This window comes from Shewanella sp. FDAARGOS_354 (genome assembly GCF_002209245.2).
Classification (GTDB): domain Bacteria; phylum Pseudomonadota; class Gammaproteobacteria; order Enterobacterales; family Shewanellaceae; genus Shewanella; species Shewanella xiamenensis.
Genome location: NZ_CP022089.2, coordinates 1,441,788 through 1,557,130, shown reverse-complemented (window position 1 = coordinate 1,557,130; position 115,343 = coordinate 1,441,788). Strand labels below are relative to the sequence as shown.

Genomic DNA, 115,343 nt, shown 5'->3' with positions numbered 1-115,343 from the left:
GCGTTATTGAGCTTGATGATTTGTATTTATTACCTATCGCAAGGAAGATTACAGATTATAGCCATGCTTCAGGGAGCCAATATTGCTCAATTGAATAAGCAAGTGTTACTTAGTTTATTCTATTGCCAAATGGGCTTTTTCATCACAACGAGCCTCAGCTTATTTGCTTGCGCGCTAGGTGTCGTTCCTCGTATGTATGCCTACAGTTTATTACTATTTATCGGTTTAAATTACGGTATTTTTGCTATTTGGCATTGTCATATCGCCAAACTTGGTCAACCCGACAAGAGGTTTAGTTTATATATCATGGCATTGAGCCTGTTGTTGGTATCATTATTTACCTTGTTGGGAGCATTGCACTAATCCGTTTTATCAATATCGAGTTCGCACTGAGGGTTTGAGATTTAATATTGTCTTTTAGGCACCATAGTGCTCACTAAATTGCTGTCAATACATCTTAGTGTGTGATTTGTCCTGCGCTATTGTGTTCGCTGGCGAGCTCTAATCCATATTGGCGCACGAGCTCTGTGAGTTTGCCATTTTGCTGCAATTGCTGTAACCAAAGGTTGAGTTTATCTGGGTGTAGTTTCGAATGTGGATTGATTAACACGCCATGATAATAATGTTGATCCCATTGATTTGATACATAGAGTTGTTGATCTTGCGGATTTGAAGCGAGGTAAAAATTGAGGTAGGAAATTGTCACTGGGGCAATTTCTGCGCGCTTTCGAAGCACGGTTTCAATGGATGCTTTATTGCTGTTTACAAAAACGACCTTGTAGTTTTTTTCAAGCACTGCAGGATCGGTTTCGAAGTTGGCAAAGCGATAGTGGTAGCCTTTAACTAATGCTAGCGTTCGCTCTTTGAACAGAGCAAAAAACTGAGGATCTTTTACTTTTTCCTTCAAGGCGATAAAGACTTCGCCATCATGGATATGTAGGGGGATAAATGCTGTATTAAGTTTTTCCCACCCCCAGCGTGGATTTTCAAACATGATCATATCGAATCTTCCAGCTGCATAGGCTTTATATCTATGCTCTATGCTGGTGGAGACAAATTCAAAGCTGATTTCTTGCTGAATTTGGTTGAGGGCGTTGATGAGATCAAGCGTTAAGCCTGTATAACGGCCATCGCTCTGTAAATTGACATAGGGAGCAAATTGATAGCCCCCAACACGAATAACGGTTTTTGTCTGAGCGGGAGAAAGGGGACCTGCAGTTGCAACACTGAATAAATTCAACACTAGGCCTAATAGTAAATTCAGTAATACAGCTAGTCGCATAAGTTATCCTGTTTATCGTGAAGTCTTAAGCTTATCTTTAACAGAGACAAGTTAATACAATTAATTATTGCACTTAAGTTGGTTAAATGCGTATTTTGTGTGAGTCAGTATCAAAAATAAGGAAGTTTCATATTGCGCAATCTTACTTCTCAAGTTTATGAGTGGCTGGAGCAAGGACATATTACTCGGGCGCAGGCAAATGAGTTGTTTCGCAGCGTATTGGTGTCGCCCAACTCTCTCAGTTGGCAGCGGTTATTATCCCTTTTGCTTCAGTGGGCGGGGGCGTTAAGCCTAGTGACGGGGATTATTTTCTTTTTTGCTTACAATTGGCAGTCCCTAGACAGAATAAGCAAATTTGCCCTGATTGAAGCCGTGCTATTGATTAGCCTTGTGTGCTTTGTTTGGCTGTATTACCGCAGCATGTTGAGGCAAGTTGATGCCCATCATCATCTTTTTGGTGCCACGCTTGCAAACGTGGCACTGTTAGTGGTGAGTATGTTAATTGGTGGACTTTTAGCCTTGGTGGGCCAGACCTATCAAACGGGAGCGGATCCTTGGCAGCTATTTGCGTTGTGGGCATTAGCCATTATCCCCTTAGCTTGGGTGGCAGGTTTTGATGGCTTATGGTTGTTATTACTCGGGTTAGTTAATTTAAGCCTTGGACTCTTTGCTGATACCGCATCCTACCTTTTGGATGAACAGATTTGGTTATTTGTCTTTGCGGCAATTAATCTGACTATCTATTATGTTTTTGTTTTTATGGGAAAAAGCCAGCGCAATCGCTGGCATGCACCACTTATGCAGTATGCGAGTTCACTTGTGGCCATGGGCTGTTTTACCTTATTGCTCTGTTGGATGATTTTTGAACCCAGTGATTCTAAGCCACTACTTGTAGGTGTGTGGGCTGGTTACTTTATTCATTTGTTATTGGGATTCTGGTGGTTCAGGCACAGATTATTACAGATTTATCCGTTGGCTTTGGGCGGTTTTAGTTTGATTGGTGTGGGTGCTGTGCTATTAACCGAACTGCTGTTTAAGAATAGCGATCCTATAGGCGGCTTTTTATTGATTGGGCTTTATATTATTTTGGCAAGTACCGGCTTGAGTACTGTGTTAGTACGATTACAACGGCAATTTAGCGCCGAAATGACGCCAATATCCCTCGTAGGAGAGGAGCTGAGTCATGAATAACCCCCTCACTGATTCGACTCAAGATCCTGGTGCTTCAGCGGCGCAAACGCTTTGGAATAGTTTGTATGCAAAGGGCGAAGTGAACGCACCAGAACGGCCCCAATCCCATGAAATACCTTGGTATATTGCGTTGATGCAAGCCTTTGCAGCTTGGATTGCCGCCTGGTTTTTATTGGGCTTTATGGCGTCACTTTTCGATAGTGTATGGGGGCGATTCGAAGGGGGAGCCGCTCTGTTTATCGGTTGTATCTATTTAGGCTTAGGACTCGCCTTGTATTGGGGCGGGCGCCAACAGCACTTTTTACAGCAATTTGCCTTTGCCTCATGTTTAAGCGGTACGCTTGCCCTTGCTTGGGGACTGTTTGATTTGCTCGGCGATACCTTTAATCTTGCTTGGTATCTGAGTATGGCCGCTTTGTTTCTGTTGCTTTGGGGCATGATAAAACACAAGGTTGCTCAATGGGTATTTGCATTCTGTTTATTAGCCTGTTTGACGGGGCTGTTGGCTGAGTGGCATTTACTCAACTTAACACCGACTTTGCTGGTGTCGTTACTGAGTGTGGTGCTATTAAATATCCATCGCACAGGATATCACTATCAGAGGGCGAGGATGTTGGTCTATGGTGCTGCTTCACTTTTGCTCTCCATTCAACTAATACATGTCTTCAGTATGGATAGGATCTTCGAGGCGTTATTTATATCCGGTTGGCAGTCGGGAATGGCAGTTAGTCATTTACTCGTAGTATTTACTCTTTGTGGTTTCCTACTCGTTAGTCTGTTTAACCAATGGCAAATCTCACTCATCGCCCCCAGTGGGTTGTTTGCGTTTTTAGGCCTAGTGCTGATTACTGCACTGTCTTTACCCATGCAGGGTTTATCGACAGCTGTGTGGCTTATATTGTTGGGGCACTATGCAAATGAGTCTTGGTTGAAGGGAATGGGTATTGCTTCAGGGTTGGTTTTTGCTGGTGGTTATTATTATTCATTAGAGACAACGCTGATGCTTAAGTCGCTGTATTTGATGGGATTAGGATTGTTACTGCTTGCCGCGAGATTAGTGATGTGGCGTTACTTTCCTATCTCAGACGCACAAGCTGAGTTAGAGGAGCATGTGTAATGGGGACGGCTATGTTGTGTTTAGCGAACAGCCACCGAAGAGTCCTATTATTGGTTGTTGTTACTGTGGTGGTCTTGCTGACGATGGTGAATTGGCGAATCGCCCAGTTTGAGCAGTTATTGCAAGATGGCAAAGTGGTGCGTTTTGCCTTAGCGCCAGTGGATCCTCGCTCGATTATGCAGGGGGATTATATGGCCTTGGAATATGCCATTGCACAGGAGGTACGCGCCGCGTTGCCTGAGGGGATGACGCAGGGGCAACTACTGTTGACTCTCGATTCGCAAAAAGTGGCGCACTTTGTCGGTATTTACCGTGACCAGCCCAAAGCCGCCGATCAACTCACGGTAGATTTTCGCCTGCGCAATCATAGGGTAAAGCTGGCCTCAAATAGTTTTTTCTTTGAAGAGGGCCAAGCTGACCACTTCAGCCAAGCCAAATACGGCGAGTTTAGAGTCAGCGAACGGGGAGAGTTGTTGTTGGTGACGCTGCTCGATGAGCAGCTGCAACCGCTATAACGGGAAACCGTAATGGATGTTAACAAGATGGTGAGTTAGGCTCGCCATCTTCGCTATTTTTCCTAGTACAATCCGCTAAATCGTTGCCTAAATATCCATCTTAAGTTGCAACTTAAGTGCAACTAATTTGTAACCTTTGTTCCCTATAGTATCGTCAGTTTTCGAAGCTGAATGCTTCGTAAAATGGTCAATCATAAACTCAAATATCAATATAAAAGATACTTTTAGGGGTCATTATGTTTAATAACAAAACGCTGTTGGCGTTAGCCATCAGTAGCATCTGTGGCGTTGCTCATGCTGCCGATAATCTAATTATTTCTGAATATGTTGAAGGCAGCGGCAATAACAAAGCCATTGAGCTGTACAACCCAACCGCCAACAGCATCGACTTAAGCCAGTATCAATTGCGCTTCTATTTTAATGGCAGCACAAATGTGGGCACGACTATCACCCTGAATGGCACCTTAGCGGCAGGGGCAACTTATGTTGTCGCTGATAACGACGCATCGGCCGATATTCTGGCGGTGACGAATCAACAAAGCAGCGCGAGTTTTTTCAATGGTGATGATGCCATTGTGCTGACCTATCAAGACCAAGTGATTGATAGCTTAGGCCAAGTGGGTGTCGATCCAGGCAGTGAATGGGGCAGTGGTGATTTATCGACCCAGGACAACACGCTACGCCGCAATCCCGATCAGTTAATCGCCGATCCTATTATTGATGATGCTGTCACCTTTAATACATGGTTAGGTTTTGCCAAAGACGATATCTCGGATTTGGGTAAGTTCAGTGCAGGCACACCTACCGATCCTGTTGAGCCGCCACCGAGTTCATTAGCCTGTGGTGAAGCCTCAACGCCTATCCATGCTCTGCAAGGTTCGACCAATGTCAGTCCGTTAAACGGACAAACCTTAGTGGTAGAAGCCATTGTGGTGAGTAACCAAGAAGCTGGCCTAAAGGGCATCTTCGTGCAAATGGCCGACAACGAAGCCGATAACGATCCACAAACTTCTGAAGGGGTGTTTGTTTATACCGGTAATGCGCCTATGGGTTACGTGGCGGGCGACCGTGTACGCTTAAAGGCTAAAGTCACTGAATATCAAGGCTTAACGGAACTGACTACCGTTGCCGATCATAAACTTTGCGTTGCAGGACAAGCTTTGCCGAGTGCCGCGGTAGTAACTTTACCCGTCAACTCAAGCGATGATTTTGAGCCCTTTGAAGGCATGCGCGTACGCTTTAGCCAAGATCTGGTCGTGAACGAAGTCTACAATTTGGGCCGCTATGGTGAAATTTCACTCGGTAGCAGCCGTCACTTTATTGGGACACAAGTCGCTGCGCCAGGTGCCGATGCTTTAGCCGTCACGGCGGCCAATCTCAAAGACAGTATTTTACTCGACGATGGCTTAACGGCGCAGAACCCTGAACCGGTTATTTTCCCTGCGCCAGGTTTAAGCGCATCGAACACTGTGCGTGTGGGTGATAAAGCCACGAGCCTTACTGGTGTTATGCACTATGGCTTTAATCTTTATCGCATTATGCCGACTGAGCCCGTTAATTTTGTAGCGGAAAATCCTCGCCCACAATCACCAGTGCTTGCCGAAGGCGGCAACCTGAAAGTCGCCAGCTTTAACGTACTGAACTACTTTAATGGCGATGGACAGGGCGGTGGTTTCCCGACTGCGCGTGGTGCCAATACCTTGAGTGAGTTTGAGCGTCAAAAAGCGAAGATTGTCAGCGCTATGGTGGGGATCAGTGCCGATGTGTTTGGTCTGATGGAAATCGAGAACGATGGCTTTGGCGCCAACTCGGCGATTGCCGATCTCGTGGCGGGCCTCAATGCCGCCGTGGGTGAAAATCGCTATGCTTATGTTATTCCAAAGGTCAATGGCAGCAGCTTAAGTGCGATAGGTACGGATGCGATTACCGTCGGTTTAATTTATCGCAGTGACAAAGTGAGCCCTCAGGGGGATGCGCGTATTTTATCAAGCGCTAACTCTCCCTTAGATGACGCCGCGCAGCCGCTGTTCGACGACAGCAAAAATCGCCCTATGTTGACTCAAGCCTTCGCGCTAAACGGCAGTGAGGAAAGCGTGGTGGTTGCTGTTAATCACTTGAAATCTAAAGGCAGTGAGTGTGCTGGCGATCCAGATATGAACGATGGTCAAGGCAACTGCAATATTACCCGTAGTCGTGCAGCAACGGCGGCAGGGCAGTGGATTGCCGCGCAGTATCCTGAGCAAGGTGTACTGCTGATTGGTGACTTAAACTCCTACGCCAAGGAAGACCCGCTGATGGCATTGGCTAACGCTGGCTTTAGTGAGTTGTTCGCCAAACTTGAAAAAGCTAATCCTTATTCCTATGTATTCTCGGGTGAATCGGGACAGTTAGACCATGCGCTCGCGAATGCTGCGTTAGTGGATAAAGTCCTAGATGTGACTGAGTGGCATATCAATACCGACGAGCCACGTGTGTTAGATTACAACGAAGAGTTTAAGACCCCTGCGCAGGTGCAAGACTTGTACGCTAGTGATGCTTATCGATCATCTGACCATGATCCTGTGGTGATTTCACTCCTGCTCGAAGCGGAAAACGTAGCTCCTGAAGCCAGCTTCACTCAGCTTGTGAATGGTGCGAGTGTGCAACTGACTTCAACCTCCATTGATAGCGACGGCCAAATTGTCTCTATTGAGTGGGACTTTGGCGATAATAGTCAAGGTATTGGAGAGGCGGTATCACACACTTATGCGCAAAGTGGTGATTATCTAGTGACGTTAACCGTAACGGACAATGACGGCTTAAGCCATAGCAGCTCGCAAATGGTGTCAGTGGTGGTTGAAAATGTGAAGAAACCACCCGTTGCCCAAATTCAGCGCATCAATCTATGGCTGGTCGATATGTTTATTTCGACTAGCTATGACACCGATGGGGTTATTAAGCAGCATAAGTGGAAGTTTGATAATGGCACCCGCGCCAATGGTCCTGTAGTACTGCGTCTGGCGCGCCGCGGAGAGCATACCGTCGAATTAACCGTTAAAGACAATGATAAATTAACGGATACGACAACACTGACATACCGTTAAGCGTTAGCCTCTTTCTTTAAATATCAAAAGCCTGCTGTTGCAGGCTTTTTACTTTGATTCACTTACTTAATTCATCACTTACTTAATTGACTATATTAACTGGCTATATTAACGGACTATAGCGTGCTTGAAATTCAAGCTAAGTCGCTGTAAGTACATCCTCGCTTAAGCTAAGATGACGCCACTTATGGATTTTTACTCACAGGGAGCACACTCATCGCAATGAATGCAGACACCTTGGCGTACCTCAATCAGTATCAATTAACCTCAGTGATGAACCTTACTAAATGGCGTAAGCTTGAGCAGGCACTCCATGAGGCACCAGAGTTTGTGCCCCATGTGCGTTATAAGCTGCTGGAGGATGAAGGGCCAACCCCAGGTTTTACGCCAGTGTGGTGGGACGAGTTACTCGCTATTTGCGAGAGGATTGAGTGGCTTGAAATTGATCCGCTGAACAGAGAGCACCGCGGCAGATTGCTGCCGGAAAAGACCACGGATTTTACAGATTATATTGAGGCGCAACTGCATAAGTATCGGCTTCCCTACAGTAAAGAAGCTCAAGGGATCAGGATTTGGGGCTATCTACGCCCCGATGCAACTATGCCTGTATTTGTTATTGCGGCTGGTGGCGAGACGATAAAGGAAGCGTAAGCAAATTCAGACGACAGATAAAAAACGGGGCGCTAATTGATTAGCGCCCCGCTAAGGATTACAGCACGATATAAAGTGGCCAGCCGAGTAGACCGACGAGTCCTTCTTTATGCTCGAATCTTTCTAAACGCTCAGGTGAGGCGTCATTGAGCAGCAGCTCACGGTAGCTTTTTGCAAAATGCAGTGTTCGCAGCAATGCTGGCGCAAAGTTTTTCCCCAAATCTTTACCGATAGTCTCGGCCAGCTCCGCGGGGAGTTCCGCCAAGGCTTTTTGGGTTTGCTGCTCGATATACTCAAGGCTAAACCATTCGTCCTGCAAGCTGATTTTGGCAATGCGCTTTTTCAAATCTTGTCTGACTTTGGCATTATCAAACAACATCCGATACAGCACGGCTTCGGCCAATACGCTCTCTAGATTTAAGAAATCCAAAGGATCGTAGCTGGTTTGGGCATAAAACTGCGCCATTAGCGCCGCAATCGATTGCTGACGTTGGTGCTCGACCAATGCATCCTGATAGGCCTCATATCCAAGCCACTCTTCGGCGTCAGGCGGCGTAGAGACTTGTTCCAGTAGGAATTTATCCACATCACCATAGAGTGATTTGCCATTGACTAGCTTATGTTTGCTCACCACGCTGAGCATGCTCCAGCCCTTTTGGAAGCATTTGACCACGCCGTCGCTGGTGAGCAATAAACGCAATGCCTGTTGTTGATCTTTATTCGATAGTTCCATTAACCCGAGACTAACGACGCCAATCACATCGTGCGCCGCTTGTTCCAGTAAGTGCATCTTGTACTTGTTGTAGAACTTATCTGCCAATTTGAGGCTCATCAAAATGGCTTTAGATTTGATTTGTGCGAGCTGCTCACCGCTAAGGGTGTTGTCTGCTTGGCCTTTAGCCAACACCTTGCTCAGGTATGGGCCTTGGTCTAAATCACGCAGTACCAGTTGCATCTAGGAATCCTTAATCTAAAAAGCTAAACATATCATCCACTTCTGCGTATTCGTCCGTGACTTGGTTTTTCTCTTTGGCTTGGATAACTAATTCATTAACGAATTTGTTAATGATTATTTCCCAGCCAGAGCTTTCGTTACGCAGCAGGTTTTTAATGGCTTTTTCTACATCGGGTGCCAGTTCATGGATTAATGCCATCAGACTACGTGGGTCATCTAGGCTTAAGCTATGGGCTTCTTCGCTGGCGACGCGGTTGTCATAGCCGACGGTATCAGTATCTTCTTCATCGTCATAATAATCGTTGAAGTGGTCTTCATCGTCGTGGCGTTCGCCCAGCATCATCTCGATAAAAGGGATAGACAGATAGAAGAGGCCGGCGGGATCTTCGGCAATGCACTCTAAAATAGCGGTTTGTTTTTCTTCGCTATCTTGAATACGAATTAAATAAGTTAAAAAATCAAAGGTATGCTGAATGAGTTCTTCGGCATTATTTTTGATTTTTTCTTCCCAATACAAAGGTTGCTGACAGACGATGTCGCGAATTTGCTCAGGTGTCATCAGCTCCGACATAATTGACGGGCAGGAGATATCGTGGTGACTGTTGATTTGCGTCAGTGTCACAATATCCATTTTTTCAATGACTTCGACTAATTGCTCATCGTTCATTGTGGTGGCGATGAGTTCGAAACGTTTACTGGCCTGTTTTGGCTCGACATCGGCGAGCTCTTTAATCTCGGCAACGGTTATCTCAATGAGACTGGTGTTCATTAGCGGTCCTCATCATCGTACTGATCGTAATAGCCATCTTCCTCTTCGCCGTCATCATCATCGTCATCGGAATAGTCGGCGTAATCACTGTCTTCGTCTTCAAAATCATCGTCAGCACTGCGTTTAGGGGCTGGCGTACTTTTGCCTTGGTTTTCCAATAAGTACAGCACGGCGCAGCTTTCAATCAGTAAATCCTCTGAGTAAGCGCGCACTGCTAGCACTAATGGCAAATCGGCATTGTTAAAGCCGATTGTGACCTTAAACTCATCCCACTCAGGTTGCGTTGCCGTATTGATCCAATGGGCCCATTTGAGCTTGGCATCACTTGGAAATTTGACTCGGCCATACAGTGCAACCGGCAAATACTCGGGTACCGACTCGAGCATTTTAGGATCGGCTTGTAATACTTTTTTGATTTGACTGGTAAATTGTTCCAGTGCCTTGGGGGTATCCGGGTCATCATAGGACTCGATATTGTCGTAGGCATTGGTCTTAAGCTCATTAATGCGTGAGATATTCAGTTTTTTGGCCATGGGCTTGTCTCGAAATAAAGCGCAGAAATAATTTATTCGGCGTAGAAAGTGCGGATTTAACCGCTCGTTAATTCGGCGCTAAAAATAAAATATTAAGGGTAGAACTGATCCCATAATTCACGCATTGCGCCATTCGGATCCGTCACTATCACATTGTTGAAATCTCGGATAAACGCATTTCTAAGCTTCGGATCGGACAAGACTTCATACGCTTTTTTGACGCGTTCAAGTTGCTGTGACGCTTGCTCTTTTTCGTCATCAGAGGCACCTAACAACTTATCAGGATGATACTTGTTTGAGAGCCGACGATAGGCTTTTTTAATGTCGTCTTCTTTGGCGCTAGGTTTGATACCAAGCACACTAAAGTGGTTAATCATATTTGTACCTGCAGGCGATGGATTGGTATCGCAAGATAAAGCTTGAGTGCTGATTATCTGCCAATTTGTGGAATTATGATTAGTCAGCGACGGATCATAGCAGAAATGCGTGTTGGGCGGCAAACGACTATGGCTGCATTTAGAGGGAAAAGTGAATACTAAACTGGGGTTTGTGAAGATCTGCAACTGCAAAGACAAACGGTAATAGGTGGCTAAGGCGCAGTAGGTACAAGTATCAGCTAACACAGCGATATTTTCTGCGAGTTAACGGCTCTGTTTTTGTAAGTCATTTCAGTATGTAACGAAAGAAACTCGATAAACGATTCAAGTAAATCAAGCCAAACTCAGTACGATAAATATCGGACACAAAAAAACCAGCTGATGCTGGTCTGGTCGTTATCATTGTTAAATTGGTTGCGGGAGCTGGATTTGAACCAACGACCTTCGGGTTATGAGCCCGACGAGCTACCATGCTGCTCCATCCCGCGTCCGATTAACGCTGTTGATCACTGTTTTAATTCTGTCATCTTAGAATTGGTTGCGGGAGCCGGATTTGAACCGACGACCTTCGGGTTATGAGCCCGACGAGCTACCATGCTGCTCCATCCCGCGTCCGAGTAACGCTGCTGATAAATGTTTTAATTCTGTCATCTTAGAATTGGTTGCGGGAGCCGGATTTGAACCGACGACCTTTGCCGTTGTTTATAAAGAGTTGAGCCCGACGAGCTGTTTCTTTTTATAAACGTATACATCTAAATTGGTTGCGGGAGCCGGATTTGAACCGACGACCTTCGGGTTATGAGCCCGACGAGCTACCATGCTGCTCCATCCCGCGTCCGATATCTATCTGTATTACTTATATTTGCTTTAAATGGTTGCGGGAGCTGGATTTGAACCAACGACCTTCGGGTTATGAGCCCGACGAGCTACCATGCTGCTCCATCCCGCGTCCGTCTTCAAAGCGGGGCAGACTATAACGGCAGCGCTGTGGCATTGCAAGGAGGAATTCTAAAAAAGCGGACGAATGCTTAAATATAAAGCGTAGTGCGGGGAATTTACCCAGTATTGACCGTGATATCGGATTTTAATGGGTTAAATGTGGATTAACTACCTGACTAAATCGAGTTTTGGCTAATAACTGTTTATCTTTTATGTGGCTTCGCAGGTATAATGTCGGTTTGATTTTGACTGCGTATTGATTATCCCATGCTTAATTTTTTTGCTGCCGCCCCCAAGGGCTTTGAATATAGCTTAGCCCAAGAACTGACAGAATTTGGTGCGACCGAGATTAAAGAAAGTGTAGCCGGTGTCTATTTTACCGCGCCTCTGGCTTTAGCCTATCGCATTACCCTGTGGACGCGTTTAGCCAGCCGTATTGTACTGGTAATCTATAAGGGACCCTGTGAGTCGGCGGAGCAGTTATATAATGCAGCCTACTGTATTGATTGGTCAGCACATTTCTCTAATCGCAACACCTTTAGTATCGATTTCCATGGCACGGGTGGTTTTATTAACAATACCCAGTTTGGCGCGCTAAAGATTAAAGATGCGATTGTTGACCGTTTCCGTGATGACGGTGATGCCCGTCCAAACGTCGCCCGTATCGATGCCGACATTAAAGTTGATGCACATTTTCGCAATGGGGTCATTACCATTGCGATGAATTTTTCTGGCCCATCACTGCACCAACGTGGTTACCGTTCAACCACGGGTGAAGCGCCTTTAAAAGAAAATCTCGCGGCGAATATGCTTTTTCGCAGTGGCTGGAAAGCCGCGCCGACTACCTTACTCGATCCCTTCTGCGGCAGTGGTACAGTGTTGATTGAAGCGGCTTTGATGGCCGCCGATATTGCTCCAGGTTTACAACGCAGCCGTTTTGGTTTCGAACATTGGCGTCGTCACGATAAGGCCACTTGGCACGAAATTGTCGAAGAAGCTAAAGCGCGTGCATCGTTAGGAGTAAAGCGCTGCGAAGTGAAGTTCTATGGCTCTGATATCGACTCACGCTTAGTGGCGTTAGCAAAACGCAACGCGCAAAATGCAGGCGTACTTGAATTAATTGAGTTTAAGGTGGCAAATGCCCTTAATGTTGAGCCGCCAGCGGCTGAAGGTTACCTCATCACCAACCCTCCTTACGGTGAGCGTTTAGGCAGTGTGTCTGAGCTGTTGCAGCTGTACTATCAATTAGGCGATAAATTCAAAAAAGAATTTGGTGGCTGGAAAGTGGCCATGCTGTGTAGCGATATCGAGCTTATCTCGGCATTGAAACTCAAAGCCGATAAACAGATGAAAATGTTTAACGGTGCGTTAGAGTGCGCTTTTAACTTATACACGCTTCACGCACAGAGTACTCGCCGCGATACGCCAGTGTTGCCAGAGGGTGTCGATATTGCCGATATCGCGCCTGCTTTTGCTAACCGTATAAAGAAAAACGCTAAGCAATTTGAGAAGTGGGCCCAAAAAGAGGGGATTGATAGTTATCGCCTCTATGATGCTGACATTCCTGAATATAATGTCGCAGTCGATAAGTATCTTGATTATGTTGTGGTACAAGAATACATGGCACCAGCCAGTATTCCTGAGGCCGTCACTAAACGTCGTTTAAGTGATGTGCTGCTGGCTTTGCCTGCGGCCATTGGCGTTAATCCACACAAAATCATTATGAAGACCCGCGAGCGTCAAAAGGGTACTAACCAATATCAAAAGTTGGATGAACGTAAGTTAGAGCTTACCACGACTGAATATGGCGCTAAATTTAAGCTAAACCTGACGGGTTATTTAGATACTGGGCTGTTCCTCGATCATCGATTAACTCGCCGTTTAGTGGGGCAAAAATCTAAGGGCCGCCGGGTACTGAATTTGTTCTCTTACACAGGTTCTGCCTCAGTGCATGCTGCATTAGGCGGCGCAAAGTCGGTCACGACGGTTGATATGTCAAACACATACCTTGCTTGGGCGAAAGAGAACTTTGCCCTTAATAATTTGTCTGGCAAGCAATATGAATTTGTTCAGGCTGACTGTTTGCAGTGGATCCGCGATTGTAACGAACAATACGATTTAATTTTTATCGATCCGCCTACCTTCTCCAACTCCAAGCGCATGGAAGATTCTTTCGATGTGCAACGTGATCATGTGAATTTACTCGGTATGCTAATCAAGCTGTTAAGTCCAAACGGTGAATTGGTGTTCTCCAACAATAAGCGCAAGTTTAAGATGGACACTGAAACTTTAACCAAAATGAAAATTAAGGTGCAAAACATCGACGACATGACGTTGCCGCTGGATTACAAACGTAATCCTCATATCCATAACACCTGGTTAATTACCCATGCAGATAAATAATGCATTGCAGGCAAGCTATGTGTTGTATCACACCGAAGGTTGCCATTTATGCGAACTGGCGGCGGCATTATTAAATGCCGCCGAGGTGCCTTTTACGGCCATCGATATTTGCGATGATGAAACCCTAGCAGAGCGTTATGGCGTGTCGATTCCTGTGGTTAAAGCCCTGGACGAGCGTTATTTAAGTTGGCCCTTTGATGCCACGCAATTACAAGAATTTTTAGGAGCTTAGTTTGAGTCTGGTTCGTATCAATAATGGCTCGTTAGCCTATGGTTACACCCCGCTATTACAACATGCTGATTTTACTATTGAGCGCGGCGAGCGGGTCTGTATTGTTGGCCGTAACGGTGCAGGCAAGTCGAGTCTATTAAAGATTTTATCCGGCGATGTGCTGCTCGATGAAGGTGAATTTAACATCGATGGTAGCGTCACGGTCAGTCGGTTACAGCAAGATCCACCTAAAGCTGAGCAGGGTACGGTTTACGCTTACATTGCTGCAGGTTTAAAAGAAGTAGGTGAAGCTCTAGAGCAATACCATCAATTATCCCACGATGTCGCTTTTGCTGAGCCTGAGCAAATGGAGCGCATGCTCAATCAAATGCAAAAGTTGCAGGAGACGTTAGACCACCATAATGGTTGGCAACTTGACTCGCGGATCAATCAAAATTGTGAGCTTTTGGGGTTAGATCCCGATAAATCTTTAAGTGAATTATCTGGGGGTTGGCAACGTAAAGTGGCACTTGCCCGTGCGTTAGTCAGCGCGCCAGATTTATTGCTACTCGATGAGCCAACCAACCACCTCGATATTGATACTATTGAGTGGCTAGAAAAATTCCTGCTGGATTTCCAAGGCGCCATCGTGTTTATCAGCCACGACAGGGGCTTTATTGCTCGCATGGCCACGCGGATTGTGGATTTAGATCGCGGTGTCGTGACTTCATGGCCCGGTAATTATCAAGCCTATCTTGATGGTAAACAAGAATGGCTGCGGGTCGAGGCTGAGAAAAACGCATTATTTGATAAGCGCTTAGCCGAAGAAGAAGTCTGGATCCGCCAAGGTGTTAAGGCGCGTCGCACCCGTAACGAAGGCCGTGTGCGTGCGTTAAAAGCCTTGCGTCAAGAACGCAGTGAGCGCTTGAATCGTCAGGGTAATGCCAAAATGGCGGTGGCCGATACTGAGCGTTCTGGTAAATTGGTCTTTGATGTGAAGGACTTAAACTATAATTTACCTGATAAAAATCTGGTCAAAAACTTCAATACCACAGTGATGCGTGGTGATCGTATTGCGCTTATCGGCCCCAACGGCTGTGGTAAATCGACCTTAATTAAATTATTGATTGAGAAGTTACAACCTCAATCGGGTGAAGTGAAAGTCGGTACTAAGCTCGAAATCGCCTACTTCGACCAATACCGTGAAGCACTGGATCCTGAGCAAACTGTTGAAGATAACGTGGGTGAGGGTAAAAAGACCATCACTATCAATGGTCAAGATCGCCATATTTTAAGTTATTTGCAGGATTTCTTGTTCTCACCAATGCGTGCCAGAACGCCGGTAAAGGCGCTATCAGGCGGAGAGAAAAACCGTTTATTACTGGCGAAGTTACTCATTCGTCCCGCAAACCTTATCATTCTGGACGAACCAACAAACGATCTTGATATTGAGACCCTAGAATTGCTAGAGTCGCTGCTGACTGAATATGAAGGCACGTTATTGCTGGTCAGCCATGACCGGGCGTTTATCGATAATACCGTGACCAGCAGTTGGTGGTATGCCGGTAATGGTCACTGGACTGAGTATGTTGGTGGTTACCAGGATGCTATCGATCAAGGTGCAAAGTTTTATTCTGAGGAACCTAGTCAAGCAAACACGGTCGAAGCTCCTGCGACGGCAAAAAACGCTGAGGTTAAAGTGGCTGAGCCTGCCAAAGCCGCAAAAAAACTGTCCTATAAATTACAGCGTGAGTTAGAGGCAATGCCAGAGTTGATGGAGAAATTAGAGGCCGAAATCCTCGATTTACAAACCACAGTGGCAAGTCCAGATTTTTATAGTCAGACGCAGGATAAAATCAATCAGGTATTGAGCTTGTTAGCGGATAAAGAAAAGCAATTGGAAGTTTGCTTCGAGCGATGGGAAGAGCTTGAGTCACTGAAGTAAACCAATAATAAAAATGGGAATTGAATTAATGAAGTTAAAGTTGGATAAAGCCCTGTCCTTGGTTGCCTTAGGTGTCCTTGGCGTATTGCACAGTGCCCATGCTGCACCAGTCTATGAAATTGTTAACATTGATAATTATGATCTACCACTTGCAGACACCCTCCAAGGTACGCGTAATGGCTACGCTTTAGGTGTTAATGGCAACGATGAACTGGTCGGTATCGCCAAAGGCAAGAAAAAACTCAGTACATCCGATGTTGAAGGTGGTGTGATTGATGTTGAAGATGGTATTGCCTCAGAGGAAACTATCACCTATTCAATTACAGCGGCCATTATTGCGAATAACTTTGCCTTTATCGCTGCGCAAAATGGTGCCACTGGTGCGTGGAAGCCAACCTTTGACAGCATCAATGGTACCACGCCACCAAGTGATTCTTCGGTTGTGAATTCAGTTGATACTTTTTACTACGGCATCAATGATGCGGGTGTGAAAGTTGGCAGCATGACTGCCCCTGAAAAGAAGACTGAAAATACTGCAACCACAGATAATGCAACCGACTATTGGTATTATCGCGATTATGAGTACCGTGGTGTTGCCAAAGTGGATGACACCGAGATCCCATTACCACCTCCTTATACTCAATATGTTAAGGATGATAAGACTGTAGAGCTCGGTGGTTGGTCTGCGGCAACGGCAGTTAACAATAATAACTTAGTGGTGGGTTATGCCAGCACTAATATCAGCAAGTATGGTGGTGATCGGGTTGCTTACTGTTTAGGTACTGATAACACTTTGCCATTAGATGTGTGTATTCAGCGTGAGCAATATCCTAATGCTCAAGGCACGCGTAACATCCAGTACCAAACCCGTGCTTATGTTTGGCAATTAGATAATGGCACTGCTACTGGCACTGAGTTACCGCTAGGATTAACTCCCGCCAGTGACAATACATTGACATTTACTGCACAGGCATTAGGCGTGAATAACGACGGTGTGGTGGCTGGTCGCTCACATGTTTATCGTAACGGTAATACCGATAGATTACGTCAAGATGCGGCCTATTGGACCAAAGATGCAGAGGGTAAATATCAATATCATTGGATCCCAATGGGAGACTCAATTTTGAGCTCTATTGCCTACGATGTAAACGACAATGGAATTGTTGTGGGGAGCTATCGTAGTTATATCCAAGGCTACCAACGCGATAAATTCTTCTATTTTGATATTAATACCCCAGATGTACCTTATGTGACGCCTAATGATTTTGCTGCGACAACCACAGATCTATCTAGCAAAGCGAAGGATATCAATAACAAAGGTCAAGTCGTTGGTTATATTGAAACCACCTATGATAAAGAAAAGCCACGCCCTAAGGCTGGCTTTCTGTATGAGAAATCAACGGGTGAATTCAATAACCTCAATAATTTGCTGACCTGTGAATCTAAAGGTTTTGAAAAAGGGGCTGATGGTAATTGGGCTCGCCACAAGGTTGAAGTTAAGGATGGAACAGGCAAGGTATTAAGCTATAACAGTGATATTCTCATTGTCGAAGCTGCCAGTGTAAATGAAGAGGGTACTATTGTTGGTACTGCATTCATTCGCAAGCCTTCATACCAACTCGATAAAGATGGCAACATTATCGTTGGTGAAAATGGCCTACCTCTGTTTGAACTCAGCGGTAATGGTGACCCTGTGACAGCGTATATTCCACGTATGGTTGTGCTTAAACCTACCACTAACGGCGAAGCATGTACCGTGGATGAAAGTACTGATACGGGGAATTATGAACGTAAAGGTGCAGCATCTTTCGCGTGGTTATTAGCCTTACCCTTAGTTTGGTTACGTCGTCGGGTTCGCTAGTTTTTAAGCTTGAATTCAGACTAAAAAAATCGAGGCAAAATGCCTCGATTTTTTTTAATCATGATCTCAATAGTTTAATAAATAGTCGATAAAATGAACGATTTTTTGATTGATCTCGGCGCTGAAAAGCACTATTCCTATGGGTGAAGCTGTTGCTTCTATTTCACGTAGAACAGAGGACGCTTGCATGAAAAGACAAAAACGAGATCGTTTAGACAGAGCTTTTTCAAAAGGATTCCAAGCTGGTGTTGGTGGACGCTCTAAGGAGCTCTGTCCTTATGCAAATCTTGATTCGCGGTCACAGTGGTTAGGTGGTTGGCGTGAAGGTGTGGATGGCCGAGTTAATGGGCTATTTAATAAATAATGGCGTTTTGCTCATTAATTAAATAGCCCAGAACAAACAGAGTAATGCAGCATAATTGCCCTCAGATGAGGGCATTTTTGTCTCTATTGAATATTGCCGGGTAAAGCAGGTTAGAAGGTCGAAGTATCGCTAAATACACCGACTTTAAGATCGGTTGCACTGTAAATTTGACGTCCATCTACTTCAAGGATGGCATCTGCAATACCCATTACTAATTTACGGTGGATGGTACGTTTGATATTGAGCTTATAAGTGACCTTTTTCGCGCCGGGTAATACTTGACCTGTAAACTTCACTTCACCCACACCTAAAGCGCGACCTTTGCCTTCAGCACCTTCCCAGCCTAGGTAAAAACCAACCAGTTGCCACATGGCATCTAAGCCTAAGCAACCCGGCATAACTGGGTCAGTGATAAAGTGGCAGTCAAAAAACCATAATTCTGGCTTAATGTCGAGTTCGGCAACAATTTCACCTTTTCCAAACTCACCACCGTTGTCATTGATGGTGATGATCCTGTCGATCATCAGCATGTTGTCTACGGGGAGGCGAGGGGAGTTTGGACCAAATAATTTCCCATGGCCACAGGCGATAAGTTCTTCTTTGTTGAAACTGTTTGCTTTATTCATTGTTTTACTACTCCAGCAATAAGAGCGCCAAGATTAGCGAACACGTGTAAGCTAAACAACTCCGATCAGCTAATTAATGTCGAAAAAATCCTAGTTTTGCGAGTAATCTCGTCATTAAGCCTATTTCTTCTTCACCGTTACCAGCTAGCTTGTCTAATCGTTGTTGCACTAGACCATATAAGGATTCTGCTGGGAAGTCATTATCTTCATCGGCAACGCCAGCGGGCATCTGCATCAATAGCTCGACCGCTTCATCCATATGTTCAATGGCATAAATATGGAACAAGCCTTTGCCTACAGCTGTAATCACTTTGGGGTGTAGATTAAGCTGTAATATATTTGACTTGGGCATAATTACACCTTGCTCACCGGTTAAGCCTCGGCGTTCACAAAGATTAAAAAAGCCTTCTATTTTTTCATTAATGCCGCCGATGGCTTGTACATTACCAAATTGATCCAATGCACCTGTTATGGCTAACGATTGAATAATCGGCTGTTCGGCAATGGCTGACATCAAGCAGCAATATTCAGCAAGCGAGGCGCTATCGCCATCGATCTCCTGATAAGATTGCTCAAATACAATATTGGCATTTAGGTGCAATGGCGCATCGCGACCAAAGATACGATATAAACAGGCTGAAAGGATCATCATACCCTTTGCATGGATATTACCGCCCAGCTCTGACTTTCTTTCAATATCTGCAACTTCACCGTCACCATAGTGTACCGTAGCGGTGATCCGTGCTGGTTCACCATAGCAGTGATCAATCGCATCGATAACAGTAAGACCATTAATTTGTCCTACCATAGCGCCCGTAGTTGGCAGATTTATGAAATTGTCATCAAAACTTTGGCTTGAAAATTCTTCAGAGCTGTTATGGCGATAATTGGCTTGCGATAGCGCACGTTCAATGCTGGCTGCATTAATTGTTGATTTACCGCGATAGACTTTTGCCTGCGCCATTAACTGCGCCAAATCTAGCATTGAGAGACTTAAGCGACGTTGATGCTCAGTTAATCTAGCACTGTGTCTAAAGAGTGGGGCAAGACTGGATTGTTCTAATGTGACATCGACGCTTTGTGCCACCGTTTGTAGCCAACTGGCATATTGCGCTTCTTTAAAACGGGTCAAATCCAGTTCACCCGCCAGTTCTGCCAACAGGTTAAAGTGGCGTTGAAATTGCCAATCTTCAGACCTAATTTGGCTATAGATTAAACCCGCGCCAATTAAAATAATTTTACAATTTAATGGGATTGGGCTTAGGTTGTGACTGATTTGATACTCTTTCTGTGTCAGGATTTGCAGCAGCAAATCCCATAAGCCTTCTCGTTTCCACAGGGATTCAGCGCAGATAAATACATAATGGCATTCGGCCAATGCACCCGCTTGATATTTACTGCTATTACCCGATTGCACCATACGGCCAAGTAGGTCTGAACGGCGGATATTGCCACTCAGATAGCGATAACTGACATGCTTTTCAGCAATTGAGCCTTGGTTGTCCTGCGGCGCTTCATATTGCCAATGGAATTGAATGGTTTTGTCTTCGGGGCGCTTTGCCACCAGATAAGCTGCTGGCAATGGCTCAAGCGTTTCCATTAATGCTTTGATCATTAATAGTCTATCGATGCCAGGAAAATCTGCGAGATACAGTTGTTGATCGGCAATGGCGTTATGTAACTTAAAGGCATCCAATACGCGCTCTTGACCTAAAAGCAACGCTTTATATCCTGTTTGTAATTGCGACAGGACGGGAAGATTAAATTCAGGGGCGAGTGAGGATGAAGGTATCAAGAGTGAATTCATATAAGCATTTACCGTGAAAAGTTACCGCGATTTTACCATACCGAGAGGGCAAGTCTCTTACTGTATAGGTGTTTTTATGCTGCTTTACCCAGATATTGCTGAAAATATGTTGGCTATTCGCCTGAAAATTCATCCGTCTGAACATAAGATGAGCATTTGACACAATATTCAAAAATTGCTGTTTACAAGCACCGATGATGCTTATATTATTTGCGGCGTTCGGAGGGGTGGCAGAGTGGTTTAATGCACCGGTCTTGAAAACCGGCGTGGGTTTATAGCCCACCCAGGGTTCAAATCCCTGCTCCTCCGCCATATTTCACGGAAAGGCCATCAGCAATGATGGCCTTTTTGTTTATGTAATGTCAGTCAAAAAGGTCGCTAAACAATTAGCGGCCTTTTTGCATCTGGTTCCATGGTATGAGATGTTTGATTACATTGCCAAAAGGCGTATCTGCGATTGTCTTGATAATCATTATGTTCTGATATGAAGAAGTTGATTTTTAAGGTTTGGATTAACCTTCTCCTACGCTCCCTATTTATACTTCATCTTTTTCATATGAAGCCGCAACCTTAAAAAAGTGCTCGCGATTCTTTAATCTATTCAAAAGTGACTTAGGTAATGTTGTTGTCATGCTGGTTTTTAGTGAGCAGAAATAGCAACAGATCAAAAATCGCCCTGAAAGCGATGATTTCATCGCCAGCTGGATATCAAATCGCCAATCAATTCAAATAATAATAAATTTAAGTTTACAGCTTTGGGCGAGATGTATATTATCTCGCTCGTCCGGAGGGGTGGCAGAGTGGTTTAATGCACCGGTCTTGAAAACCGGCGTGGGTTTATAGCCCACCCAGGGTTCAAATCCCTGCTCCTCCGCCATATTTCACGGAAAAGCCATCAGCAATGATGGCTTTTTTGTTTATGCAATTTGAACCCGGGTTCCTCGTGCTAAGCGCTGCTCCAGCACAATAGTCGGCTAAAAAGCCGCTAAGCAATTAGCGGCTTTTTGCATTTACACGACTTCATTTTCGATGAGCGTTTTAAACCTGCTATATTTTGCGTCAGCTTATCAATTAGCCCAATCCTGAGCTCCACTCATACTTTCATCATACCAAGCTCTTAATTTCAAACTGCATTAATTAGCAAGTTGTTTCTTTAAATATCATCTAGTTAACAATATTCATTTTATGCTTTGCGAAATGCCATTGTTGGGCTAAATTACCCTGATAACCTATATTCCGGTTGCGGTATTCTGATTTGGCTAAACTCTCTTAGTCAGCATTGGTTAAAGGTGGATAAAGTTGATATCGATATATTTAGTTGACGATCATGAGCTGGTGAGAACTGGGATCCGCCGTATCTTAGAAGATGAGCGGGGGATCAAAGTTGTGGGTGAAGCGCCCGATGGTGAGACCGCGGTACAGTGGGCGAGACAAAATGAAGCCGACGTCATCTTAATGGACATGAATATGCCAGGTATGGGCGGACTCGAAGCGACGCGTAAGATTTTACGTTATCAACCCCATGCTAAGATTATTGTGCTAACAGTGCATACTGAAGATCCGTTCCCCAGTAAAGTGATGCAGGCGGGCGCGTCTGGTTATTTAACCAAAGGTGCGACGCCACCTGAAGTATTGCAAGCGATACGTCAGGTTTCCCGTGGGCAGCGCTATTTATCTCCTGAAATTGCCCAACAAATGGCATTGAGCCAATTCAATCCGGCCGATGAGAATCCGTTTAAAGCCTTGTCTGAGCGTGAGCTGCAAATTATGTTGATGATCACCAATGGTGAAAAGGTCAATGATATTTCTGAGCAGCTCAACTTAAGCCCCAAAACCGTTAACAGTTACCGTTACCGCTTGTTTGCGAAGCTTGGGATCAGTGGTGATGTGGAGCTGACTCGTTTAGCGATCCGCTATAAAATGTTAGATGCTGGCCATTTCTAATGGCCGCTTGTGTCAATGGTTCTAGCATTAATTAAGTGTTAGCTGTGAGTTTGAAAACGATTTATCAAGCAGTTTTGAAGATGGTAAGTAAAAGAGTGGGTGTGTAACGATGTCGACAGGTTTTAACGCCCAGAGTTTTTTACGCACGGTCTCATCCTCTGCTGGGGTTTATCGCATGTATGACGTCAAAGGTGACGTCATTTATGTGGGTAAGGCCAAAGATCTTAAAAAGCGCTTATCTTCCTATTTCCGTAAAAACCTTGGCAATGTGAAAACTCAGGCGCTGGTGTCCCATATCCATCATATTGATGTGACGCTGACCCACAGTGAGACCGATGCGCTGCTGCTTGAGAATGACTATATCAAGCAGTACATGCCCAAATACAATGTGTTACTGCGGGACGATAAGTCATACCCTTATATATTCTTGAGCCAACACGAGCATCCACGCCTTGCATACCATCGCGGGCCGCAGCGGGAGAAGGGCTATTACTTTGGGCCTTATCCCAATGGCGGTGCGGTGCGCGAAAGTTTGCACTTGATGCAAAAGCTGTTTCCTATCCGCCAGTGTGATGATCTCTATTATAAATCCCGCACTCGTCCCTGCCTGCAATACCAGTTATCCCGTTGCAGTGCACCTTGCGTCGGTAAGGTCAGTAATGCGGAGTATGACGAGCAGGTTAAACTGGCGAGTCTGTTCCTTAAGGGAAAAGACAAGCAAGTCATCAGTGAACTCGTAGCTAAGATGGAAGAGGCCGCCGAGCAGCAAGCCTATGAGCAAGCCGCGCGTTTTCGCGATCAAATTATGGCGCTGCGCCGAGTGGCAGAGCAGCAAGAGGTCTCTGGTAATACTGGCGATATGGATGTTATCGGTGTGCATTACGCCTCGGGTATCGCCTGTTTCCATTTACTGTTTATTCGTGAAGGTAAGATTTTTGGTAGCCGTAGCTATTATCCAACGGTGCCCGCGCAAACGGATATCGAAGAAGTCTTACGTTCCTTCCTGCTACAGTTTTACTTAAATGCCGATATTCAACGCACTATTCCTAAGGAAGTGGTGATAAGTCATCACTTTGAAGAATTGCATGAGTTAGAAGCTGCCGTCTCTGAGGCGCTAAATAAAAAGTTCAGCATCAAAACCAATGTGCGTGCTGACAGGGCGAGTTTTTTACGCCTCGCGATCACCAACGCCACCAATGCGGTGATGACGCGTCTGTCCCATAAAAATACCGTTGAACAGCGTTTTGTGTTATTGGAGGAAATCCTCGAACTCAATACGCCGATTCAGCGAATGGAGTGTTTCGATATCAGCCATACCATGGGTGAGAGCACGGTAGCCTCCTGTGTGGTGTTTAATCGTGAAGGGCCGCATAAAGCCGAATATCGTCGTTATAATATTGAAGGTATTACGCCAGGCGATGATTATGCCGCGATGAAACAAGCCATTAGTCGCCGATTTGATAAAATCGATGCCAGCGGCAAAATTCCTGATATCTTATTTATCGACGGTGGTTTGGGTCAGCTGCGTATCGCGCAGCAAATAGTGGATGAGAAGTTCGTTAATTTAGATAAAGCGCCGCAACTGATTGGGGTGGCAAAGGGAGAGAGCCGTAAACCCGGGCTGGAAACCTTAATCTTTGGTGACACAGAAACGAGCTTTTCCCTTGAGGATGACTCACCCGCATTGCACCTTATTCAACATATTCGCGATGAATCGCACCGCTTTGCCATCACTGGGCATCGTAATCGCCGTCAGAAAACCCGTAACACCTCAACGCTTGAATCCATTCCGGGCATTGGCCCTAAACGCCGTAAAGCGTTACTCCAACATTTGGGCGGTTTGCAGGAAGTGAAGGGCGCGAGCGTGGCCGAGTTAGCGAAAGTGCCAGGGATCAGCATAGAAATGGCACAAACCATTCATGATGCATTGCGAGGGTGATAAAATTAAGGCAAGATTGGCGCTGCTTTTGACTAACTGGTTTGATCATGCCGTTTAACTTACCCATAGCATTAACTCTTTTTAGGCTTTTTTTACTGCCCATTTTTGTGGTGTTGTTTTATTTACCTTACAGCTGGACGCCTTTTGTTGCCGCATTTGTGTTTTGGTTGGCGGCGTTAACGGATGCATTAGACGGTTATGCGGCGCGTAAACTCAAGCAACTGACCCGTTTTGGCGCCTTCCTCGATCCCGTCGCTGATAAACTGATGGTGATCACCGCGCTCGTATTATTAGTTGACCAATACGCTGATATTTGGCTCACACTGCCAGCACTGTTTATGATTGGCCGTGAAATTGTGATTTCAGCCCTGCGGGAGTGGATGGCTGAATTAGGTAAACGCGGCACGGTTGCAGTTTCTTGGATCGGCAAATATAAAACGGCGGCGCAGATGGTGGCGATTATTGGCCTTATCTGGCAATACAATCCACTCATGATCACCGCGGCATTTGTGCTGTTATATATCGCTGCCGTATTAACGTTCTGGTCAATGATGAGTTACATTTTAGCCGCCTGGAAAGATTTAACGGCTGAATAGCACAATAAAAGATCAAAGAGATTATTTAGTGCGCAAGCAGTAAGTTATCGATAAAACAGCGGTTGACACTGCATCGTAAATAGGTAGAATGCCTCCCCGTAGACGAGAGACGAAGTGAAAACAAAATCTTAACTCTGCGTGATGCGACATTAGCTCAGTTGGTAGAGCGATACCTTGCCAAGGTATAGGTCATCGGTTCGAACCCGATATGTCGCTCCAATCTAAAATGATTGGAAAGATGGCGCGATGGCAGAATGGCTATGCTGCGGATTGCAAATCCGTCGATCTCGGTTCGACTCCGGGTCGCGCCTCCATAATTAAGATATTAATGACATGATTCCCGTCGTTAATATAAAGAGTTTGCCCGAGTGGTGGAATCGGTAGACACAAGGGATTTAAAATCCCTCGCTGGTAACAGCGTGCCAGTTCAAGTCTGGCCTCGGGTACCATTATTATAATGGTGACAGCTCAAACGAGCTGAAGCGTTAAACTTCGTTACCTATACATTGAAATATAAGTAGAAGAGCGAAGCAAAGAGTTAACAATATCAATAGCAGTGCTTACGATATTCAGAGTTTGCCCGAGTGGTGGAATCGGTAGACACAAGGGATTTAAAATCCCTCGCTGGTAACAGCGTGCCAGTTCAAGTCTGGCCTCGGGTACCATTATTCTCAGTGAATAGTAAATAAGCCTCGACATTAGTCGGGGCTTTTTTGCATCTACAGCTTTGATTATTTGGATTTGGTTTAAAGGGCCGTTTCTATCTTCTTCTCTAGAGCCACGGCTTCGCGCTTGCCACTTTTGTTACAGGCATTAGTCCTGCCTTATAACCTACAAATTCCTCAACTTTATTTCTCCACATTGAGCTTGATAGCATCAAACTGAGCTCGTGTAGGCGGCGTTTGAGCGCTAAGGCTTATTGCCAAAGTGATGTCGTTAACCTTGCCCATAAAAAAGCCCCGTGGTTTTCACGAGGCAATTTTACACATCCACAATACTACTCATTTATCGCTTGTTTTAGCGCTGTCGCCGCCTTAAAGCTTGGCTGGTTAAAGCCTGCAATCTCCATCGTCTCGCCAGTTTGCGGGTTTCGACCCGATTTAGGTAAATGATAACGTAACTCGAAGGTACCGAATTGCGGCAGGAAGACTTTCTCACCTTCGCTTAAGGCGATATGGATCTGTTGTAGGATCTGTTCGACAACAGGTTTAGTGCTGGCCTGGGACTGTTCAAGCGAAGTGGCGATACGTTGGATCAGTTGTGCTTTGTTCATTGAAACCTCTGAATTCAGTGAAAGAGCAGGAAAGGGGAGTTATAACAAGCTCGAGATTAGATTGAAAGTCTAGGTTTACCAAAGCGGCTTAACTGCTGCTTTATTGGTTAGCGGTGATTACTCACCCTTTATTTTGAAACGTAAATACGCCTCATATAAGCAGCACTAGGTAAGCAGCATTAGGGGCTAAGTTGGCCTGTAGCGTTTAGAACTAAAGTAGAAGTTAAAGGATAAAGCCTTTTAACACTGATATTTACGACTGTTTGATGTTTGACATGGTGTAATAAATGCCATTGCTTCAGCAGTGTATAAACAAAACATTAGCCACAAAGCGCCCTTGCGGGCGCTGTTAGAGGTGGAGTTAAACGTAGGAATAATAAGGGACTTGTCGCGGAGTTAAGAAAATAACGTTTCTTCCAATGTGCGTCCTTTCAGCAGCATCTTATATTGCCAATGCTGGTCCTTAAATAGGGCGAGCAGGGCGGTTTCAAACTCATAATGACGATTTGCCGTGTCATCCAATTGGATAACAAATACATGGGCTTGTTTTGAGGTGATATTCACCACACCAGCTATTTGACCTACGGCTTGGATCAGCGCTTCACTGTCGCAGCTTTCCATGGTGAGGGTGAGATAATCACTGCCGCTATTGGATGAGCGCATCGAAATCGACTGGCCCAATTCACCTTTATCTAGATACAGCACTTGGTCACAGAGCTTCTCGAGTTCGTCCAAGTTGTGTGAGCTGATCACAAAAGTGGTTGTGGGCGACAGCGTTCTGACGAGTTCACGGATTTTCTTCGCATTGGCAGGGTCGAGTCCTGCGGTAGGTTCATCTAACAACACCAGCTTAGGCGAGCCGATTAAGGCTTGGGCAATCGCCACACGTTTACTCATTCCATGGCTTAGACTCGGTGGCTTTTGCTGCGCCACCTCGGCTAAGTCCACTAAATTCAGCACTCGCTGTGCTTCTTGATTTGCCTGCTTGCTATCCATCCCTTGAAGACGCGCAAAGAAGCTTAACTGGCTGATAATAGTTAAATTGGGATCGAGCGTCGCATCCTGTGGCAGGGCGGTAATTTGCCCTAATAATGCTGGACTATTGGGTGCTTCTCCCAGAATACGAACCGAGCCTGCGCTTGGGGTGAGGTAGCCACAGAGCAGGCTAAACAGTGTAGTTTTACCTGCACCGTTAGGGCCAACTAAGGCGATGGGCGCTCCCGATTCGAGGGTTAAGTTAACGTTATTGAGCGCTTTTTTACTGCCATAGTGTTTGGACAGTCCTTGGCATTGAACGAGGATCATAGTTGACTCCTTTGGATATAAACGCGGCCAAGGAAAAGGGCGAATGCGGTTTGTAGTAGGGGAATTGGTGCGTAGGCAAAGCTATTGAGTCCATTGGTGTTGACCATGTTCGACAGTTGAGCGCCCGGCAATATCCATTGTAAACCTTCAAATAAGCGCGATTCATTACCCAATATCAGCAGTGCTATAGAGACGACCGTCCACAAAATAGTGGCCAGAACCATGGCTTGCCTTGCCGTGTTGGCATAGAGGGACAATAAAGTCATGACCGCGGTAAAGGGTAAAATCACGATAACCAAGTTGATGCCGACCAAGGCTCCCGACGTTAATGCGGGTAATAACAAGCCGATATCGCGAGTAAGTGCCAGCGCTATGGTGGCAAGGATGGTCAATAAGATCAGTAGACCTTGGATCAAGATTTGCCCCAAAAAGCGGCCGAAGAGTAGGCTGTCTTTGCTGGTTCTTAGGGTATAGAAGCGCAATGTGCCGCGGGTTTTGTCTGAGGAGAACTGATCGGCGGCAATCAAAATACTGAACATGGGAAACAGATACAGCGCAAAGCACCAGAAGATAGCCATTTCCGCCACGGGCCAGTCAAACAGCATGTTGAGAGCTTGGCTGCCTAAGAGACCGTCGATCAGATCTTTAATATTGGGCTGCATTAATAGGGTCGAAGCGCCTTGGATGGGGTAGAGCAATAGCATGCCCCACACTAATGCAAAGGCGAACAGGGCGATAATCCCGCGAAGGTTAAATAGAAATTTGCGACATTCAAAGCCAGCGATCAAAAGCATGTTATTGAATGTACTGGGAGCATTTGGTGTCATTCGCTGTCTCGTCAGTGAGTGAGCGGACAAACTCTCACCTTAGTCATCATTAAGAGTGACTACTTGCGAAAGTCGTCCGCGGCGCGGTTAGGATAAAGAAGCGATAAGCGATTCTAACTTATCTTTAAGTTCTGCCACTTGCTCTTCAAGCTGTGTGACTCTCGCTTCCAGTTGTTGTCTATCCTGCTCGTTTAGCGGGTGGGCATCTGCATTTGTGGCATTGGTGAATGACGCGGCGCTAATTTGCTCAGCACCTTGGGAGAACAGCTCAGTATAACGACATTCACGTTTACCAGGCTCCCGCGGCAGTTGAGCCAGTACGGGTTTATCCCGCTCCATCAGTTGCTTAATGCAGGCTTCCACTTCGAGCACGTCTTTAAAATCATGCAGTCTGTTGCTACGGGTGCGTAACTCTCCGGGCGTTTGTGGGCCGCGAAGCAGCAGTAAACAAACAATGGCTACCGCCGCGCTGGAAAGTTGTAACTCGCTAAATTCGGTGTTGCAGAATCTGTGCTTATATTTGACGACTCGGCTACCAAAGCCGGATTGCTCGCTGATTAAGCGCTTTTTGTTCAATGAATCAAGGGCGGCTTGTACTTGCGCTTCAGTGAGTTCTAATACAGGTTCGCGGCTGGTTTTTTGATTACAGGCGAGGGTCAGGGCATTGAGTGAAAGAGGGTATTGCTCTGGGGTGGTGACTTCTTTTTCAAGTAGGCATCCGATAACTCTGGCTTCGTGTAACGTGAGTTCCATATAAGCTCCAAAGAAAAAAGCATGACTTTGTTATAACAGAGCCATGCTTAAGATCCTAGCGCTTGTCGGTAAACTGAGTGTTTGGGCAGACTATTTGGACAAATAAACCACGAACCTTACTACAAGAGAGTGTTCAGTCCCGTGTGAGGTTGACTATTCAGCCCAATCAGTCAGCTTCAGTTAGGCGTAAACCATCATCGTCGATGCTTAACTTACTGGCTTTAAACAGGCCACCGATACTCTTTTTAAAGGCTTTTTTACTCATACCGAGTTGTTCGTAAATCACTTCGGCATCGGTTTTATCCGTTAGGGGTAAGAATCCGCCCGCTTGCTTGAGTTTTACTAAGATAATGTGCGCATTTTTATCAAGCTCTTGCTTACTGCCTTGCTGCAATACCAAATCAATTTTGCCATCGCGGCGGACTTGTTTGATAAAGCCTTTTAGCCTTTGACCAAAACGCAGTTTTTGGAACACTTCGTTTTGATAAATCACGCCCCAATGGGCATGGTTAATAATGGCTTTGTAGCCTAAATCTGTGGTGCCACCGATAAATAAGTCAACTTGTTGACCTACTTCATACTGGGCGGGAGTTTTATCGAGGAATTTATCGATTTTTGATGACGCAACAATACGCTCATCAGCTCGGTTAACGTGCACATAAACAAGGTACGAGCGACCTTCTTCAATCGGTTTATGCTGTTCACCAAAAGGTAGTAACAGATCTTTATCTAATCCCCAATCTAAAAATGCGCCAAAAGGCCCAGTGGCCACGGCTTTTAAGTAGGCAAATTCTCCTACTTGTGCCAAAGGTTTGCGGGTCGTGGCAATGACAATATCTTCGGAGTCCAGATATAAAAATACCTCTAGCCAGTCACCGACTTGGCAGTCTTTTGGGGTGGCTTTGTTGGGGAGTAACACTTGGCCAAATTCGTGGGCATTTAAATACACACCAAAACTGACTTGTTTTACTACCTCAAGTTTGCAGGTTTTTCCTATCTGTACCATGGAGCTCTCTATCTAAGGATGTCATTCGGCGGTGATTATAACCGCTTTATCCGTAAACAGCAGCTTCCAGATCGGCTTTTGCGTCGATAGTCGAAAATGAACAGTCGCGCTGAGATAAAACAATATTGCTGATGTGAGCAAATGTTATCAATTTATCTTGATTGGCTATTAAAAAATATTGAACGCACGTAGAGTAAGGTTGATGATTAACCTATTAATTTAAAATAGATAAATCTACTTGTTACCAACCATTCTGTTAATGTGGTGTTTATTATATTTTAATGAAAAATATTAAATGAGATTCTTGCTTGCATTCTGTGACATTGCGCGGTTTAATTGCGCCGTTTAACGACTTCGCTCGTTACAGACATGACAAATATTACGTGAGTTGTAATGATTTTATGGTTCACAGGTCATTCACCGTGTAACGTACAATTTATAATGGTTACATGGGGTTAAGAGGAATTGTTTAGCTAATGCACAAGCATCCATTTTTTGCTCTTTGCCTAAAAGCATCTCAATGCCAGCGCTCAATCGTTGTTCCCTATGACGATACTAGCCTTAAACATCTCACGTTAATCCGTATCAACTCTGGCCGCGAAGAAGCCAACAGTCCCCTGTTACAATAATCTCACCTAGTGTTAGGTGTGCTTGGTGATGCCTTGCCGCTTAATACCTAATGTTTATCCTTAGTGTTACCTATTGTTTATCTACTTAATCGGCACCTCGTTTTTAGAGAGAGTCATATTGAGCGGAGACGCAACGCTTTAGCTTAAGGTTTTGAGTGTTTTTTAACCTCAAAGCGCGTTATGGTTAATGCCATTGGGTGAAAGACCTATGGCGATAAAGGGGGATATAAACACCATCTTGTTATCGCCAAGGTAAAAGAGTATCGGGTTAATCCCGGTTGCGTTAAGGGAAATCGCATCAATGTCGCCTAAGCTGGGTTGATTTTGCTGCACAAATTAGGGTGAATTCATCCTAACTGTATGTCAGGTAACTATATGGTTTACCTGGGTTTGTCGAACGGGCGGTCTTGCAATGTTGCACTGACCGTTTAACCCATTTTTTTATAGACGGGCTAAATAAAAATGAATGATTGGTCTATTGATGCTGCTCGTGCTGGGTACAACGTTACCCACTGGAGCCAAGGGTTTTATGGGATCAGCGACCAAGGTGAGGTGACAGTGTCGCCGGATCCTAAGAATCCTGATCACAAGATTGGCTTAAATGAGCTAGCAAAAGACATGGTTAAAGCAGGGGTCGCTTTACCTGTATTAGTTCGTTTCCCGCAAATTCTGCACCACAGAGTGAACAGTTTGTGCCAAGCATTCGACCAAGCGATACAAAAATATGAGTATCAGGCGGACTATTTGCTGGTTTACCCCATTAAAGTAAACCAACAAAAAACTGTGGTAGAAGAGATCCTTGCGAGCCAAGCATCAAAAGAAGTTCCACAATTAGGCCTAGAAGCCGGCAGTAAGCCTGAATTAATGGCCGTACTTGCCATGGCGCAAAAAGCCAGTTCAGTGATCGTATGTAACGGTTACAAAGATAACGAATACATTCGTTTAGCCTTAATTGGTGAAAAGTTAGGCCATAAGGTCTATATCGTTTTAGAAAAACTGTCTGAGCTTAAGATGGTACTAGCTGAGTCTGAGCGTTTAGGGGTGAAACCTCGCTTAGGGTTACGTGCTCGCCTTGCATTCCAAGGAAAAGGCAAGTGGCAAGCCAGCGGTGGCGAAAAGTCTAAGTTTGGTTTATCTGCGGCGCAGATTTTGACTGTAGTTGACCAGTTAAAACAAAGCGATATGTTGGATTCGCTGCAATTACTGCACTTTCACTTAGGTTCGCAAATCGCCAATATCCGCGATATTCGTCAAGGTGTGAGCGAAGCGGCGCGTTTCTACTGTGAATTACGTGAGTTAGGGGCCAGCATTAACTGCTTCGACGTCGGCGGTGGTTTAGCGGTAGATTACGACGGCACTCGTAGCCAAAGTAATAACTCAATGAACTATGGTTTAAGCGAATACGCGAACAACATCGTAAACGTGCTTACCGATATCTGTAATGAATACGAGCAACCTATGCCACGTATTATTTCAGAATCTGGCCGTCACTTAACGGCGCACCATGCGGTACTGATCACCGATGTGATTGGCACAGAAGCTTATCAGGTTGAAGATATCCAGCCGCCAGCGGAAGAATCGCCGCAGCTGCTGCACAATATGTGGCAATCTTGGACTGAGCTGAGTGGCCGTGCCGATCAACGTGCCTTGATTGAGATTTATCATGATAGCCAAAGTGACCTGCAAGAAGCGCAATCGCTGTTTGCCTTGGGTCAATTAAGCTTGGCAGAACGTGCGTGGGCTGAGCAGGCTAACCTACGCGTATGCCATGAAGTTCAAGGTTTGTTAAGCACCAAAAACCGTTACCACAGACCGATTATTGATGAGTTAAACGAAAAGTTAGCCGATAAGTTCTTCGTTAACTTCTCATTATTCCAATCCTTACCGGATGCTTGGGGTATCGATCAGGTGTTCCCTGTGCTGCCATTGTCTGGTTTAGACAAAGCGCCAGAGCGCCGCGCTGTGATGCTGGACATCACCTGTGACTCCGACGGTATTGTGGATCAATATGTAGACGGCCAAGGGATTGAAACTACGCTACCAGTACCAGCGTGGAGTGCTGAAAGCCCGTATTTAATCGGCTTCTTTATGGTGGGGGCATATCAAGAGATTTTAGGGGATATGCACAACTTGTTTGGCGACACTAACTCGGCCGTTGTCAGCATTGAAGAAAACGGTATGACCAATATTGAATCGGTACTTGCCGGTGACACAGTCGCTGACGTATTACGCTATGTTAACTTAGATGCCGTTGACTTTATGCGGACTTACGAAGAGTTAGTCAACCAGCATATTGTTGAGGATGAACGCGCACAAATTTTAGAAGAATTACAAGTGGGCCTAAAAGGTTACACTTATTTAGAAGATTTTTCTTAATATTGAGTGTGTTAAAAAAGTCAGCCTAGGGACACTTAGGCTGACTTTTGTTTTTTATAGCCTATTATTTTTGCTAGCGAGTTGCCAAGGTGACTGTGTTGCTTTTTGCTAGCGAGTTGTAAAGGTGAGTGCGTTGCAAGGCTATCATCTTGTAAAAGCAAGCGCGGTGGTTTTATTGCGGCGCTAGTCGTGTAAAAATAGCCGCGCAAATTTGATGGGTTATCAGTCTTAAAATGCGTGCATACATTTAAGTCAGCGTTGCCAGCGAACCATGAATGACTGATATACCAATAGATTAGATGCCCAAACACAGGGATAAGATGAGGCGAACGGCTTGATGTTTTTTGAAGGCGCGGAAAAAAAGCTTGAGATCAGACTCACTTCCAATATGGCATCACTGCGCCAACGAGAGTACGGCTTTTGGTCAACCTTGGTCGCCTGTGCCAATGCGGAAATCCTGTCAATAATCCGTAATCCTGCCTGCGATGCCTATCTACTGAGTGAATCGAGCCTGTTCGTCTGGGATGATAAGATTCTGCTGCTCACCTGCGGTAATAGCACCCTGATTGAGGCGGCCTGCTACTTTATTAACGCCTTAGGGGTTGAGCACATTGCCGCGCTCTGTTATCAGCGTAAGAATGAATACCAAGCCCAGCTACAAAGCACACACTTTGCTGACGATATTGCGAAATTGCGGACCTTGATCCCCGGAAAAGCCTTTCGAGTTGGTCACTTAGATTCACATCATCACTATTTGTTTTGTACTGACAATTTGTTTTGCACTGACGGCCAACCTATGTCGTCAACGTATGATACCTGCCTTGAACTGATGATGTACCACATCCGTGGCGAGTTGGCTGATTACCTCAAGTCGCCCACACAAACCGAGCAGGGGATTTATCAACGCTTAGGATTGCAGCGAATTTTCCCTGATTTTCAATTTGATATGCACTGTTTTCAGCCCGCGGGATTTTCGTTAAATGGGATACGTGGGGCTGACTATGTTACCTTGCATATCACGCCATCGATAGGGCCGGGAGATAACTCCTACGTCAGCTTTGAGACTAATCTGGATTTAGCTGTTTATCCCTATCCCCTTGTTGCACAGATGATTAAGCTATTTATGCCCTCAAGCTGGGATCTCATCCGTTTTAACCAGTCGCTTATGACTGCTGGATTTCCTGAGCATGTATGTTTAGCGCATGGTTCAATCGTAACTGAGCAAGGCTGTCAGATTGATTTTAATCACTATCAACAGCTTCAAACTGAAGAGTTACTGCCTGTATTCCTATAATCGTTTCCCAGAATTGAGTTGGTGATTCAATGGAATAAGCGACTGCTAAAGTTGCGGTGTGATTAGAGGATTTATTCGCCACAAGCTGAAAATTTTTCATCAAAAATGGCCCTAATTTAGGGCCATTTTATGTTTGCTTGCGGTTTTTTTGGGCAATTAAAACTGAAATTTCTAAACTGAGCCGTTGGCAATTAGTCAGAAAATCCCTTGCTATACCATTTAGCGGCTATTACTGCGCTGCAATCTCTGCCAGCACCACTTGATGATGGTCGCTGGTTTTAAACTTATCGAACACATGGGCAATAGTGCCATCGGTGTTGATGAGGAAACTTAACCTATGGATTCCATCATAGACTTTACCCATAAATTTCTTTTCGCCCCACACGCCAAAGGCATCAGCAACGCTGTGGTCTTCATCGCTGAGTAGGGTAAAGTTAAGTGATTGTTTTTCAGCAAACTTAGCTAATTTAGCCACAGGATCTGGGCTAATGCCGAGGACGGTTACTTTGTGGCTGTCGAGTTCAGCTTTGCTATCACGTAAACCGCAGGCTTGTACTGTGCAGCCAGGGGTTGACGCTTTAGGGTAAAAATAGACTAAAACGGGACCACGCGTTAAGCATTCTTGTAGTGAAACAGCGTTACCCTGTTGATTTTGTAAGGTAAAAAGTGGCGCTTTGGCACCAGCGGTTAAGGTATTCATCTATTATCCTCTGTCGTTTCTTGAGGTCGTGCCTTCCATGCGTCTAATGGTGCAATCCAGTGCCATCTCCTCGGAGAGTTGATAGATACTCTTTTCGAGCTTTTCTAGTTCAACTTTTTCAGGAATATTGATGGTTAATGAAATAGTTTGCGTTTGCTCGCCATTTTCAAGCTCTTCAGAGAAGGAGCGGACTGCCGCCAAGTCTAAGGAGCGGTCGGCAAGAAACTGGGTGATGGATTTCATCGTGCCGCGCTGATCTTTACCAGTAAAGCGCACTTCAAGGCGCGAAAGGTAATTTTGCGGCGTGTGCTTAGAGGTACGCTTCATCACCGTCATCAGTTCTAATTCAACACTGAGACTCGGGAGCAAGCTTTCAATTTTCGTTATGGATGCCCACGAACCTGACAACATCATGATTAAGGTAAATTCGTTACCAAATAATGCCATACGGCTGTCGACGATATCGCAGTCACAGTCACTGGCAAGCCGAGCTAGTTTACTTACGAGTCCAGGACGGTCTACGCCCATTGCAGTTACGACCAGGAAATTGGTCATGAATTGTCCTCACTTTTTCGATATCATAGAGCGAAAACTCGAGACCGAGCGCCGAGTTTTTGTGCGGGATGTAATGCTACCATAACTAAATCAATTTGAGACCCCCGTTAGTGCTTGTCATTAATGGTTGGCATCAGTACCATAGCGAATCCTGAAATTTTGGGGAAGTCAGATGATAAACGGAAGCATCGTAGCCTTAATCACGCCAATGAACAGTGATGGCTCAGTAGATTTTGCAAGTCTTGAAAGGTTAGTCGAATTCCATATTGACCAAGGCACAGACGCCATCGTTGCCGTGGGTACCACCGGTGAGTCAGCGACTCTGCCAATGAATGAGCACGTTGCCGTGGTCGCTCAAACCGTTAAGTTTGTCGCAGGTCGTATCCCTGTGATTGGTGGCAATGGTGCGAATGCGACAGCAGAAGCTATCGAACTCACCAAGTCCTTATCTAAAGTCGGGGTTGACGCCATGTTAGGCGTAACACCTTACTACAATAAACCGACGCCAAAGGGCTTAGTGGCCCACTATAAAGCCGTGGCGGCCAGCACTGATATTCCCCAAATTCTCTATAACGTTCCTGGGCGCACCGCGGTTGATATGAAGCCTGAAACCGTGGCCGAGTTAGTGAGCGTGAGCAATATTATTGGTGTAAAAGAAGCCACGGGTGATGTATCACGGGTTAAACGACTACGTGAACTTTGCGGCAATGACTTTATGCTGTACAGCGGTGATGATGCGACAGCGAGAGAGTTTTTACTCCTTGGCGGTAACGGGGTGATTTCGGTTGCTAACAACATAGTGCCAAAAGCCTTTAAAGCTATGTGCGACGCCGCATTGGCGGGCAACGCCGAATTAGCCGCAAGTATCGACGAGCCACTACGTGGTTTATATAGCACACTGTTTTGCGAAGCAAATCCTATCCCAGTGAAATGGGCAGCCCAGCGTATGGGGTTGATTCAGTGTGGTCATATTCGTTTACCTTTGACTGAACTTTCTGAGCAATGTCATGGTCTGTTGTTAGATGCAATGACTCGTGCCCAGATAGAGGTTAAATAATTAATGTTAAAGAAAGTCACTCCACTGTTCTTAGTTGCTGCTGTTGCAGCTTGTAGTTCGCCATTAGAGCGTCGCCAAGCCAACGGTGCTGAAGACTATGTTCAGGCTGAGCAAGCGCCAATGCTAAAGATCCCTGAGGGATTGAAAACGCCGCCTTACAATAAAGAATACGAGGTTCCGGCAATCGGCGCTAAAGCAAACCCTGCGCTTGTTGGTAAAAACCTTGATATCCGCCCACCACTGCAAGTTTTGCCAATGGCAGAAGGTACGCATGTGGAAGAGGGCAGCGATAACATTAAGATTGTGGTTGAATCGATTGATAACAGTGTCGATCTTAAGCAAGAGATTTTCGCTAACTTAGATGGATTCTTAGCGAAGCAAGCGATCCCTGTTCGTAGTCGCGACTATGATAAAGGCAACATTGAAACCGATTGGATTGAAAGCCGAGAGGTGTTGGAGTCAAGTTTATGGGGCTCAGATAAAGAATATCTGCTGCGTCAGCGTTATCGCTTCGATATCGAAACCCGTCCACACGGCCGTACCGCTAATATCGTTATTCACTTAGTAGAACACGAAGAGTTTTACGATGGTAAAGAGCAGGATGTAATGCTCAGTGGTGAGGATAAGCAGCGTTACACCATCGATATGCTTAACAGTGCCATTGCTTATATGAGCGTTAAGCGTGAGCAAACCATTCAAGCAAACCGCTTAAAGCAGACCTTAGGGATCAATGTTGATTTGGTCACGCCAGAAGAGGGTGATGCATATTGGTCTGCTAAGGCTTCCTATAAGCAAGTGTGGGATCGTCTGCGTATAGTATTGCCAGAAATGGGCTTTGAAATTTCAGATATGGACAGTGCTAAAGGCCTGTACTTTATCAAGTTTACCGATAACTCAGGTTTCTGGAGTTCATTGTGGAACGACAATCAATTGTCCTTAAAAGAAGGTAGCTACCGTTTACTCTTACAAGACGGTGATACCCCTGATGAGACTAAGATTTTGCTTCGTGACGCTGAAGATCAGCCGTTATCGAATGACGTTGTCGCCAAGGTGTATGAATCATTGTCGAATCTGATGAAAGAAGAGCGCAAACTGCGTTAATTCCACCTCAGTCAAAAAGGGCGATTTATCGCCCTTTTTTGTGTCTGCAATTCAGCCTATTGCTCTAGGACGATACAGCATGATGTATCAGAATATTTCTAGGTAATATCAATAGTTACATTATGGTTTTAGATTAAACCGCTTAAGTTGTGAGTTATTTTGAAATAATCCGCTTAAATTGCCGTTTATCGTATTGCATTCTTCACCTCAGTGGTGTTTTTCGACTTGTCCGCAGCGTTATTACAAATTTTGCGCGCTCAGCGTAATTTGTAAGAAAAAGTAAAACGTATTGATGCAATGATGCGAGTGGGTAAACTAGCCGTCACTAATGCGAGTCATCATTTGGAAGCCAGATGAAAAAAATCATAATTATCATCGCTATTTTGGCAGCGGCATGGTTTGGATATCAAGCTATGCAACCTCAAGAGCAGCAGCAAGCAAAAGTTAAGCTCACCCCTAATGTGGTTATCGCCACCGCTTCTATGGCACAAGTTCGAGACGAAGTGGAAGCTATTGGCACAAATAAGGCATTTGAGTCCGTCACCATTACGCCCAAAGTCACTGATGTGGTGACCTCATTAAAGTTTGATGATGGCGATATTGTCAAAAAGGGCGATTTATTGGTGCAACTGCAAAATGCCGAGCAGATAGCCAAAGTGAAAGTGGCGCAGGTGAAAGTGAGTGACAATCAGCGTGAATTGGCGCGGATTAGTTCGCTTGTCACTAGTCGAACAGTGGCAGAGTTAGAGCGTGACCGCCTGCAAACCTTAATCGATACGGCCCGCGCCGAGTTAGAGCAGGCACAATCTTCCCTCAATGATCGCAGTATTGTCGCCCCCTTTAATGGCCGTTTAGGCCTGCGCCAAGTGAGCGTGGGTAGTTTAGTGACACCGGGTACTGAGATCACCACGCTCGATGATATCTCCAAGATTAAATTAGATTTCTCAGTGCCAGAGCGTTTTATTCAAGACTTGCAGCCTGGCAAGCTTGTTGAAGCAAAAGCCGTGGCTTTCCCTGATGAAATTTTTAAAGGCAAAGTGATTTCCATCGATAGCCGTGTTAACCCAACCACCCGTGCCGTGATTGTACGCGCCGAAATCCCAAATCCAGATTTACGCTTACTGCCTGGGATGCTGATGAAGGTCAAACTCATCAAACGCAGCCGCGAGGCGCTAATGTTGCCTGAGTCGGCGATTATCCCAATCCAGAAAGAACACTTTGTTTACAGTGTGAATAAAGACAATGTCATCGAGCGTAAGCAAGTCACCATTGGAGTTCGTACCCGTGGCTGGGTAGAAATTACCGATGGCTTAGCGATTGGTGAAAATGTGGTGATCCGCGGCCTGCTTAAGGTGCATCCTGGTGATGTGGTAAAGACCCAACTGGCTGAAAAATTTAGCTATCTTTCCGATGCTAATACGGAGCCAAGCGTATGATCCTGACCGATCTTTCCGTTAAACGGCCAGTATTTGCCTCGGTCATTAGCCTATTGCTGGTGGCCTTTGGTTTAGTCGCATTTGATAAATTACCGCTGCGGGAATACCCCAATATCGACCCGCCGATTGTCTCGATTGAAACCAACTATCGCGGCGCTAGTGCTGCGGTAGTTGAGAGTCGCATTACTCAGCTGATAGAAGACAGGATCAGCGGCGTCGAAGGCATTCGCCATGTGAGTTCATCGAGCAGCGATGGTCGCTCACAGGTGACCTTAGAGTTTGATATTAGTCGTAATATTGAGGATGCGGCCAACGATGTACGCGATAGAATTTCGGGTCTATTAGATAACTTACCCGAAGAAGCCGATCCCCCAGAGGTACAAAAAGCCAACGGTGGCGATGAAGTGATTATGTGGCTCAACTTAGTGTCGGATCAAATGACCACATTAGAGCTAACCGATTATACCCGTCGCTATTTATCCGACCGTCTGTCGGTGGTTGACGGGGTGTCGATGATCCGTATCGGTGGGGGCAAGGTTTACGCCATGCGCATCTGGCTCGATAGACAAGCCCTTGCATCCAGAAGCCTCACGGTGGCCGATGTTGAAGCCGCACTTAGGGCTGAAAACGTCGAGTTACCCGCAGGTTCGCTTGAATCCAAGGAGCGCCACTTTACCGTGCGTTTAGAGCGAAGTTATCGCAGCGCTGAGGACTTTGCCAATCTGGTGATTGCTCAAGGAGAAGATGGTTATTTAGTCAAGCTTGGTGACGTAGCTAAGGTGGACATTGGCTCCGAAGAAGAGCGTATTATGTTCCGCGGCAACAAGGAGGCCATGATTGGTCTTGGGGTGTCAAAACAGTCGACCGCCAACACCTTAGAGGTAGCCCGCGCCGTTAATGCCTTAGTCGATAAAATCAATCCTACCTTGCCCGCAGGAATGTCGATTAAACGTAGCTACGATAGCTCAGTGTTTATCGAAGCCTCGATCAAAGAGGTTTATCAAACGCTGTTTACCGCAATGATCTTAGTGATTATTGTGATTTATCTATTCCTTGGCAGCGTGCGTGCTATGTTAATCCCTGCGATTACGGTGCCCGTGTCTTTGCTCGGCACGTTTATCGTGCTCTATGCCTTGGGATATACCATCAACCTGTTGACGCTGCTGGCGATGATCCTCGCCATCGGTATGGTGGTGGACGATGCGATTGTGATGTTGGAAAACATTCACCGCCGTATCGAAGAAGGGGATTCCCCCTTAAAAGCGGCGTTTTTGGGTGCCCGTGAAGTCGCCTTTGCGGTCATTGCCACCACCTTAGTGTTAGTGGCGGTATTTATGCCGATCACGTTCCTCGAAGGAGACTTAGGTAAGCTCTTTAAGGAGTTTGCGGTGGCCATGAGTGCGGCGGTGATTTTCTCCAGTATCGTGGCGTTAACCCTAAGCCCGATGATGTGCTCTAAGCTGCTTAAACCGGCGTCGCAGGACTCATGGCTAGTGCGTAAGGTTGATAGCATTATGACGGACATTTCCCGTCGCTATCAAAGCTCGCTAGAGAGCGCGATGGCAAAACCAGTGCTGATGTCAGTTATCGTGTTGATTGCGCTCGGTAGTAGTGTGTTTCTTGCCCAAAAAGTACCGCAGGAATTTGCACCGCAGGAGGATCGAGGCTCATTATTTTTAATGATTAACGGGCCTCAGGGGGCGAGTTACGAGTATATCGAATCCTATATGACTGAGGTTGAAAGCCGCCTAATGCCATTGGTGGATTCGGGGGATATCAAGCGTTTGCTGATTCGTGCGCCCCGTGGCTTTGGCCGCGCGGCAGACTTCTCTAACGGTATGGCGATTATTGTGCTCGAGGATTGGGGGCAACGTCGTCCTATGAAAGAAGTGATTGGCGATATTAACAAGCGCCTCGCGGATTTAGCCGGTGTGCAGGCTTTCCCTGTGATGCGTCAAGCCTTTGGCCGTGGCGTGGGCAAACCGGTGCAATTTGTTATTGGTGGTCCAAGCTATGAGGAACTCGCTGCTTGGCGGGATATTATGATGGAAAAGGTGGCGGAAAATCCTAAACTGCTTGGCCTTGACCACGATTATAAAGAGACCAAACCGCAGCTTAGAGTGGTGATTGACAGAGACAGGGCAGCAAGCCTAGGGGTGTCAATTTCTAATATCGGTCGCACCTTAGAATCTATGTTAGGTTCGCGCCTTGTCACCACCTTTATGCGTGATGGCGAAGAGTATGATGTGATTGTGGAAGGGGAGCGCAGTAACCAAAATACCGCGGCCGATCTGCAAAATATCTATGTTCGCTCCGAACGGACGAAGGAGCTGATCCCATTATCCAACTTAGTTACGGTAGAAGAGTTTGCCGATGCCAGCTCTCTTAACCGCTACAACCGTATGCGGGCGATTACCATTGAGGCCAGCTTGGCGGATGGTTATAGCCTAGGCGAAGCGCTGGATTACCTCAATCAAGTGGCGCGAGCTTACTTGCCTGCGGAAGCAGTCATCAGCTACAAGGGACAATCGCTGGATTATCAAGAGTCTGGCAGCTCAATGTACTTTGTGTTCTTGCTGGCGCTTGGGATTGTGTTCCTGGTATTAGCGGCGCAGTTTGAAAGCTATATTCACCCTATGGTGATTATGCTGACGGTACCGCTTGCCACGGTTGGCGCCTTGATAGGGCTGTGGTTTACGGGGCAGAGTCTCAATATCTACAGCCAGATTGGGATTATTATGCTGGTGGGCCTTGCGGCGAAAAACGGTATTCTGATCGTCGAATTTGCCAATCAGTTGCGGGATAAGGGGGTCGATTTTGACCGCGCCATTATCCAAGCCTCATGCCAGCGTTTACGGCCTATCTTGATGACGGGGATTACTACAGCCGCGGGCGCCGTCCCTCTGGTTTTGGCAACGGGCGCAGGTGCTGAAACCCGCTTTGTGATTGGCGTAGTGGTGCTTGCGGGCATTATGCTGGCGACGCTGTTTACCATTTATGTGATCCCAACTGCCTACGGTCTTTTTGCCCGTAATAGCGGCTCGCCAGAAGCGATTGCCCAGCAATTAGAAAAGGAATTAGCGCAGGATTAACCCCTCGCGAACGCTTCGCCAAAATAGGCGCTTAAGTACACTTAAGCGCCTATTTTATTTGGGTAAACTTACTTTGGGTTAACTTCAAGAGCTTGAATATAGCGAAAGGAGGTTTTCTCAAAGCCAATGGACTCATAGTAAGCTTGGGTCTGTTCCCGTCTCATTGACGTGGTGACCTCAAGTTGGCGACAACCTCGTTCACTTGCCCTCGATTTAGCAAAATCAATTAGTTGCGTCCCCACACCTAAGCCTCGACTAGCCTCCGTCACCACTAAAGCAGTAATGCGGCAGATTTGCTGCTGCGAGGGAAAATAATCAAAAAGATTAGGGCGTGTTGACGTTTCGAGATTAAATTTTGTTCGTTCTGGCAAGCACGTGCTCGCGAAACGAGGAATGATGTGTAGTTATTCTACTCAAATGACGAGTGACAAAGAGCAAGGGCTTGCCAGACGAACCCTTCGGGCAGCATTTGGCTGCCGTTTCTGCCGCGTTATCGTCCGTTTATGTAGAATAACTACACTGCACGGACTTTGCCTTGCATAAACGTCAGCCAAATAGCTGCAAAAATAACCCTGAAACGCCAACACGCCCTATACTTATCAGCCCAACCACAACTCCCTCAGACTCGGCGAGATAGATTTCATCCGATCTTTTAGGATCATCGAGATACTGATGTAACTGCGCCTCGGTGGCACTATAACCCAGCTGCAACAGTAAGGCCGTCATGGCGTTATGGTCGGCTATCTGTGCTTGTCTAATTGAAATGGCGCCCATCACGCTTCCTTGTTTTATCCAGTATCTAGATTTCTATTAAGCAGGTAGTCTGCCAATACATGACGCTTGAGGTTGGCATATTTTAGGCTAACGCAAAGGGGTTAACGCATAAAAAATCCCACACTCATAGCGAAACCGACAAGCACAATAAAACCCCGCAACAGGGATTGGGGAATGCGATAAGCCAGCGCGGCGCCAAGATAGCCGCCAATAATCGCCATAATGGCAAGCAGTAACAGATATTGTCCGTCAATCAGATTACCTAGGGCGTAAATCACCACGGCAATGGTGGTGAGTAGGGCGGAGAGTAAATTTTTAAGCCCGTTCATCCCATGTAATTGGGTTTGGCCGAGTAACCCAAAGGTGGCGAGTAAAATAATCCCTAATCCCCCGTTAAAATAGCCGCCGTAAATACAGACGATGAAGAGAATCACCATTGCCGTCAGTGGCTTGACGGTATTCACACGGGGGATGCTGGCATGGGCTAAACGTTTTTTCAGTAACCAAGGTCCAGCGATAAAGGCGAGTGTGGCCAGCAAAATCAACCAAGGGACAAGATAAGCAAATACTTGCTCGCTGGTGCTTAGCAGTATCGCTGCGCCGAGGCATCCGCCAGCTATCGCAATCAGGCACAGGGTTTTTAAGCTAAGATTTGCTGGATATTCAATCTCTTTTCGAAAACGCCAGGCACTGGCAAGGTAGCCTGGGAGCAGAGCGGCAGTGCCCGTAGCGTTGGCCATCAGTGGCGGCACGCCCACAAACACAAGGGCAAATAAGGTGATAAAGCTGCCACCGCCCGCCACCGCATTTAACATGCCGCCGAGTAAGCCTGCGAGGGCGATCAGTAACCAATCCATAGTGAATGCTCCGTTGCCATTGTCTCACTCAACCTGAACGTCAATTGCTTATAAAAACATCACCTTAACAGTAAGTTACTCAGATGAAAAGCCATCAATATTGTAAGTGGCGGCAGATTGATGGCTTTGTTATGGGCGTGCCGAATCGGGTTTAGGTATAAAGCCTCGGCATTAAGGGCCCAGCCTAACTCATCAAAAGTGATTAACACTTTGCAGTTATGCCTTTATTCAGCGTGAAACAGCCCTGACTCAAAAATCACCGTAGCGATGGCTAAATGTTGATCGCTAAATACCTCTTCTCCCCAGCAATGTTGCCCACGCTCTTGATAGTACACATGGTAGCTGGCATTCGATGGCGTAGCGACGCAGTACCAACCATCAAACGTCTGCTTGCTAAAGTTGACCCAATACTGTGCATCCGCTTGTTTGATCTGCTGAAGTAGCGCCTTATCTTGCGCCAATAGCGCCGCAAGTTCGACTACGCCAGTGATCTTGTGCTCGGTTTTTAACTGATTAAGTAGTGCTTTGAGTGTCATAATTGCGCCCTTCATCCAGAGGATTGCACACCATATTAGCGAATGGCTGAGGTAATCGAGGATTCGATTAAAGCTTCAAACACATCGGCTTGGCCTGCGGGGATCAGTTGCCGATGAATTTCGCGGCGCTTCGCTCTGTCAAATAAACGCTCCGCAATCCAGCCCGTTAAATAGAGTGAGGACAGGCAGCCTCCCGCAGTGGCAATATTGCCATTGATCACCAGAGCGCAGTCTTCCACCTCCACACCCATGGCCACTAATGCGGGTTTGGCATCGGGATGCGTCGTTGCCGAGATATTGTCGAGTAAGCCTAACTTGGCAAAGAAGAATGAGCCCGCACAGATACTGCCAAGCAATTGCCGTGCGGGATCTAATTTAAGGGCCGACATAAACTCAGGATCCGCAAGTGCGGCAGGTACACCTTTATAGCCACTGCTGAATAATACCACGTCAGCATCAGCAACTTGCGCGACATGGCCATCGGTTTCTACCGTCATTCCTAAACTCGACCTGTGGCTAGGTTTAGTGCCTAGCACTTTGACTGTCCAATCGGTTGTTGTGCGGCCGAGAATATCGCGCATTAAAAAGAAATCGATATCGGTAAATTCATCAAATATCACAATCGCAATCTGGTACATCCTTTGTCCTCTTGTTTGCATTGGGATGACTTAAGGCTTGAATAGGCTCAGCCTTAAGTCTGGGTTATCAATATGGGTTATTGTAATGCATGGTTAATCAACATCTTAACTAGCACTCACGATGGATGCCGCTTGGCAAAAATAGCATGGGCATTAAAATCTTGGCTTTGCATTCTGGTTAATGCCTGGGTTAACACGTCATCGGCCGCATCTTCAATCCGCTGGATCTTCTCTGCTGCGACATAGTCGCTAAAGGCTGTGGAGACTTGCTCAAACAAAGCTGTTATATCGCCAAATGCGGGATGACTGAACTGCGGATTAGGCAAGCTTCTAAGGGATCGCAGTTTCAGCAGCATTAACGCTGTTAGCGGTAAATATGTATGTGGTCCTCCGTTGAACTCAAAAAAGCACTTTTTATCGCCGATAACTGCTTGCTCTACCTGATGGTCACACAGGGTTTGCAACATAGTGCGAACAAACACTTCATCTTGAGTATCCCAGTTATCTAGAAATTCAGCATAGGGAAAGGAGGCTGTTTTACGAAGTGTCACTTGTACTTCAGTAGCAAAAGGCGGCTCAATAACACCCAAATATCGCCCATATAACAACACCAAAAAATCACCGATAAACCCGTGGGAACGAATTATCCAGCCAGCGCGCCAGGCGGTCGCCAAGGCTTGATACAGTTCGTCAGTCTCAGTATTCAGCTCAGAAAACAGCATAAGTACAAGCCGAAAAACACTGGTTGTCATCCATCCGGCATTAGCTACTTCACCTGTTTTCTCAACCGCAGTGTAGTATTGATAGTAGTCTATCGCGGTATGAAAATAGCCGTAAGCAAGCGAGCACATAAGCGGCTTAGGCTCCAGCAAGCCCGATTCAATATAGGTAAGTTGGGCTACATTGCCCCAATGACACTCGGGTATACCAAACTCAGCTCCAAACAATTGCCATTGCCGAAAATCCTCATCAAACTCACGATATTGTTTCACTCTCTCGAAACCATCTGTCATTCCACTGTCGATATAATCGGTCAGTAAATACTGGTCATATTCAAAGACGTTTTTGGCATAATCGCGCATATGTCTACGACTGCGACTGCGTTTATTGAGAAATTTAGCTAACAACTTGAGCATCCTTAGTATTTAGGCTGCGGCGAGTTTACCGCAACTGCATACAAAGTGGCTAACCGTGAAGTAAAACGGCTATACAAGTCACCAATGCACACGATTTGTAAAGCAGGGTTGAATACGCAGAACATTGCAGCAAACAGCGCTGATGCGTTGGCGACCATCGAAAAAAGGGACTTTTTCGTTGAGCCCCCAAGGATGGGTTTACGGCGTGTCGCCAGAGCATTAGTGTTGTTGCACTCGTCAGGTTCAATGGATTAAGCAAAGCAATAAAAAGCCCAGATTTATATTCTGGGCTTACTTGAATCAAATAAGTTAATGCATCGAACGCTAGGAGCTAAGACGTCATTAATACTTAGGTTTAAAAACGCTTAAAACACCATCTCTGGTACATGGTCTGGCACGATTAATTTGCCAGCGGTTTTGCTGACAATTTCTTCAACGCTGACACCGGGGGCGCGCTCTAACAGATGGAAGGCGCCATCTTTAATCTCGATAAAGGCTAAATCGGTAACAACACGTTTGATGCAGCCGTAGCCTGTGAGGGGCAATTCGCACACGGGTAACAGCTTAGAGTTGCCGTACTTATCGGCGTGCATCATAGTCACGATAATATTTTCCGCCCCTGCGACTAAATCCATTGCGCCGCCCATGCCCTTGATAAGCTTGCCTGGGATCATCCATGAGGCAATGGAACCATTTACATCGACTTCAAAGGCGCCGAGTACGGTTAAGTCTACATGGCCGCCACGGATCATGGCAAAGCTTTCGGCGGAGGAGAAAAACGAGGCGCCTTTTACCGCGGTGACGGTTTGTTTACCGGCGTTGATTAAATCCGGATCGATAGTTTCTTCCGTCGGAAATTCCCCCATGCCGAGCAGGCCGTTTTCCGATTGCAGCATCACTTCCATGCCTGCGGGAATGTAGTTGGCCACGAGCGTGGGAATACCAATACCGAGGTTGACGTAGTAGCCGTCTTGTAATTCTTTGGCAACGCGCTGTGCCAGTTGTTCTCTTGATAATGCCATGATCTTTATCCTTCCTTTACCTAGAGTCGCTATTGGCCTCAATTTTTCGGTCTTTATTTAGGGCTTAGACTCTGTCGCTTTAGCTTGCGTTGTTAATCGTTCAGCGCTTCTTATTTTGCCGCTTTTACCGTGCGCTGCTCGATACGTTTCTCGAACTTGCCTTGGATGACGCGATCAACATAAATGCCGGGAGTATGGATATGATCTGGATCGAGCTCGCCCGGCTCCACAATAAACTCGGCTTCTACTACCGTGATTTTGCCCGCAGTCGCCATCATAGGGTTAAAGTTAGCGGCGGTTTTGCGGAACACTAAGTTACCCATAGTATCGGCTTTCCAAGCGCGAACGAGGGCAAAATCGGCGGTCAGAGACTCTTCTAACACATAGTGACGGCCTTTGATTTCACGGGTTTCTTTGCCTTCCGCCACGGGGGTACCGTAGCCTGTGGCGGTGAAAAACGCCGGAATACCGGCACCGCCCGCGCGGATTTTTTCCGCCAGCGTGCCCTGCGGCGTTAAAATCACATTGAGTTCGCCCGAGAGCATTTGCTGTTCGAAAGTGGCGTTCTCACCTACGTAGGAGGCGATCATGGTCGAAATCTGACGGTGTTTTAACAATAAGCCCAGACCGAAATCATCCACACCAGCGTTGTTTGAAATGGCGGTTAAGCCCTTAACGCCCATCTTAACCATTTGATTGATTAAGCCTTCAGGAATACCGCACAAGCCAAAACCGCCAACCATAATGGTCATATCATCGGATAAACCTGCTAACGCTTCTTCATAGCTGCTGACGACTTTATTGAGTCCTGCCATTTTGATGTCCTTTAAATTGTTTTTCGTGTCCAATCATTTCTAGCACCTAGCACCTAGCACCTAGCACCTAGCACCTAGCACCTAGCACCTAGGCTTTAGCGCCCTGCAAGATTGCATTGGCGACTTTAGAGCCATTAAGACGATTTAATTGTTTGCTGATCCCAAAACCCGCTAATGCCAGTTTTTCTAAATCGATACCCGTCTTCAAACCGAGTCCGTGGAGCATATAGACCAAGTCTTCACTCGCCAGATTACCCGATGCGCCTTTTGCATACGGGCAACCACCTAGGCCTGCCACTGAGGCATCAAAGCTGCGCACGCCTAAGTCGAGGCAGGCGGTAATATTGGCTAATGCTTGGCCATAGGTGTCGTGGAAGTGCAGGGCGAGTTTTTCTACCGGCACTCGCTCCATCACGGCTTGCAGCATTTTACGGGCTTTTAACGGCGTGCCTACACCGATAGTGTCGCCGAGCGAAATTTCGTAACAGCCCATTTTGTAAAGGATTTCAGACACTCTTGCCACTTCGCTCGCCGCGATTTCCCCTTCATAGGGGCAGCCTAAAACGCAGGACACATAGCCACGCACTGGGATATTGGCGGCTTTTGCCATGTCCATCAACGGGATAAAGCGTTCAATCGACTCTTCAATCGAACAGTTGATATTGCGTTGGCTAAAGCTTTGTGACGCCGCACCAAAGATAGCGACTTCGGAAGCTTTTGCATCCAGCGCCAGCTCTAAGCCTTTGACATTGGGGGTGAGGGCGCTGTAAACCACGCCCGCTTGACGGCGAATTTGGCGCAATACGTCACCGCTATCGGCCATTTGTGGCACCCATTTGGGTGACACAAAACTGCCGGCTTCAATTCGCTTCACGCCCGCATTGGCGAGGGATTCAATCAAGGCGACTTTGGCCTGTGTTGGGACGGCGGCTTCATTCTGCAAGCCATCACGTGGCCCCATCTCGAATAAGCTAACCCTATCCGAGCTGGCGCTTAACGAGGTCGCGCTTAAGTTCGAAAGATCCAGCGCAGACATTTAGGCTTCCTCGCTCTGGGCTTTAGGCTCAACATGGAGCAGCACAGCGCCGTCGCTCACTAACTCGCCCGCCTTGAAGTAGAACTCGGTAACAATACCGTCGAAGGGCGCTTCGATGGTGTATTCCATCTTCATCGCTTCCATCACCAGTAGTCCTTGTCCCGCCTTCACCTCTGCACCGACTTCCACTAAGTGGGTCACAACTGTGCCGTTCATCGGCGCTTTGAGCTTATCTTCATTGCTGGATTCGGCCTCAACCACTTGGGTTTTAACCGCCCTGAAGTGATAACTGCCTGAGGGTAAAAACAGCGTAAAATCATCGCCCTGGGCGCTAACGGGCACTTTGCTCTTATGGCCGTTGATTTCGGCTAACAGTAAATCCTGCTTAAGCTCACCACTAAGGGACTTGCTGATATGACCTTCTTCCGTTGGCAGAGATAACTGATAGTGGTCGCCAAAGTCTAATAGCACCAATTGTTGTAACTCGTGGGCATCGTCGAGCAGGGCAATGGTATGCTGACTGACGCTGTTGAGTCTAAAGCCACTGACTTGGCCCCAAGGCGAGTAAGGATCGGCGCTATTAATTGCCTGTGCCTTGGCGGCTTCTTTACGGGCAAGCACTTGATACAGCGCGGCAAAAGCGATAGCCGTATCGGTTTCGCTCGAAGCACTGCCAATCAGCGCATCGCCGTAACGGTTGATAAAGTCAGTGCTAAAATCCGCCTTGGCGAAGGCGGGATGCTCAGCAATATTGGCCAAAAATTCAATATTGTGCTTAAGCCCGCTGATTTGATAGGACTCGAGGGCATGCACTAGGCGTTGCAGCGCGCGTGGACGCGATTCATCCCACACAATCAGTTTGGCGATCATAGGATCGTAGAAATTACTGATCACATCGTTTTCACGGATGCCGGAGTCGATACGCACGTATTTGCTTTGCTCGGGCTCGCGCAGAAAGTTGAGCTTACCGCTGGCGGGTAAAAACTCATTTTGCGGATCTTCGGCGTAAATACGCACCTCAAAGGCGTGGCCGTGGATACGCACTTCGTTCTGTTTGAGCGGTAAAGGCTGACCACTGGCGACCATTAACTGCCATCTGACTAAGTCTTGGCCCGTCACCATTTCGGTCACCGGATGCTCTACCTGTAGGCGAGTATTCATCTCCATAAAGTAGAAGCTATTGTCGGTATCTAACAGGAATTCAACGGTTCCCGCGCCAACATAATCGATGGCCTTGGCGGCGGCCACGGCGGCTTCACCCATTTGGGCGCGCAGTTCATCACTTAAACCGGGTGCTGGCGCTTCTTCGACCACTTTTTGATGGCGGCGCTGAATCGAGCAGTCGCGATCCGATAAGTAAATCGCATTGCCAAAGGTATCGGCAAACACTTGCACTTCGACATGGCGGGGCTGGCGTAAATAACGCTCCAGCAATAATTTATCGTTACCGAAGGAGGAGGCCGCTTCACGGCGCGCCGAGTTGATGGCGTCCATGATTTCGCCTTCATGCTCAACGATACGCATACCTTTGCCACCGCCACCGTAGGCGGCTTTAATCAGCATCGGGAAGCCGATTTTTAAGGCTTCGGCCTTGAGGGTGGCATCGGTTTGATCGTCGCCATGGTAGCCCGGCACTAAAGGCACTTGCGCCGCCGTCATAATGGCTTTGGCTGCACTCTTGCTACCCATGGCATAGATGGCATCGCTGCCTGGGCCAACAAACACGATTCCTGCTGCCTCACACTTGCGGGCAAAGTCGGCGTTTTCCGATAAAAAACCATAGCCTGGGTGAATGGCTTGCGCCTGAGCTTTTTTGGCGATTTCAATAATCAAGTCGCCCTTCAGGTAAGAATCCGCTGGGGCGCTGGCACCTAAGTAAAACGATTCGTCGGCCATGGCAACATGGCGGGCGTTTTTATCGGCATCGGAATATAAGGCTACGGTGCGAACGCCCATGGCCTGCGCGGTTTTGATAATGCGGCAGGCAATTTCACCACGGTTAGCAATTAAAAGCTTAGTGAACATGCTGTTAGTCAACATCAAAGAACTCCTTGAGTATCTGTTGGCGTGTGCCAGTTCGGCTGACGTTTTTCAAAAAAGGCGTTTAAACCTTCTTGGCCTTCATCAGATACCCGAATGCGGGCGATGCGCTCGCTGGTGTAATCAATCGTATCTTGGTCTATCACGCCGTCTTCGAGGCGGGCGAGTAGGGTCTTTACCCATGCCATGCCCTGCGGACTGTTGGCGAGCAGTGCGGTGATAATGGGCTGCGCTGCGGTCGCTAAATCGTCGTTTATCTCATGGATAACATTGAGTTTTAGCGCCGTTTGCGCATCAAAACGTTCCGCGGTCAGCATATAGCGGCGTGAGGCGCGATTGCCCATGGCGCGGGCAACGTAGGGGCTAATCACCGCAGGGATCAGCCCGAGTTTAACTTCGCTTAAGCAGAAGCTTGCGCGCTCGGTGGCGATGGCAATATCACTGGCGCAGATTAACCCAAGCGCGCCGCCAAAGGCTGCCCCTTGGACTAAGGCGATAGTGGGTTTTGGAAAGGTATCTAAATCCTGCATCAGCTTGGCCAGCGCCTTGGCGTCATTCAGGTTTTGCTCAAAATCCATCTTGGCTTGTTTGCGCATCCAGTTTAAGTCGGCGCCTGCGCTGAAGTTTTTGCCATTGGCTTTTAATACCAATAGTTTGCAGTCTTTGTGCTCGGCAAAATAACCGAGGACAGCGATCATTTCGCTGATCATCACCTCATCGAAGGCGTTGTGCACTTCTGCTCGGTTAAGGATTAACTCGCCTACGCCGTTATTCAGCGCATAGCTGACGTGCTGCAAATTAGCTAAGGATTGAGTGCTAGTGTTCTGGTGTTGTGTGTCAGTCATTATTATTCCCGTCATAGTAATTCCCTCTATGAGTGATACGTAAGGCATCGCAAGATGCGTTACATACGGAAGACGCCGAAGCGGGTGTCTTCGATAGGGGCATTTAATGCGGCTGACAGGGCAAGGCCCACCACATCACGGGTTTGCGCCGGGTCGATAATGCCGTCATCCCACAGGCGGGCACTGGCATGGTAGGGATGACCCTCTTTATCGTATTGGGCAATAATCGGTGCTTTAAAGGCTTTTTCATCCTCAGCAGACCATTCTTCACCTTTACGGGCTAAACCGTCGCGGCGCACTGTCGCTAATACGCCAGCGGCTTGTTCGCCACCCATCACAGAGATGCGCGCATTGGGCCACATCCACATCATGGTCGGCTCGAACGCGCGGCCACACATACCGTAGTTACCCGCGCCGTAGCTGCCACCGATAATCACAGTGAATTTAGGCACATTGGCGCAGGACACTGCGGTCACCATCTTGGCGCCGTGCTTAGCGATACCTTCGTGTTCGTACTTTTTACCCACCATAAAGCCGGTGATGTTTTGCAGGAACAGCAGCGGGATCTTGCGCTGGCAGCACAGCTCGATAAAGTGCGCGCCTTTTTGCGCCGATTCGGAGAATAAAATGCCGTTGTTGGCCACAATCCCCACGGGATAGCCGTGAATGCGGGCAAAACCACAAACTAGGGTTGCGCCATAGTTGGCCTTAAACTCATCGAAATCCGAGTCGTCGACGATGCGAGCGATCACTTCTTTCACATCGAAGGGCTTTTTCAGATCGGTGCCGACAATGCCGTAGAGTTCGTTGATATCAAACTTCGGTGGCTTAACCGGGCTTAGCAGACTGTTGATTTGTTTTTGATGATTCAGACGCAGCACTGCGCGGCGGGCAAGCTCTAATGCATGCTCATCGTTTTGGGCTAAGTGATCCGCCACACCTGAAATTTTAGTGTGTACATCGGCGCCGCCAAGTTCTTCAGCGCTGACTTCTTCACCGGTCGCGGCTTTCACTAACGGCGGTCCAGCTAGGAAGATAGTGCCTTGTTCTTTAACGATAATCGATTCATCGGCCATGGCAGGAACATAGGCGCCGCCCGCGGTACACAGACCCATCACCACCGCAATTTGTGGAATGCCCTTGGCGGACATTTGCGCTTGATTGTAGAAAATCCGGCCGAAATGGTCGCGGTCTGGAAAAACTTCATCCTGACGGGGCAAGTTAGCACCGCCCGAGTCGACTAAATAGATACAGGGCAGATGGCAGCGACTGGCAATCTCTTGTGCCCTTAAGTGTTTTTTGACTGTGATAGGGTAGTAAGTGCCGCCTTTGACCGTGGCATCGTTGGCGATAATCATGCACTCTACGCCGCTCACGCGGCCAATGCCTGCAATGATGCCTGCGGCGGGCACTTCTTCGTCATAGACTTCAAATGCCGCAAATTGCGACAATTCTAAAAAGGGCGAACCTGCGTCGAGGAGTTTCTCAACCCGTTGACGAGGAAGGAGTTTACCGCGGGCCAAATGGCGCTCTAGGGCAACGGGGCCACCGCCGAGTTCAATTTTGGCGAGCTTGGTTTTGAGATCGGCCACGAGGGCGGCCATATCGTCGGATTTGGCTTTAAATTCATCGCTACGGGCGTTGATACGACTGCTTAATTGCGTCACGTTGATTGTCCTTATAAAGCGGTAACTCAGTATCCGTTGGCTCGGTGGGCGAGGGGCATGAAAGGCTAAAGCTCGTCATGCACCATTCGCCCTGAGCTGCTTATTTCGATTCGTTAAAGAGCTCGCGGCCAATCAGCATACGGCGAATTTCTGAGGTGCCGGCGCCAATCTCATAGAGTTTGGCATCGCGCAGTAAGCGGCCAGTGGCATACTCGTTGACGTAACCGTTACCGCCGAGTAATTGGATGGCATCCAGTGCCATTTTGGTGGCCAGCTCCGCGCTGTAGAGAATGGCGCCCGCGGCGTCTTTGCGGGTGGTTTCACCACGATCGCAGGATTTCGCCACGCTATACACATAGGCCTTAGCGGCGTTCATACCGGTGTACATATCGGCTAATTTGCCTTGTACTAATTGGAATTCACCGATGGATTTACCAAATTGCTCACGCTCGTGGATATAAGGTACGACGATGTCCATACAGGCGTTCATAATCCCAAGCGGGCCGCCTGAGAGCACGACGCGTTCGTAATCTAAGCCGCTCATCAGCACTTTGACACCATTGTTGAGGCCGCCGAGAATGTTTTCCTCTGGCACTTCGACATCTTCAAACACCAGTTCACAGGTGTTTGAACCGCGCATGCCCAGTTTGTCGAGTTTTTGCGCTTGGCTGAAACCTTTAAAGCCACGCTCAACGATAAAGGCGGTGATACCGTGGGCGCCTTTGGTTAAGTCGGTTTTGGCATAAATCACATAGGTATTGGCATCGGGACCGTTGGTGATCCACATTTTGTTGCCGTTGAGGATATAACGATCGCCTTCTTTACGGGCGTGTAGCTTCATTGAAACCACATCTGACCCTGCATTGGGCTCACTCATTGCCAGTGCGCCGATATGCTCACCGCTCACTAGTTTGGGTAAATATTTGGCTTTTTGTGCAGCATTACCGTTACGGTTAATTTGGTTGACGCACAGGTTAGAGTGGGCGCCGTAACTTAAGCCGATAGAGGCCGAGGCGCGGGAAATCTCTTCCATGGCGACCACGTGGGCAAGATAGCCCATATTTGCGCCGCCGTATTCCTCAGGCACAGTCACACCTAAAAGCCCCATCCCACCCAGCACGGGCCAAAGTTCATTGGGAAAGGCATTGTCGTGATCCACTTTCGCAGCAATCGGTGCGATTTCATTCGCGGCAAAATCCTGCACCGCATCGCGCAGCATATCGACATCTTCGCCTAGGCCAAAATTAAGACTGGTGTAGAGTGAGTTCATTGCTTGTGTCCTTTCTGATGTTCTAATTTATATTTTTATGATTATTAGGTGCTTGAGTCTTTAAATCTGTCTTGCTTTGCGTGATGTATCCCTGTCACGCGGTCGTACCAACTGATGTGCTCGTTAATGTTATGCTCGCAAGCCTCGAAGGCATTAGGCCTTAGCCTTGCTTTCTTCTAGGGCGAGGCGGCATTGCTGCTCGGCTGAATTTAGCTCCATCAGGACCACTTTAATGTCGTCCATTTGCTGTTGCAGGGCGGATTTTTTCTCTTCCACTAGGGCGAGCATGGTATTGAGCTGGGTGGTGCTGCTCTTATCGGCGTCGTAAAGTTCGAATAGGCGACGAGTTTCTGCGAGAGAGAACCCAAGGCGCTTGCCGCGCAGGATTAGTTTGAGTCGCACCCTGTCCTTAAGACTGTAAATACGGGTTTGACCGCGACGTTTAGGTTTTAGTAAACCTTGGTCTTCGTAAAAACGAATGCTTCGGGTCGTGATATCAAACTCTTTGGAGAGATCACTGATCGAATAAGTCGTTTGTGGCGTGTTAGTTGCGCTCATTCAGGCACCTTAGTTAATCATTTTTAAGCAAGATATATGAAGTTTACGTAAAGGTAAAGATTGTGGTATGGTTAGTCGATTTTTTTTGTCAATTCTTGTTGCCACTTGGCTCAAGCTGTGTTGTTTAACATGTTGATAAATATTACGTTAGCTTGAACTCAAACAAGTGTTTTTTTAGGTGAGTCCCCCCATATTGCCTTAAGGCTCCACGGGGGAAGAGAACTTATTAAGTGGTGGCGTTAAGGCAGGCGTGTAAGCCGTTATTCCAACGTATTGAGCAAACCATCATCGGCTAACACACTCTCATAGGTTGGGCGATTTAATGCTTCGATAAGTACCGGGTCACGTGTGTATATATCATTGTAAAATTTAATTTTTCCGTTTTTGATGGTCACGGTCCAATACATAATCAAAATATCTAAGGGCTGATCTAAAAACAGGTTTTCTGTTTTTCCCTCTGCAAGTTTGCGATTGAGCGTTTCGCTGGACCAATTCGCATTGGCGCTCAGCAGTTTATCGGCGAGCACGAGAGGATCTTTCACTCGAATACAACCGTGACTGAAGGCTCTATTGGTTTGCTCGAATAGATTTTTCGATGGCGTATCATGCAGATAAATTGAATATTGGTTTGGGAAGATAAATTTAACTAAACCAAGGGAGTTATCTTCCCCTGGCCCCTGCACAAACCAGTAGGGAAAGTTTTTGCGGGTCATACTGTGCCAATCGATGCCGCGAGCATCGACGGGCGTGCCCGAGGCTTCGACGACTTTAAAGTGCTTTTTTTGCAGATAATCGGGATCTTTACGTAAGTGGTTGATGATCTCCGTGGAGATACTGCGGGGCACGGTCCAAGTGGGATTCACAACCACATATTTTAATTTGGATTTAAACAATGGCGTCTTTGCGTCGATTTTGCCGATGATAATGTCGGTGCGCCAGTTTAAGTTATTGTCTTTAAATAGTAATAATTCGTAGCCAGCCAAATTAACCAGCAGATAGTTTGCCGGCAAGTTGGCTGATAGCCAGCGGGCACGCTCGAGGTTAATGCGGATCTGCTCGACCCTTTGTGTATAGGGAACATTTAACGCCGCCATTGTGCCTGCGCCTATCACCCCATCGGCCTTAAGGCTGTGGTCAGTTTGAAATTGACGTACCGCAGCTTCAAGCGTGCTGTCATAAGTTAATGGCTCGTTCACGGCGGCGCTATTCTCCGCTGGCGAGCTTGCTGCTAAGTAACCTAACTCTTTTAGCCGTGTGGCAATGCCTGGTACCGAGGGGGAAGTGCTGCCGGGTTTAATGACTTCCGTATAAGGAATCGTGGTAAAGGGATAGCGAGCGGCCAAGTCTTTGTACTGGGCAAGATACTGTTTAAGCTGGTGATATGGCGCAATCTTAGGCGCTAAGCCTGTAATCGCCTCGGCCACAGTGTGCGCTTTAATGTGTTCTTCAAGCTGTTTTAATGTGGTATCAAAATCCAGATGAGCTTCATCATAGTTCCAAGTTTTGCCGAGCATACTGGGATTGACTTTGCCATTAAGTAAATGAATAGCATAGGTAATAATTCCATCGGTTAGCAGCACTTCAAATACACTACTGCGATACTCATCTTGCCAATTCGATGCTCTCAGTTGTTGGTAAAGTTCGACCAACTTGGGATAGTGGTAATCTTCCTTCGCAAGACCCTCTTCATCGGCACTTTTAATTACATCGAGTAGCGTGCCTGCATAGTCTTTATCCTCCCAGAGTGCTTGATATTGGCGCACTTGATAGACCCGTGAGAGTAACTTAGCGCTGATGATCTGAGTGTTATCTACGTTAGCCCGCTCACCGATAGACAGGGGTTCGAGTAATGCTTCAAGTTGTTGTGTCGAAGCAAAACAAGCGGTACTGACGAGATTGATGAATAGGAGTAGACCGAGTTTGACTTGGCTGAAGCGGCGCATAATGAGTATTTCTTTCCGTGAAAAATCCATTAAAGACATAAGATTATGTGGAAGTCTTCTACACGGCAAGTGTTAGATGGTCTATCTCTTCGGATTTATTTTTTAACCCCAGTATATCCCTTAGTCTAATGGGGGAATAATGCGTGGCAGGTCATAATCAACCTCGGAAGGAAGGGGAGAGTTTCATCTGTGTTGACACGGATGAGTGTCATGATGGGAGGCCTTATGACAGATGTTGGACAACAATTACATCAGACATCTATTGCGAACAAACAGGCATTTTGGCAACAAGCAGCCAAGGCCTTAGATTGGGTTACGCCAAGCAAACAAATATTAGATGAAAGCGAGGCACCATTTTACCATTGGTTTAGCGATGGTGAGTTAAACACGTGTTATAACGCCATAGACCGACATGTGTTAGCGGGACGTGGTGAGCAGATTGCGATTCATTACGTTAGCCCGGTAACCGAAACCGAATACAGTATTACCTATCACGAACTGCAGGCTCAGGTAGCAAGGCTTGCAGGGTATTTGCGTACTATAGGGGTGACAAAGGGTGATCGGGTGGTTATTTACATGCCGATGGTACCCGAAACGGCCTATGCCATGCTTGCCTGCGCGCGCATTGGCGCCATTCATTCGGTGGTATTTGGTGGCTTTGCGGCCAATGAACTTGCCACCCGTATCAATGATGCCAAACCTAAGTTGGTAATGTCTGCCTCCTGCGGGATTGAACCTTCAGGGGTGGTGCCCTATAAGCCCTTACTAGATAAAGCATTAAATGAAGCGGTGCACAAGGTTGAGCATTGCTTGATTTTAAACCGCCCTCAATATGAAGCGCAGATGCAAACTGGTCGAGACGCCGATTGGCAGACCGCGCTTAAAGGATGCGAAAGCGTTGACTGCGTCACGGTAAATGCTACCGATCCTTTATATGTGCTCTATACCTCTGGCACTACAGGCCAACCTAAAGGGGTGGTGCGTGACAATGGCGGTCATGCGGTCGCATTAGCTTGGTCGATGGCCAATATTTATGATATTCATCAAGGCGATGTGTTTTGGGCGGCATCGGATGTGGGTTGGGTTGTTGGTCATTCCTATATTGTTTATGGTCCGTTACTCGTGGGGGCGACCACGCTGTTATATGAAGGCAAACCCGTTGGTACACCCGACCCCGGCGCCTTTTGGCGTACGATTGCCAAGTATCAAGTCAAAAGCTTTTTCACCGCGCCCACGGCGATTCGCGCTATTAAGCGTGAAGATCCCGACGGCGAATTTATTCAAGGTGTTGATTTAAGCTGCTTGAAGAATGTCTTTTTAGCTGGGGAGCGCTGCGATCCCGACACCCTGCATTGGGCTGAAGACAAGTTGCATAAGCCGGTTATTGATCATTGGTGGCAAACTGAAACAGGTTGGCCAGTAGCCGCAAATCTAATGGGGGTGGCGCCGATTGCCGTTAAAGCCGGCTCACCGGGGCGACCCGTGCCTGGATACGAAGTTGATGTCGTCGATGAGCTAGGGGTTAAAGTGGCGGCGAATGTCTCTGGCAATGTGGTGATAAAATTACCCTTGCCACCGGGCACGCTCACAACGCTCTGGCAAAATAATAAACGTTATCAGGATAGTTACTTATCCATGTACCCAGGCTATTACCTTACGGGTGATGCGGGCTACATGGATGAAGAGGGTTATCTCTACATTATGAGCCGCATCGATGACATTATTAACGTTGCGGGTCATCGTCTCTCTACTGGGCGGTTTGAAGAGGTGCTGTGCCAGCATCCCGATGTGGCCGAAGCCGCAGTGATTGGTGTTGATGACAAATTAAAGGGCCAAGTGCCATTAGGCTTAGTGGTACTTAAAAAGGGCGTGACTATTACGGATGAGGAGCTGCATAAGCAGTTAATTGCCCTCGTTCGCCAAGAAATTGGTCCCGTTGCGTCCTTTAGGTTGGTGAGCGCGATTCAAAAGCTGCCGAAAACCCGCTTGGGTAAAATCCTGCGCGGCACTATGCGTAAAATTGCTGATAATCAGCAATATACGGCGCCAGCGACCATTGAAGATCCGCAGACCCTCGATTTAGTCCGCACGACCTTAACCCGCATGGGCTATGCCGATGCTTTAGTGGGCTAGAGTGAGCGGCTCAAGTTAACGACTTAAAAAGTTAAGATCGTCAAACAAAAGAGCAAGCGATAGTCTTTTTAGATTATCGCTTTCTTATTTAGATTTAGACGAATGCTTAGATCACTTGCCCTTATTCGTCACATTTTGGTAGTCTAGCCAGCATTCTTAATAGAGCTTTGCGTCGACAGTGCACTATTAAGGCGCCGGATCTTAAGCGGTACTGCGGACATTCATTATCCTTATTGCTTTTGACCCATTAACATTTCACAACGGCTTAGGGACGACCCTAAATACGCCGATATCAATTTGGGGACGACCCCGTATGGGAGTTCTCTATGAGCTGGTTACTGTTAATTCTTGCTGGACTTTTTGAAATTGGTTGGGCCATCGGACTCAAATACACCGATGGTTTTACTCGCTTGTGGCCGAGTGTGTTTACTTTGCTCTCCATGGCGTTCAGTGTGTTGCTACTGGGCCTCGCCGTTAAGCAATTGCCGATAGGCACGGCTTATGGGGTGTGGGTTGGCATAGGTGCCATGGGCACGGCAATTGCGGGCATTATTCTCTTAGGCGAGGGAGTGAGCTTGCTGAAAATCGCCAGCTTAATCCTCATTTTGCTTGGCGTACTCGGCTTAAAACTCGCTCATTAATCAATTTACTTCCCCAAGGAAGAACTTGCCCAAGATGTATACGATTGGTAAAGATGTTTATGAGATTTGGGAATATTCTCCTGAAAAAACAACACATCTTGATTTGCAATCGAGTTTGCCAATCGTATGCATCGTCTCTTCTCTCTGGTAATTAAGTTACAAAGGCCGATATAATTACTGCTCCAAATTGGTTATTTCTAACCTCTGTGACCCGTGGGAATTATATAATGCAAAACCACAGCAATCTTAATGACATTGGCGTGATAGGCCTTGGCGTAATGGGTAAAAACCTTGCGCTAAACATCGCCGACAATCAATATCGCGTCAGTGCCTTCGATCTCGATCCTGTTAAAGTCAACGGGGTTTTACAACAAGAAAAACAAGAACGTGTAGGACAGGATCTGCGTATTACAGGCTGTGCTAATCTTTCAGAAATGTTAGCCAGCCTCACTCATCCCCGTATTCTCGTGCTATCTGTCCCTGCGGGTGCACCTGTGGATGGGGTATGTCATGCCCTGATTTCTGCTGGTATCGAAGCGGACGACATCGTAATCGATACGGGCAATAGTCTTTGGACTGACACCGTTGAACGCGAAAAGCGTTATCAAGGCAAATTTATCTTCTTCAGCTCAGCCGTTTCGGGCGGTGAGGTTGGTGCCCGTTTTGGGCCTTCATTAATGCCAAGTGGCGATCTTGGTGCATGGCAACATGTTGCGCCGATTTGGAAGGCTATTGCCGCTAAGGTTGACCCTAAAACGGGGCTGCCGATTGAGCGTTTTGAGCCGGGAAATCCGGTGACCGAAGGCGAACCTTGCACGACCTATATTGGGCCTGCGGGTGCTGGGCATTATGTGAAAATGGTGCATAACGGCATTGAATACGCCGATATGCAACTGATTTGCGAAGCCTATCAGTTAATGCACGATGGCTTAGGCATGAGCGCAGCACAGGTAGGTGAGGTGTTTGAACGCTGGAATAAGGGCAGTTTAAACAGTTATCTGATGGGGATCAGCGCCGAGGTGCTCAAACAGGCGGATCCGCTAACGGGTAAACCGTTAGTTGAGATGATCCTCGATAAAGCAGGGCAGAAGGGCACTGGACTTTGGACTGCGGTCAGCAGTTTACAAATAGGTTGTCCGGCTCCCACTATTGCCGAAGCGGTTTATGCGCGCGCGGTGAGCACCCAAAAATCCCTTCGTGTTGAGCTCAGTAAAAAGCTTGCGGGCCCCTTATCTCCTGCGATGGATGAAAACCAAAAAGCCGTCTTAATCGATGCCTTAGAGAGTGCGCTCTATTGCGCTAAGGTCTGTTGCTACGCTCAAGGTTTCCAACTGATGGCGATGACGGCGCAGGAGCAAAAATGGCAACTCGATTTTGCTGAGATCGCGAAAATCTGGCGTGCGGGTTGTATTATTCGTGCCACCTTCTTGCAATCGATAACCCAAGCTTATCAAGCGGATGCTGACTTAAGTTGTTTGTTAATGGCAGACACCTTTGCAACTACCTTATCAGAAAAACAAACAGCGTGGCGCAGTGCTGTGGCGGCGGCGGTTATGCAAGGGATCCCTGTGCCTTGCATTAGCTCGGCACTGGCCTATTACGACAGTTATCGCAGTGAGACCTTGCCAGCTAATTTGCTCCAAGGACAACGGGACTTTTTTGGTGCCCATACTTTTGAGCGTTTAGATAAGCCAGCCGGTGAGAAATACCATTTAGATTGGAGTGCCACAAACAGAGTTTTAATTAAACTCTAGATAGAATAATTTGAATAGCCCCTAGAAATAGGGGCTTTTTTATTGGTCGTATCTGTTTAATAACTCAAACTTGTTTTATAAATGTTAATAACCTGACGCTTTAACCGTTTGCCATTCTATATTTTGGGACGGTTTAATTTTGCTGTTTTAATATTTTTAAAGAATTTGAAGATTCAAAATGTAAAAATTTATGTAATTTAAACGGTTTGTTGTCTTGTAATTTTAAAAAACATATAAATTTATCATGTTTTTGTTTTCAATATGTTTTTTGATGTCTTATTTATTATCAGTCTTTATCTGTTCTTAATTTCATCTGCTGCTAAAATAATCGAATAAACCTATTCAGTCTTTCATTCTGTTTATATTTGTTTTCATAATTATTTCCTTTGTGTTAAATCTTTGCTTCCCATTTGATGCTTGTATTTTATAAGAGTTCATAGGGTATAACTAAAATAACAGAACTTAATGCGGAATAATGTTAATCAACATTATCACGCCAAATTAAGTTGTAATAAGTAATGAGAAGAAGGAATGTCTATTATGCGTATGTCCATTGTTGCATTAAGCATCACGGCGGCCTTATTGGCTGGCTGTGGGAGCGATGATAAGAAGACTCCGGCACCTGTGCCTAAAGTGAATACTGCCCCGACCACAGCGGATATGACTGTTGATGTGTCACAGTCGATTCTTTTTACTGGAAAACTTGAGGGGACGGATGTCGAAGGTGGTTTAACTTATTCTTTAGTGGACCCTGCTGATCTCAAACTCGGCACCTTTACGCTAGTCAATAAAAGCACGGGTGAATTTACCTATGCATCTGATGCCAATGAAGGGACAGAGGTGGTTCGGTTCAAAGTCTCCGATGGCCAATTACAGGCTGAAGCCAATCTGACAATCAATATTAAGCATGGCGATCCACTCTTTACCTACCAATGGCATTTAAAAAATACTGGGCAGAATGCTTTTGCGGCTAACCGCGGTGTTGCCGGTGAAGATATGAATGTGAGCGGTGCAATTTCAGATAATGCTATGGGACAAGGTGTGATTGTCGCGGTGGTCGATAGCGGCTTAGAAATTGCTCACCCAGATCTAACAAATAACACTGTAAATGGTGGTTCATACAATTTAATTACAGGTACTGTTGATCCAACACCTTTCTCTGGGTCTGCTACAGCAGCTCATGGTACAGCAGTAGGAGGGATTATTGCTGCAGAAGGTTGGAACGGTATTGGTGGTCGCGGTGTGGCACCTAAGGCAAAATTAATTGGCTTTAACTTTTTAGATGAAGATCCAACGGGTAAAGTGACAAACGTACAAACATTTGAAAACTTTGCTAAATCCCACGGTGCCAGTGCCTATAGCGATAGTGCACGCGTTTTTAACCAAAGCTATGGTTACAGCGTGCCATTCCCTCATGGGTTTGATGAGGATGAAACCGAAGTTTATCAAGATATTGCAACGCAAAGCTTCGATGGCAAAGGCAGTATTTTCGTTAAGTCCGCGGGTAATGGGTATGACTACTATCGTTTCCGTACTTTCTGGTTACCGGGAGATTACTTCACGGCAACGACGGAAAATCCCGCTAACCACGGCTTACCTTTCCATAATTCCAACATGTCCTCTGACAATGCTAACGTTTATAACTTAGTTGTTAGTGCAATTAATGCTAAGGGTAAACTTTCTAGCTATTCATCCGTGGGCTCGAATATTTTTGTCACAGCACCTGGTGGTGAGTATGGTGATAATGATCCTGCGATTGTTACAACCGACTTTATGGGATGTGTGAAGGGCTCTGCAATCGCAGAAGATAGACCAAGCACGCCATTCCACGGTGGTTTAAACCCGTTAAACCCCAATTGTGATTACACATCGACAATGAATGGTACCTCGTCTGCGGCACCTAACACTTCGGGAGCTGTCGCTGTCATTATGAGTGCTAATCCAGATCTCACTTGGCGTGATATTCGCTATATTTTGGCGAAGACAGCTACCAAAGTTGATGCGGATATTGCGCCTAAAACCGTGACCATTGGTGAGGGTGAAGGTGCGCCAGTGTATGCGGCTATCCCTAGTTGGTTACAAAACGCGGCGGGTTTTTCATTCCATAACCTCTATGGTTTTGGTCGAGTGAATTTAACTGAAGCCGTTAAGCTCGCCAAATCCTATGCACAGGACTTAGGCGACTATGTCGTAACCGAGTGGCAAGCAAGCGCAGCGCTCACCAAAGCGATTCCCGATGCTGATATTAATGGCGTGACGGATACCCAAGTAGTCGCTGACGATTTAGTGATTGAAGCCGTGCAAATTGAGCTGACTGCCGATCACCTGCGTCTACCTGATTTAGCGGTAGAGCTGATTTCGCCTGCAGGTACTAAGAGTGTGTTGATGACACCTTATAACGGTTTAGTTTACCAAGGGGTGATGGATAAGAATGATCCGGATGATCTTGTTAAAGGCTATGATGCAACACCTATGTTATCAAATGCCTTCTATGGCGAATCATCAAAAGGTGAATGGACAATCAAGCTAATTGATGTGAATAGCGGTAGCTATCGATTTGTTAAATACGATCAAGGCTATATCTCAATCCCTAACGAAGCCGATGGCAAACTGAAAGGTTGGTCAATTCGTTTCCATGGCCATGCCGCCAAGTCTGCATCTTAAGGAGTAACCAATGAAAGCGTTAAATTTATCATTAGTAGCTGTTGCACTTTCACTGTCAGTTCAAGCAATGGCACATGACAAGATCGAACTCACTGAACCTCAAGCTGAGTCTAAAGGTGTTCAAGTGAGCCGTGCCGAGTTTCTCGGTTTAGATACACCCTACTTTGTTAAAACTGAGACTGGGATTAAACAGGCTAAGCAATTGGTTAAAGGGCAGAAAGTAGTGACTCAATCGGGTAAACCCTTTGCCGAAATGACCGGAAAGTTAGTGGTTAAACTAAAACCAGGTGTATCAGCCGATGATTTTGCTAAGACTCACGGTTTAAAAGTTGATTGGCAGAATGACAATAACTTATTGCTGCTGGCCGCCGAAGAAGGTACTGATTTAATTGGCTTAATTCAAGCGGTTAAAGCCTCGCCTGAAGTGGAGCGTGCTAAGTTAGATCGCGCACTCGCCAAGCAAGAAATTCAGTAAGCCATTTAGCGAAGTTAAAAGGTGAATAAAGGGCCGCAAGGCCCTTTATTATGAGTTAATTATTAATATGAGCCTATTAATATCAGAGGCTTTATCGTAAAACGACCAATAATATAACCGCTTAGCGCTAAACTATCTGGTTCACCATGGGTTTAGAGATTACAATCTGCTTCTATGCCTTGGGGCCGTGCTTCACTCGGCTTTAGCGCATGATTAACATGGACCATGTTTGCATTATTCCATGTACTTTTCCATACGAGTGGTTGCATTGTTCAGCCCGAAGGTCTCACCAACTCAAGTCTCAATATGAACTACTGGAATAGCGATAACTTTGAAGGATTAAAGTCGATAGGGACTCAGTATTCGGCTCTGAAGGGGTATGAACTTTTTGGCCAATATTGCCTGCAAAAAGAGCAAGGACTAAAGAAGCAAGCGATTGCGACGGTGAACACATTTGTGTCGCACTGCAAGAGCCAATCCTTGACTAAACAAAGGCAAATAGCTGAAGAACTATCATCCTTAGGTTATTGGCAGCGTGAAACACACCAGTTACTCGCTTACCCCCTCACCGTATTGCTCAAAAATGTGCTGGCCCAATGGGCGGTAGATGAGCCCAATAATCCCATTCCCCACAAATGGTTAGGCTATATTGGTGAGGATATCGCCTCCTATGAAAGGGCGCTGACGCTCGAGCCGGCCGATGAAATTTGCCTCACTCAAGTCGCGTTGTCCCATTTAAGCAGTGTCGATTTTCAGACTCACCATCTATCTGAATCTGTGTTGCTGGGGGATATATCGCGGGCAAAAGATTCGTTAGCGTCAGCACACACATTAATCGAGCGATTACAAACGCAGGAGAGTAAATCAAGGCTGCAAAACAGGCATGATTATTACCAGTCAATGATAAATTGCTGGGAGGAGTATTCCACTCATACTGTGGCTGAGTCGTTTCCGGATTGGTGCGCCGCTAAAGGCGAGCAGTTTGATTTTTGGTCAATTATTTATTATCGGCGCTGAGTTAATTGCTAGTTGGATTGCATGACTGAGTAATATGTGAAGCAAATTGCGTCATCGCGGCTGCAAATTACGCGATAAAACAACAATAGGCTTTTACTGAATAAGCATGATGAAAAGCGCATCAGAGTGTCACGCGCATTTATTTAAGTGCTCCTTTAGGCTGAACTGTTAGCTTCTATCAAGGCAGCCAGCCTTCAAAATATGACTGATTAACGAATGTCATATTCAGATTACATATACAGATTACATATACAGATAGTGTGATATCAAAAGAGGTCAATTATCAGCTTGGCTTAACGGCTAGTTGCACTAAATTGTCCCATAGCGCCTGTGCCACAGGGCCTAGTGGTGAGTGGGGCGGCCGCATCACATAGTAATCGAGTTGGATCAGGTTTTGTCTTTCTTGTAGTTCAAGCTGTTGTAAGCTTCCTTCTGCGATGGCTTCTTCGACCATATAATGGGGAAGTTTTCCCCATCCCATCCCTCCTTGAATAAGCATTTTCTTCGTATAAAAATCATTCACATACCAACGGCGCTGCCCAGCTTGCACCCCAAATTCGATATTGGCGGTGCCAGTGCCAGTATCTTGGATCACAATTTGGTACTCGTTCACCAATTGCCTTACATGACTTAGATTGGGATAACGGCTCAGTAAACGGGGGGAAGCAACATCCAATAAACTCCCTGAAAATAAATAACCAAGCTCATAATGGCTTGAGCGAAGCAGCTCAATACCGCCAGCTGAAATCGCAATATCGGCTTTGCCTTGATTTAGGGCTTCGAGTGCCCCAGTTAAATACTCTTGTTTAAGAATAATTTGTGTATGTGGAAACTCATTTTGTGTGCGCTCTAACATCGGCAAGATTCGAGCAAGATTAAAGGAGGCCTCAAAGGCTAAGGTGATACTGGCCTCGTTACCTTTGGCTAAATGCTTGGCCACTTGGCGCATTTCCTGCGCTTCATTCAGTACGCGCTGGGCGTATTGCAATAGCTTTCGTCCCTCTTGGGTCAGTGCTAACCGATAACCTTGGCGGTCGAACAACACTACATCTAGCTGGGATTCCAATTGTTTAATGCTCTGACTGATCGCAGGCTGGGTCTTATGGAGTTTGTCACTGGCGGCCTTTAGCGAGCCAGCGAGGGCGACGGTATTGAACATCAGCAGCTGTTCTAAGGTCATGGCAATACTCTTAAACAGATAAAGAATTATTTTAAAAGATGTTAGATATTATTCCATATTTATTTATTTTTTGTGGGCGCATAATCTCGCCATATGACAGTAGTGAGCACAAAATACGAGCCCACTACTTTGCGTTTAGAGTACTGTTTAACCTGAACTCGGGATAACGAGTGTCGAAAAATCTAAATTTAACAAACAAAATCAATGCTATAAATGATTTCTTTGAAAAGAGGAATCTTTTTTCTGACTGAATGCGCAGATTTTTGCGCATATCAAGGCGCTCTGTCGTATGCCATAGCGAGCTATGGTTAGACAGAGCAACGCAGAGAGGCCCGAAAAGATGCCTATTCAGCGGCTCTACTTATCCCGAGCTCAGGTTGTTTAGCAAGAGTTTATACGGAATTAGGTCTAAAAGTGATGAGCAATGAGGTCGTTATGTCTATCAATCAATTATGTTTTGCCAAAAGTGAAAACAAAACCGCGGCTGAGGCTGACCCTCAAAAACTCTTTGTCTGTGCCAATACCTTAAATCGTGCGGCGGCTTTGGTAACGCTCGCCATGAGCATAGTGTTTTTATTCTCGGGCATGGGTAAGTTACTCAGCGTGCCGTTTTTCCATGCGCCCTTTAGCGTGATGAATTTACCAACGGGTTTTGGCTACTTTATCGGTGTGATTGAAGTGCTGGGCGCCATTGGTATTGGCTGGCGTGAATCTCGAGTCCTGTCGGCAACAGCATTACTGTCGGTGATGATGGGAGCCATTTATTACCACTTTAATTTTGAAGCTACCCTTAACGCGCTACCCGCATTGTTATTATCTGCCTTGCTTTTTTTAATCATCAAGTTAGATGAAACCGTCGATAGATTAGTGCGTTTTCAACGTCAGCTGGTGGACATAAAAGCGGTTTTCTGATTTTGGCCGCCGCGCAGACAAGTTTCAATTTACAAGTGACAACTCACTGTTTAATCAAGAGACATTTACTATGACGTACGCGAACTCGGCTCAAATGCCAGTGCTGTTTGTTCCCCATGGTGGCGGGCCTTTACCATTACTCAATGATGCAAATCATCGGGAATTACGGTCATATTTATCCAAGGTGGCAGAGACTATTCCCACGCCCAAGGCGATTGTTTTAGTTACCGCCCACTGGGAAGAGGCGCAGGTGACAGTGTCGAGCCATTCTCATCCTGGTATGCTGTTCGATTACTATGGTTTTCCCCCTGAGGCTTATACGCTTTCTTATCCTGCACCCGGTGAGCCGCAGCTTGCCGAAACCATTGCCAGTTTACTTAAGGCAAGCGGCATTGAGGTACGGTTGGATAATCAACGTGCCTTCGATCACGGCACCTTTGTGCCACTTAAGTTGATGTATCCTGAGGCCAACATTCCTGTGGTGCAAATGTCCTTAGTGCAGCATCTAGACTCGAGTGCCCATATTGCTATCGGTGAAGCATTGGCATCATTACGTACCCAAGGGGTGCTGATTGTGGGGTCTGGCATGTCGTTTCACAATATGCGCGCGTTTTTCTCCGGCGATCCTAAGGTGTTGCCTCGCAGCCAAGCGTTTGATACTTGGTTAACCGATGTAGTGACATCAGGCGATAACCACGCCAAGGCACAATTAATCGATTGGCAATCGGCGCCAGAGGCGCGTTTTAGTCACCCAAGGGAAGAGCATTTAATTCCTTTACATGTGTGTTTTGGGGCGGCGCATTTACAGACGCCAAAAGCCACGCATCAATTTAGTGGCGTGTTATTTAACACGGCAATCTCGGCTTATCTCTGGTCTTAATTTGTCCCTAAAAGCAAAAGGTTCATCATGTTGTGCGTTTGGCGCATCATGACGAACCTTTTTGTACTTTAACCTAGCTAATTGGTGGCTGGCTCTTACTCAGTAATGGGGACAACTCTGAGATGTTGGTATTCCAGCTTAAGCGGTAAACACCAGTCCCACACTGAATAGGGTACTGAAAATCATAGTAAGTTTTGCTGTGCGTCCCAATAGTGGATTAAGCGCCTCACCCGATACAGCATAGAAATCGCTACTGAGTTTACGGGCGATAAGCAGAGATAAACCCGCCAACAATACCGGTAATCCAGGCAGAATGCCCAGTAAGAATCCCGCGATCACTAAACCAAAGGGTAAGTAAATTAAGGCTTGATACAAGACTTTGGCCTGTGCCTCGCCAATCCTCACGGCTAGGGTATGTTTGCCCGCTTGGGTGTCGGTGCGAATATCGCGGGTGTTGTTAACTAACATAATGGCGGCGTTAAATAAGCCAATCGCACAGCCAAGTAGCCACGCATTCAAATTAGTATCACCTGCCTGCAAATAATAACTGCCGACCACAGCCACTAAGCCAAAAAACACAAAGGCGGCAACTTCGCCTAGCCCGTGTGAGGCTAAAGGATAAGGTCCGCCGCTGTAGCCGAGGGCGCCTAAAATCGCCGCCGCCGCTAAAATCGCTATTGGCCAACCACCGTGCCAAATCAAATAGGAACCTACTGTTAACGCGAGTAATAAGCAGAAGATCATCGCATTACGTACTTTATAGGCTGGGATCATCCCGCTTTGCGTCACGCGAACTGGGCCAATACGTTCGGCAGTATCGATACCATTTTTAAAATCAAAATAGTCATTGGCGAGGTTGACAGCGATCTGCAATAAAATCGCGCACAACATCGATGTCACGGCAATTAACCAACTGAAACGCTCAAGGTGCAGCGCCAGAATATTACCAATTAACAGGGGACCGATTGCCGCGGGTAAGGTGCGAGGTCTGATGGCTAAAATCCAAGGATTCATGATGTCTAGTCGTTATCTAAAAAGGAATGAGTAGTGAACAGCGCCATAGCATAACAAGAAATTACCCTAAAGTGAGTACTATCTAATACACGCATGTAATAGAGTTTGAATTGGCGCACAGATGTTTCGCGGTTAGGGAAAAGATTTGCCGCCAATGTCAAAGAAAATCCACATTGTCTGTGCTTTTATAGTTTATGCCGTTTACCCGTATGTCATTGGTAAAGCCAGTAACTTAACGCTGATAGAGCTTTGAGTGTAAGGCAAGTCATCGGGCTTAGCTGCCGGAGAATGAGCACGTCACCTTTATGTCAATGATAAGGATTCGATAGGATGCGTTTCGATAACCAAGTGGCGTTGATCACCGGAGCTGGCGCTGGGCTTGGGAGAGCCTATGCCATTATGTTGGCAGAGCGGGGCGCCAAAGTGGTGCTTGTCGACCAACCTAAGGTGTCCTCTAAACGCCCAAAACACCCAGATGCTGACTATAGCAATGATGAATTGCGCCAAACCCATGAGACGATTTTAAAACTCGGGGCCGAGTGCCTTTGCTTTGAGGTGGATGTCAGTCAACAGATGGATGTTAAGACTATGGTGAATAGCTTGCTTCAATGTTGGCAGGGCGTGGATATATTAATCAATAATGCCGGTGTTTATGGTGCTCGTCCTTTTGAGCATATTCAACAAGCTGAGTGGCAGCGGCAGTTTGACGTTGATGTTAATGGCAGTTTTTATCTGACTCAAGCAATATGGCCAGCGATGAAAGCACAGGGTTATGGCCGCATTTTGATGACAACGGGGGTTTCGGCACTCTTTGGTGATTTACACCAAGTCGCATTCAGTGCCGCCAAGATGGCTTTAGTGGGAATAGTAAACAGCCTATCGATAGAGGGCGAGCAATATAACATTTATATCAATAGCTTATGCCCTCAGGCATTAACGGCTATGACTCGAAAGCATTTAGCTCCTGCGATTCAACCGCTATTTTGCTTTGATACGCTGACTGCGACCGTGGCGTTTTTAGTGAGTCCAAAGGCCCCTAATGGTCAGCATTTATTGGCGGGCGCTGGCAGTGTCAGCCACGGCAGATTCGCTGAGTTTCAGTCTATCTACTTTAGTGAGGGACAATGTACGCCCGATAAACTCGTGAAATATTGGTCAGAACTTCACAATGCCTTTCCGGTTAATTTACATTCCTGTGGTGAGGATAAAGTGTTGGCTTGGTCAAAGCAGAGCGCTCTTGAGCATCATATAAAAATTGAGTAGTTCGGCGTGCGTTTTGTTAAATCGTTAACAAACACCATGCCAAGTGACTCCCTACTGGTCAGCCCTAGTCGAACTGGGTTACCCTTGGGTATTCATTGCTAATTTTCCGTAGGATCCCATGAGTCAGGTATTAGACGATCTCTTATCATTATTATCCCTTGAGCAAATCGAAATCGGGCTGTTTCGCGGTCAAAGTCAAGACCTAGGATTTGGGCATGTGTTTGGTGGGCAAGTCATGGGACAGGCCTTGAGCGCGGCTAAGCAAACCGTACTAGCAGAGCGGCAAGTGCATTCGCTCCACTCTTATTTTTTACGCGCAGGCGATGAGAAGTTACCCATAGTGTATGAAGTTGAAAATATGCGCGATGGAGGCAGCTTTAGTGCTAGGCGGGTGAGTGCAATACAAAAGGGACGGCCGATTTTTCATATGACCTGTTCCTTCCAAGAACCCGAGGTGGGTTTTGAACATCAAGCACAGATGCCGCAGGTGCCTGGCCCTGAAGGTTTATTAAATCAAAATGAGTTGGCTATGACCTTAAGGGATAAAGTCCCTGCAAGGATCCTTGAAAAGTTTATGGAAGACGCGCCAATTGAGATGCGCTTAGTCAACCCTCTGCATCCCTTCGCACCTAAAGAAACTGAGCCATATCGCTATGTGTGGTTAAGGGCGAATGGTGCAATGCCAACAGATAGTCATATCCATGAATATTTACTAGCCTATGCTTCCGACTTTAATTTTTTAGTCACGGCGGCTCAGCCCCATGGCGTGTCGTTTTTAACCCCGGGCATCCGCATGGCAACCATAGATCATGCGATGTGGTTCCACCGACCCATTAATATGGGAGAATGGTTGCTCTATAGTATCGATAGCCCAAATGCCAGTGGTGGGCGTGGGTATGTCCGAGGACAATTTTTTAATCAGCAGGGCGAGCTTGTCGCATCGACGACCCAAGAGGGGCTGATCCGTATGGTAAAAGGAAGCTAATATGTTACTGAAATTAAAAATATTTATTCTATTCTGTTTAAGCTCATTGACGATGACTGGTTGCGTAACGGTACAACCTGAACCTCCCATTATCATCAATGGTGCGGCGGGTTATTTAGAGAAAATTATCTTGCCACAAGGCAGTGAAATTACTATTGCCATTATCGATTTGAATACTCCGGGGGCCATTATTGCTCAAAAAAGCTTTAATATCGCCCGAGCACCTGTGCCATTTAAGTTCTTATTACCCGCGCAATCAATCGATAAACGTATTAATTATGGCGTAGTGGCTATGATCAAGTACCAGGACAAGGTGATTTTCCAGACCTATGATCGTTTCCCTGTGATTAATAATGGTAAATACACCACTGAAGTATTGATGAAGGCGGTGATGATTAATCAGTAAAGCATGTGTTATTTTAAAAAGCCCTTTTCGTAAGGGCTTTTTGTTTGGTAAATCGCGATTATTTTTTATTTCCTATCTCGAGCTTAATATCATTCATCTTGTTTGGTGTAGGGGTATTCGGTAACGTTGATGGCATAATGCGATTATTTATTGCGTTTATCATATGTAATTTTTAGCTATTTGAAATTATTTCATCTATAAATTTAAGTTGTTTTCTTATCTTTTAATCAGAATGCGTAACCGTTAATTCTCTCTTGATTCTCTATGCTACTTAATGGCGATAGATAACTTGTCTTTTATTTTTAAGTAGTTGCTAAAATTCCTTTTGTTTAAGTAAACAGTTTACCATTCGCTTATGTTTTAAAAATCGATTTTTTATTGAGTATGGCATGCTTATTAACTGTTTTTATGGGTAATTGTTCCGTTAATAAGGTGTTTCAATATGTATCACTCCGTGTTAAAACGCTGAGCTGAAGTTCTATTGGTAACAGAAATTTAATCGATTCCTGTACTGAATAAATATTAAAAATTGAACTTTATAGAAATAAATCGATATAGCGAAGGAAGCGACAATGAAAACAAAAATTGCACTAGCAGTGTCTATGGCACTGTTGTCATCTGCAGCAAATGCACAGACAGTATTATCTCCAACGGGTGAAACAATACAGTTAGATATTCCAGCCGAATTATCAAATGACTCAACTCGAGGCAGATTAACCGCAGTTAATAACCAAGATGTAAAATTTATTCCTGAACCAGAATTTGCCGAAGGTGAGCATACTTATATTGTTCGCTTACGTGACAGTGCTGTCGCGAATTATCAAGGGGAGATTCCTGGCTTCAAAGCAACTAGCCCACAACATATACAGTCGACCTCACAGGCAAAAGGCACAGGAAAGACTGGCAATGTTAAACTTAACGCCGCGGCTCCTGAGGTGAAAAACTACGTTAGTTTCCTTAAGGTTAAGCAAGAGCGCTTTTTGACGAGTGCCAGCGCAGCGATTGGTACACCGCTAGAGCCATTAACCACCTACCAATATGCACTCAATGGTATCGCTGTGCGTATGACGCAGGCGCAAGCGATAAAAATGGCTGAACTACCAGAGGTGATTTATATCGAACGTGAGCGTATTGAGCAGCTTGAGACCGATGTGAGTCAGGCACTGATCGGCTCCCCAAAGGTGTGGGACGGTAGTGCTACTGGTACCAAGGCAATGGGTGAGGGCGTGGTTGTGGCGATCATCGACTCAGGGATTAACTCTGATCATGCCTCGTTTGCCGATATTGGCGGGGATGGTTATGACCATACAAACCCCTTAGGCCAAGGGATTTATATTGGTGATTGTAAAACCGATTTTGCCAGCATGTGTAACGATAAGCTGATTGGTGTGCGTAGTTACCCCGAAATCACCGATATCTATGACGACGAAAAGATTTTTGGTGCGACGCCTCCCGCTAAAAATGGTGAAGACTACGGTGGTCATGGCTCGCATGTGGCCAGCACCGCGGCAGGGAATATCTTGCTTGATGTGCCTTATGTTGATGGAGAGGTTGGTAAGCTAGAAGGTGATGGTATCGCAACTGGCTTAAAGTTTGCGCAAATCTCTGGTGTGGCTCCCCATGCAAACATTATTGCATATCAAATCTGTAGACCTGGGGATGCGGGTGACAAGTATTCAGGTTGCCCGACTGTACCGATTCTGAAAGCCATAGATGATGCGATTAAAGATGGCGTGGATGTGATTAACTTCTCCATCAGTGGTGGCGGTAATCCATGGAATAGCGCCACTGAGCAGGGGTTTTTAGCGGCGCGTAATGCGGGCATTTTTGCTGCAGTCGCTGCTGGGAATACTCGTCCAGCAACCGCAACCAGTGCCGCAATCACCCAGTCACCTTATTCGACTCCCAAAAATGCCCCATGGTATACCTCGGTGGCTAACTCGACTCACAATCGTGAAGTGGTACATGAGCTGGAATTTAATGGTAAGACATTTGAATTCACCCCTGGCTCTGGCCCTGTGCAAACCGAAGTGGTTAAAGGACTTCCAGTGTTTGCTGGCTCTGTCGATGCGACCAATGTGGAAGGTTGTAAAGTCTTCCCCGCCGATGCCTTTAAAGACAAAATAGCGGTCATTAAACGGGGAACATGCGATTTTGCGACTAAAGTATCGGGTGCGTTAACTGCGGGTGCTAAAGCGGTGATCGTGTATAACCGTGATGGTGAAGGTAATGCGCGTTTTACCATGTCAGCATTAGAGAAATTAAATGTACCTGCGGTATTTATTGGTAACACCGATGGCGTAGCCTTAATCGAGGCCATGGCCGCCAATCCTGCTGTAGAGTTAACTTTAACCCCGACACCGCAAGCGATTAGCCGTGAGGCCGATGTGTTATCGGCTGGCTCACTGATTGGCCCAAATGCGACCAATGATGTGATTGTGCCTTCGGTGGCCGCGCCTGGTTCGGATATTTACGCTGCTTATTCTGATCAACAATTTGGTCACGATAAATCGGGCACAAATCCTGCCGACTTTACCCTCATGTCGGGCACTTCAATGGCAAGTCCCCATGTTGCGGGTGCTGGCGCACTGTTAAAGTCGCTGCATAAAGATTGGACGCCGGACAATATCCGCTCCGCATTAATGCTGACTGCAACGACCGCTCAGGCGATGAAAAAAGCCGATGCTAAAACCGTTGCCGATCCGTTTGACGTGGGCGCTGGCCGAATTCGCGTGGATTTAGCCGCTAAAGCCGGTTTAGTGATGGATGAAAGCGCACTGAACTATGAAATTGCAAATCCCTTATTGAACGGCGATCCTCGTAAGCTCAACGTGCCTAGTATGGCTGATTCTCGTTGTGTGAATACCTGTACTTGGACCCGTACCGTAACCGCAACCCAAGATGGTAGCTGGACGGCGAAGGGCCAAGCGGTGACTGATAAGCTGGCACTAACGGTATCGCCTGAAAGCTTTACCCTGAAAAAAGGTGCGAGCCAAACCATTACTGTCACCGCCGATGTAACGCAAGTGGGCGCAGATTGGGGCTTTGGCAACTTAGTGCTCGAGTCAGCTAACTACCCTACGGCGACTATGCCGATTGCGGCTAAGATTGGTAAGCGTAACCTGCCAAACTTGGTGAGCATTCAAGCGACTCGTAATGCGGATGAGATCACTCTTGAAGGCTTAAAGGCGGTGGATTTTGCTAGCGTTGGCGCCGAAGTGACAGGCCTCAAGCTAAGCCAAATCATGGAGTCAAGCGTGAAGCAAGACTCGAATAATGCTTCATATACAGATGATCTTGAAGATGGCGTCAAAGTGTTTAAGTTTGACGTTAATGAAAATGCACTGTATTTCCGAACCTCAATTAGCTACACCACATCGCCCGATCTTGATATGTATGTGCTACTCGATAAAAACGATGGCAGCAAACTTGCGCGAGCGGGCTCATCAGCCAGAGATGGTTCACAGGAAAGTGTCTTACTCAATAATCCGGTTAAGGGCACTTATTACGTCATTGTACAAAACTATACTGCTTCAACAGCCACGGCTGATGATGTGTTTGGTTTAAAACAATTGACCCTCTATGACACGGCTGAGGATAACCTCACTGCGACGCTTTCTGGCGATACCAATGACTTTGACGTTAAGCTGACGTGGAAGGATGCGCTCAAAGTCGGTGACGATGGTTTAGCTATGCTGACCTTCACCACTGGCGATGACAAAGTGGCACCAGTGAAGCTCCCCGTCGTCTTTGAACGTGTCGGTGATGATGTGCTGTCGCCTCTGGGCAATACGCTGAGCGGTCAGTTAACACCGGGCGTGGCTAAGATGATGAAAACCCGTATCGAAGCCAATAAAACCCAAGTAACACGTGTTTATAACTTAGAAGCTATGCTGCCTGAAGGCCATGAAGTGGCTAACATCAGCCATGACGGTAAGCAAGATGGCAATAAGATCACTTGGACGATCGAGATGCCATCGGGCGCTGAAGCGAAAGACATCAGTTTTGAGCTGGTTCCACGTAAGGCAGGTGTTGATAATGAGTTAAGCCTGTCGAACAAGGTCAATAACGCGTCGTCAGAAACCTTGACTCAGAGCTATCAGTTTGATGTTGCGGAAGTGGCGCCTGTGGCTAAGGTTGAAGCGCCAACCGCAGTCCAAGAAGGTAAGCCGCTGTTTATCGATGCCAGTAAATCATCGGATGCGAATAATGATCCGCTGACCTACAAGTGGACTCAGTTAGGTGGCGCAAGCTTTAATTTTGACCCCGCAGCGGCCAAATTAAACTTAGTGGCGCCAAGTGTGAATGGCGCGGCACAAACCGTATCATTCCAACTGACGGTATCCGATAACCACGGCAATAGCGATTCGAGCTTAGTATCTGTCTCTATTACCGATACTCCGCCGAAGAAGGATGACGGTGGTGCTTTAGGCTGGTTAAGTTTATTACTGCTGCCATTTGCCTTTGGTCGCCGTAAACTGCGCTAAGTGGTTCGAGCTGAAACCGGTTAACCTTAGCATGTTTAAGGGTTAACCTTGATGAGGGCCGAGATTATCGGCCCTTTTTTATTGCCCGTTTATTATCGATTTTTCATTAAAAATTCCACAAAGGCGCGGTCGGCTTGGCTGACGGGGCGCTGTTTTTTCCACGCAATATGCAGATTTAAAAACACTGGCGGATCAAAGGGTTTCGCGAGGATGTCATCCTTAGGACTGATAGCCATTTCGAGTACGCTAGTGATACCAAATCCCTGTGACACAATTTGTTTGATCAAGTTAATCAGATTGGTCTCAAAGGCAATATTGGGCTTTTTACCCAAGTCTTTTGCCTGAGAGAGGATCCACTCGCGGTGAAAATAGCCGGTTTTGAACATTACCAGTTCATGGTCAAAGAAGTCGTTTAAGCTCACGGCAGAATGCTCGGCAAGTGGATGCTCGGCGCCCATGGCTATCACCATCTGCTCACGGATCAGTAATTGGCTATCAAAATCACTCTGCAGATCTTGGGCAGTAATGATAGCAATATCCACTTCTTCCTGTTGTAACATCCGCAGTGCGTCACGGGTACCGCCTTCGAACAGTGACAGCTTTAACTCGGGATATTGATGACGAAACGCCATAAGGCGTGAGGGCAGATAGAAGGAGCCCAGCATACCCGGCACCGCAATCCGAACTTCCCCCAAAGTGAGATTCGCCATGGCACGGATTTGTGCTTCCGCCTGCTTGATTTGTTTTAGGATCAACGTGGCATGTTGATGCAGCACTAAGCCTTCGGCGGTGAGCGCGAGGTGCTTGTCATTCTTATTACTGGTGCGATTAATCAGTGTCACTCCAAGTGACTGCTCAAGCCGTTTAATACTTTGACTCAGGGCAGGCTGCGCCATATTGAGCTTCTTGGCCGCGGCGGTAAAACTGCCAGTATTTGCAAGTGCATCTAAGTGTTTAAGTTGGCGTATATCCATGGTGTGAGCCTTTTGCTTGTGATGCACGCTTACGCGCGACAATTTGCGATAACCATGTCAGTTATAAAAATTTGCCATAACAAAAATCAATAATGTCGATATAAATTATCTATTATTGTTATGTTATGCCCAGTGCTAACCTTTGTCTATTCTTAGAGTGAGGCGTTATCGAGGCTAAAAGTGCAAGCCGTGTTAGACACTATTATCGACAATAAACAACGTGATACCCGACTGATGTGGGCACTGTGTGTGGCTTCCGTGGTGGTATATATCAATCTGTATTTGATGCAGGGCATGTTACCGCTGATCGCTGAGCATTTTGCCGTATCGGGATCGCAGGCTACGCTCATTCTCTCTGTGACCAGTTTTTCATTGGCATTTTCCCTATTAATTTATGCGGTTGTGTCCGACAGAATTGGCCGGCATACGCCGATTGTGGTGAGTCTTTGGTTATTGGCATTGTCGAACCTGCTGCTGATTTGGGCTGGGGACTTTAATGCGCTTGTGTATGTGCGTTTTTTACAAGGCGTATTGCTCGCTGCGGTGCCTGCCATTGCCATGGCTTATTTTAAGGAGCAACTCTCGCCAAGCACTATGCTCAAAGCCGCGGGCATTTACATTATGGCCAATAGTATCGGCGGGATTGTTGGGCGTCTGCTGGGCGGGTTGATGTCGCAGTTTTTATCTTGGCAGGAGTCCATGTGGCTGCTGTTTTTAGTGACCCTAGCAGGTGTTGCCTTGACCAGTTTTTTATTGCCATCTGGCGCGGATGCTAAGGCGATATCTGGCGGGCAAACCTCGGCGCCTTCAGTCTCAAAACGGGCTCGGTTACTTCAAGATTTTTACGGCTTTAGTCACCATCTAACCGATCCACAAATGCGGTTAGCCTATGCCATCGGTGGGATCACTTTTATGATGATGGTGAATCAATTTAGCTTTATTCAACTGCATTTGATGGCCTCGCCCTACGAGTGGAGCCGCTTTCAAGCGACCTTGATTTTTTTGTGTTACTCCAGTGGTACTGTGGCCTCCTATTTTACCGCTAAGTGGCTGGCAAAATTTGGTCAGCACAAGTTATATCAATGGTCTTGGTGTTTGATGCTGTTGGGCAGTTTATTGACCCTGTTTGATACCACCGCCACCATTTGCATGGGCTTTTTGATGACGGCATGTGGATTCTTCTTAACCCACAGTTGTTGCAACTCTTTTGTGGCGATGCGCGCAAGCCGCGATCGCGCCAAGGCCACTTCGCTGTATCTGTGTTGCTATTACTTAGGCGCCGCTTTGGGCGGACCTTACTTGATGTTATTTTGGCATAAAGCCGAATGGCAAGGGGTGGTGATGGGGTCGTTAACGCTGCTTGCGTTAATTGCATTGTCAATCAGTCGTCTGCGTTATCACCAAACGAAGATGAGCCCAATTGCGGCATAAGCTGCTTTAGTGCTTGACCTAAATACCCATAGATGACTATAAAAGCAAAGGCCAACAATTCAGTGTTGGCCTTTGCTTTTGCAATTAATAAGGTAAAACACCCCCATGACCCAAGCTAAGTTTGTTGAAGGTTCAATTCTTCGCCATATTCTCGTGATGAGTTCAACCGCTGCGGTGGGGATTTCTGCGTTATTTGTAGTCGATTTACTGGATATATTTTTCTTAAGCTTATTGGGCGAACATGAATTAGCCGCGGCTGTAGGTTATGCGGGCAGTATTTCATTTTTTACCACATCAATTGGCATAGGTCTCTCCATTGCGCTCGGGGCCTTGGTGTCTCGCTCTATCGGCGCTAAGGATATCGAATTAGCGAAACGCCTATTACTTAACAGTGCGGTGGTGACCACGATCATTAGTGTGTTGGTCAGCATTGTGGTCACGACTTTTATTCCTGAGTTAGTCACGCTTGTGGGGGCCAGCGGTCATACTGCCGAGCTTGCAGAGAGTTATCTGTATATTTTGGTGCCGTCGCTGCCGTTCATCTGTCTCGCAATGGCCCTTGGCGGTGCGCTGCGTGCCGTGGGAGATGCAAAACTTTCGATGATGTCGACCTTAGCGGGGGGCGGCGTGAATGCTGTGCTGGATCCTATTTTTATTTTCCTGTTTGCGATGGGGATTGAAGGGGCTGCACTGGCATCTGTATTGGCTCGTATTGCGGTATTTATCATCGCGGGTCGGGGTGTTGTGGTCAAACATCAACTCCTTGGCAGGTTTAATCTTCACTATTTTAAAGCCGATCTTAAACCGATTTTCGCCATTGCAGGACCAGCCATACTGACCAACATTGCCACACCAATTGGTAATGCGTTTGTGACCCGGGCAATTGCGGATTTTGGTGATGCTTATGTTGCGGGTTGGGCGGTACTCGGCAGGTTAGTGCCTGTCACTTTTGGGATGATTTTTGCCTTATCCGGCGCTATTGGGCCTATTGTTGGGCAAAACTTTGGAGCAGGACGATTCGATCGGGTGCGCGAAAGTTTAACGAAGGCGATTCAATTTTGTACCTTGTATGTGGTGGTGATGTCGTTACTTTTGTTTTTACTTAAAGCGCAGATCGTCAGTTTGTTTGATATGAAGGGCGATAGTGCGGCACTTATTGAATTTTTCTGCAGCTATATTGCGGTGTTTTTTATCTTCTCTGGGATTTTATTTGTCGCAAACGCCTCCTTTAATAATTTGGGTAAGGCCAAATATTCCACCTTATTTAATGTGGGCAAGGCGACTTTAGGCACTGTTCCCTTTGTGTATATGGGCGCGCAGTGGGGCGGGGTTTATGGGGTACTTATCGGCCAAGTAATAGGCTCAATTCTTTTTGGTGTTTTAGGGGTTTGGGTTGCCTATCGTTTAGTTGATAAGGTCGCGTTGACATCGACCGGACATGGTGTTGCTGGCTTAGCAGCCGATGTGGACGAATTGATGACGAATGAGGTGGCACAGAATCTACCGAGTGCAACTAGCCCTCTTTCATCCTCCTGCGCGCAGATGGCACAATTGACGGAAGAGCAAGAAATGGAGCCTGTTATACCCTTTATTGAGCAACAGGATAATGCTAAGCGTTAATGTATGTAGTGACTAGGGCGTGTTGATGTTTCGAGATTAGATTTTGTTCGTTCTGGCAAGCACGTGCTCGCGAAACGAGGAATGATGTATAGTTATTCTACTCAAATGACGAGTGACAAAGAGCAAGGGCTTGCCAGACGAACCCTTCGGGCAGCATTTGGCTGGCTTTTCTGCCGCGTTATCGTCCGTTTATGTAGAATAACTACACTGCACGGACTTTGCCTTGCATAAAAGCCAGCCACATTGCTGCAAAAATAACCCTGAAACGTCAACAGGCCCTAATAACTGACTATTTAAAATAAAAATGCCACAGTCTGGTGTGGCATTACATATTGGTCTTATTAGCGCATAAGTTTGTTTTTATTAAACAATATTATTGCTCAGTTGTTGCCTCTTGTGGCTCACTTGCTGCTGATTCTATTTCTGCAGCCGCAGCAAGTGCTGCGATCTTGGCGCGTTCAGCCTTAGAGATATAGCCAGATTTTGCGGGTGCGCCAATGGTGGCTGGATCGACTTTATTCAGTCTGGCTTTAGCACGTTTCGCAATTTTTTTGATGATCTTTTGTTTCTTGTTCATAAAGTCTCTAATGTCGTTCGCACCCGCTAAGCGCAGGAATATGAGGCCAATGGCTCAATTGAGGTCGAATTCTAACTTAAATCGCGCAAACTGACCATGTTTTGCTGTATTTTGTGCCGTACTATCGGCATTTTGACTGGATAAATAGAGGGATTAACCTTGTTAACTGACATCACTTTTTTTGAACGCTTTGAACACGATATTTTGATGGGCAAGAAAACGATTACGTTACGTAATGAAGCTGAATCCCATGTGATACCAGGGCAAATCCTCCCTGTGTCGACCTTTGAAACTCATCGTTGGTTTTGTGACATCCAAGTGTTGGAGGTAATGCCAATAACATTGTCTGGACTCACAACACTGCACGCCCAACAAGAAAATATGACCTTACCCGAACTGCACCAGGTGATTGCCGAGATTTATCCCGGCCTTGAACAGTTATATATGATCCGTTTTAAGGTGCTAACAAAATAATAAAGGCTGCGATGCAGCCTTTTTAATGAGTGATGTCAAGCTATCCCGTCATATCATGCTTTGGCTGTCCACGGTAAGAGTTTTTGGGCGATACGATTCGATTCGCCAAGTCGGACTGCGGCGCGGTAACGCATTCTATAGAGGAGTTGATAACACAATGGCACCAAATATAGGCTAGTTACGGTTGAGAAAGACAAGCCGCCAATAATGGCAATTGCCATCGGATAATATGGCGGGCCGCCGCCACCAATTTGGGTATCGCCCATCGCCAGTGGCACTAAACCTAGTACGGTTGTTCCTACTGTCATCAGTACCGGGCGCAAACGGGTAATACACACTTCGCGAATGGTGTCCGACAGCTTATCGAGATCGGGTGTCATTTGGTTGATTTGATCGACCAAGACGATACCGTTATTTACCACGATGCCCATTAAAATCAGGATACCGATCATCGCCATGACCGACATAGGCGTGCCTGTGAGCAGCAACGCCCAAAACACACCCGTTATCGAGAAGAGGATTGAGGTAATAATGGCCGTCGGTAATAACAAGGACTCAAATAGTGCCGCCATCACGATGTAAATCATAGCGATAGCAAGTAACATATTGATTGCCATGATACTTTGGTCTTCATCTTGGCGTTCAAAACCGCCCCGTAGCGAATAGTTATAGCCATCAGGAAAACGCACATTCTCCATCACTTGTTTGATCTTAGTTTGGGCTTCCTCTGTGGTGAGATTATCTAAGTTCGCCCCGATAGAAAGCGAAGTTTGGCGATTATAGTGCTTGATGGTATCGAACCTAGGTTGGATCTCGATACTGGCAAGGTTATCAAGGGTATACAAACGTTGGTCGATACGCACGATCGGCAGTTGTTTTAGCTTCTCGAGGGATTTTTGCCATTCCTTCTCATAGGCCATTTCGATACGCAGTTCCCCATTAGGATCGTGCCTAAATGAGCGTAGCGGTGAGCCGCGCAATGCCATTGAGATGCTAGAAGCTACTTCGTTGAGTTTTAAATCCAGTCGTGCCGCCATCTGACGATTTATGCGGATCACGACTTCCTGCTGCGCGCCGTTTACTTCGGAGCGCACATCCACTAACCCTTTAATATTGGAGAGTAAGGGTAATACTTGCTCACTCAAATGGATAAGCTCTGAAGTGGAGCGACCAGTGAGCGTGACGCGTACGCCCGAGTTATCATTGCCCCAGCCAAATTGAGGCTTAGCAATAGAGAATTTAGGAAAACCGCTGCGGATTTTCTTCTTTAATTCATCCAGTGGCATGGGCAAGTCTTTTTTCAGCAAAATCACCGAAGAGGCATCGTCGGGCGCATAGTAGCTATACACTGAGTCGATATGGAATTCCTCTTTATTATTATAAAGATACTCTTCCATTTGGCTCACCATTGCCTCGGTCACATTGAGGTTATGGCGACCCTCCACTTGGTAGTTGACGTAAATGCGCTCCTTGCTTTGGCTGTCCTCCTGATCCTGCTTAACCATCGATAGCGGCAGGGCGGTGGATACTAAAATCGCCACCGAAATTAGACCTGAACGCCAAGGACGCAGTAGCACCCAATTGAGGCTACGGTTGTAGAAGTTTTGCAACTTACCTGGCGCTTTCTCTGGCGTGATATCGAAGTGGAACTTAGTTAACATCAATGGAATTAATGTTTTAGCCACTAACAGTGAGGCCGCCAGCGAAATACAAATCGCAATCGCCACATGCTCAAGGAAGATGGTGAGCTCGACTTTAACCCCAAAGATGTTGGGTAAAAATACGATAGCCGTGGTCATAGTGCCCGCAAGTACGGCAAGACTGACCTTATCGACCCCTGTCATGACCGCATTTTCATTGTCTTGAACACTCTTAGTATTTTTGCCTTGTTTCTCCTGCAGCACACTCTCGGTGACCACGACCGCATTATCGATAAGCATACCGACCGCCAATAACAGTCCCATCATCGACAGAATGTTTAAGCTGTAACCCAGCAGATACATGGCGGCCAGTGTCATACCTATCGAAATCGGCACAGATGACACCACAATCAAGGTCATCTTGAAGTTTCTCAGGAATAAATACAGGACGATAAAAGACAGCAAGGCGCCGATTAATCCCGACAGCAGCAGATCCGAGAGAGAGGATTTTACCCCAGAGGCTTGATCTTCCATGATAAACAAGCGGATACCTTGGAATTGTTGATCTTGCTTGGCAAGCTCAATCACCTTTAATACCCGATCAGACACTTCCACTAAGTTGGCGCCGGATTCTTTAAACACATCCAGACCCACGGCGTAATGCTTATCTAAGTGACGACCTTCGACCCGTTCAGGTAGCGCAAATTGCACATCGGCAACGTCACCTAAGGTCAGCCCTGGTAATAATACTAGGGCTTTAATGTCCTCTAAATTACGAAATTCGCCCTTAGGAGACACCTGATAAACCAGATTACTTTCCCTTAAGGTGCCAGCGCTGAGTACAAAGTTTTCGCGGCCGAGACGTGTCTGTAACTCGGTTGCCGAATAACCACTAGCGGCAAGACGGTTGGCATTGATCCTGACCTCAATCTGCTTTTGCTCAACCCCATAGAGATTGACTTTAGACACCCCTTCGACCCGCTCCAGCGGGCGCTTAAGCTGCTTATCAAGCAAGTCGAATGCGCCAGAAAGCTCGCGGTCGCTCGAAATCCGTATGGTCAATACTGGCATATCGGCGGTGGAGAATTGGCGGATAAACACCCGCTCAACATCCTTGGGCAATAAGTGCCGCACCGCATCGATTTTTTCCCGCGCTTCTAAGCTCTTAGTGGCAACGTTTTCGCCCCATTTCATATTGATTTCGATTTCCGCCCCCTCTTGGGAGGATTCGGATTCGAGCTCATCGATACCGCCCATAGTGGCGAGGGACTCTTCGAGCACCTTAGTGATATCGCGCTCGACTTCCGCTGGGGTTGAGCCTTTGTAAGGCACTTGCACTACGATTTGCGGAATATCGATGCCAGGGAACATTTCGAGCGGCAGTAGGCGGCTAGAAGCCAGACCAAACAGCAAGATAGCAAAGAAAAACATGCTGGTGGTGACTGGGCGTTTTATCGCTAAACGGGTGAGGTTCATAGGCGAGCCTCCGCGGTTTCTGCCGTGTTGTCTTGCGCTGTGGCGGTATGTTCAAACTTTTTACGGTCAAACAGGGCGTAGAGCACTGGGATAACAATCAGGGTCAACAGGGTCGAGAGGCTCAGACCAAAGATCACGGTAATCGCCATCGGTGCACGGACTTCTGAGCCATCGCCTAGCCCTAATGCCATAGGGAGCAGACCTAGTACAGTGGTGAGCGTTGTCATCATAATCGGGCGAAGACGGGATTTCGCTGCGACTTTTATGGCTTCAAGCTTCTGCACGCCCTCAGCACGTAGTTGATTTATTCTATCCACTAATACAATGGCATTATTGACGACGATCCCCGCCAGCATGATAAGGCCAATAAAGACCACCACGCTTAGATGGGTTTGGGTGATATAAAGACCAAGCACACTTCCAGCCAGTGCCATTGGTACAGCGAATAAAATGAGCAATGGATGCAGCAGTGACTCAAATTGGCTTGCCATCACGAGGTATACCAAGAACACAGCTAGGATCAATGCAATTTTTAGTGATTGGAATGAATGCTCCATTTCCTCATTCTGGCCACCGAAACGGGCTTGCACCGACGCTGGCAATACCTGCGTAGACAGGATTTGCTGTGCCTGGGCTACGGCATCACTTAAGTCGCCGTAGGCAAGGTTTGCCGATACCAAGGCCACCCTTTGTTGACTGATACGGTTAATCGCCGATGGGCCTAATTGCAGTGATACTTCTGCTACTGCACTAAGGGCTATGGGTTGGGAGCTGTCAGGGTTGATAATTAAGGTATCGATGTCGCTAATTTGATCCCGCTCATCCAGTTGACTCCGAACGAGAATATCAATCTTGCGATCACGAACCGTATATTGACTGGCGACAGTGCCACCAACACGTTGGGCAATGCGATTGGCAACCGTCGGGGCATCCATTCCTAATGCGGCTAAACGAGCATGATCGAAACGGATGCTCAATTCTGGCTGACCATCACGCAGGCTAGTATTTACATCGGCAAAGCGATCAGATGCTGACAACGCCTTAACAAGGTTATCGGCACTGCGTTTTAGTAAGGTTAAATCGTAGCCTGTTAGCTCAATCTCCAATGGCGTCTTAAAGCTAAAGAGTTCAGGTTGCTCGATTTTTGCCTCAAGCTCGGGGATGCGGCGCGCCGTGTCTCGTAGCACTTGCGTCACCTGATGATAGGCGTTGTGATCTCCAAGTACGACCTGTAATCTGCCCCAGTTTTCGCCGCCACGAGCGGTATCTGAGGTCATTAACCCTCCGCTGCCCGCTTGGCTGTAGGCATGTTTCACTTCTGGTCTGTCTTTAATCGACATCGCCAGTTGTTGCAAAACCCTATCGGTTTCACCCACAGCTGTGCCAGGTGGTAGCAGTATTTCAACATAGAATTCCCCTTGGTTCATCGGTGGAATTAATTCCATTCCTAAACGGGGAAGCAAGCTAATACAGGCACCCGTGATCCCAATCGTCAGTAGTAACGTCATGATTTGCTTACGCAGCGCCAAAGCCAGTAGCTTATGGTAAATAGACTCGATACTATGGTACACAACATTAAAGCCATTGCTCAGCGGGCGCATCACTAAGCCAAACAACCACGAAAAGAAGCGGCCAATAATCAACACTAAGGTGAGTAAGGCACTCGGCAAGTAACTAAATAGCAACACAATCGGGAAGGAGAACACCGTCGCACTATAGTGTTTTAATTTGCCAAGTTTAGTGGTCGGTTTTTCCTTCGGCGTTTTATTCATGAGCTCCGGCAAAGCTTTAAATCCTTCCCGTGAGGCCAGCATCGGAATCGAGGTTAAGGCAACTAGCAAGGAGGCCAAGAGCGCAAAGGTCACCGTTAAGGCTTGATCTGAAAAGAGGGCGCCAGCAATCCCATCGACAAAAACTAAGGGAACAAACACCGCGAGCGTCGTCATTGTCGAGGCGAAAATCGCGCCAGCGACCTCCTTAGTACCCGTGACCGCAGCATCCAATTTACTCATGCCTTCACTGCGACAGCGGTCGATGTTTTCGAGTACCACAATCGCGTTGTCAACCAACAGACCAATCGCCAGCGCAATACCACCTAATGACATGATGTTTAAGCTGATATCGGCAAAGTACATCATGTTAAAGGTAGCGATCACCGAGAAGGGGATTGAGATAGAGATAATCAGCGTCGGGATAATATTGCGCAGGAACAGATAAATCACCAGCATGGACAAAATGCTGCCTATTAACGCTGAAGAGGTCACTTCACTGACGGCACTTTCGATAAATTCTGATTGATCGTAAATCACTTCCAGTTTGTTCTGCTGAGGATCTTTGTTGATCTTCAATAGCTCATCGCGCAATTTTTTGGCAACGGCGACCGTGTTTGCATCACCTTCCTTATAAATAGCCAGTTCTATCGATTCTTGGCTACCGATACGGGTGATATCGCTGCGCTCTTTAAAGGCATCGGTAATCGTAGCGACTTCAAATAGACGTACTAAGGTTTGTGCGTCGCGATAGACGATCACATGCCCTAGTTCTTCCAATGAATTGAATTGGTTAAGGGTTCGTACCAGATATTCGCGGTCGCCTTGGATCACTTTGCCCGCAGATAAGTTGATGTTTTCCTCGTTGATGCGACGCTTAATGTCATCGGCATTTAAATTGAGTTGGGATAATTTTTCCTGATTGAGCTGAATATGCACTTCCTGTTCTAAACCGCCGGATAAACGCACAGCGGCAACCCCAGAAAGAGCCTCTAGGCGGCGCTTAAGCTCTTCTTCTGCGTAGGTGCGCATCTGTTTGAGCTCTGTCTCAGTGGCATTTGGTACAGACAGCGCTAGGCGCATGATAGGATCAAGGTTGGGGTTAAAGCGCAGTAGTAATGGCTTTTTAACATCAAGCGGCAGGGCGATAGTGTCGAGTTTTTCACGCACATCGAGACTTGCCATATCCATAGTAGTGCCCCATTCAAACTCGAGTACCACATCGGACATGCCTGAGCGAGAAATAGAGCTGATCTTACGTAAGCCTTTCACCACACCGACGGCTTCTTCAATGGGTTTTGAGACCAGCTGCTCCACTTCAACGGGCGCAGCACCGTCGTACATGGTGCGGATCGTCAGGGTAGGATAGCTTAAATCGGGCAGGAGTTTTACCGCTAAGCGCGAAAACCCGACCATACCGAATAACATAATGGCCAGCATGAACATCCATACCGTGACTGGCCGTTTAACTGAGGTGCTAATGATTGACATGAAAGACTCCTATCAGTTCTTCGCTGAGGCCAAATCGAGTGGGGTAATGACTTCAACTAAGGACTGGTCTTTCAAATTTTGCTGACCACGGGTAACGACGAGTTCGCCAGGCTTGATACCAGAAACAATTTCAATTAAATCACCTTCGCGGTATCCGATTTGAACTTCGCGACGGTTAGCATTGGTGCCGTCAATGACGTACAAGGCTTGCTTATTATCTTGATTGATTAAGGCGCTGTAGGGCACGGTAATCACATTTTCATGGGTGTCATATTTTAATTCGACCCGAGTGAACATCCCCGCTTTTAGGCGGGCGTCTTGATTTGGTACGGCCAAGGTGACTTTAAATGTGCCGCTTTGTGGATCCACCACAGGGCTGATACGTAGCACAGTTGCATGGATAGCATTTTTACTCTGTTGATTGCTAAATACTTGAGCCTCTTGGCCTAAGCGCAAACTGGTTAATTGCTGCTCTGGTAGATGCACAATGCCGTGCAATTCATCTTGGTTAACGATATAAAACAATTCGCCATACTCTTTAGCCATATTGCCCGCTTTTACATACCGCTTGGCAATAATGCCATCAATGGGCGAAACCACATGGCTTTCCTTCACTTGTAGTTCGGCAAGATCCCGTCTAGCAATAGCTGCTTGCAAGTTGTATTCAAGCTTGGCCATAGAGTCAGCGCTAACAAATTCTTTATTATTCATTTTCTTTAAGCGGTTTAACTCTTGCTCAATGATTTTAACTTCCGCTTCGGAACGATCTAAATCATATTGCTGACGTTTGGCATCAATAACCGCTAGTATTTGTCCTTTTTTAACGCGGTCGCCTTCTTCCACATTAATGGCTTCGATTAGGCCAGCGATTCGACTGACAACATTCGCCTCCTGTGGGGCTTCAAGGGTGGCCGTAGTACTGTAAAAAGAAGAGACATTACCCTGAATCACGGTCGTCGTTTCAACGGGAATAGCATATTTTTCTTCTTTTTTAGCTACTTCCTCTTCACCACAAGCCGCCAACATTGACACTAATAAAACGGGTAGGGCGAACTTAATCATTTTAGACTTTTCCATAAGAACTGTTACCTATTGTTTGAATATAATGATGCTAATAAGCATAAAACGTGCCATTTATTAAGTTACTGTTTTTATTTGTTAATTATTATTTTTGACGATTTTGCGCTAAGATGAATACGCCAGATGTAGCTAAAAAGTTTAAAAAGTGATGAAAAATGCTAAATAAGTTTTCATCGTGGGGCAAGAAGCATGTCATCGGGTGAGGGGCTACTGACTTAGTAGAACATGCCTAGAGTTAGAGTGAGATAAATGGCAATAAAAAAGCGCCCTTGAGGGCGCTTTGAATCGATAAATGCAGTGTTTAGCGTTTATCTAGGTCGATGAAGTCACGCGCAGTCTCGCCAGTATAAAGCTGACGTGGACGGCTGATCTTGTGACCAGGTTGATCCAACATTTCTTTCCAGTGAGCAATCCAACCCACAGTACGCGCTAATGCGAACAGTACAGTGAACATGCTGGTAGGAATACCAATGGCTTTCATGATGATGCCTGAGTAGAAGTCGACGTTTGGATAGAGTTTCTTCGAAATGAAGTACTCATCTTCCAGCGCAATACGCTCAAGTTCCATGGCGACATCTAATAATGGATCTTGTACTTTTAGCTCTTTTAACACTTCGTGACAGGTTTCACGCATCACTTTGGCACGTGGGTCAAAGTTTTTGTAAACACGGTGACCAAAGCCCATCAGACGGAATGGGTCGTTCTTGTCTTTCGCACGGGCAATGAATTCAGGAATACGGTCTACTGAACCGATTTCCTCTAACATTTGTAGACAAGCTTCGTTCGCGCCGCCGTGTGCAGGGCCCCATAGAGAAGCAATACCCGCAGCGATACACGCGAATGGATTCGCGCCTGAAGAACCGGCTAAACGTACGGTTGACGTTGACGCGTTTTGTTCGTGATCCGCATGAAGAATGAAGATACGGTCCATAGCACGTTCAACAATTGGGTTTACCTTGTACTCTTCACAAGGAACGGCAAACATCATGCTTAAGAAGTTGCCTGCATAGCTTAAGTCATTACGTGGATAAACGAATGGCTGGCCTGAAGAGTACTTGTAGCACATAGCAGCAATCGTTGGCATTTTGGAGACTAGGCGATAAGCGGCGATTTCGCGGTGGCGAGGATCGTTGACATCGAGTGAGTCTTGATAAAATGCAGACAATGCACCAGTAACACCACACAACATCGCCATAGGATGAGCATCACGACGGAAGCCTCTAAAGAAGAAGGCGATTTGCTCATGCACCATAGTGTGGGTTTTGACTGTGTGTACAAATTCAGCATATTGCTCTTTTGTCGGCAGTTCACCGTAAAGCAGCAGATAACACAGGTCTAGGTAATCGGAGTCAACGGCAAGTTGCTCGATTGGATAGCCGCGGTGTAACAATATACCTTGATCACCATCAATATAGGTAATTGCAGATTCGCAGGAGGCTGTCGCAAGAAAACCCGGATCAAAGGTGAAGTAACCTTTGCTGCCAAGTTTACTGATGTCGATTACGTCAAAACCAGCGGATCCTTGCTTTACTGGCAACTCTATCGAGTCATTCCCTGGTAATTCTAATTTGGCTTTTAAATCAGCCATACCCCGTTCTCCTTACTTCGTTCTTATCTGTGAGTGCGGCATGTCAAACCGCCATTACTTTACAGCCATTGTAGATCACATTTCAATTTAAATAAGCGTTTAAATTTGTTAGACCATGGTATAAAACGCTTTACTTTCCTTGCTACAGCTGGCACTTACGCGAAAATTTTCCTAAAAAAACAAAATTTGCATTCTGTGATGTTTGTATTTGACATTTCCCGCGAGTATACTTGCCTCCGCCTAATAATGGCTGCAAACGATGATGTTAAAGCACCCTTTGTTTACATGTTAAATGAGTGAGTGTTCAAATAGTTATCTGTTTGTTTAAACTTTGCTTTTGTGTTTACTTTTGCGGTGATTAATCACTCAGTTTAAAGTTTGTACAAAAGCGGTTCACATAACAAAAAAAATGCTCAATGGAGCTGAGTGAGCAGAACGTGAAAAAGCAAAGACCTGTCCATTTAGATCTGCAGACCATTCGCTTTCCTGCAACAGCGATTGTGTCAATTCTTCACCGTGTATCCGGTGTCATCATGCTGTTCGCTGTTGGCATTCTTATTTGGTTGCTAAATTCATCTTTAGCCTCCGCTGAAAGTTTCGCAGGCGTTCAATCTCTGTTTGATAACTTTGTTGTGAAGTTCATCATTTGGGGCATTTTGACTGCTTTGACCTTCCATTTATTCGGTGGCCTGCGCCACTTAGTGATGGATACTGGTCGTTGGGAAGAGTTGGCTTCGGGCACCGCCTCAGCGAAAGCTGTATTTGTGTTAACGGTAGCCTTTTCAATTTTAGCGGGGTTATGGGTATGGTAACCAATGCAGCAAGTTTTGGACGCAGTGGTGTTCATGACTTTATTCTACTACGCGCTAGTGCAGTAATCCTCGCCTGTTACACCATTTTCATGGTTGGCTTTATTGCATGTAGTTCCCCTCTCACCTATGACGTGTGGCATGGCCTCTTCAGTGCTCTGCCAATGAAAGTGTTTACACTGCTCGCGTTAGTTGCATTGCTTGTTCACGCTTGGATTGGTGTATGGCAAGTATTGACGGATTACGTCAAGTGCACATCGTTACGCGGTGTTTTACAGTTCACCTTTGTCGTTACCGTTTTCTGCTATTTAGCGGCCGGCATTGTTATTGTGTGGGGTGTCTAAGTGAGTATTCCAGTACGCGAATTTGATGCTGTAGTGATAGGCGCCGGTGGTGCAGGTATGCGTGCAGCACTACAGATTTCTAAAGAAGGTAAGAGCTGTGCGCTTTTATCTAAAGTATTCCCAACCCGTTCTCATACTGTGTCTGCGCAGGGTGGTATCACCGTTGCGCTGGGTAACGCCCATGAAGACCATTGGGAACAACACATGTACGATACCGTAAAAGGTTCCGACTTTATCGGCGACCAAGACGCTATCGAATTTATGTGTCAAACCGGCCCAGAAGCCATTATTGAACTTGAGCACATGGGGTTACCATTCTCTCGTTTCGAAAATGGTAAGATTTACCAACGTCCTTTTGGTGGTCAATCTAAAAACTTCGGTGGTGAACAAGCGGCTCGTACCGCAGCAGCGGCAGACCGTACCGGTCACGCACTGCTTCACTGCTTATACCAACAGAACGTAAAACACAAAACCCAAGTGTTCTCTGAATGGTATGCCCTCGATTTAGTGAAGAACCAAGACGGTGCCATCGTAGGTTGTACTGCGATTGAAATCGAAACTGGTGAAATCGTTTACTTCAAAGCCAAAGCCACTGTATTAGCTACAGGTGGTGCTGGTCGTATCTACGCTTCTACCACTAACGCTCACATTAACACTGGTGACGGTGTCGGTATGGCAATGCGTGCTGGCGTTCAGATGCAAGATATGGAAATGTGGCAATTCCACCCAACTGGTATCGCTGGTGCGGGTGTACTTGTGACAGAAGGTTGTCGTGGTGAAGGTGGTTACCTGCTAAACAAAGACGGTGAGCGTTTTATGGAGCGTTATGCACCAAACGCGAAGGATTTGGCATCTCGTGACGTAGTTGCACGTTCTATGATGACCGAAATCCGTGAAGGCCGTGGTTTAGATGGTCCATTAGGCCCACACTGCTTACTGAAACTCGATCACTTAGGTAAAGAGACTTTAGAAGCCCGTCTACCTGGCGTGTGTGAATTATCTCGTACCTTCGCTCACATCGATCCGGCTGATGGTCCGATCCCTGTTCTGCCAACTTGTCATTATATGATGGGGGGTCTGCCAACTAAGGTGAGCGGTCAGGTTATTCGTAAGAATGCTGACGGCACTGAGCAAGACGTAGTGGGTCTGTTTGCTGTAGGTGAGATTGCCTGTGTGTCTGTACATGGCGCGAACCGCTTAGGCGGTAACTCATTGCTAGATTTAGTGGTCTTTGGCCGTGCAGCAGGTCAACACTTAGGCAAAGCGCTCGATGAGACTGCCGATCCTAAGGATGCGACTGATGCTGATATTCAAGCTTCTCTGGCACGTTTACAACGCTGGGAAAACAATAAAGATGGCGAAGATCCTGTGCAAATCCGTAAGGATTTACAACTTTGCATGCAATTAAACTTCTCTGTATTCCGTCGTGGCGATGCCATGGCTGAAGGTTTAGAGCAGTTAAAAGCCATCCGTAAGCGTTTAGAAAATGCTAAATTGTCTGATAACTCTCGTGAGTTTAACACCCAACGTATCGAGTGTTTAGAATTAGACAACTTGATGGCGACGGCGATTGCTACCGCTTATGCTGCTAACTTCCGTACAGAGAGCCGTGGTGCTCACTCACGTGAAGACTATTTAGAGCGTGACGATGAAAACTGGCTATGCCACAGTTTGTTTGACCCTGTGACTGAAACCATGGACCGTCGTGCTGTGAATATGGCGCCTAAGTTGCGTGAAGCTTTCCCGCCGAAGAAACGTACCTACTAGTAGGAGTTGCAAAGATGAAATTGGAATTTGCAGTTTATCGCTACAATCCTGATGTAGATACAAAGCCTTACATGCAGGATTACAGCCTTGAAGTGGCTGCTGGCACTGACATGATGGTGCTCGATGCACTGATCAAGTTAAAAGAACAAGACCCAACCTTAGTGTTCCGTCGCTCTTGCCGCGAAGGTGTTTGTGGCAGCGATGGCCTGAACATGAACGGTAAAAACGGTCTGGCTTGTATTACCCCAATCTCTACTTTTAAAGGTAAGAAGTTGGAAATCCGTCCACTGCCAGGTATGCCAGTTGTACGTGATTTAGTGGTTGATTTAACTCAGTTCTACAAGCAATACGAGAAGATTAAACCCTTCCTTATCAACGATGATAAGCAGCCTGCTCGTGAACATTTACAGTCACCTGAACAACGTGCCCATTTAGATGGTCTTTATGAATGTATCATGTGTGCCTGTTGTTCAACGGCTTGTCCATCATTCTGGTGGAATCCTGATAAGTTTATCGGTCCTAGCGGTCTGCTGCATGCTTACCGTTTCTTGATCGACAGTCGCGATACAGCAACAGAAGAACGTCTTTCTGAGCTGGACGACGCCTACAGCGTATTCCGTTGCCACGGCATCATGAACTGCGTTGACGTTTGTCCAAAAGGACTTAATCCGACCAAAGCAATCGGTCATATTAAGTCAATGCTGCTTAAGAGAGCGGTGTAATGCGAGAACCTGAGCTGAAATCAATAATAATATAGCTCTCAAAGAGTCACTTTCTGGGCATAGAAGGTGGCTCTTTTGTGTATGTAATGGAAGACAACGCGCCGTGAAATCTGGATATTCTAGGGGCGGCAGAAATTATGTATCAAAGGTCCTGACCTGAGATCACATAAAAAAACTATGGCTAAGCACGTGTATAAAGTTTGAAAGGAATAGAAATGCACCAAGGCATCATGAAAGCCTGGCTCGAATCATCTCACTTAAGTGGTGCAAATTCGACCTACGTAGAAGAGATGTATGAAGCCTATCAAGAAGACCCTCAGTCAGTTTCTGACGATTGGCGTGCGGTTTTTGATAATCTCCCTCCGGTGAACGGTGCCTCTAAAGACGCGCCAGAAGCGGCCCACTCAAAAGTACGTGATTATTTTCGCAGTTTAGCGATGGAAGGACGTCATAAGAGCGCAGCTCGTGTGACCGATCCTGAGTTGGATGCTAAGCAAGTTAAAGTGCTACAGCTAATCAACGCCCACCGTTTCCGTGGTCACCAAGGTGCTAACCTTGATCCATTAGGTTTGTGGAAACGTGAACCTGTCGCAGATTTAGATCCCGCATTCCACGGTTTAACCAAAGAAGACATGGAGCGTGAGTTCAATACTGGCTCATTCGCCCATGGCGGCGAAACCATGAAGTTGGCTGATTTAGTCAAAGCGCTAAAAGCCACTTACTGTGGTTCTATCGGCGCCGAATACATGCATATTACCGACACCGATGAAAAGCGTTGGATCCAACAACGTCTCGAACCGTCCTTAGGTAAAGCTAACTACGATAAAAACGTTAAGACCCGCATTCTTGAAGGCCTAAATGCTGCTGAAGGCATTGAAAAATACTTAGGTGCTAAATTCCCTGGTGCGAAACGTTTCTCGTTAGAAGGCGGTGATGCACTAGTACCTATGATGCGCGAAATTATTTATCGTGCAGGTGAAGCGGGCACTAAAGAAATCGTCGTCGGTATGGCTCACCGTGGTCGTTTGAACGTCCTTGTGAACGTATTAGGTAAGCGTCCTGCTGAACTGTTTGATGAGTTTGCGGGTAAGCATGCTGATACTCATGGTTCTGGTGACGTGAAATACCACCAAGGTTTTTCATCTGACTTTGAAACACCGGGTGGCAATGTGCATTTAGCGCTGGCCTTTAACCCGTCTCACCTTGAAATCGTTAACCCTGTGGTTATGGGGTCTGTACGTGCTCGTCAAGACCGCCGCGGTTGTAAAGATGGTTTACAGGTGATGCCAATCACTATCCACGGTGACTCTGCCATTACTGGTCAAGGTATCGTACAAGAGACATTCAACATGTCTCAGACCCGTGGCTTTAAAGTGGGTGGTAGTATCCGCATCGTTGTCAACAATCAAGTGGGCTTTACCACTTCAAATCACCACGATGTGCGTTCAACTGAATACTGTACTGACATCGCTAAGATGGTACAGGCGCCGATTTTCCACGTAAATTCAGACGATCCAGAAGCGGTTGCCTTCGTTGCGCAGTTGGCCGTTGATTACCGTAACGAATTTAAACGTGATGTGGTGATTGATTTAGTGTGTTACCGCCGTCATGGCCACAACGAAGCTGATGAGCCAAGTGCAACTCAGCCACTGATGTATGCCAAGATCAAGAAACACCCAACGCCACGTAAGATTTACGCTGACAAACTGATCGCAGAAAACACCATTGCTGCCGATGATGTGACTAGCATGATCAACACTTATCGTGATGCCTTAGATCAAGGTGATTGCGTAGTGAAAGAATGGCGTCCAATGACACTGCACACCGTGGATTGGACTCCTTACATTGGTCGCGAATGGGATGAAGCCTATGACGCTTCACTGCCTATCGAACGTTTGCAGAAACTAGCCGATAAATTGAGCTACGTGCCTGAAAGCCATTCACTGCAATCCCGTGTTGCTAAGATTTATAGTGACCGCGTCGCGATGGCAAAAGGTGAGAAGTTACTCGACTGGGGCTTTGCTGAAACCTTAGCTTACGCAACGATTCTTGAAGATAAACAACGTGTTCGTATTACTGGTCAAGACTCTGGTCGTGGAACCTTCTTCCACCGTCATGCGGTTCTGCACAACCAAAACGATGCGACTACGTATTTACCACTGCGTAATATTGCCGAAAACCAAGGCCCAATCGACATCACTGACTCAGTATTGTCTGAAGCGTCAGTACTCGCCTTCGAATACGGTTATGCAACAGCGGAACCCGGCGGTCTGGCGATTTGGGAAGCTCAATTCGGTGACTTTGCCAACTGTGCGCAAGTGGTTATCGACCAGTTCTTGTCCTCTGGTGAGCAGAAGTGGGGCCGTTTATGCGGTCTTACCATGTTGTTGCCTCACGGCTACGAAGGCCAAGGTCCAGAACACTCAAGCGCCCGTTTAGAGCGTTTCTTGCAGTTATGTGCTAACCACAATATGCAAGTGTGTGTGCCATCAACACCAGCTCAGGTTTACCATATGCTGCGTCGCCAAGTGGTGCGCCCAATGCGTCGTCCACTGGTGGTTATGTCACCTAAATCATTGCTACGTCACCCATTAGCGGTTTCTAGCATGGAAGAATTGGCTAATGGCAGCTTCCAAAACGTGATCGGTGAAATCGATACGTTAGAGGCGAGCAAGGTCGATCGCGTGGTGTTCTGTAGCGGTAAGGTATACTTCGAGCTGCTGGAAAAACGCCGTAAAGAAAATATCAATAACGTCGCAATAATCCGTGTCGAACAGTTATATCCGTTCCCGCATGAAGAAATGGTTGCAGCCTTAGCTGATTACCAACATGTGAAGGATTTTGTATGGTGTCAGGAAGAGCCGCAAAACCAAGGTGCTTGGTACTCTAGCCAACATCACTTCTGGGCTGCTATCCCTGCGGGTGCAAAACTGACCTATGCTGGCCGTGAAGCGTCTGCTGCACCAGCTTGTGGTTACCCAGAGCTGCATGCTCACCAACAAGAATCTTTAGTGAACAGTGCGTTAAAGCTCTAATTGATAAGACTGTAGTCATAGACATTTTATAAAAAGGATCGTTTTTCATGAGTATCGAAATCAAGGTACCCGTACTGCCAGAATCTGTTGCCGACGCAACTATCGCCACTTGGCACGTAAAAGTGGGTGAACAAGTTTCTCGTGATCAAAATCTGGTTGATATTGAAACTGACAAAGTGGTGCTAGAAGTGGTTGCACCAGAAGATGGTCATATTGGTGAATTTCTATTCCACGAAGGCGACACCGTTCTGGGCGAGCAAGTGATTGCTAAGTTCATTGCTGGCGCGGTTTCTGGACAAGAAGTGACTAAAGCGCAAGCTGAAGCTGCTGCACCTGCTGCTGCGACAGAAGAGTCTAACGATGCGTTAAGCCCATCAGTACGCCGTTTACTGGCTGAACACAATGTTGATGCTAGCAAAGTGAAGGGCACTGGTGTGGGTGGACGTATCACTAAAGAAGACGTTGAAGCCTTTATCAAGTCTGCACCTAAAGCGGCAGTAGCACCTGCGGCTCCTGCGGTACAACCTTTAGCGGCGGGTCGCAGCGAGAAACGTGTACCAATGACACGTTTACGTAAGACTATCGCTAACCGTTTATTAGAAGCGAAAAACTCTACCGCAATGCTCACGACCTTCAACGAAGTGAACATGAAGCCCATCATGGATATCCGTAAGCAGTATCAAGATATCTTTGAAAAGCGCCACGGTATCCGTTTAGGTTTCATGTCTTTCTACGTTAAAGCGGTAACTGAAGCCTTGAAACGCTTCCCTGAAGTGAACGCGTCAATCGACGGTGACGACATCGTTTATCACAACTATTTTGATGTGAGCATCGCAGTATCTACACCACGTGGTCTGGTAACACCAGTGCTGCGTGACACCGATACCATGAGCTTGGCTGATATCGAAAAAGCAGTACGCGATCTGGCGATTAAAGGCCGTGATGGCAAGCTGACTGTGGCGGATATGACTGGCGGTAACTTCACTGTGACTAACGGTGGTGTATTTGGCTCGTTAATGTCTACCCCAATTTTAAACCTGCCACAAAGCGCGATTTTAGGCATGCACGCCATTAAAGATCGCCCAATGGCAGTCAATGGTCAGGTTGAAATCCTGCCCATGATGTACCTAGCTCTCTCATATGACCATCGTATTATTGATGGCCGTGAGTCAGTTGGCTTCTTAGTCGCCATTAAAGACTTCTTGGAAGACCCAACTCGTCTGCTGCTTGATCTGTAATCCAACTCAATAAACGATTCAGTTTAAAGAGTTTATTAAAGACAAAAGTAAGACATACCCTCGTGACTGGTCCAAACGGGCCAGTTGGATTTGATTAGAAGTATACGGATAGATCATCATGAATTTGCATGAGTATCAGGCAAAATCCTTATTTGCCGAATATGGTTTACCAGTGTCAGAAGGTTTTGCTTGTGATACAGCCCAAGAAGCTGTAGAAGCAGCTGGCCGTATTGGCGGAAATTTATGGGTTGTTAAGTGTCAAGTACACGCAGGCGGCCGCGGTAAAGCGGGTGGCGTTAAAGTCACTGGCGATAAAGAAGAAATCAGAGCCTTTGCCGAACACTGGTTAGGCAAAAATCTGGTGACTTATCAAACAGATGAGAAAGGTCAGCCAGTTGCTAAAATTTTAGTAGAAAGCTGCACCGACATCGCTAACGAACTGTACTTAGGTGCAGTAGTTGACCGTAGCACCCGTCGTGTGGTGTTTATGGCATCAACTGAAGGCGGTGTTGAGATTGAGAAAGTGGCCGAAGAAACGCCAGAACTCATTCACAAAGCGATCATCGATCCCCTGACGGGTCCTCAGCCATACCAAGCGCGTGATCTTGGCTTCAAACTGGGCTTAAACCCAACTCAAATGAAGCAATTCACCAAGATTTTCATGGGTCTGGCAACGATGTTCGTTGATCACGATTTCGCACTGCTGGAAATCAACCCACTGGTTATCACCACTGAAGGTAACCTGCACTGCTTAGACGGCAAAATTGGTATTGATGGCAACGCACTGTTCCGTCAACCAAAAATCAAAGCAATGCACGATCCATCACAGGATGACGCCCGTGAAGCTCACGCTGCAATGTTCGAACTGAACTATGTTGCGTTGGACGGAAACGTAGGTTGTATGGTGAACGGTGCTGGTCTGGCGATGGGTACGATGGACATCGTTAACCTGCACGGTGGCAAGCCAGCTAACTTCCTCGACGTAGGTGGTGGCGCGACGAAAGAACGTGTTGCTGAAGCATTCAAGATCATTCTGTCTGATAGCAATGTGAAAGCCGTTCTGGTTAACATCTTCGGTGGTATCGTACGTTGTGACATGATCGCAGAAGGTATCATTGGCGCGGTTAAAGAAGTTGGCGTTAAAGTTCCAGTTGTAGTGCGTTTAGAAGGTACTAACGCTGAATTAGGCCGTGAAGTATTAGCTAAATCAGGTCTTGATATCATTGCAGCTAACAGTCTGACTGATGCGGCTGAGCAAGTAGTTAAAGCTGCGGAGGGCAAATAATGTCTGTATTAATTAACAAAGATACCAAGGTAATTTGCCAAGGCTTTACCGGTGGTCAAGGTACTTTCCACTCTCAACAAGCTATCGATTACGGTACGCAAATGGTCGGTGGTGTATCTCCAGGTAAAGGCGGCAGCGAGCACTTAGGTCTGCCAGTGTTCAACACTGTGAAAGACGCTGTGGCTGCGACTGGCGCAACGGCTTCTGTTATCTACGTTCCAGCGCCTTTCTGTAAAGACGCTATCCTCGAAGCTATCGACGGTGGTATTGAGCTTATCGTTTGTATCACTGAAGGTATCCCAACACTGGATATGCTGGAAGTGAAAGTGAAGCTAGAAGAAACTGGCGTTCGCATGATCGGTCCAAACTGCCCAGGTGTTATCACCCCAGGTGAATGTAAGATTGGTATTATGCCAGGTCACATCCACTTAAAAGGTAAAGTGGGTATCGTTTCTCGTTCTGGTACGCTGACCTATGAAGCGGTTAAGCAAACCACTGACGAAGGTTTCGGCCAATCTACTTGCGTAGGTATTGGTGGTGACCCAATCCCAGGCACTAACTTCATCGACGTATTGGAAATGTTCCAAAACGATCCACAGACTGAAGCCATCGTAATGATTGGTGAAATCGGTGGTACTGCTGAAGAAGAAGCGGCGGCATACATCAAAGCTAACGTGACTAAACCAGTTGTTTCTTACATCGCGGGTGTTACTGCTCCTGCGGGTAAGCGTATGGGTCACGCGGGTGCAATTATCGCTGGCGGTAAAGGTACTGCTGCTGACAAATTTGCTGCATTAGAAGCAGCGGGCGTGACCACTGTCCGCTCGTTAGCGGATATCGGCAAAGCGCTGCGTGCTAAAACCGGTTGGTAATCTAACCGTTAACACACGAAAAGGCGCCTAAGGCGCCTTTTTTATTGTGCATCTGTTAGCCAGTGCTCTGGTGGAAGTGTGAGAATGGACAAAGCTAACACCATGCAGGCTAGCATTTTAGTTGGCAAAGGGTTAGATTGGGGTTCTCTACTGGGCGTCATAATCTGATTGACGTGCAAATGTATCCGTAGAGCCACAACCCTAAGCCTTACGCTTATGGCACCATGGCTGTTCAGCTATAAATCTTGTACTTAATTATCACACGATTGCGGCATTAAGCTGCGAGCGTATTTTTTATTGGCTTATCCCATTGGGGGAGGATAAGCCCAGAGCAGATGGCTAACCCTAAGGGGCATCTATTTACATGAGGGAAAGACTGTGAAAACGCCAAAGATTATTATTTCAGAAATCGATTTAGAAAGACTCGAGCGTCTGCTGGAGTCATTACCTGCGAATGCATTTCCGGGACGTGCAGCATTGGAGGCGGAACTCGACCGAGCAGACATTGTGCCCGCAGCGCAGATGCCCGCTAATGTGGTGACGATGAATTCTGAAGTGAAATTTAGTGTGTCATCCAGTAACGACACTTTTTGTTTGCGTTTAGTTTATCCTAAGGATGCGACGGGTGAGGGCACCATTTCCATACTCGCTCCCGTAGGCAGCGCCTTATTGGGCTTATCACAAGGTGATGAAATCGAGTGGCCAGGCCCTGGGGGCTCAATGGTCAAAGTCCGTATTGAAGAAATTGTTTATCAGCCAGAGCGTAACGGTGATTTTCATCGTTAGTCGCTTAGCTGGACATGAGTGAGTATATAGAGGGCAATATGAAGGAAGCCAATATGATTATACAGACAGAGCGTTTAATTCTTAGACCTTTTACCGAGCAGGATATCGATGCCCTCTATTTGATGAACAGTAACTCTGCGATGTTGAAATATATTCCAACCGAGCCTTTTACTGAGCGTGAGCAAGCTCGTGAACTGTTCCACAATGTGATCCTTCAGGATTACCAACAGCGGGGATTTGGCCGCTGGGCTGTTGAGCATAAGGCTGATAGCAAGGTGATTGGTTTTTGTGGGCCAAAATTTATTCCTGAGTTTAACGAAGTCGAAATTGGCTATCGTTATTTTCCTGAATATTGGGGCAAAGGCATCGGTACCGAAGCTGCTCAAGCAGCAATCAGCGTGTTCCCGCAGTTTGGTATTACGCAAATCATCGCTTTGATCTTAGAGGGGAATTTAGGTTCTGAAACAGTGGCTAAACGCATAGGAATGCATTGGCGTGAACCTAGCGAGTTTATGGGGTATAAAGTCAACGTCTACGCAAAAACTTTATAACTAACCATTTGTATTTTAATAAAAAACCAGCCGATGGCTGGTTTTTTATGATATAGCTTACAGCTAAGACACTATTGAAATATGCCTTCGAGCGAACTTATTCGTCGTTATGATCACAGGTGTCATTTGTGCAATGGCCGTACAAATATAAACTGTGGTTTGTCAGCTTAATATTATGTTTACTAGCCAATTCTTCTTGACGACGTTCGATCACTTCATCTGAAAATTCAATTACTTTACCGCAAGACAGGCAAACTAAGTGATCGTGGTGATGCTGAGTCGATAACTCGAACACGGCTTTACCACTTTCAAAGTGGTGACGACTGACTATGCCGGCATCATCAAACTGGTTTAATACACGGTAAACTGTCGCTAGACCAATTTCTTCGCCTAAATCGAGTAGTTTCTTATATAAGTCTTCTGCACTGATATGTTGGTTTTCAGGTCCTTGCATCAGTTCTAGGATCTTGACTCGTGGCAGGGTGATTTTCAAACCGGCTTTTTTTAGCGCTTGATTTCCATCTGTCATTGCTAATCTCTTGATTGCAGAACCAATAGGTTCATCCGTGGATAGTGATTGCCATTATAGAGGCTCAAATTAAAAACTTAAACCTTTGTTCTAGCTTTATGGGGCTATATGCAGATAAATTGTGTTACTGAGCGTGAAATCGCAATAAATTGCGGCAATTCAAGCATAGTTTTTGTAAGGTTATACCAAGGAATAATGTTCAGGATGCGAAAAATTCGGGACAATAAATAGAATAATTACAATAAAAGGAAACAGTATGTACAAACATATTGTGGTATTAACTGGCGCGGGTATTTCTGCCGAGTCGGGATTACGAACTTTTCGCGATCAAGATGGATTGTGGGAGGAGCATCATATTGAAGATGTAGCCACCCCCGAAGGTTATGCCCGAGATGCCGAGCTTGTTGAACGTTTCTATAACAGCCGTTGGGAGCAGTTACACAGTGGTACTGTGATGCCTAATGCGGCTCATGAAGCGTTAGCCAAGTTAGAGGCTGAGTTTTCTGGACAGTTATTGGTTGTCACCCAAAATATTGATAATTTACATGAGCGGGCTGGATCGCGTCGCTTACTGCATATGCATGGGGAATTATCTAAAGGCCGCTGTCCTCGCTCCCGTCAGACCTTTTTATTAAGAGAACCCTTTGGGGTAAACAACTGTTGTACGTGTTGTATTCCTGCACAAAGGTTACGTCCCCATGTGGTGTGGTTTGGTGAAATGCCGTTAGGCATGGATAGAATTCACGATGCGCTCGATAATTGTGATTTATTTATCGCCATTGGTACCTCGGGCACGGTATATCCCGCAGCGGGTTTTGTTGACACGGCCAATCATCATGGGGCGCAAACTGTCGAGGTTAATTTACAATCGCCCGATAGACACAGCCAGTTTCAATATCATTTAACCGGTAAGGCAGGGGAGTTGGTGCCTAAATTAGTCGATACTATACTCTCAGGCAAAGTGATTGGCTCCGATTTAGCCGAGTCTGATTTAAAAGAATGAGCAACGAGCCCATGGCGCAAAAACTGGCGATTATCATGCGTGGCTTGCCGGGCTGCGGTAAATCCTATTGGGTTGAACAGTTTGTCGCTAATCTGCCGTTAGAATATGCGCTGCGCGTCCGTCAAGGTGGTATTTTCTCGACCGACAGTTTTTTCTACGAGGGAGAGGTGTATCGATTCGATGCGAAAAAACTTTCCGAATACCATCAACGTAATTTAACTGCATTTATTCAAGCACTCAGCAATGCCCAGCCTGTGGTGATTTGTGATAATACTAATCTCTGCCGCTGGGAGTACATGGCTTACGAGGCCGCAGCCAAAGCCCTTGGCTATCAAGTGCGAATTATACTTGTTGGTAATCCATCAGATCCTGTTCATCAAAAACTGTGTGCTGAACGTAATCGTCACGGTGTGCTGTTAACTCAAATTCGCAGGATGGCAAAACAATTTGAGGATTGTTAACTTTCCTTTGTTTGTCATCTTTTGGTGTTATCTTCGATTCAAAATTAATGTCCAAGCCCCTGAGTAAGAGTTTCATAAGCTTGATCTTAATGACAGTTTCCCTTTTATTTGTCGATTATACTACGGCGAGTTAGTTCCTCTGGAGTGTACCTTGTTAACAAAACTGCTGCTCACCCTCGCCGTCATCATTATGGCGATTTTGCTGCTCGCTAAACGTAAGCCTGGTGTGGTTCAAGCGTCATTACAAAATACGCCTGTGTTACCGAGTCTATTGCGGCGCTACGCTTTGAGTGGGGTATTTTTACTGCTGGGGCTTTGTGTTTTAAGCTACAGTGTGTGGTATTGGCACGATCAGCATAAAGTGGTGACCGTGACAATTGTATCCCCATCGGGTGACAGTTTCGGTGTTTATCATGCCCGTAAAGGCGATATCTCAGAAGCAAAGATGGTCACGGTTGAGGGGGTACATATTCGTTTTTCAAATGCTGAGCGACTAGAGATCCTCGAAGACTAAGGCATATTTATTTTACGAATTTATCTCTCCCGCCTTTTCATTGCGAAGTTATGCGTTAAACTAGCGACAATTTTTTAGCCTGCACTTAAGTGGACTTTTTAGCTTAAGTTTTTTTCAGGAGGACACATGATTACTGCCTACGTCTATAAAAACCGTCAGTTGACGGTGACAGAGATTAACACTCAGGACAGTATTCCGGCGTCGACCATATGGTTGGATCTTTATAAACCTGATGATGCAGAGCGAGAGTGGTTAAGTCATTTTTCAGTTGAAGAAGTGCCAGACGAAGAAGATATCAACGAGATTGAGGCGTCGGCACGTTTTTATCAAAATAGCGACGGGCTGCATATCAATTCCTTATTCCCACAACGGGTGGGGCAAGATGTGCGTGGGGTGAACGTTTCCTTTAACCTGCGTACTAATTTTCTACTGACTATCCGCGAAGAGGATGTCGGACTTATCCGCCTATTACGAAACTATCTGCGGTTAGGTCGGCTAGAAGTATCAACCCCTCAGGAATTGTTTCTCGAACTATTTAATTTAAAAGTGGATTATCTCTCTGACTTGATCGAAGACGTGTATACCGTGCTTGAAAATGTCGGTGAGCAGGTTTTTGACAGTGAAGAGCTTGATGATGTGTTTAAGCTGATCACATTGCAAGAAGACTCCAATGGTAAGATTCGCTTAAGTTTACTCGATACCCAGCGCTCACTACGTTATATGCAGCGATATTACCGCGGGCAATTATCCGATGAACACTTAAAAGACTTACGTGAAATGCTCTCGGACATTGAGTCTTTAATGCCTCACAGCCAGTTTATCTTCGACAAGTTAAACTTCTTGCTGGATGCTGCGATGGGTTTTAGTGGATTACAGCAGAATAAGATCATCAAAATTTTCTCGGTCGCTGCCGTTGTCTTTCTGCCTCCGACACTGATCGCGAGTAGCTACGGAATGAACTTTAATGGTATGCCAGAGCTAGAATGGCAATATGGTTATCCGATGGCGATTCTAATGATGCTTGCGAGCGCTGCGGGGACTTACTTTTTCTTTAAGCGTAAGCATTGGCTGTAATTGGTCAATTTGATTTAATCGCAAAGTATTCGCAAAAAGCCGGAGTTTCTCCGGCTTTTTAATGGGGATTATTTGCGGCTATCGCCACCAAAGTAATAACTGACGCGTTCCCGAGGGTTGAGATATTCGTGAACTTTTTCAGGTAGTGCCGCGGGAGGAAGGCAGCGGACGATACTGATCCCTTCGATTTCAAGATCAACGATAGGCGCTTGATCTTTTGGCACTAATGCATCGTAAACGAGGATTTTAGGGCAAAGTAGCTTTTGCAGATTGACCGACATCACCATCGCGTATTGGCCGCTTGACAATTCCACCACACTTCCGGGGGGATAAATGCCAAGCATCTTGATCATTTTGCCAATATATTCCTGATTTAATTTCGTTTTATATTGTTTATACAAGTGTCCCAACGCGGCGTATGGCATACGAGCTTTACCTTGATTACCTGGGTAACACAGGGAGTCATATTCATTCACCACTGCTAATAGCTGGGACATCTTATCAAGATCCGTTTCCTGCAATCCCTTGGGGTAACCAGTGCCATCAAGAAACTCATGGTGATTGGTGATAGCAGGGAAGGCAGCCTCAGGGAAATTCTCAGCCAGTTTGAGTAAATCAATCCCAAGAAGGGGATGTTGCTTAATAAAATTAAGCTCAGGCGCAGACCAAGGTGTGGTCTTTTTCAAAATCTGCGGTGGCACTTTGAGTTTACCCACATCATGAAATAGCGCACTTAAACCGATTAATTCAATTTCACTTCGGTCCCATTCCATCTCTTTAGCAATCAGCATGGCGAGTATGGCAACGTTTAATGAATGGTAGTAAATACTCTCATCCTGTTTGGCGTCACTCATTAAGTGCAGTACTAGATTATCGGAAGTTAACAGCTGTTCCACCATACTGTGGACTAACACCTTAGCATCATCAACGGCATTCAATGGTCGATTGCGTAGTTTAGAAATCATACTGCGCATCATGGCCACTGAACGGGTGAAGTTTTGTTCCGTTTTATGAATATCTCGGCGGAGTTTTTTCTGGACTTCGATTTGCTCAGCCTTATAGACATCCATATCATTTTTAAGATCGTGCAGTTCTGGACTCGGTGGCAGCTTGATAGGGTTAATGGCCTCAGGATTTAGCGGTGCGGTTTCACTGCGCTCTAAATCGACAATTACGTGTTCAATACCGAGATTTTTAATTAATTCAATTTGCGCAGCCTGTTTTATGTGAAAGCTACTGAATAAAAAAGGATGATCTTTCCAAGCAACGGGTAAACGCACAAAATTACCCACTTGTAATTGATGAATTGATACTTTACAGCTTTTTTTCATATTTTTGTTATCGTGAAGCCAATGGCGTTATTTTATATCAATGGTGCAGCTTTACAATTACTTAACTAACATGTCAGCATAGTAAGATTGGAAAATAACCGAAGCATTGAGCCTATATGGATTTTATCGAAGTATACCCTAATGCGATACCTGAAGACCTATGTGATCGTCTCATTCTTGCGTTCGAAAACCACTCAGGTGTGGTTGATGGGCAAACCGGTAATGGGGTCGATCTTGAAAAAAAGATCAGTCGAGATCTTACACTAGATAATTTCATAGATTTACAGCCACTTAAGAATGAGTTGTTATCTTATACCCTTAAGGGGACCGCTGATTATTTTACTCAATATTCGATGGCGTTGATGGGAGCTGTGGCGGTTTCTGTTAGTGATGAACAAGGTCAAGCTGTGACTCTAACGCCAACGAATTTTGAGCGTCTTGGTAAACCGAGAGCCGAAGCATTGGTCAAATATTTATACCGCAGTGGTAGTATTAATATTCAGAAATATCAAAAGAATAAAGGTGGATATCCCCACTGGCATTCAGAGCAATTTCCTCAGCTTAACCACAACGAGGCCTTACACCGTGTGGTGCTTTACATGTTTTATTTAAATGATGTAGAAGAGGGCGGCGAGACCGAGTTTTATTATCAGCAGCGTAAAATCGCACCTAAAAAAGGCACAATGGTGATTGCGCCAGCAGGTTTTACTCATTCCCATCGTGGCAATATGCCTATCAGTAATGATAAGTACATTGCCACCTCTTGGGTGATGTTTAATCGCGCCGAGCAGCTTTATGCTGTTTATGCATAGGATAGTTAGGTTGGGATGGTAATTCTGAATCGCGCGCCTTCAAGATTGCTTTCTTCAATACTTAGACTTCCGCCATAGCTACTGACAATTTCATCACATACGGCTAAGCCAATCCCTTGTCCTGGCGATTGGCTGTCGGCTCTTACGCCGCGCTGAATAATTTTTTGCCTAAGTTGTTCTTCTACGCCTGGGCCATCATCTTCGACGATCAATTCAAAATCACTCTGCTGATTAAAATGTGCTGTTACCTGTACTTGGCTAATACATAGCCTGAAGGCGTTTTCCATTAAGTTACCGCAGAGTTCCATTAAATCGCCTTTATTACCGGGAAACAATAAATTAGTCGGTATGTTGGCCTTAAATTTCACCTGTTTGTCACGGTAAATTTTAAATAGCATTTGCGCGAGTTGCTCAACAAGTGGGGCAATAGCGGTGTGTTCCTGCTTTAATCCCTGGCGACCTAACATGGCGCGTTTTAGTTGATATTTAACCAGCTGATCCATTTGGCTGATCTGCTCCATGATTTTTTCATTGGCAGATTGCTTTGTCAGACTTGTATCATCGGTAATGGCGTGAACGGCTGCAAGACGAGTTTTTAAGCTGTGCGCCAGATCGTTCATCGCGTTTTGATAGCGTTGTTGTTGGGCGCTCGATTGCTGTAATAGTTGGTTAAGCGCTTGAGTTACGCCTTCAAGCTCAACGGGGTAACCTTCTGAAAGTGACTTAGTCTTACCTTGGTTTATCGACTGCAACTCGTTTTGCATCCTTACGAGTGGACGCATCCCCCAATATGCCGCACTGACCAGCAGAATCAGTGCGAGAGCGAGCACCATGGCCAGACGGATATAGGTGCGTTTACTGAATTTGCTGTATTCCTGCTCGAGCTTAGCTGCATCTTTCATTACAAGCAGGTTGTAATGTACGCCAGCGATTTCTACTGCGAGCAAATACACAAAGTAACCTCTGTCATCGGCCATGGTGAGGTAATAGGGCGGAGAGTCGTTACGGATTTCGTTGAAACGTTCGCAGGTATCGAAGAGGCCACGGTCAACAGCGAGGGATGAGGTCCATACTTGTTTAAACTTCTCATCACAACTTGCGATTACATACCGCTCTTGCTTGTTGTTTTCCTCTAACCAAGCACTGGTATCAGGAATAAGATCATGTTCTCTAAGCTCGGCGGCAACTTGTGGAATTTCGGCGATAAGCTGGGCGGTTTCTTCGTTATAGCTATTTTGCGCATGCAGAATGTTGACCATCCAAGCGAGGCCAAACCCTACTAAGGTGATGATAGATAACGAGGTGAGAAACATCCGGGTAAGCAGACGTTTCTTGAATTTGAGCCTTAGTTGCATGGCAGATTAAATTTATATCCTTGTCCACGGATTGTGGCTATCGGATTATCAATGCCATCGCGGGTGAGTTTTTTACGTAAGCGACTCACCATCACTTCGATAGTATTAGGATCGCCTTCTTTGTCGCCATAAATGACATCTAATAGCCGCTGTTTTGCGACGACTTCATGACAATGGCGCATTAAATATTCGAGGATAAGGTACTCGAAGGCGGTGACTTCCATAATGTCATTGCCTAGCGTTACTTGTTTAGCGGCAAGATCAAGTTTTAACTCACCACTGGTAATGACAGGTTTGACAAAGCCGGCGCTACGTCTGACTAAGGCGTCAAGTCTTGCGACAAGTTCTTCTTTTTGGAAGGGTTTAACTAAATAATCGTCAGCGCCCGCATTGAGGCCTTCAACTTTATCTTGCCAATTCACCCTCGCTGTGAGGATAAGAATGGGGGCTTTAACGCCTTCTTCACGTAATTGTTGGATAAGACTAATACCATCTTGATCGGGTAAACCTAAATCCACAATGGCAACATCTATAGGGTAATTGGTTGCTTGGAAAAAACCTTCTTTGGCAGTGAGGGCCACTTGAACTTGGTTGCCCAAATCGCTTAACTGCACTTTTAGATGATGGGATAAAATAAGATCATCTTCGACAACCAAAATTCTCATAATACTCATGCCTTAACGTCGACTGGACTCAGTGTACGCAAATTATACGTGGGAGCCAAATATTGTCTTATCTTACCCACAAAGAACTTAACCTCGGCTGACCAAGGTTCGTTAGTGGTGAAAATAAGTACTAATCCATTGTCTTTAAAGTCATTATCTTTAATGTATTGTTAATGGCTATTGCCTTTATTTCGCTTTACTCCAGATGCCGTTGCCGCTCCACACTGCTCCTAAACTAAATAGCATTACGCTGCCCATGATGATCGCCAGTCTTAACCAAGGCTCTCCATGAGCGAGCCGTATCTGTACAGCATCGATTGCAGTGGTTCCCCAAACGGTGATAACACTGATAAACAATGCAGCTTGAACTATTCGAATCACAAGTGGTTGTTTAATAAGCAGGAAAAAAGGTGCTATAGCAAAAAGGCTTGTGAATACAAGCTGGTCATACCGTAAAAAATGTGCGCTTAACAGCCAAAAGGCGACAATCATCCAACTCACTCTCCACCACATAATCTTCTCCAACGCCAATATTGATGCAGGCTAATATAGCGATGTTTAAAGGACTATTCTATTTACTTGTTCACAGAATGGTGAGATTGCAGAATAAACAAGCCCAACAATGTTGGGCTTGGGATGATCAACATAAACGATAAATTATAGGGATATTTTTAATCTATTTTATGGACTTGCTCATCAAAGCTTGGGGCAACTTTGCCAGCTTGAGTATTATTAAAGACGGTTTCATTAAATTCGCCTTCTGATTTAGCGATCACGACTGTGGCCACACAATCACCAGTGACGTTTACTGCGGTACGTACCATATCCAGTAGTCGGTCGACACCAATAATTAACGCAATACCTTCAACGGGGAGGCCAACTTGGTTAAGCACCATCGCGAGCATTATGAGGCCAACACCAGGAACGCCTGCAGTACCAATCGAGGCCAGAGTCGCGGTTACAACCACCGCAGCATAATCAGTAAGGGTTAACTCAATGCCAAATACTTGAGCGATAAATACCGTTGCGACACCTTGCATAATAGCCGTGCCATCCATGTTAATGGTGGCACCTAATGGCAGGGTAAAAGAGGCGATTTTATTATCTACACCAAGTCGGTGTTCTGAGGCTTCTATGGTAATAGGTAAGGTAGCGTTAGAGCTGGCGGTGGAAAAGGCAAATAACTGTACATCGCGCATTTTGCGAATAAAGATCAATGGACTTAAACCTGAAAACACCTTAAGTAAAATGGGATATACAATAAAAGCGTGAATAAGCAATACGACGAGTACGACAAAGAAATACTGAACCACGCTGCTGAAAGTTTCTACGCCGAGAGTTAATGCAAGTTTACCCATTAGAGCAAAAACACCGTAAGGCGCAAGCTGCATAATCAGGGTCACTACGCGCATAATCACTTCGTTTAAATCTTCAAACAATACAGCAATACGTTTACCACGCTCGCCAATATGAGCGATAGCAAACCCAAAAATCACTGCAAAAATAATGATTTGCAGCATATTGCCTTCGCTCATGGCTTGCATTGGATTGGTCGGCACTATGCTGATTAATACATCAGCGAGACTCGGCGCTTCTTTTGCAACGTAATGCATTTTCTCTGACGCGAGTGAAGCATTACCCGGGTGGACTATCACTGCACTGATAATAGCTAGTACTAAGGCTATAGCGGTTGTGAATAAATAAAAGGCTAATGTTTTGCCGCCTAATCGCCCTAATTTTGAGGGTTCACTTAAGGAACATGTCCCACAGACTAAGGAAATAAATACAAGTGGAACGACTAACATTTTTAAACTTGAGATGAAAATCGTACCGATAACATGTAAAAAGCCGTTGGTAATATAGTCCTTAATAAATGCACTATCCGGAAAGTAATTACGTAGAAATAGTCCAATTGCAATACCCGTAACCATGCCGATTAAAATTTTACTGGTAAGGCCGAGTTTATGTTGTGATGAGGTTGCCATGGGGGTTCCTGTGTGTTTTTTATACGTTCTAATATTGGCGACGACAAGACTAGCAAGAAAATGCAGAAGTTTAAATGAGTTCTAATGTTAAACTAAGTTCAAAATATGCAAAATAAAATAAGAGAGTAATGGAAAAGTTACGTGAAAATTGTGTAATGTTAGCCTATAACCGTCATTCCGCAGCTAATTCCAGAATTTAAATAGTGTGATCTGGCGATCAGCTTTTCATAAAAACTACGACACCATCTTGACCGCGATCGACAGTTTTGATCTATTACTGCTATTTGACGGTCTCAAAATATGTCTACCCATCCTGTTATTAAACGCTTAGATCACCTTGGTCTCATTGCCGCCTTTTGTCACGAAATTGGCCTGCCACGGATGATAGATGCCGTTATCCCAAAATATTCTGACCACAATGTTTCTCATGGTGACGCGGTATTGGCCATGCTCCTAAATGGACTTGGCTTTCATAGCAGAACACTGCACATGTTCTCGGACTTTTTTAAGACCAAGCCTGTATCTAAGCTACTCGCCAAAGACATTGAAGCACACCACCTGACTGATGATGTACTAGGCCGCACATTAGATGCTCTATACGAAGCCGATGTCTCAGCGCTCTATCAGGTTATTGCTGAGCGTGTTGTTGATAAACTGGGCTTGACGACCGATTCTGTTCATCTTGATATCACTAGCTTCCACGTTGATGGTGAGTATGCACAAGATGAAAACACCAACGTGATTAAGCTTGTAAGAGGTTATAGTCGGGATCATAGGCCAGAGCTTAACCAAGTCGTGCTTGAACTCATCTGTGAAAACCAAGCAGGTATTCCTGTTTACATGCAAGCACTGAGTGGTAACACCAATGATGCCAAGGCATTCGCTGAAGTCACTAAAAGACACATACATTGCCTAAAAGCCGCGCAAAATAGTCGTTACTTTATCGCTGATGCCGCTTTGTACACCGAAGAAAGCATCTCCTCGCTAGATGAGCAAAATCAAAAATTCATTACCCGTGTCCCCATGACCATCAAGCTCGCAAAACAAGCACTACTTGCGCTAGAGCCAGAGCAATTAAGCACTATCGGTCATGGCTACTCAGGATGTTGGATAGACTCGGATTACGGAAAGGTCAATCAACGTTGGTTGCTCGTTCACAGTGAACAGGCCACCAAGCGGGAAGAAATCACTTTCTTCAAGAACTTAGAGAAAAACATAGCAAAAGAAATCAAAGCGTTGGAAAAGCTAAGTAAAAAACCATTCGCTTGTGAAGTTGACGCAGAATTAGCGTTTAACGATTTCAAGAAACAATGTGACTTACTTGGGTTTGAACAAGGCACTCTCATCAAACAGCCGACTTACTCTCATTCGGGCCGCCCAAAGACAGATGAAGCACCGACAGGATACCAATACTTTATCGAAGCCGCCCCCTTCACCGACCTAGAAAAAGTAAAACTGGCTAAGCTCAAAGTAGGCATGTTTATCCTCGCGACGAATGACACCGACAATGAAGCACTCACCATGGCGGCTCTTCTAGCACATTACAAATCGCAACAAAAAGTCGAGCGCGGCTTCCGTTTTCTAAAAAGCCCTGAGTTTTTAACCTCTTCCATCTTCTTGAAAAAGCCTGAGCGCATTGAAGCGTTGCTAATGATAATGACGTTGAGCTTGCTTGTTTACGCTAGTTTAGAACACAAAATCAGAGAACAACTCGCACAAACCGAAGCGTTCTTCCCAAGTATGGTAAAGAACAAGACGACCTCCAGACCGACGGCACGTTGGGTCTTCTTGCAATTCGAAGGCATAGATACGCTAGAGATTAACGGCCAAAGGTTCATCACTGGACTTCAAGATCACCAAACACAACTACTCAAATTACTCGGTAGATTCTATGAGGTAGTTTATTCCTAAATTAGCTGCGGAATGTCGGCTATAAGTTATAAGCGTCAATCTTAGTATTATCATTAGAATAACAGGGAGCCTGACAATGAAGTCAGCGTATAAGGTTTTTCTCGCAGGACTATGTTCACTTTTTTTGGTTGCATGTGGAGGCGGAGGCAGTATCTCCGATGATGGCTCTGGCACTCCTCCCACTCCCGGTGTTATTACCGTTACGATGGGGATCTCCAATACCAACATTTCAGCAAATACTCCTGCTACTGTTACCGCGAAGGTAGTGGATTCAAAAGTGGGTGCCTTAGCGGGGGAATTGGTCACTTTCAACCTAAGCAATTCAAGTATGGGATCTTTTTTCCCGACTTCGGCCACTGCATTAACAAATAGTGATGGGATTGCCTCTATTATTTTAAATACGGCAACGATTGCTGGTGCAGGGACTGTTACCGGAAAGATTGATACTGGGGAGTCCGGTAAAATTGGTTTTGTCATGGCTGGTGATGGGGGAAATGTTGGGGGAGGGGCTCAAGTTACCTTAAAACTCACTAATACGGCAGGTAATGCAATTGACAGTATTACATCTACGACACCTGGCATTTTAACTGCAACAGTAACTGGATTATCAAAAGCAGCCATTGTTACTTTTGATACAACAATTGGCGATCTACCAGTAAAAACTGCTATTACAGATATCAATGGCAAAGCTAGCGTTAATTTATATGCGGGAAG

96 protein-coding genes, 10 tRNA genes and 1 pseudogene (2 of these 107 cut by a window edge) are annotated in these 115,343 nt (G+C 46.2%); 59 read left to right on the top strand and 48 right to left on the bottom strand.

Going from position 1 to position 115,343, the window contains the following annotated elements; genetic code table 11:
- Positions 1 to 363, top strand: partial view of a hypothetical protein gene (locus CEQ32_RS07065; protein ID WP_037417299.1) — the 3' portion only. It extends 24 nt beyond the left edge of the window; the window shows 363 of its 387 coding nt (coding positions 25–387); its start codon lies beyond the left edge, outside the window; it ends in the stop codon at positions 361 to 363.
- Between the two features lie 94 nt (positions 364 to 457).
- On the opposite strand, the gene CEQ32_RS07060 is transcribed toward CEQ32_RS07065, so the two are convergent.
- Positions 458 to 1,282 carry a transporter substrate-binding domain-containing protein gene (locus CEQ32_RS07060; RefSeq protein WP_037417302.1) on the bottom strand — a complete coding sequence of 275 codons (825 nt, stop codon included), beginning with the start codon at positions 1,280 to 1,282 and terminating at the stop codon, positions 458 to 460.
- A gap of 132 nt (positions 1,283 to 1,414) precedes the next feature.
- On the opposite strand from CEQ32_RS07060, the gene CEQ32_RS07055 reads away from it, so the two are divergent.
- The 5 genes from CEQ32_RS07055 to CEQ32_RS07035 all read left to right on the top strand — a co-directional run bounded on the left by CEQ32_RS07055 (position 1,415) and on the right by CEQ32_RS07035 (position 7,839).
- Positions 1,415 to 2,473, top strand: a complete 1,059-nt coding sequence (locus CEQ32_RS07055; RefSeq protein WP_088585756.1) for a DUF2157 domain-containing protein — start codon at positions 1,415 to 1,417, stop codon at positions 2,471 to 2,473.
- Entirely contained in the window at positions 2,466 to 3,590 is a 1,125-nt protein-coding gene (locus CEQ32_RS07050) for a DUF4401 domain-containing protein (RefSeq protein ID WP_047536161.1), read from the top strand. Before CEQ32_RS07055 ends, CEQ32_RS07050 begins: the two co-directional genes overlap by 8 nt.
- Positions 3,590 to 4,105 (top strand): GDYXXLXY domain-containing protein, encoded by a 516-nt coding sequence (locus CEQ32_RS07045; RefSeq protein ID WP_047536158.1) that lies wholly within the window; start codon positions 3,590 to 3,592, stop codon positions 4,103 to 4,105. Before CEQ32_RS07050 ends, CEQ32_RS07045 begins: the two co-directional genes overlap by 1 nt.
- Before the next feature lie 236 nt (positions 4,106 to 4,341).
- Positions 4,342 to 7,188, top strand: coding sequence for an ExeM/NucH family extracellular endonuclease (locus tag CEQ32_RS07040; RefSeq protein WP_088585755.1), 2,847 nt, complete (start codon positions 4,342 to 4,344; stop codon positions 7,186 to 7,188).
- Positions 7,189 to 7,410: 222 nt separating this feature from the next.
- The gene (locus CEQ32_RS07035; RefSeq protein ID WP_088585754.1) at positions 7,411 to 7,839 is read left to right on the top strand and encodes a DUF6678 family protein; all 429 of its coding nucleotides are present in this window, start codon (positions 7,411 to 7,413) and stop codon (positions 7,837 to 7,839) included.
- A 58-nt stretch (positions 7,840 to 7,897) separates the two neighbouring features.
- On the opposite strand, the gene atcC is transcribed toward CEQ32_RS07035, so the two are convergent.
- From atcC to CEQ32_RS06995, 8 genes are all read right to left on the bottom strand, one after another.
- Entirely contained in the window at positions 7,898 to 8,794 is an 897-nt protein-coding gene (gene atcC, locus CEQ32_RS07030) for a cold adaptation protein AtcC (protein ID WP_055646744.1), read from the bottom strand.
- A 10-nt stretch (positions 8,795 to 8,804) separates the two neighbouring features.
- Positions 8,805 to 9,563 carry a cold adaptation protein AtcB gene (atcB, locus tag CEQ32_RS07025; RefSeq protein WP_055646743.1) on the bottom strand — a complete coding sequence of 253 codons (759 nt, stop codon included), beginning with the start codon at positions 9,561 to 9,563 and terminating at the stop codon, positions 8,805 to 8,807.
- Positions 9,563 to 10,096 (bottom strand): cold adaptation protein AtcA, encoded by a 534-nt coding sequence (atcA, locus tag CEQ32_RS07020; RefSeq protein ID WP_037430976.1) that lies wholly within the window; start codon positions 10,094 to 10,096, stop codon positions 9,563 to 9,565. The genes atcB and atcA overlap by 1 nt, the downstream gene beginning before the upstream one ends.
- Positions 10,097 to 10,188: 92 nt before the next feature.
- Entirely contained in the window at positions 10,189 to 10,473 is a 285-nt protein-coding gene (locus CEQ32_RS07015) for a J domain-containing protein (RefSeq protein ID WP_037417359.1), read from the bottom strand.
- 411 nt (positions 10,474 to 10,884) lie between these two features.
- A tRNA-Met gene (locus tag CEQ32_RS07010) sits at positions 10,885 to 10,961 on the bottom strand.
- Positions 10,962 to 11,008: 47 nt separating this feature from the next.
- Positions 11,009 to 11,085: transfer RNA gene (locus CEQ32_RS07005), tRNA-Met, on the bottom strand.
- Positions 11,086 to 11,231: 146 nt separating this feature from the next.
- Positions 11,232 to 11,308, bottom strand: a tRNA-Met gene (locus CEQ32_RS07000).
- A 37-nt stretch (positions 11,309 to 11,345) separates the two neighbouring features.
- Positions 11,346 to 11,422: transfer RNA gene (locus CEQ32_RS06995), tRNA-Met, on the bottom strand.
- Positions 11,423 to 11,679: 257 nt separating this feature from the next.
- Here CEQ32_RS06995 and rlmKL point away from each other — a divergent pair.
- The 5 genes from rlmKL to rmf all read left to right on the top strand — a co-directional run bounded on the left by rlmKL (position 11,680) and on the right by rmf (position 18,196).
- Positions 11,680 to 13,815, top strand: coding sequence for a bifunctional 23S rRNA (guanine(2069)-N(7))-methyltransferase RlmK/23S rRNA (guanine(2445)-N(2))-methyltransferase RlmL (gene rlmKL, locus CEQ32_RS06990; RefSeq protein WP_088585753.1), 2,136 nt, complete (start codon positions 11,680 to 11,682; stop codon positions 13,813 to 13,815).
- Positions 13,802 to 14,047: a glutaredoxin family protein gene (locus CEQ32_RS06985; RefSeq protein WP_037417366.1), complete on the top strand. Its 246-nt coding sequence runs from the start codon at positions 13,802 to 13,804 to the stop codon at positions 14,045 to 14,047. Before rlmKL ends, CEQ32_RS06985 begins: the two co-directional genes overlap by 14 nt.
- Position 14,048: 1 nt before the next feature.
- Entirely contained in the window at positions 14,049 to 15,971 is a 1,923-nt protein-coding gene (locus CEQ32_RS06980) for an ABC transporter ATP-binding protein (RefSeq protein WP_037417369.1), read from the top strand.
- A gap of 28 nt (positions 15,972 to 15,999) precedes the next feature.
- Entirely contained in the window at positions 16,000 to 17,832 is a 1,833-nt protein-coding gene (locus tag CEQ32_RS06975) for a DUF3466 family protein (RefSeq protein ID WP_088585752.1), read from the top strand.
- Positions 17,833 to 18,019: 187 nt separating this feature from the next.
- Positions 18,020 to 18,196 carry a ribosome modulation factor gene (gene rmf, locus CEQ32_RS06970; protein ID WP_006082074.1) on the top strand — a complete coding sequence of 59 codons (177 nt, stop codon included), beginning with the start codon at positions 18,020 to 18,022 and terminating at the stop codon, positions 18,194 to 18,196.
- Between the two features lie 110 nt (positions 18,197 to 18,306).
- On the opposite strand, the gene fabA is transcribed toward rmf, so the two are convergent.
- Together fabA and CEQ32_RS06960 are read right to left on the bottom strand one after the other, a co-directional pair.
- Entirely contained in the window at positions 18,307 to 18,822 is a 516-nt protein-coding gene (gene fabA / locus CEQ32_RS06965; protein ID WP_011071970.1) for a bifunctional 3-hydroxydecanoyl-ACP dehydratase/trans-2-decenoyl-ACP isomerase, read from the bottom strand.
- A gap of 73 nt (positions 18,823 to 18,895) precedes the next feature.
- A complete protein-coding gene (locus tag CEQ32_RS06960; protein WP_088585751.1) occupies positions 18,896 to 20,629 on the bottom strand; it encodes an AAA family ATPase in 1,734 nt (577 codons plus the stop codon).
- Positions 20,630 to 20,850: 221 nt separating this feature from the next.
- On the opposite strand from CEQ32_RS06960, the gene CEQ32_RS06955 reads away from it, so the two are divergent.
- The 9 genes from CEQ32_RS06955 (at position 20,851) to CEQ32_RS06915 (ending at position 25,773) form a co-directional block, all read left to right on the top strand.
- Positions 20,851 to 20,941: transfer RNA gene (locus CEQ32_RS06955), tRNA-Ser, on the top strand.
- 474 nt (positions 20,942 to 21,415) lie between these two features.
- Positions 21,416 to 21,506, top strand: a tRNA-Ser gene (locus CEQ32_RS06950).
- A 422-nt stretch (positions 21,507 to 21,928) separates the two neighbouring features.
- Entirely contained in the window at positions 21,929 to 22,573 is a 645-nt protein-coding gene (gene uvrY / locus CEQ32_RS06945) for a UvrY/SirA/GacA family response regulator transcription factor (RefSeq protein WP_011622328.1), read from the top strand.
- Positions 22,574 to 22,682: 109 nt separating this feature from the next.
- Complete coding sequence (gene uvrC, locus CEQ32_RS06940; protein ID WP_055648210.1) at positions 22,683 to 24,512, top strand: excinuclease ABC subunit UvrC; 1,830 nt, start codon at positions 22,683 to 22,685, stop codon at positions 24,510 to 24,512.
- A gap of 47 nt (positions 24,513 to 24,559) precedes the next feature.
- Positions 24,560 to 25,108 carry a CDP-diacylglycerol--glycerol-3-phosphate 3-phosphatidyltransferase gene (gene pgsA, locus CEQ32_RS06935; protein WP_037417386.1) on the top strand — a complete coding sequence of 183 codons (549 nt, stop codon included), beginning with the start codon at positions 24,560 to 24,562 and terminating at the stop codon, positions 25,106 to 25,108.
- A 143-nt stretch (positions 25,109 to 25,251) separates the two neighbouring features.
- Positions 25,252 to 25,327 (top strand) — tRNA-Gly (locus CEQ32_RS06930).
- Positions 25,328 to 25,348: 21 nt separating this feature from the next.
- Positions 25,349 to 25,422 (top strand) — tRNA-Cys (locus CEQ32_RS06925).
- Positions 25,423 to 25,470: 48 nt separating this feature from the next.
- Positions 25,471 to 25,557 (top strand) — tRNA-Leu (locus tag CEQ32_RS06920).
- A gap of 129 nt (positions 25,558 to 25,686) precedes the next feature.
- Positions 25,687 to 25,773 (top strand) — tRNA-Leu (locus CEQ32_RS06915).
- A gap of 332 nt (positions 25,774 to 26,105) precedes the next feature.
- On the opposite strand, the gene CEQ32_RS06910 is transcribed toward CEQ32_RS06915, so the two are convergent.
- The 5 genes from CEQ32_RS06910 to CEQ32_RS06890 all read right to left on the bottom strand — a co-directional run bounded on the left by CEQ32_RS06910 (position 26,106) and on the right by CEQ32_RS06890 (position 30,272).
- Entirely contained in the window at positions 26,106 to 26,381 is a 276-nt protein-coding gene (locus tag CEQ32_RS06910) for an HU family DNA-binding protein (protein ID WP_037425710.1), read from the bottom strand.
- Positions 26,382 to 26,777: 396 nt separating this feature from the next.
- The gene (locus tag CEQ32_RS06905) at positions 26,778 to 27,686 is read right to left on the bottom strand and encodes an ABC transporter ATP-binding protein (RefSeq protein WP_088585750.1); all 909 of its coding nucleotides are present in this window, start codon (positions 27,684 to 27,686) and stop codon (positions 26,778 to 26,780) included.
- Complete coding sequence (locus CEQ32_RS06900) at positions 27,683 to 28,513, bottom strand: ABC transporter permease subunit (protein WP_088585749.1); 831 nt, start codon at positions 28,511 to 28,513, stop codon at positions 27,683 to 27,685. The genes CEQ32_RS06905 and CEQ32_RS06900 overlap by 4 nt, the downstream gene beginning before the upstream one ends.
- An 87-nt stretch (positions 28,514 to 28,600) precedes the next feature.
- Positions 28,601 to 29,266: a YceH family protein gene (locus CEQ32_RS06895; RefSeq protein WP_088585748.1), complete on the bottom strand. Its 666-nt coding sequence runs from the start codon at positions 29,264 to 29,266 to the stop codon at positions 28,601 to 28,603.
- 166 nt (positions 29,267 to 29,432) lie between these two features.
- Positions 29,433 to 30,272, bottom strand: a complete 840-nt coding sequence (locus CEQ32_RS06890; protein ID WP_037425700.1) for a S1 RNA-binding domain-containing protein — start codon at positions 30,270 to 30,272, stop codon at positions 29,433 to 29,435.
- A gap of 476 nt (positions 30,273 to 30,748) precedes the next feature.
- Here CEQ32_RS06890 and CEQ32_RS06885 point away from each other — a divergent pair, with 476 nt between their 5' ends.
- Positions 30,749 to 30,901 (top strand): hypothetical protein, encoded by a 153-nt coding sequence (locus CEQ32_RS06885; RefSeq protein ID WP_011071981.1) that lies wholly within the window; start codon positions 30,749 to 30,751, stop codon positions 30,899 to 30,901.
- Positions 30,902 to 31,069: 168 nt separating this feature from the next.
- Here the strand turns inward: CEQ32_RS06885 and CEQ32_RS22940 are convergent, their stop codons facing one another.
- A complete protein-coding gene (locus tag CEQ32_RS22940) occupies positions 31,070 to 31,234 on the bottom strand; it encodes a hypothetical protein (RefSeq protein ID WP_156143174.1) in 165 nt (54 codons plus the stop codon).
- Between the two features lie 129 nt (positions 31,235 to 31,363).
- Here CEQ32_RS22940 and speA point away from each other — a divergent pair, with 129 nt between their 5' ends.
- Both speA and CEQ32_RS06875 read left to right on the top strand, forming a co-directional pair.
- The gene (gene speA, locus CEQ32_RS06880; protein ID WP_037417405.1) at positions 31,364 to 33,277 is read left to right on the top strand and encodes a biosynthetic arginine decarboxylase; all 1,914 of its coding nucleotides are present in this window, start codon (positions 31,364 to 31,366) and stop codon (positions 33,275 to 33,277) included.
- A 337-nt stretch (positions 33,278 to 33,614) separates the two neighbouring features.
- Entirely contained in the window at positions 33,615 to 34,571 is a 957-nt protein-coding gene (locus tag CEQ32_RS06875) for an adenosylmethionine decarboxylase (RefSeq protein ID WP_055648216.1), read from the top strand.
- A 229-nt stretch (positions 34,572 to 34,800) separates the two neighbouring features.
- Here the strand turns inward: CEQ32_RS06875 and bcp are convergent, their stop codons facing one another.
- The gene (bcp, locus tag CEQ32_RS06870) at positions 34,801 to 35,271 is read right to left on the bottom strand and encodes a thioredoxin-dependent thiol peroxidase (protein ID WP_047536092.1); all 471 of its coding nucleotides are present in this window, start codon (positions 35,269 to 35,271) and stop codon (positions 34,801 to 34,803) included.
- Between the two features lie 3 nt (positions 35,272 to 35,274).
- Complete coding sequence (locus CEQ32_RS06865) at positions 35,275 to 35,826, bottom strand: glycine cleavage system protein R (RefSeq protein WP_037417572.1); 552 nt, start codon at positions 35,824 to 35,826, stop codon at positions 35,275 to 35,277.
- Positions 35,827 to 35,998: 172 nt separating this feature from the next.
- On the opposite strand from CEQ32_RS06865, the gene dapA reads away from it, so the two are divergent.
- The 4 genes from dapA to CEQ32_RS06845 all read left to right on the top strand — a co-directional run bounded on the left by dapA (position 35,999) and on the right by CEQ32_RS06845 (position 42,512).
- Complete coding sequence (gene dapA / locus CEQ32_RS06860; protein ID WP_055648217.1) at positions 35,999 to 36,883, top strand: 4-hydroxy-tetrahydrodipicolinate synthase; 885 nt, start codon at positions 35,999 to 36,001, stop codon at positions 36,881 to 36,883.
- 3 nt (positions 36,884 to 36,886) lie between these two features.
- Positions 36,887 to 37,984, top strand: coding sequence for an outer membrane protein assembly factor BamC (gene bamC / locus CEQ32_RS06855; RefSeq protein WP_055648218.1), 1,098 nt, complete (start codon positions 36,887 to 36,889; stop codon positions 37,982 to 37,984).
- Positions 37,985 to 38,337: 353 nt separating this feature from the next.
- Positions 38,338 to 39,420 (top strand): efflux RND transporter periplasmic adaptor subunit, encoded by a 1,083-nt coding sequence (locus tag CEQ32_RS06850; protein ID WP_037425693.1) that lies wholly within the window; start codon positions 38,338 to 38,340, stop codon positions 39,418 to 39,420.
- The gene (locus CEQ32_RS06845) at positions 39,417 to 42,512 is read left to right on the top strand and encodes an efflux RND transporter permease subunit (protein WP_055648219.1); all 3,096 of its coding nucleotides are present in this window, start codon (positions 39,417 to 39,419) and stop codon (positions 42,510 to 42,512) included. The genes CEQ32_RS06850 and CEQ32_RS06845 overlap by 4 nt, the downstream gene beginning before the upstream one ends.
- A gap of 68 nt (positions 42,513 to 42,580) precedes the next feature.
- Here CEQ32_RS06845 and CEQ32_RS06840 read toward each other — a convergent pair.
- From CEQ32_RS06840 to CEQ32_RS06765, 15 genes and pseudogenes are all read right to left on the bottom strand, one after another.
- Positions 42,581 to 42,832, bottom strand: a pseudogene (locus CEQ32_RS06840) (GNAT family N-acetyltransferase); the annotation flags it as partial.
- Positions 42,833 to 43,058: 226 nt separating this feature from the next.
- Positions 43,059 to 43,286: a hypothetical protein gene (locus CEQ32_RS06835; RefSeq protein ID WP_122040746.1), complete on the bottom strand. Its 228-nt coding sequence runs from the start codon at positions 43,284 to 43,286 to the stop codon at positions 43,059 to 43,061.
- 101 nt (positions 43,287 to 43,387) lie between these two features.
- Positions 43,388 to 44,143 (bottom strand): sulfite exporter TauE/SafE family protein, encoded by a 756-nt coding sequence (locus tag CEQ32_RS06830; protein ID WP_088585747.1) that lies wholly within the window; start codon positions 44,141 to 44,143, stop codon positions 43,388 to 43,390.
- Positions 44,144 to 44,367: 224 nt separating this feature from the next.
- Positions 44,368 to 44,679: a cytoplasmic protein gene (locus CEQ32_RS06825; protein WP_088586957.1), complete on the bottom strand. Its 312-nt coding sequence runs from the start codon at positions 44,677 to 44,679 to the stop codon at positions 44,368 to 44,370.
- A 35-nt stretch (positions 44,680 to 44,714) separates the two neighbouring features.
- The gene (locus CEQ32_RS06820; RefSeq protein ID WP_088585746.1) at positions 44,715 to 45,317 is read right to left on the bottom strand and encodes a DJ-1/PfpI family protein; all 603 of its coding nucleotides are present in this window, start codon (positions 45,315 to 45,317) and stop codon (positions 44,715 to 44,717) included.
- 116 nt (positions 45,318 to 45,433) lie between these two features.
- Entirely contained in the window at positions 45,434 to 46,453 is a 1,020-nt protein-coding gene (locus CEQ32_RS06815) for a hypothetical protein (RefSeq protein ID WP_226871886.1), read from the bottom strand.
- A gap of 365 nt (positions 46,454 to 46,818) precedes the next feature.
- Entirely contained in the window at positions 46,819 to 47,475 is a 657-nt protein-coding gene (locus CEQ32_RS06805; RefSeq protein ID WP_011623089.1) for a 3-oxoacid CoA-transferase subunit B, read from the bottom strand.
- Between the two features lie 110 nt (positions 47,476 to 47,585).
- A complete protein-coding gene (locus CEQ32_RS06800; RefSeq protein WP_011623088.1) occupies positions 47,586 to 48,290 on the bottom strand; it encodes a CoA transferase subunit A in 705 nt (234 codons plus the stop codon).
- Positions 48,291 to 48,378: 88 nt separating this feature from the next.
- Positions 48,379 to 49,326: a hydroxymethylglutaryl-CoA lyase gene (locus tag CEQ32_RS06795; RefSeq protein ID WP_088585743.1), complete on the bottom strand. Its 948-nt coding sequence runs from the start codon at positions 49,324 to 49,326 to the stop codon at positions 48,379 to 48,381.
- Positions 49,327 to 51,366: an acetyl/propionyl/methylcrotonyl-CoA carboxylase subunit alpha gene (locus CEQ32_RS06790; protein ID WP_088585742.1), complete on the bottom strand. Its 2,040-nt coding sequence runs from the start codon at positions 51,364 to 51,366 to the stop codon at positions 49,327 to 49,329.
- Positions 51,366 to 52,211: an enoyl-CoA hydratase-related protein gene (locus tag CEQ32_RS06785; RefSeq protein ID WP_088585741.1), complete on the bottom strand. Its 846-nt coding sequence runs from the start codon at positions 52,209 to 52,211 to the stop codon at positions 51,366 to 51,368. The genes CEQ32_RS06790 and CEQ32_RS06785 overlap by 1 nt, the downstream gene beginning before the upstream one ends.
- A 59-nt stretch (positions 52,212 to 52,270) precedes the next feature.
- A complete protein-coding gene (locus CEQ32_RS06780; protein WP_011623084.1) occupies positions 52,271 to 53,878 on the bottom strand; it encodes a carboxyl transferase domain-containing protein in 1,608 nt (535 codons plus the stop codon).
- Positions 53,879 to 53,978: 100 nt separating this feature from the next.
- Positions 53,979 to 55,148 carry an isovaleryl-CoA dehydrogenase gene (locus tag CEQ32_RS06775; protein ID WP_037425664.1) on the bottom strand — a complete coding sequence of 390 codons (1,170 nt, stop codon included), beginning with the start codon at positions 55,146 to 55,148 and terminating at the stop codon, positions 53,979 to 53,981.
- A 153-nt stretch (positions 55,149 to 55,301) separates the two neighbouring features.
- Positions 55,302 to 55,706: a MerR family transcriptional regulator gene (locus CEQ32_RS06770; RefSeq protein ID WP_011623082.1), complete on the bottom strand. Its 405-nt coding sequence runs from the start codon at positions 55,704 to 55,706 to the stop codon at positions 55,302 to 55,304.
- A 260-nt stretch (positions 55,707 to 55,966) separates the two neighbouring features.
- The gene (locus CEQ32_RS06765; RefSeq protein ID WP_069454756.1) at positions 55,967 to 57,649 is read right to left on the bottom strand and encodes a L,D-transpeptidase family protein; all 1,683 of its coding nucleotides are present in this window, start codon (positions 57,647 to 57,649) and stop codon (positions 55,967 to 55,969) included.
- A 225-nt stretch (positions 57,650 to 57,874) separates the two neighbouring features.
- Between CEQ32_RS06765 and CEQ32_RS06760 the strand changes: the two genes are divergently transcribed.
- The 6 genes from CEQ32_RS06760 (at position 57,875) to CEQ32_RS06735 (ending at position 66,333) form a co-directional block, all read left to right on the top strand.
- A complete protein-coding gene (locus CEQ32_RS06760; protein WP_088586956.1) occupies positions 57,875 to 59,782 on the top strand; it encodes a propionyl-CoA synthetase in 1,908 nt (635 codons plus the stop codon).
- A 326-nt stretch (positions 59,783 to 60,108) separates the two neighbouring features.
- The gene (gene sugE / locus CEQ32_RS06755) at positions 60,109 to 60,423 is read left to right on the top strand and encodes a quaternary ammonium compound efflux SMR transporter SugE (protein WP_037425659.1); all 315 of its coding nucleotides are present in this window, start codon (positions 60,109 to 60,111) and stop codon (positions 60,421 to 60,423) included.
- 227 nt (positions 60,424 to 60,650) lie between these two features.
- Positions 60,651 to 62,177 (top strand): NADP-dependent phosphogluconate dehydrogenase, encoded by a 1,527-nt coding sequence (gene gndA / locus CEQ32_RS06750; RefSeq protein ID WP_088585740.1) that lies wholly within the window; start codon positions 60,651 to 60,653, stop codon positions 62,175 to 62,177.
- A 540-nt stretch (positions 62,178 to 62,717) separates the two neighbouring features.
- A complete protein-coding gene (locus CEQ32_RS06745; protein ID WP_088585739.1) occupies positions 62,718 to 64,841 on the top strand; it encodes a S8 family serine peptidase in 2,124 nt (707 codons plus the stop codon).
- A 10-nt stretch (positions 64,842 to 64,851) separates the two neighbouring features.
- Positions 64,852 to 65,316: a hypothetical protein gene (locus CEQ32_RS06740; protein ID WP_037425650.1), complete on the top strand. Its 465-nt coding sequence runs from the start codon at positions 64,852 to 64,854 to the stop codon at positions 65,314 to 65,316.
- 306 nt (positions 65,317 to 65,622) lie between these two features.
- A complete protein-coding gene (locus CEQ32_RS06735; protein WP_088586955.1) occupies positions 65,623 to 66,333 on the top strand; it encodes a hypothetical protein in 711 nt (236 codons plus the stop codon).
- Positions 66,334 to 66,616: 283 nt separating this feature from the next.
- Here the strand turns inward: CEQ32_RS06735 and CEQ32_RS06730 are convergent, their stop codons facing one another.
- Complete coding sequence (locus CEQ32_RS06730; protein WP_088585738.1) at positions 66,617 to 67,513, bottom strand: LysR family transcriptional regulator; 897 nt, start codon at positions 67,511 to 67,513, stop codon at positions 66,617 to 66,619.
- A gap of 435 nt (positions 67,514 to 67,948) precedes the next feature.
- Between CEQ32_RS06730 and CEQ32_RS06725 the strand changes: the two genes are divergently transcribed.
- On the top strand, positions 67,949 to 68,425 hold the full coding sequence (locus CEQ32_RS06725; RefSeq protein WP_088585737.1) for a DoxX family protein: 477 nt from the start codon (positions 67,949 to 67,951) through the stop codon (positions 68,423 to 68,425).
- Positions 68,426 to 68,495: 70 nt separating this feature from the next.
- Positions 68,496 to 69,305: a DODA-type extradiol aromatic ring-opening family dioxygenase gene (locus CEQ32_RS06720; RefSeq protein ID WP_088585736.1), complete on the top strand. Its 810-nt coding sequence runs from the start codon at positions 68,496 to 68,498 to the stop codon at positions 69,303 to 69,305.
- 138 nt (positions 69,306 to 69,443) lie between these two features.
- On the opposite strand, the gene CEQ32_RS06715 is transcribed toward CEQ32_RS06720, so the two are convergent.
- A complete protein-coding gene (locus CEQ32_RS06715) occupies positions 69,444 to 70,319 on the bottom strand; it encodes a 1,4-dihydroxy-2-naphthoate polyprenyltransferase (RefSeq protein WP_037425645.1) in 876 nt (291 codons plus the stop codon).
- 330 nt (positions 70,320 to 70,649) lie between these two features.
- Between CEQ32_RS06715 and CEQ32_RS06710 the strand changes: the two genes are divergently transcribed.
- From CEQ32_RS06710 to CEQ32_RS06695, 4 genes are all read left to right on the top strand, one after another.
- A complete protein-coding gene (locus CEQ32_RS06710; RefSeq protein ID WP_088585735.1) occupies positions 70,650 to 71,582 on the top strand; it encodes an SDR family NAD(P)-dependent oxidoreductase in 933 nt (310 codons plus the stop codon).
- Positions 71,583 to 71,700: 118 nt separating this feature from the next.
- A complete protein-coding gene (tesB, locus tag CEQ32_RS06705; protein ID WP_088585734.1) occupies positions 71,701 to 72,567 on the top strand; it encodes an acyl-CoA thioesterase II in 867 nt (288 codons plus the stop codon).
- A 1-nt stretch (position 72,568) separates the two neighbouring features.
- Positions 72,569 to 72,973, top strand: coding sequence for a YbaY family lipoprotein (locus tag CEQ32_RS06700; protein WP_047537248.1), 405 nt, complete (start codon positions 72,569 to 72,571; stop codon positions 72,971 to 72,973).
- 572 nt (positions 72,974 to 73,545) lie between these two features.
- The gene (locus CEQ32_RS06695) at positions 73,546 to 77,460 is read left to right on the top strand and encodes a S8 family serine peptidase (RefSeq protein WP_088585733.1); all 3,915 of its coding nucleotides are present in this window, start codon (positions 73,546 to 73,548) and stop codon (positions 77,458 to 77,460) included.
- Between the two features lie 92 nt (positions 77,461 to 77,552).
- Here the strand turns inward: CEQ32_RS06695 and CEQ32_RS06690 are convergent, their stop codons facing one another.
- The gene (locus CEQ32_RS06690) at positions 77,553 to 78,434 is read right to left on the bottom strand and encodes a LysR family transcriptional regulator (RefSeq protein ID WP_088585732.1); all 882 of its coding nucleotides are present in this window, start codon (positions 78,432 to 78,434) and stop codon (positions 77,553 to 77,555) included.
- Between the two features lie 180 nt (positions 78,435 to 78,614).
- On the opposite strand from CEQ32_RS06690, the gene CEQ32_RS06685 reads away from it, so the two are divergent.
- Together CEQ32_RS06685 and CEQ32_RS06680 are read left to right on the top strand one after the other, a co-directional pair.
- Positions 78,615 to 79,865, top strand: a complete 1,251-nt coding sequence (locus tag CEQ32_RS06685; RefSeq protein ID WP_088585731.1) for an MFS transporter — start codon at positions 78,615 to 78,617, stop codon at positions 79,863 to 79,865.
- A 105-nt stretch (positions 79,866 to 79,970) separates the two neighbouring features.
- Positions 79,971 to 81,485, top strand: a complete 1,515-nt coding sequence (locus CEQ32_RS06680; RefSeq protein ID WP_069454763.1) for an MATE family efflux transporter — start codon at positions 79,971 to 79,973, stop codon at positions 81,483 to 81,485.
- A gap of 373 nt (positions 81,486 to 81,858) precedes the next feature.
- Here the strand turns inward: CEQ32_RS06680 and CEQ32_RS06670 are convergent, their stop codons facing one another.
- Entirely contained in the window at positions 81,859 to 82,062 is a 204-nt protein-coding gene (locus CEQ32_RS06670) for a DUF2986 domain-containing protein (protein WP_037425629.1), read from the bottom strand.
- Between the two features lie 207 nt (positions 82,063 to 82,269).
- Here CEQ32_RS06670 and yqfB point away from each other — a divergent pair, with 207 nt between their 5' ends.
- Complete coding sequence (yqfB, locus tag CEQ32_RS06665; RefSeq protein WP_055648124.1) at positions 82,270 to 82,536, top strand: N(4)-acetylcytidine aminohydrolase; 267 nt, start codon at positions 82,270 to 82,272, stop codon at positions 82,534 to 82,536.
- Positions 82,537 to 82,589: 53 nt separating this feature from the next.
- On the opposite strand, the gene CEQ32_RS06660 is transcribed toward yqfB, so the two are convergent.
- The 4 genes from CEQ32_RS06660 to CEQ32_RS06645 form a co-directional block, all read right to left on the bottom strand.
- Positions 82,590 to 85,652, bottom strand: a complete 3,063-nt coding sequence (locus tag CEQ32_RS06660) for an efflux RND transporter permease subunit (protein ID WP_088585730.1) — start codon at positions 85,650 to 85,652, stop codon at positions 82,590 to 82,592.
- Positions 85,649 to 88,912, bottom strand: a complete 3,264-nt coding sequence (locus CEQ32_RS06655; protein ID WP_088585729.1) for an efflux RND transporter permease subunit — start codon at positions 88,910 to 88,912, stop codon at positions 85,649 to 85,651. The genes CEQ32_RS06660 and CEQ32_RS06655 overlap by 4 nt, the downstream gene beginning before the upstream one ends.
- 12 nt (positions 88,913 to 88,924) lie before the next feature.
- A complete protein-coding gene (locus CEQ32_RS06650; protein ID WP_037417471.1) occupies positions 88,925 to 89,989 on the bottom strand; it encodes an efflux RND transporter periplasmic adaptor subunit in 1,065 nt (354 codons plus the stop codon).
- A gap of 304 nt (positions 89,990 to 90,293) precedes the next feature.
- Positions 90,294 to 91,580, bottom strand: a complete 1,287-nt coding sequence (locus tag CEQ32_RS06645; RefSeq protein ID WP_088585728.1) for a citrate synthase — start codon at positions 91,578 to 91,580, stop codon at positions 90,294 to 90,296.
- A gap of 416 nt (positions 91,581 to 91,996) precedes the next feature.
- Here CEQ32_RS06645 and sdhC point away from each other — a divergent pair, with 416 nt between their 5' ends.
- The 10 genes from sdhC to CEQ32_RS06595 all read left to right on the top strand — a co-directional run bounded on the left by sdhC (position 91,997) and on the right by CEQ32_RS06595 (position 102,989).
- Positions 91,997 to 92,392 (top strand): succinate dehydrogenase, cytochrome b556 subunit, encoded by a 396-nt coding sequence (sdhC, locus tag CEQ32_RS06640; protein ID WP_037417467.1) that lies wholly within the window; start codon positions 91,997 to 91,999, stop codon positions 92,390 to 92,392.
- The gene (gene sdhD / locus CEQ32_RS06635; protein WP_011622411.1) at positions 92,386 to 92,733 is read left to right on the top strand and encodes a succinate dehydrogenase, hydrophobic membrane anchor protein; all 348 of its coding nucleotides are present in this window, start codon (positions 92,386 to 92,388) and stop codon (positions 92,731 to 92,733) included. Before sdhC ends, sdhD begins: the two co-directional genes overlap by 7 nt.
- Positions 92,734 to 94,500: a succinate dehydrogenase flavoprotein subunit gene (sdhA, locus tag CEQ32_RS06630; RefSeq protein WP_047536607.1), complete on the top strand. Its 1,767-nt coding sequence runs from the start codon at positions 92,734 to 92,736 to the stop codon at positions 94,498 to 94,500.
- Positions 94,501 to 94,514: 14 nt separating this feature from the next.
- Positions 94,515 to 95,222, top strand: coding sequence for a succinate dehydrogenase iron-sulfur subunit (locus tag CEQ32_RS06625; protein WP_037417461.1), 708 nt, complete (start codon positions 94,515 to 94,517; stop codon positions 95,220 to 95,222).
- A gap of 215 nt (positions 95,223 to 95,437) precedes the next feature.
- Positions 95,438 to 98,257 (top strand): 2-oxoglutarate dehydrogenase E1 component, encoded by a 2,820-nt coding sequence (gene sucA, locus CEQ32_RS06620; protein WP_037417459.1) that lies wholly within the window; start codon positions 95,438 to 95,440, stop codon positions 98,255 to 98,257.
- A gap of 47 nt (positions 98,258 to 98,304) precedes the next feature.
- The gene (odhB, locus tag CEQ32_RS06615; RefSeq protein ID WP_037425611.1) at positions 98,305 to 99,495 is read left to right on the top strand and encodes a 2-oxoglutarate dehydrogenase complex dihydrolipoyllysine-residue succinyltransferase; all 1,191 of its coding nucleotides are present in this window, start codon (positions 98,305 to 98,307) and stop codon (positions 99,493 to 99,495) included.
- Positions 99,496 to 99,613: 118 nt separating this feature from the next.
- Positions 99,614 to 100,780 (top strand): ADP-forming succinate--CoA ligase subunit beta, encoded by a 1,167-nt coding sequence (gene sucC, locus CEQ32_RS06610; RefSeq protein WP_037417455.1) that lies wholly within the window; start codon positions 99,614 to 99,616, stop codon positions 100,778 to 100,780.
- Entirely contained in the window at positions 100,780 to 101,652 is an 873-nt protein-coding gene (gene sucD / locus CEQ32_RS06605) for a succinate--CoA ligase subunit alpha (protein ID WP_037417452.1), read from the top strand. Before sucC ends, sucD begins: the two co-directional genes overlap by 1 nt.
- 378 nt (positions 101,653 to 102,030) lie before the next feature.
- Positions 102,031 to 102,438 carry a nucleoside diphosphate kinase regulator gene (gene rnk / locus CEQ32_RS06600; protein WP_037425608.1) on the top strand — a complete coding sequence of 136 codons (408 nt, stop codon included), beginning with the start codon at positions 102,031 to 102,033 and terminating at the stop codon, positions 102,436 to 102,438.
- A gap of 53 nt (positions 102,439 to 102,491) precedes the next feature.
- Positions 102,492 to 102,989 (top strand): GNAT family N-acetyltransferase, encoded by a 498-nt coding sequence (locus tag CEQ32_RS06595; protein WP_037425716.1) that lies wholly within the window; start codon positions 102,492 to 102,494, stop codon positions 102,987 to 102,989.
- A 97-nt stretch (positions 102,990 to 103,086) separates the two neighbouring features.
- Here the strand turns inward: CEQ32_RS06595 and fur are convergent, their stop codons facing one another.
- Complete coding sequence (gene fur / locus CEQ32_RS06590; protein ID WP_037417447.1) at positions 103,087 to 103,518, bottom strand: ferric iron uptake transcriptional regulator; 432 nt, start codon at positions 103,516 to 103,518, stop codon at positions 103,087 to 103,089.
- A gap of 256 nt (positions 103,519 to 103,774) precedes the next feature.
- Between fur and cobB the strand changes: the two genes are divergently transcribed.
- From cobB to corA, 4 genes are all read left to right on the top strand, one after another.
- Complete coding sequence (gene cobB / locus CEQ32_RS06585) at positions 103,775 to 104,521, top strand: Sir2 family NAD+-dependent deacetylase (RefSeq protein WP_037425606.1); 747 nt, start codon at positions 103,775 to 103,777, stop codon at positions 104,519 to 104,521.
- Between the two features lie 11 nt (positions 104,522 to 104,532).
- Positions 104,533 to 104,982: an ATP-binding protein gene (locus CEQ32_RS06580; RefSeq protein ID WP_037425713.1), complete on the top strand. Its 450-nt coding sequence runs from the start codon at positions 104,533 to 104,535 to the stop codon at positions 104,980 to 104,982.
- Between the two features lie 151 nt (positions 104,983 to 105,133).
- Positions 105,134 to 105,496, top strand: coding sequence for a hypothetical protein (locus CEQ32_RS06575; RefSeq protein WP_069454771.1), 363 nt, complete (start codon positions 105,134 to 105,136; stop codon positions 105,494 to 105,496).
- 126 nt (positions 105,497 to 105,622) lie between these two features.
- Positions 105,623 to 106,570 (top strand): magnesium/cobalt transporter CorA, encoded by a 948-nt coding sequence (gene corA, locus CEQ32_RS06570; protein ID WP_037417441.1) that lies wholly within the window; start codon positions 105,623 to 105,625, stop codon positions 106,568 to 106,570.
- Positions 106,571 to 106,638: 68 nt separating this feature from the next.
- On the opposite strand, the gene CEQ32_RS06565 is transcribed toward corA, so the two are convergent.
- A complete protein-coding gene (locus CEQ32_RS06565; protein ID WP_037417439.1) occupies positions 106,639 to 107,901 on the bottom strand; it encodes an HD-GYP domain-containing protein in 1,263 nt (420 codons plus the stop codon).
- A gap of 116 nt (positions 107,902 to 108,017) precedes the next feature.
- Between CEQ32_RS06565 and CEQ32_RS06560 the strand changes: the two genes are divergently transcribed.
- Entirely contained in the window at positions 108,018 to 108,713 is a 696-nt protein-coding gene (locus tag CEQ32_RS06560; protein ID WP_037417437.1) for a 2OG-Fe(II) oxygenase, read from the top strand.
- A 5-nt stretch (positions 108,714 to 108,718) separates the two neighbouring features.
- On the opposite strand, the gene CEQ32_RS06555 is transcribed toward CEQ32_RS06560, so the two are convergent.
- The 4 genes from CEQ32_RS06555 to CEQ32_RS06540 form a co-directional block, all read right to left on the bottom strand.
- Positions 108,719 to 110,068, bottom strand: a complete 1,350-nt coding sequence (locus tag CEQ32_RS06555; protein WP_037425600.1) for an ATP-binding protein — start codon at positions 110,066 to 110,068, stop codon at positions 108,719 to 108,721.
- Positions 110,059 to 110,733: a response regulator gene (locus CEQ32_RS06550; RefSeq protein ID WP_011072043.1), complete on the bottom strand. Its 675-nt coding sequence runs from the start codon at positions 110,731 to 110,733 to the stop codon at positions 110,059 to 110,061. Before CEQ32_RS06550 ends, CEQ32_RS06555 begins: the two co-directional genes overlap by 10 nt.
- Before the next feature lie 186 nt (positions 110,734 to 110,919).
- Positions 110,920 to 111,246 carry a hypothetical protein gene (locus tag CEQ32_RS06545; RefSeq protein ID WP_037425597.1) on the bottom strand — a complete coding sequence of 109 codons (327 nt, stop codon included), beginning with the start codon at positions 111,244 to 111,246 and terminating at the stop codon, positions 110,920 to 110,922.
- A gap of 158 nt (positions 111,247 to 111,404) precedes the next feature.
- Positions 111,405 to 112,718: a dicarboxylate/amino acid:cation symporter gene (locus tag CEQ32_RS06540; RefSeq protein ID WP_037417427.1), complete on the bottom strand. Its 1,314-nt coding sequence runs from the start codon at positions 112,716 to 112,718 to the stop codon at positions 111,405 to 111,407.
- A 300-nt stretch (positions 112,719 to 113,018) separates the two neighbouring features.
- Here CEQ32_RS06540 and CEQ32_RS06535 point away from each other — a divergent pair, with 300 nt between their 5' ends.
- Both CEQ32_RS06535 and CEQ32_RS06530 read left to right on the top strand, forming a co-directional pair.
- Positions 113,019 to 114,629 (top strand): IS1634-like element ISSpu7 family transposase, encoded by a 1,611-nt coding sequence (locus CEQ32_RS06535; RefSeq protein ID WP_011787758.1) that lies wholly within the window; start codon positions 113,019 to 113,021, stop codon positions 114,627 to 114,629.
- A gap of 76 nt (positions 114,630 to 114,705) precedes the next feature.
- Positions 114,706 to 115,343 carry the beginning of a hypothetical protein gene (locus tag CEQ32_RS06530; protein ID WP_037425594.1) on the top strand. It continues 1,894 nt past the right edge of the window, so only the first 638 of its 2,532 coding nucleotides appear in the window; it begins with the start codon at positions 114,706 to 114,708; its stop codon lies off the right edge, out of view.

Coding starts and splice junctions, on each gene's coding strand:
- CEQ32_RS06775 (WP_037425664.1), bottom strand. CDS start 55,148: ATGAACTCACTCTACACCAGTCTTAATTTTGGCCTAGGCGAAGATGTC.
- CEQ32_RS06890 (WP_037425700.1), bottom strand. CDS start 30,272: ATGGTACAGATAGGAAAAACCTGCAAACTTGAGGTAGTAAAACAAGTC.
- cobB (WP_037425606.1), top strand. CDS start 103,775: ATGTACAAACATATTGTGGTATTAACTGGCGCGGGTATTTCTGCCGAG.
- bamC (WP_055648218.1), top strand. CDS start 36,887: ATGTTAAAGAAAGTCACTCCACTGTTCTTAGTTGCTGCTGTTGCAGCT.
- CEQ32_RS06680 (WP_069454763.1), top strand. CDS start 79,971: ATGACCCAAGCTAAGTTTGTTGAAGGTTCAATTCTTCGCCATATTCTC.
- atcB (WP_055646743.1), bottom strand. CDS start 9,563: ATGAACACCAGTCTCATTGAGATAACCGTTGCCGAGATTAAAGAGCTC.
- yqfB (WP_055648124.1), top strand. CDS start 82,270: ATGGGCAAGAAAACGATTACGTTACGTAATGAAGCTGAATCCCATGTG.
- sucA (WP_037417459.1), top strand. CDS start 95,438: ATGCACCAAGGCATCATGAAAGCCTGGCTCGAATCATCTCACTTAAGT.
- CEQ32_RS06820 (WP_088585746.1), bottom strand. CDS start 45,317: ATGTACCAGATTGCGATTGTGATATTTGATGAATTTACCGATATCGAT.
- CEQ32_RS07060 (WP_037417302.1), bottom strand. CDS start 1,282: ATGCGACTAGCTGTATTACTGAATTTACTATTAGGCCTAGTGTTGAAT.
- CEQ32_RS06845 (WP_055648219.1), top strand. CDS start 39,417: ATGATCCTGACCGATCTTTCCGTTAAACGGCCAGTATTTGCCTCGGTC.
- CEQ32_RS06550 (WP_011072043.1), bottom strand. CDS start 110,733: ATGAGAATTTTGGTTGTCGAAGATGATCTTATTTTATCCCATCATCTA.
- CEQ32_RS06785 (WP_088585741.1), bottom strand. CDS start 52,211: ATGACTGACACACAACACCAGAACACTAGCACTCAATCCTTAGCTAAT.
- CEQ32_RS06885 (WP_011071981.1), top strand. CDS start 30,749: ATGCACAAGCATCCATTTTTTGCTCTTTGCCTAAAAGCATCTCAATGC.
- CEQ32_RS06565 (WP_037417439.1), bottom strand. CDS start 107,901: ATGAAAAAAAGCTGTAAAGTATCAATTCATCAATTACAAGTGGGTAAT.
- sdhD (WP_011622411.1), top strand. CDS start 92,386: ATGGTAACCAATGCAGCAAGTTTTGGACGCAGTGGTGTTCATGACTTT.
- CEQ32_RS06760 (WP_088586956.1), top strand. CDS start 57,875: ATGACAGATGTTGGACAACAATTACATCAGACATCTATTGCGAACAAA.
- atcC (WP_055646744.1), bottom strand. CDS start 8,794: ATGCAACTGGTACTGCGTGATTTAGACCAAGGCCCATACCTGAGCAAG.
- CEQ32_RS06975 (WP_088585752.1), top strand. CDS start 16,000: ATGAAGTTAAAGTTGGATAAAGCCCTGTCCTTGGTTGCCTTAGGTGTC.
- CEQ32_RS07040 (WP_088585755.1), top strand. CDS start 4,342: ATGTTTAATAACAAAACGCTGTTGGCGTTAGCCATCAGTAGCATCTGT.
- CEQ32_RS06595 (WP_037425716.1), top strand. CDS start 102,492: ATGATTATACAGACAGAGCGTTTAATTCTTAGACCTTTTACCGAGCAG.
- rmf (WP_006082074.1), top strand. CDS start 18,020: ATGAAAAGACAAAAACGAGATCGTTTAGACAGAGCTTTTTCAAAAGGA.
- CEQ32_RS06985 (WP_037417366.1), top strand. CDS start 13,802: ATGCAGATAAATAATGCATTGCAGGCAAGCTATGTGTTGTATCACACC.
- CEQ32_RS06690 (WP_088585732.1), bottom strand. CDS start 78,434: ATGGATATACGCCAACTTAAACACTTAGATGCACTTGCAAATACTGGC.
- CEQ32_RS06805 (WP_011623089.1), bottom strand. CDS start 47,475: ATGGCATTATCAAGAGAACAACTGGCACAGCGCGTTGCCAAAGAATTA.
- CEQ32_RS06905 (WP_088585750.1), bottom strand. CDS start 27,686: ATGATCCTCGTTCAATGCCAAGGACTGTCCAAACACTATGGCAGTAAA.
- rlmKL (WP_088585753.1), top strand. CDS start 11,680: ATGCTTAATTTTTTTGCTGCCGCCCCCAAGGGCTTTGAATATAGCTTA.
- CEQ32_RS06765 (WP_069454756.1), bottom strand. CDS start 57,649: ATGCGCCGCTTCAGCCAAGTCAAACTCGGTCTACTCCTATTCATCAAT.
- CEQ32_RS06960 (WP_088585751.1), bottom strand. CDS start 20,629: ATGAATTCACTCTTGATACCTTCATCCTCACTCGCCCCTGAATTTAAT.
- CEQ32_RS06700 (WP_047537248.1), top strand. CDS start 72,569: ATGTTACTGAAATTAAAAATATTTATTCTATTCTGTTTAAGCTCATTG.
- CEQ32_RS06555 (WP_037425600.1), bottom strand. CDS start 110,068: ATGCAACTAAGGCTCAAATTCAAGAAACGTCTGCTTACCCGGATGTTT.
- CEQ32_RS06580 (WP_037425713.1), top strand. CDS start 104,533: ATGGCGCAAAAACTGGCGATTATCATGCGTGGCTTGCCGGGCTGCGGT.
- CEQ32_RS06735 (WP_088586955.1), top strand. CDS start 65,623: ATGAACTACTGGAATAGCGATAACTTTGAAGGATTAAAGTCGATAGGG.
- sucC (WP_037417455.1), top strand. CDS start 99,614: ATGAATTTGCATGAGTATCAGGCAAAATCCTTATTTGCCGAATATGGT.
- CEQ32_RS06770 (WP_011623082.1), bottom strand. CDS start 55,706: ATGAGCGCAACTAACACGCCACAAACGACTTATTCGATCAGTGATCTC.
- CEQ32_RS06825 (WP_088586957.1), bottom strand. CDS start 44,679: ATGACACTCAAAGCACTACTTAATCAGTTAAAAACCGAGCACAAGATC.
- fabA (WP_011071970.1), bottom strand. CDS start 18,822: ATGAATAAAGCAAACAGTTTCAACAAAGAAGAACTTATCGCCTGTGGC.
- pgsA (WP_037417386.1), top strand. CDS start 24,560: ATGCCGTTTAACTTACCCATAGCATTAACTCTTTTTAGGCTTTTTTTA.
- CEQ32_RS06875 (WP_055648216.1), top strand. CDS start 33,615: ATGTTTTTTGAAGGCGCGGAAAAAAAGCTTGAGATCAGACTCACTTCC.
- CEQ32_RS06545 (WP_037425597.1), bottom strand. CDS start 111,246: ATGTGGTGGAGAGTGAGTTGGATGATTGTCGCCTTTTGGCTGTTAAGC.
- CEQ32_RS06540 (WP_037417427.1), bottom strand. CDS start 112,718: ATGGCAACCTCATCACAACATAAACTCGGCCTTACCAGTAAAATTTTA.
- CEQ32_RS06900 (WP_088585749.1), bottom strand. CDS start 28,513: ATGACACCAAATGCTCCCAGTACATTCAATAACATGCTTTTGATCGCT.
- CEQ32_RS06535 (WP_011787758.1), top strand. CDS start 113,019: ATGTCTACCCATCCTGTTATTAAACGCTTAGATCACCTTGGTCTCATT.
- speA (WP_037417405.1), top strand. CDS start 31,364: ATGAATGATTGGTCTATTGATGCTGCTCGTGCTGGGTACAACGTTACC.
- dapA (WP_055648217.1), top strand. CDS start 35,999: ATGATAAACGGAAGCATCGTAGCCTTAATCACGCCAATGAACAGTGAT.
- uvrC (WP_055648210.1), top strand. CDS start 22,683: ATGTCGACAGGTTTTAACGCCCAGAGTTTTTTACGCACGGTCTCATCC.
- CEQ32_RS06790 (WP_088585742.1), bottom strand. CDS start 51,366: ATGTTGACTAACAGCATGTTCACTAAGCTTTTAATTGCTAACCGTGGT.
- tesB (WP_088585734.1), top strand. CDS start 71,701: ATGAGTCAGGTATTAGACGATCTCTTATCATTATTATCCCTTGAGCAA.
- CEQ32_RS06720 (WP_088585736.1), top strand. CDS start 68,496: ATGACGTACGCGAACTCGGCTCAAATGCCAGTGCTGTTTGTTCCCCAT.
- CEQ32_RS06670 (WP_037425629.1), bottom strand. CDS start 82,062: ATGAACAAGAAACAAAAGATCATCAAAAAAATTGCGAAACGTGCTAAA.
- CEQ32_RS06715 (WP_037425645.1), bottom strand. CDS start 70,319: ATGAATCCTTGGATTTTAGCCATCAGACCTCGCACCTTACCCGCGGCA.
- CEQ32_RS06815 (WP_226871886.1), bottom strand. CDS start 46,453: ATGCTCAAGTTGTTAGCTAAATTTCTCAATAAACGCAGTCGCAGTCGT.
- gndA (WP_088585740.1), top strand. CDS start 60,651: ATGCAAAACCACAGCAATCTTAATGACATTGGCGTGATAGGCCTTGGC.
- bcp (WP_047536092.1), bottom strand. CDS start 35,271: ATGAATACCTTAACCGCTGGTGCCAAAGCGCCACTTTTTACCTTACAA.
- CEQ32_RS06795 (WP_088585743.1), bottom strand. CDS start 49,326: ATGTCTGCGCTGGATCTTTCGAACTTAAGCGCGACCTCGTTAAGCGCC.
- CEQ32_RS06740 (WP_037425650.1), top strand. CDS start 64,852: ATGAAAGCGTTAAATTTATCATTAGTAGCTGTTGCACTTTCACTGTCA.
- CEQ32_RS06850 (WP_037425693.1), top strand. CDS start 38,338: ATGAAAAAAATCATAATTATCATCGCTATTTTGGCAGCGGCATGGTTT.
- CEQ32_RS06895 (WP_088585748.1), bottom strand. CDS start 29,266: ATGGAACTCACGTTACACGAAGCCAGAGTTATCGGATGCCTACTTGAA.
- fur (WP_037417447.1), bottom strand. CDS start 103,518: ATGACAGATGGAAATCAAGCGCTAAAAAAAGCCGGTTTGAAAATCACC.
- CEQ32_RS06745 (WP_088585739.1), top strand. CDS start 62,718: ATGCGTATGTCCATTGTTGCATTAAGCATCACGGCGGCCTTATTGGCT.
- CEQ32_RS06910 (WP_037425710.1), bottom strand. CDS start 26,381: ATGAACAAAGCACAACTGATCCAACGTATCGCCACTTCGCTTGAACAG.
- sucD (WP_037417452.1), top strand. CDS start 100,780: ATGTCTGTATTAATTAACAAAGATACCAAGGTAATTTGCCAAGGCTTT.
- CEQ32_RS07045 (WP_047536158.1), top strand. CDS start 3,590: ATGGGGACGGCTATGTTGTGTTTAGCGAACAGCCACCGAAGAGTCCTA.
- CEQ32_RS06835 (WP_122040746.1), bottom strand. CDS start 43,286: ATGGGCGCCATTTCAATTAGACAAGCACAGATAGCCGACCATAACGCC.
- CEQ32_RS06695 (WP_088585733.1), top strand. CDS start 73,546: ATGAAAACAAAAATTGCACTAGCAGTGTCTATGGCACTGTTGTCATCT.
- CEQ32_RS06560 (WP_037417437.1), top strand. CDS start 108,018: ATGGATTTTATCGAAGTATACCCTAATGCGATACCTGAAGACCTATGT.
- CEQ32_RS06650 (WP_037417471.1), bottom strand. CDS start 89,989: ATGGAAAAGTCTAAAATGATTAAGTTCGCCCTACCCGTTTTATTAGTG.
- CEQ32_RS06710 (WP_088585735.1), top strand. CDS start 70,650: ATGCGTTTCGATAACCAAGTGGCGTTGATCACCGGAGCTGGCGCTGGG.
- odhB (WP_037425611.1), top strand. CDS start 98,305: ATGAGTATCGAAATCAAGGTACCCGTACTGCCAGAATCTGTTGCCGAC.
- CEQ32_RS07050 (WP_047536161.1), top strand. CDS start 2,466: ATGAATAACCCCCTCACTGATTCGACTCAAGATCCTGGTGCTTCAGCG.
- CEQ32_RS06645 (WP_088585728.1), bottom strand. CDS start 91,580: ATGGCTGATTTAAAAGCCAAATTAGAATTACCAGGGAATGACTCGATA.
- corA (WP_037417441.1), top strand. CDS start 105,623: ATGATTACTGCCTACGTCTATAAAAACCGTCAGTTGACGGTGACAGAG.
- CEQ32_RS06865 (WP_037417572.1), bottom strand. CDS start 35,826: ATGACCAATTTCCTGGTCGTAACTGCAATGGGCGTAGACCGTCCTGGA.
- CEQ32_RS06660 (WP_088585730.1), bottom strand. CDS start 85,652: ATGAACCTCACCCGTTTAGCGATAAAACGCCCAGTCACCACCAGCATG.
- CEQ32_RS06830 (WP_088585747.1), bottom strand. CDS start 44,143: ATGGATTGGTTACTGATCGCCCTCGCAGGCTTACTCGGCGGCATGTTA.
- sugE (WP_037425659.1), top strand. CDS start 60,109: ATGAGCTGGTTACTGTTAATTCTTGCTGGACTTTTTGAAATTGGTTGG.
- CEQ32_RS06655 (WP_088585729.1), bottom strand. CDS start 88,912: ATGTCAATCATTAGCACCTCAGTTAAACGGCCAGTCACGGTATGGATG.
- CEQ32_RS06730 (WP_088585738.1), bottom strand. CDS start 67,513: ATGACCTTAGAACAGCTGCTGATGTTCAATACCGTCGCCCTCGCTGGC.
- CEQ32_RS07035 (WP_088585754.1), top strand. CDS start 7,411: ATGAATGCAGACACCTTGGCGTACCTCAATCAGTATCAATTAACCTCA.
- atcA (WP_037430976.1), bottom strand. CDS start 10,096: ATGGCCAAAAAACTGAATATCTCACGCATTAATGAGCTTAAGACCAAT.
- sdhC (WP_037417467.1), top strand. CDS start 91,997: ATGGAGCTGAGTGAGCAGAACGTGAAAAAGCAAAGACCTGTCCATTTA.
- CEQ32_RS07015 (WP_037417359.1), bottom strand. CDS start 10,473: ATGATTAACCACTTTAGTGTGCTTGGTATCAAACCTAGCGCCAAAGAA.
- CEQ32_RS06800 (WP_011623088.1), bottom strand. CDS start 48,290: ATGGCAGGACTCAATAAAGTCGTCAGCAGCTATGAAGAAGCGTTAGCA.
- CEQ32_RS06625 (WP_037417461.1), top strand. CDS start 94,515: ATGAAATTGGAATTTGCAGTTTATCGCTACAATCCTGATGTAGATACA.
- CEQ32_RS06725 (WP_088585737.1), top strand. CDS start 67,949: ATGTCTATCAATCAATTATGTTTTGCCAAAAGTGAAAACAAAACCGCG.